Raw genomic sequence first — 115343 nt, 5'->3', positions numbered from 1 at the left:
CGCGCCCCCGACGCCACCGGCACCGACCCCTCGACTCTCCTGCCCAGACCGCCCAAGACCCTGCTGAAGTCGACGGTCGCCATCAAGTGGACCGACCTCACGGAGGCCGCCTTCACCGCCCTGATCGCGAACCACGGCACCTGGCACGCCCGCAACAGCGTCGCCGGCTCCTCCTACGACAGCCTCCACAGCGTCCTCATCCTCTACAACCGCATCCAGGGCAGCCTCGTCCTCAACACCCAGATAGACGGCACCCGTTCGGACGCCTCGGCCCTCCTCGACGCGTACGTCGCCGCGGTGACCGGCGGTATCGGAGTGCCGTACACGGATGCCCGCTCCTCCTGGCCCTGGCTGAAGACCACCCTCAAGGACCCTTACGACACCGGGCTTTACAACCGCACGAAGTCCAAGGGCGCCTATCTGCGCCAGGGTTGGTCCGCCGCGCAGGCGAAGACGCTCTACGGCTACCTCTCCGACGCCGCCTACGACGGGCACGCCGGCATCCTGCTCTACTCCTACGGCGGCAAGGTCAACACCGTGTCGTCCACGGCGACCGCGCTGGCCCAGCGGGATTCCGTCCTGAAGGCCAACTTCACTACGTACTGGCCGGATCCGACGCAGGACGACCGGCACGTCGCCTGGATGCGCGCCCTGTACCGGGACCTCTACGCGGACACCGGCGGGGTCCCGGTGCCGAACGACACGAACGACGGGTCGTACATCAACTACCCCGACACCGACCTCACCGACCCGGCCTGGAACACCTCGGGCGTGCCCTGGCAGACCCTGTACTTCAAGGGCAACCTCGCCAAGTTGCGCCAGGTGAAGGCCACTTGGGACCCGGGCAACGTGTTCCACCACAAGCTGTCCGTCACCGCGAGCTAGCATCCGCACACCACGAAGCCCCCGCCTCGCGTGCACGAGGCGGGGGCTCGGTGTTACCCGGCGCGGGGTCAGACCAGGTCGGCCGGGAAGCTCACCCCGGTCAGCGACTCGCTCAGGGCGCGCAGCCGGGCCCGGTCGCGCTCGTCGTAGGCCTGGGCGCCCGCGCGGGAGCGCTGGGTGCGGTTGAAGTAGGCGCCCGTGACGTCGTCGAGGGACGGGTCGGTGATCATGCGCAGGGTGCTGCGCACACCCTCCTCGACCGTGGACTGCGGGGTGAAGAGGTTCACCACCATCTTCGTCGGCATGTACGACGCCGGGTGCAGGGCGTTGGCCGTCACCCCGGTGCCGCGCAGCCGCTCGGCCAGGTCGAAGGTCAGGCTGATCTGGGCGAGCTTGGCCTGGCAGTAGGCCTGCACCCCGTCCCAGTTCCGCTCCAGCATCACGTCACGGAAGTTGATCGGCGCCTGGCCCGCGGAGCTGACGTTGACGATACGGGCCGGGGCCGAGCGCACCAGCAGCGGCGCGAGCCGACAGCTGAGCATGTAGGCCGCCAAGTAGTCGACCTGGAAGGTGAGTTCCAGGCCGTCCTGGCTCTCCTGGCGGGCCAGCTCGACGCCGATGCCGGCGTTGTTCACCAGCGCGTCGAGCCGGTCGTGGGTGGAGAGGACGCGGTCGGCGAGCTTGCGGATGTCCTCCAGCGAGGAGAAGTCGGCCAGCTCGTAGCTGAGCTTGTCGTTGCCGGTGGTCGCGCGCAGTTCCGCCAGCAGCTCGGCGCCCTTGGCCGGGTTGCGGCCGTGCAGGATCAACGACGCCCCCTGCGCGGCGAGTTCACGGGCCAGCTCGCGGCCCATGCCGTCGGTGGCGCCGGTGAGGAGGATGGTCTGGTCGGGGACGGGCCTCATGGTGGGGGACTCTCCTGTCAGGCGTACGTGGCCAGTTCGTCGGTGGACTGATCGGTGTATCCCTGGCTGACCTCGATCACGATGCCGTCCGGGTCGGACACCCACACCGTCTTCCAGCCTGGGATGAACGCGTCGAAGGTCAACGGGCCGAGCAGCGGCGCCAGTTCGCCCCCGGCGGCGGCGAGGAACGTGTCCACGTCGTCGACCTGGAACGCGAGATGGCGTGCCGTGCCGGGGTTGTCCGGGCCGTCCTTCGCCGTGGTGAACAGGGCGTCCGCGTCGGTCGCGAACAGCTCCAGATAGACGGGGCCGTTGCGCAGGAACACCACGCGGACCCCGTCGGCCTCCACCACCCGGGCCCGGGCGAACCCGAAGTGCCGGGTGTAGAAGTCCTCCGTGGCCTTCTGGTCACTGCAGTTGAGGCCGACGTGCGACCAGCGCAGGCCGGCCTGGGCAGCGGTCGTCATCGCCGTCACGTCCCGGTGACCGCGGCGAACGGCACGCTGTCGTGGAAGTTCGCGAAGTAGGTGATGAGGCCGCCGGTGACGCGGAAGTAGTTGCACACCTTGGCCTCGACGGTGATGCCGTCGTGGGTGCGGCCGGTGATGTCGGAGACCACCGCGGCCTGCTCGCCGTCGACGACCACGTGCCGGGGGACGTTGGCGAAGGAGGCGTACATCTCCGGGAAGCCCTTCATCATCTCCCGGAGGGTCTCGCGGCCCTCGACGTGTCCGGCGAGCTGTTCGTCCATGGTCTGGTCGGCCGCGAACAGGTCGCACCAGGCGTCCCACTCGCCGGAGTTGGCCAGCCGGTAGTACGTGTCGACCACTTCTCGGGTGTCCATGCGCCCGTCCTTTCTGTGGCTGTTCCGGGGTACGGGATCGATCAGGGGAGCGGGACGCCGACCTGGCGCATCAGACCGGCGGTGTCGGCCTGCACCCAGCGTTCGACGACCTTGCCGTCCTCCAGGCGGTAGACCTCGAGGCTGGTCCAGGAGACCTCCTTGCCGGTCGGCTCCTGGCCGAAGAACGGCGCGATGTGCTTGCCGTGGAAGGTGATGTGCATGATCACCTTGTCGGGCGAGGCCGGGTACAGCGCGTCGAGGTGCACGGAGAAGTCGAGCCCGTCGTACGCGCCCTGAATGATCCCCTTCAGCTCCGCCAGGCTCTCGCAGCTCCACGCCGGGTTGTTGTCGTGGAACGTCGGGCCGAACAAGTCGTCGAGGTCGTCCAGGCGGCGGTGGTTGACGGCGTCGCTGACCTGCTGGACGACGGCCAGGTTCGACGCGTCCGAGGAGATCTGCTCGCGCAGGCCGAGCATGTCGTCCTGCGCCCAGCGCTCCACGAACAGGCCGTCCGCGACCCGCCAGATCTCGGTGGTGGACCACTCCACCTTGCGGCCCGTGGCCGGGAAGCCGAGCAGCGGCGCGAGATGCGTGCCGGTCAGCTTGACCCGGGTCAGCACCCGGTCCTCGCCGAGCGCCGACAGTTCGTCCAACTCGCCCTTCAGATCAAGGGAGTTGTACGCCCCGCGCAGCGCCTCCAGGTAGGAGTCGATGCCGGTGATGTCGAAGCCGGGGTGGTGGTCGGTGAAGCCGGCGGCGATGACCCGGGGGATCTCCGCCAGGTCGCCGGAGTTGAACGCGTCGAGGAAGCGCCGGTACAGCGCCAGGTTCTCCTGCTGGGTCTGGTCGAGGTCGGACATGCTGCATCCCCTAGCTCAAGTGGACGTCGGACAGGGACGGTTGGGAGAGAGACGGCACGGACTCCGAAGAAGACGGCACGGACTCCGAAGAGGCGGACCGGGAGGGGGCGGCGGCCTCGCGGACGAACGCCGCCGCGCGCTCGCCGATCATGACGCTGGGCGCGTGCGTGTTGCCCGCGGTGATCGACGGCATCACCGACGCGTCCGCGATCCGCAGCCCCGCGATGCCGTGCACGCGCAGCTCCGGGTCCGTGACGGCGCCCGCGCCCGTGCCCATCCGGCAGGTACCGGCCGGGTGCCACAGGGTGGTCGCGTTGGCGGCGATGTACCGGCGCAGTTCCTCGGGCCCGGTGATGTCCTTGCCGGGGCCCAACTCGTCGCCGCGGAACGGGTCGAAGGCCCGGGTGGCGGCCAACTCGCGGGCCAGTTGCACCCCGTGGACCAGGACGTCGAGGTCGGCCGTGGAGGTGAGGTAGCCCGCGCTGACGACGGTGTTGGACTCCGGGCTGCTGTCGCGCAGCCGTATCCGGCCCCGGCTCTGCGGCCGCAGCGCGATCGGCGCGAAGGTGAAGCCGGGGCCCTCCCACTGGTCGGCGGGGGCGTCGGCAGGTAGGAACTTGATGGGGCCGAAGGTGAATTGAAGGTCGGGGGCGTCCTCCGGACCCGCCTCGCGGGTGTGGGTGAACAGCCCGGCCTCGGACAGCAGTGCCCCGTCCGGGTGCTCCTGGAGGGACTGGTAGCAGATCGGCACGAACAGGTGATCCTGGAGTCCGGCGCCGACGCCCGGCAGGTCCTGGACGCAGCGGATGCCGTGCTCCCGCAGGTGCGCGGCCGGGCCGATCCCGGACAGCATGAGCAGCTTCGGTGTCTCGAACGCCCCGGCGGACACGATGACTTCACCCTCGGCGCGCAACTGCCGCCGTTCGCCGTCCTGGACGTACTCGATGCCCGTGACCCGGGTCCCGTCCAGCAGCAGCCGGGTGACCAGGGTGTCGGTGAGCACGGTCAGGTTGGAACGGTCCAGGGACGGGCGCAGATAGGCGTCGGCGGTGCTGCACCGGTGGCCCGCGTCGTCGCGGAACGTCTGGTACAGGAAGCCGAAGCCCTCCTGCCGGGCGCCGTTGTAGTCCCCGTCGGTGTCCGTGGCGTAGCCGAGCTCACCGGCGCCCGCCACGAACGCCCGCGCGATCGGCGCGGGCCGGTCGAGCTGCCGTACCCGGACGGGACCGCCCACGCCGTGGAACGCGTCGGCGCCGCCCGAGAAGTCCTCGGCCTGCCGGAAGAACGGCAGGACGTCGTCGTAGGACCAACCGGTGGCGCCCTCGGCGACCCAGCGGGTGTAGTCGTGGCGGCTGCCGCGTACCCACATCAGGGCGTTGACGGAACTGCAGCCGCCGACGACCTTGCCACGGGCCACGGGGACACGGCGGCCCTCCATGCCCGCCTCGGACTCGGTGACGTAGCCCCAGTCGATCTCGCTCCGCCACTCGGCGGTGAGCAGCGAGAGGACCGAGGCCGCGTCGGCCCGGTGGATCTCGGGGCGCTCGTCCCAGCCGCCCGCCTCCAGCAGGACCACGCTCACGGACGGGTCCTCGCTCAGCCGGGCCGCGACCGCGCAGCCGGCCGAGCCGGCGCCCACCACGATGTAATCGGCCCCTGAGGGCACCGACTTCGACGGCATGTCAGCCTCCAAAAGGTGACGGGAATCAGATCGCGGCCGGCTCGCCGACCCGGTAGTCGACGATCAGCGGACGGGAACCCGGTGTGGACCGTTCCAACTGCCACTTCTGGTTGATCCGGAAGGACGAGACGGTGCCGTCCGCCGACGACTTGGCGGTCCACACCACCGTGACGTCGACGTCGATACGGGTGCCGTCCTCGTGGGAGGCGACCGCCTCCACGGTGTGGCTCTGGTCGGTGTAGGCCTCGCCGACGGCCGTGTACCAGTCGAGGAAGTCCGCGTGGCTGTACAGGGTCCGCTCCGGGAAGGCCATCACCAGGCCCTCGTCGGCGACGAAGGGCAGCAGCTCCTCGACCGGCGCGTGCTCGCTCAGCAGGTCGTACCAGCGCTGCACGAACGCGGCGATCTCCCGGTCGGAGCCGGTCTGTTCGCTCGGCATGAAAGTCTCCGCTCGTCGGGGTTCCGCTCCCGGGGTCCGGAAGCGACACACGTCCGATCACCCCACAACCGCGCCCGCCCCGGCCGCCCGTGCGCGGGGACCGGCCGCACTGTGCGAAGTCGCCGCGAGAGCTGCGGCAACTCCCGCCGAACGCCCGTCAGTTCACAGGTCGAAGATCCATGGCCAGGACATGCCGTAGTGCGTTCGGCCACTTGAGGATGTGCCGCGACCCGGCCCCCGCCGACGACCGGCGCGAACTCCCCGGACGTACACAGGAATTCGCCAGTCGGCACCGTCCCGCCGAACGGGAGGAACCCCATGAGCAAGCGCATTCTGGTCGTCCTGTCCGAATACGGTTACTGGGGTGAGGAGTTGATCGGCCCCCTGGAGACCTTCGACCAGGCCGGCTACCACCTCACCTTCGCCACCGCGACCGGCAAGCGCCCGCACGCGCTGCCGCCGAGCATGGACCCCGAGTACGTCGACCCGCCGCTCGGCCGCTCTGTCACCACGCCCGAGATCGCGGCCAAGGTGCGGAAGGTCGAGGCCTCGGACCGGCTCGACAACCCCCTTGACCTGTCGTCCTGGCTGCCCGACCGGCCCTACCGGTCCAAGCCGTACTTCCTGCGCGACTGGGAGGCCTACAACACCCGCCTGGAGCAGGTGCGTTCACAGATCGCCGACCGCTACGACGCGCTGCTGATCGTCGGCGGCAGCGGACCGATCGTCGACCTCGCCAACAACTGGCGGGTCCACGACCTGATCCTCGCCTTCCACGCGCTGGACCGGCCGATCGCCGCCGAGTGCTACGGCGTCGCCTGCCTCGCCTTCGCCCGCGACCAGGAGACCCGGGTCTCCCTCATCCGCGGCAAGCACGTCACCGGCCACTGCATCGAGTACGACTACAAGGACGGCACCGGCTTCCTCGGCACCGACTTCGTGATGGGACCGCCCCCGTACCCGCTGGAGTACATCCTGCGCGACGCCACCGCACCCGGCGGCGCCTACCACGGCAACTTCGGCAAGACGACCTCCGTCATCGTCGACTACCCGTTCATCACGGGCCGTTCGACGCCCGACTCCTACCTGACCGGTCAGAAGACCGTCGAGGTCCTCGAAGAGGGCCTGCGGCAGTGGGGGTTCACGGCGACCGACTGAGGCCGCCCGACGCCCTTTGCTCCGACGAGAGGTGAGCACACGATGGACAGCAGGCCCGCGCGGATCGCGCTGCTCGAACAACTGCAGGCCGAAGGGGTCCGGTTCATGTTCGGCAACCCCGGCACGGTCGAGCAGGGGTTCCTCGACGAACTGCGCTCCTTCCCCTCGATCCAGTACATCCTGGCCCTGCAGGAGTGCACGGCCGTCGGCATGGCGGACGGCTACGCACGCGCCACCCGCACCCCCGCGGTCCTGCAACTCCACTCCGGAGTCGGGCTCGGCAACGGCATCGGCATGCTCTACCAGGCGATGCGCGGCCACGCCCCGATCGTCACCCTGGTCGGCGAGTCCGGACTGCGCTACGACAGCATGGACGCGCAGATGGCCGCCGACCTGGTCGGCATGGCCAAACCGGTGACCAAGTGGGCCACCCGCGTGGTCGATCCCGACTCCACGCTGCGCGTCCTGCGCCGCGCCTTCAAGGTCGCCGCGACCCCGCCCTACGGTCCGGTGCTGGTCGTGCTGCCCGCCGACGTCATGGATCACGAGACCGCCGAACCGGTGGCGCCCGTGTCCTACCCGGAGACCCGCAGCCTGCCGACCCCGGACACCGTGGCGAAGGCCGCGGCGCTGCTCGCCGACGCCCGCAAACCGATCGTCATCGCCGGTGACGGGGTCCACTTCGCGGGCGCCCAGGCCGAGTTGGGGCGGCTGGCCGAGGTGTGGGGCGCCGACGTGTACGGGGCGGACTGGGCCGAGGTCAACCTCTCCGTCGAACACCCCGCCTACGCGGGCCAGTTGGGCCACATGTTCGGCGAGCAGAGCCGGAAGATCACCGGTGCCGCCGACGGTGTCCTCGTCGTGGGCACCTACGCGCTGCCCGAGGTGTACCCGGCGCTCGACGGCGTCTTCGGGGCGGGCGTCCCGGTCGTGCACATCGACCTCGACTCCGGCGCGATCGCCAAGAACCACCCCGTCGACCTCGGCATCGTCGCCGACCCGAAGGCCACCCTCGGTCTCCTCGCGGACGCACTGGGCCGGGCGATGGGTCTCGGGCGGCGGACCGCGGCGGCCGAGCGGCTGCGCCGGCACGCCGCGCAGCGCTCGGCCGCCCTTGCCAAGGCGGACGAGCGGGCCGAGGCCGCGGCCGAGGCGGCGGAGCTGCCGACGATCGCCCTCGCCCAGGAGTTCGCCCGGCGGCTGCCCTCGGACGCGATCCTCTTCGACGAGGCGCTGACGGCGTCCCCGGCGCTCTTCCGCCGGCTCCCGGCGACCGTGCCGGGCCAGTGGATGCAGACCCGCGGCGGCTCCCTCGGCGTCGGCATCCCCGGCGCGCTGGGTGCCCAACTCGCCCACCCCGACCGCACGGTGGTCGGCTTCACCGGCGACGGCGGCAGCATGTACACCTTCCAGGCGCTGTGGACGGCGGCCCGCTACGGCCTGCCCACCAAGTTCGTCATCTGCAACAACGGCAGCTACAAACTCCTCGAGGACAACATCGAGGAGTACTGGCGGGAGCAGCACATCCCCGCCCACGAACAGCCCGAGATCTTCGACCTGAGCAGCCCGGCCGTCGACTTCGTCTCCCTCGCCGGCTCGCTCGGCGTGGCCGCCGTACGGGTCGAGAAGCCCGGACAGGCGGAGGAGGCGGTCGCGCAGGCGCTCGCGCACCGCGGGCCGTTCCTCATCGACCTGGTCACCGCGAAGGGGAAGGGGTAGCCGCCGTGCGACTGTCCGGTCACAAGATCGCCGTCCTGATGGAGAGCGACTTCTACGAGCCCGAGATCCTCTACTACCGCTACCGCTTCCCCGAGGAGGGAGCCGAGGTCCACTTCCTGTCCCGGCTGTGGGGCAACGAGCAGATGACCTTCCAGGGCCATGAGCACCGCATGCCCTTCGAGGTCACCGAGTCCTTCGAGGACCTCGACGAGTTCGCGCTGAAGGAGTACTCCGCGGTCATCGTCCCCTCCGGGATGGTCGCCGACCGGCTGCGCTTCACCGAGGACACCCAACTGCTGCCGCCCGCCTCGCAGTTCCTGCGCCGCGCGTTCGCCGACCCGGCGATCCTCAAGGGCATCATCTGCCACGGCATGTGGCTCGCCGCGCCCGTGCAGGGCCTGATGCAGGGCAGGCGCGCGGTGGTGCACAACAACCTGCTGGGCGATCTGCGGAACATGGGCGGCGAGTACGTCGACCAGGACGTCGTCATCCACGACGACCTGGTCACCGGCCGCACCGGCAACCACTGCCACCTCTTCGCACGGACCATCATCGACCTGCTCGCAGCCCGGACGCCGGCCCCGACCGGGCTGCGCTGACGGGATCCGAGCGGGGAGGAGTCCACCATGACACCGGTGACCGGGCGCATCCCCGTCCTCGACGTCCAACCACGCGTGCGGGACGGGGAGTTGCCCGCCAAGGCCGTGACGGGAGAACACGTCGACATCACGGCCACCGTCTTCCGCGAGGGCCACGGCGCCGTCGCCGCGGACGTCGTCCTGCACGATCCCGCGGGGCGCCCCGCCCACCGGGTCCCGATGACCCTCGTCGACGAGGACGCCGACCGCTGGCAGGCCACCGTGGTGCCCGACACGGAGGGTCCCTGGACCTTCCGCGTCGAGGCCTGGGCCGACCCGCTGGAGAGCTGGCGGCACGACGCCACACTGAAGATCGAGGCGGATGTCGACACCGAACTCACCCTGGCCGAGGGCGCGTTGCTGCACGAACGGGCGGCCCTCGGCATCACCGCATCGGACCGCCGGGAGGCGGTCACCGCGGCCGTGGCCGCGCTCCGCGACACCCTGGGCCCCCCTCCGGCCCGGCTGTCCGCCGTCACCACCCCCCGGGTGACGGCCGCCCTGGGGCGCTACGCGCTGCGTGACTTGGTCACCGCCTCCCGGCCCCTGCCCCTGCGCGTCGAACGCCGGCGCGCCCTCGTCGGCTCCTGGTACGAGCTGTTCCCGCGCTCGGAGGGAGCGGTGGTCCAGGCGGGCAGCCGCCCCATCGGCGGCACACTGCGGAGTGCCGCCGAGCGGCTGCCCGCCGTCGCCGCGATGGGCTTCGACGTCGTCTACCTCCCGCCCGTCCACCCGATCGGCACGACCCATCGCAAGGGCGCGAACAACACGCTCCACGCCGGCCCCGACGACGTCGGCTCACCCTGGGCCATCGGCTCCCGGCACGGCGGCCACGACGCGATCCACCCTGACCTCGGAACCGAGGACGACTTCCGCCATTTCATCGCCACAGCAAGGGAGTTGGGCATGGAAGTCGCCCTGGACTTCGCCCTCCAGTGCTCACCGGACCACCCCTGGCTCACCGAGCACCCCGAGTGGTTCCACCACCGCGCCGACGGCTCCATCGCGTACGCCGAGAACCCGCCGAAGACGTACGAGGACATCCACCAACTCGACTTCGACGGCGACCCGGAGGGCCTGTACGCCGAGGCGCTACGGATCGTGCGGCACTGGATGGACCTGGGCGTGCGGATCTTCCGGGTGGACAACCCGCACACCAAACCCGTGCAGTTCTGGGAGTGGTTGATCGCGGAGGTCAACTCCACCGACCCCGATGTGCTGTTCCTGGCCGAGGCGTTCACCCGCCGGGCCATGGTGCACGCGCTGGCGCAGGCCGGGTTCCAGCAGTCGTACACCTACTTCACCTGGAAGAACACCAAGGAGGAGCTGACCGACTACCTGCCCGAACTCGCCCTGGACAGTGCCGGGTTCCTGCGGCCCAACCTGTTCGTGAACACCCCCGACATCCTGCACGCCTACCTCCAGCACGGCGGCAGACCCGCCTTCGAGGTCCGGGCCGTGCTCGCCGCGACCGCCGCCCCGAGCTGGGGCGTCTACGCCGGCTACGAGCTGTGCGAGAACACCCCGCTGGCGGAGGGAACGGAGGACTACCTCGCCTCGGAGAAGTACCAACTCCGGCCCCGGGACTGGGCACTTGCCGAAGCCGAGGGCCGCACCATCACACCCCTGATCACCCTGCTCAACCGGCTCCGCCGACTGCACCCGGCCCTCCAGGAGTTGCGCAACCTGCGCCTCCAGAGCACCGACTCCGACCAGATCCTCGCCTACACCAAGAGCGTCGAACTCCCCGACGGTGGGACCGACTTGGTGCTCGTGATCGTCAACCTCGACCCGCACCACGCCCACGAGGCCACCGTCACCTGCGACCCGGCCGCCCTCGGCCTGCCCGCCGAGGGCACGCTCAAGCTGCGCGACGAACTCACCGGCGAGACCTACGCCTGGGGCGAGTCCACCTACGTACGCCTCGATCCGGCCCACCAGGTCGCGCACGTGCTCACACCCGCGGAGGGATCATGAGCGACGGCATCCTCGAACCCCTGCTCCCGGCCCTCGGCCCCTGGTTGGAGGGGCGCCGCTGGTTCGACGCCCGCTTCACCGGGGCCCGCCTCGAAACCCGCGCGGCCTCCGCGCTCGGCGACGAACCGCCCCTGCTGCTGCACGCCGTGGTCGCGGCCCGCCGCCCCGACGGCCAGACCCTGCACTACCAACTCCTGCTCGGCCTGCGGCCCGAGCTCCCCGGCCGCCTCGAACCCGCCGCGATCACCACCGTCCCGGCCGGCCCCTGGCAGGGCTGGCGGGTCTACGACGCCCTCGCCGACGGTGCCCTCCTCGGACTGCTGCTGCGCAAACTGGCGGGGGCCGGTGCGAGCCCCGGCCCCCGCCTGGAACGCACCGGCCGCTATCCGCTCCCCGTCGGCCTCGTGCCCCACCCGCTCGACGGCGAGATGAGCAACACGGCCGTGGCCTACGGCGGCCAGATCCTCCTCAAGATCTTCCGCCGCCCCGAACCCGGCCCGCACACCGAGGTCGAGGCCCTGCACGCCCTCACCCGGGAACACTGCGCCCGCACCCCCCGCCTCTACGGCGCCCTGCACAGCGACGCCCCCGGCGCGGAGGGCCTGGTGCTCGGCCTCGTCGAGGAGTTCCTGCCCGACGCCCGGGACGGCTGGGAGGAGGCGGTACGGCACGCGAGCGACTGCATGGACGACGCTGGCCGCGGCGTACCGGCCGGCGGCGGATTCACCCCGCACGCGCACAGCCTGGGCCGGGCCGTCGCCGAGGTGCACGGCGCGCTGGACAAGGCGTTCGGCCGCAGCCGGCTCACCGCCCAGGACGTGGCCGAGGAGGCGGCGGGCATGAACATGCGGCTGAAGGAGGCCGCCGAGGAGGTCCCGGCGCTGGCCCGCTACACCACCCGGATCGGCGCCCTCTTCGACGACTACGCCCGGATCGCCGGGCGCGGCAACCCCGTGTTCGCCCAGCGCACGCACGGCGATCTGCACCTGGGCCAGGCGCTGCGCACCGCCGACGGCTGGCGCATCGTCGACTTCGAGGGCGAGCCGGCCCGCACCGCCGCCGAACGCGCCCTGCCGCAACCGGTGTTGAGGGACGTCGCCGGCATGCTGCGCTCCTTCGACTACGCGGCCCGCACCGGCCTGGCGGGCCTGGAGTCAGCCGACGCCGAGGAGGCCTCGCCCGCGCGACGGCTGCGTAGGCGACGCCGGGCGTCCGCCTGGGCGGTGCGCAACCGGCGCGCGTTCGTCGAGGGCTACGCGGCGGCCGGCCGGGAGGACCCGCACTGTCAGCCCGTGGTGCTGCGCGCCTTCGAGGCGGACAAGGCCGTATACGAGGCCGTGTACGAGTCCCGGCTCCGCCCCGAGCGGCTGCCGATCCCGCTCGCCGCCGTGCACCGCTTGGCGAACACCTCTCGCTGACCCCGTGTTCAATTCCCGGTCACCCAACGGGAATTGAACACACGGGCCGAATAAGGAATTCCGTCGGAGCGTGCGGCGGAAATTCCGGAGGCGGAAAAGGGAGCGGAATTCCGGTGGCCTCCGGGCGATGACCGGTTGCGTCGTCCGCACCCGTCGAACGGAGACATGACGAACCCCCCGGCCCGGACACTCGTCCAGGCGGGGGGTTCGGAGGGCTCGGATCCGGCCGGAAACGGAACCGCGTCGCCTGCCCCATCGGGCCGTTCGACGGCGAATGGTCCATGCCTTTACCAGGTGCGACGGCCAATGGTCCATGCCTTTGCGCGGCGCCGCCCACGCGCTGAACTCCACCTGGACGGTAGGGAACCCGGCCGGATTCGGGAATGCGGCCGGGAGCTCAGGAACGGTGCTGCTCGGTGAAGATCTGGCTGGGGTCGCGGTGCGGTGCCATGCCGGCCGCCGACAGGGCCCGGTCGTACGCCTTGAGGGCCTCGACGGTGTTGCCCTGCCGCTTCCACAGGTCGCCCAGGTAACGCCAGTTGAGCGCCACCTGGTGGGACGGCCGGAACTGGCGCAACTGCCGGGTGGCGGCCTGGAGATACTGCGCGGCCTGGTCGAAGTTGCCGCGCATCAGCTGGATCTCGGCGAGCGTGCCCCGGGCGCCGACGGCCTGGATGCGGGACTCGGTGCCGGTCAGCCCGAGGGCGCGCTCGGCGTGCGCCGCGGCCTCGTCCCAGTGCCCGAGCATCGCGTCCGCGTCGGCGAGCCCGATCTCGCACTGGGCCAGCTCCGGCGCGTTGCCCACCTCGGCCAGCAGTTGCTGCGCCTCCTCCAACAGCTGCTTGCCGCGCGCCGGTTCGGGCTCGTCGACCTGGAGCAGGAGCGAGCCGTAGTTCATCTTGAGCATGGCGAGATGACGGAGGTTGTCGTCCTCGGACATCAGCGCGAGCGCCCGCTCCACCAGGGCCATGGCCTCGTTGAGCTGGCCGCGGGAGCGGGCCACCAGACCCGCGTTCCAGTACACGGCGCCCCGGGCGGCCCGCGCGCCCTGCTTGTCGGCGGCGTCGAGGAGCTTCCCGCCCATGAGCTGGGCCCGGGTCAGGTCACCGCGCATGTGGTACGACGCCATGAGCGTGGCGCCTAGCTGGACGTGGTCGACCGTCACGTCCAGGCCGAGGGCGTCCAGCCGGGACATGGCCCGCTCGCCGATCTCGATGCTGAGCGTGATGTCGCCGGCGTCGCGGTAGCAGCGGCACAGGGCGACCGCCGTCTGGCACCACTCGGTGGAACCCGGGGCCAGGTCGGGGTCGCGGTAGAGCTCTTCCAGGACCGCGATGGCGGCCTCGGTGCGGTCCAGCTTCTCCAGCGCGGAGGCCTGGCCCATGCGGGCGCGCCGGGTCATGGAGACGTCCAGCAGGGCGGGCCTGGTCAGCAGCTCGCTGAGGGTTTGCAGTGCCTCGCCGTTGCTGCCGTTGCGCAAAGCCATCTCGCCGAAGGCCAGCCGCAGCCGGGCCTCTTCCAGCTCGTGGTCGTCCCGGCCGCTGCGCAGGTACTCCGCGGAGCAGCCGAGGCGCTCCGCGAGCGCGGCGAGCACGGACTCCGAGGGGGCGCGCTTGCCGGATTCGATCAAGGAGATGTAACTCGCCGATATCTCGCTGGACGCCAGATCCTGCTGCTTGAGGCCACGTTTGCCGCGCAGCAGCCGGATGCGCTCGCCCAGCCCTGTCGTCGTCGTGTTTTCGAGGGGGTCCATGTGGGCTCCTTGGAGGTGGCTATGACCACCGGGATGACAGATCAACGTTACCAGTAAGTCGCCCACGATCCAATGGAGTTGGCATGATCGATTCGCTGGCGCGAAGTGGTCTGGACTGGCATTTTTTGAATTGACGCTAATTCAGATTTCATATGGGTAAGGGCATTCCGCTTTTCGAGATCGTCTTTTGCGAGATTAATACTTGACTGATTGAGTAAGTTCTTGTTGACTCATCTTGTCAACGCGTCATCCGTAAATGGTCATCCGTAAATGCTCGGAGAGGAGATTTTCATGAGCATCAAAGTATTCACGCTCATAGCAATCGTCGTCTTCGTAGGTGGACTTGTGACGAGCGGACTCTGGTTGAACGGTTCGGGTGCCACCACCCATCCCCTGCGCGAAGGCATCGCACAGTCCAGCGGTGCGAGCGGTGCCTGCTGCTGAGGCGACGCCCGTACGGACGAACGGCACTTCAGGCTCAGTGGACCGGTGGACGGTCCGGCGGCTGGTTCGACGGCCTGCCGGACGTCCCCCGGTCTGTCCGTATGTGCTGCCAGGGCATTCCGCCGTGCGGGAAATGACAGGCCACGGTGTGCGTGCCGGCGACGGTGACCTGAGCGGCCCGCGGAATCTCGTCCTCGCACCGCGCACGCCGCCCCGGCGCGAGCAGCGCGGCGACGGGACAACGGGCCAGGAACCGGCATCCGGCCGTGACCGGCACCCCGGACGGAGGGTCGCCCGGCAGTACGATCCGGCGCCGGGCGCGCTCGGCGACCGGGTCCGGCAGCGGGACGGCCGAGAGCAGGGCCCGCGCGTAGGGATGCCGGGGCGCGTCGAAGATCTCGTCCACGGGCCCGGTCTCCACGGTCCGCCCGGCGTACATGACGGACACCCGGTCGGCGATCTGCCGCACCACGGCGAGGTCGTGCGACACGAGGAGATAGGCGGGCCCCAACTCCCGCTTGAGCCGCAGCAGCAGATCCAGGATCTGCGCCTGCACGGACACGTCCAACGCGGACACGGGTTCGTCGAGCAGCAGCAACGCGGGCTCGACGGCCAGCGCGCGGGCGATGGCGACCCGCTGCCGCTGCCCGCCGGAGAACTGATGCGGATACCGCTCCGCGTCCCCCACGTCCAGCCCCACCTGCCGGAGCAACCGCGGAATCCGTGACGCCACGACGTCCCGCGGCACGCGCCGGGCGTGGAGCGGCTCGGCGACGATGTCGCCCACCGGCATCCGCGGATCCAGACTCGACATGGGATCCTGCGGCACGATCTGCACGGCCCCGCGCAGCAGCCGTGCCGTCCGCCGGGTCAGCCGTGAGACGTCCTGCCCGAGGATCTCCACGACACCCGCCTCCGGCGCGGCGAGCGACACGATCTCCATGAGCACCGTGGACTTGCCGGCGCCGGACTCGCCCACGAGCGCGAGGGTCTCACCGCGGCGGACCTCCAGATCGACCTCTTCCACGGCGACGACCGCACGCTCGCGACGCCGCCGGCCGCTGGACGGGACGTAGGACTTGGCCAAGCCGGTTACGCGGAGGACGAGTTCGGGTGGGGTTGGTTGGGGGAGTGAGGGTGCGGGGCGTGGCGGATTCGGGAGGGGCGGGGTGGGGCGCGTCCGTGACCCTGGGTTCTCGTTGCCGGAGGCGGGAGGTGTGCTGCGCCTCCATGGCCAGAGGTTCCCGGTGCGGGGCGTGGACGGTGCGGTGTTTCTGTGGCGCCCTGGGCTCCTGTCACCGGGTGTGGACCGTTCCAGCGACCCCGGTGCGGGTGGCAAGGCCCGACTCGGCGACCCTGGGCCCCCGTCGTCAGGACTGAACAACGCCGGGCCCTCCACCCCTCCCTCGCCCCGCGCATCCCCTCCCGCCTCCCCGCTCGGCGGGAACAGTTCCACCGCCGTCCGCTGCGACACCAACCGGACCCGGCGGCAAGCCGCCTCGTGGGCGTCGATGCCCGCCAGGCCTGCCCTGGACGGGCTGTCCACGCCCAGGAGTTGGATGTCCGAGGTGACGCAGTCCGGTTCCGCGAGGGGGCAGCGTGGGGCGAAGGCGCAGCCGGGGGGCGTGCTGCCCGGCGTGGGGGCCGTGCCCGGGATCGGGGTGAGGGGGGAGCGGGCGTCGGGGCGGGGTACCGAGCCGATCAGGCCGAGGGTGTACGGCATGCGGGGGCGGGTCAGGACCGCCTCCACCGGGCCCGTTTCCACGATGCGGCCCGCGTACAGGACGGCGACCCGGTCCGCCGCGCCCGCGACCACCCCCAGGTCGTGGGTGACCAGGAGCAGCGCCGCGCCCGTCTCGCGCCGGGCGGCGGCCAGGGCCTCCAACACCTGGGCCTGGACGGTGACATCGAGCGCGCTGGTGGGCTCGTCCGCGATCAGGACGTCGGGGCTGTTGGCCATCGCCATCGCGATCATCGCCCGCTGGCGCATCCCGCCGGAGAGCTGGTGGGGGTACGCGCGTGCCGCCCACCCCGGCCTCGGCACCCCTACGAAGTCCAGCAGTTCCACCGCCGTCCGCTGCGCCGACTCCCGCCGTGGGCGCGGGTGTTGGTGGATGCGCAGCGCCTCCGCGATCTGGTCGCCGACCCGCCGCACCGGGGTGAAGGCATGCAGCGGGTCCTGGAAGACCATCGCGATGCGGCGGCCGCGGATCCGCGCCAACTCCCGTGCCGCTAGGCCTAGTAGCTCCTCGCCCAGGAGTCGTACCGAACCGCCGACCCGCGCACCCGGCGGGGCCAGGCCCATCAGCGCCAGCGCCGTGAGTGTCTTGCCGGTGCCCGACTCGCCCACCAGGCCCAGGACTTCACCGCGGCGGAGGGTGAGGTCGACACCGCGCACCACAGGTGACGTGCCGAGAGTGACCGTCAGACCGCGGACCTCCAGCACGGTGGTCAACTGGGTATCCCTGACAGGGGAGTTCGGGACGGGCGGCTCGTGCAGGCGTCCACCGTCGTCGGGTCCAGCGCGTCCCGCAGGGCACCGCCCACCAGGTTGACCGCCAGCACGAACGCGATCAGCAGGCCCGTGGGGAAGAAGAACATCCACGGATACACCAGCGCCACATCCGTCGCGTCCGCGATCAGCGTGCCGAGGGAGACGTCGGGCGGCTGGACGCCCAGGCCGAAGTACGACAGCCCGGTCTCACTGATCACGGCCCCGCCCACGGCGATCGTCGCGTCCGTGATCAGGAACGACGCCGTGTGCGGCAGCACATGCCGCCAGATGATCCGCGGAGCCGAGACGCCCATCAGCCGTGCCACCACCACGAACTGACGCTCCTTCAGGGACAGCGTCATGCCCCGCACCGCCCGCGCCGTGACCATCCAGCTCAGCAGCGCCAGCAGCCCGACCAGCGCGATCCAGCCCCGCTCGCGCAGCTTCGGCGCGACCACGACCAGCACGAGCAGGCCGGGGAGGACGAGCATCAGGTCCACGACGAACATCAGCACCCGGTCCGTCCAGCCGCCGAAGTAGCCGGCGCAGGCACCCACCGCCGCCGCCAGCACAGTGGAGAAGAGAGCGACCAGCAACCCGATCAGCAGCGACTTCTGCAACCCCCGCACCACCTGGGCGAACACGTCCTGCCCGATCCGGTTCGTGCCCATCCAGTGCCGCGCGTCGGGCGGTTGCCGCAGCGCCGTGTAGTCGACGTCCGTGTGTGTCCACGGGCTGACGAACGGTCCTACGAAAGCCAGCGCGAACAGCGACAGCAGGACCGCCAGCCCGCACAACGCCCCCGGCCGCCGCACCATCCGCCGCAGCACCGCCCGACCCCGACCGCCGACGCCCGTCACGGCTGCCGCACCCGGGGATCGAGGAGCGCGTGCACGACGTCGGCCAGCAGTCCGGCCAGCAGCACGACGGCCGCGGCGAACAGGTCGATCGCCACCACCGAGTTGATGTCGCCCTTCTGCACCGAGTCGACGAGCCAACTGCCCATGCCGGGCCAGCCGAAGACCTCCTCGGTGAACACCGCCCCGGTGAACAGGGTCAGCATCCCGAAGGAGAAGAACACCGACACCGGGACGAGCGAGATCCGCAGCCCGTGCCGCAGCAGCGCCCGCCCCGGGGTGAGCCCCTTGGCCTGGGCGGTGCGGAGATGGTCGGCGCCGAGTACGTCGAGGGTCGCGGCGCGCTGGTAGCGGCTGTACGAGGCGATCGCGGGGATGGCCACGCAGATCGCCGGGAGGAGCAAGTGGGCGCCCGTGTCGCGCAGTTGGGCCACCCAGCCGCCCTGCAGCGCCGGAGTGTGCTCGCCCGTGTACAGGATGACCGTGCTGCCCGCGGCCCGGTTGACCGCCAGCGCGCCGGTCTTCAGCAGCAGCGCCAGCACGAACGTCGGCACGCACAGCACCGCGAACGAGAACACCGTGAGCGCCCGGTCGCCCAGGCCGCCGCGCCGTACCGCCGCCCACACCCCGGCCAGCACGCCGACTGCCGTACCGGCCACCGTGCCCACCAGCAGCAGCCGTACGGACACCCCGACCCGGCGGCCGAACTCGGCGTCCACGGACTCGCCGTCGATGGTCCGGCCCAGGTCGCCGTGGACGGCCCGGTCCGCCCAGTGCGCGAAGCGTTCGGGCAGCGGGGCGCGGTCGTCCATGCCCAGCCGGACCAGCTCGTCGTCGACGACCCGGCTCGGCGGAGGTGGCTGCCGGCCCTCGAAGTAGGCGCGCGGATCCAGCGCCGTGGAGGCGAGGGCGTAGGTGAGGACGACGGAGGAGAGGAAGAGGATCGTGCAGTGGACCAGGCGCCTGAGGATCAGGGAGAGCATGGAACTCGTTCCGCTTCATGTGGGTGACACATCGTGATGTTAAGCTCCGGCTCCGCAATTCGCGGGACAGTTCGGGCAGTTGACGGTTCGTCCGCACTGGGAGGGCCGTTAGGTGGAGCGATTACGGGTCTGGTCCGCGTGGGCGGTGGCCTGCGCACTCACCCTCCTCGTGGCCGGCTGTTCCGGCTCCCCGGTCCCCGACCGGCACTCGGCCCTGCCGACGTACGGCACGTACGACATCAACTCCCGTCCCACGGACGCCCTTCGCTCGGGCGGGACGCTGACCCTGCCGATCGCGCAGATGATCACGCAGTTCAACTTCGGCCAGGTCGACGGGGCGTTGGACGACGTGTGGACCGTCGACAGCATGACCGAGCCCCGGCTCTTCGCCCGTGACGTCAAGGGCGTCCCGCACGCGGTCCCCGAGTACCTTCTCTCCGCGTCCGTCACCGGCACCTCGCCCCAGGTCGTCACCTACCGGCTCAACCCGAAGGCCCGCTGGTCCGACGGAAATCCCCTGAGCTGGCGGGACTTCGCCGCCCAGTGGCACGCCCTCTCCGGCGCCGACCAGCGCTACCTGGTCGCCGACACCAGCGGCTACGACCGCATCGCGGACATCCGCCAGGGCGCCGGCCCGCACGAGGTCCGCGTCACCTTCAAGCAGCCGTACGCCGACTGGCGCAGGCTGTTCACCCCGCTCTTCCCGGCCGCCGGCTACGACACCCCGCAGCGCTTCAACTCCGGCTGGCAGGGTCAACTGCCCATCACCGCCGGGCCGTTCAAGCTCGCCACGGTCGACAGGACCGCGCAGACGCTCACCTTCGTGCCCGACCCCCGCTGGTGGGGCGGCGAACCCCGCCTCGACCGGATCGTCTTCCGCGTCCTCGACGCCGACGCCGCCCTCCAGGCGTTCCTGAACGGTGAGGTCGACGCGGTCAACGCGGCCACCAGCGAGGCCTACGCCCAGTTGAAGAAGGCGTCCGACAGCGACATCCGCATCGGCTCCGCGTGGGACGAGGTGCACATCACCCTCAACGGCGCGGGCGGCCCGCTCGCCGACCGGGCCGTGCGCAACGCGGTCCAACAGGCAGTCGATCGAAGCGCGTTGGCCGATGTCGCCGCCGAGGGGCTCCCGGTGAAGGTGCCGCTGCTCGGCAACCACTTCTTCATGACCAACCAGCCCGGATACACCGACAACTCGCGCCCGTACGGGAGTTACGACCCCGCCGCCGCCGAACGCGCCTTGGACGCGGCCGGTTGGAAGAGCCCGGGGAGCGGGAAGACCCGGGTCAAGAACGGCCGTAACCTCACGCTCCGCTTCGTGCTCAGCGAGGGCACCAACCGGCTCGGCGAGGATCTCGCCCAGCTCGTCCAGCACATGCTCGCCCAGGTCGGCGTGCAGGTCGTCATCCAGCAGGTGCCCGCCTCCGCCTACGCACCGCAGTACCTGGAGAAGGGCAACTTCGACCTCGCCATCTTCCGCTTCACCGGCCTGACTTACCCCAGTTCCGCCTACGCCGTCTACCGCCGCCCCGAGAAGGGACAGGCCTTCCAGAACTACGGCGGGGTCGGCTCGGCCGAGGTGGACAAGCTCCTCGCCCAGGCCGTCGGCACCCTCGACGAACGGGCCGCCGAGAAGCTCTACGACCGGGCGGACGCCGAGATCTGGAAGCTCGGCCACGACATCGAGCTGTACCAGCGGCCCCAAATCCTCGCCGTGCGCAAGGGGTTGGCGAACTACGGGGTGCCCGGACTCGGTGACGTCGACTTCAGCCGGGTCGGCTGGCAGAAGTGAGCGTGCGAAAGCCCCGTACGGACGGATCCGTACAGGGCCCTCGCGGCGCGCGCACTCAGGCACGTGCGCGGGTCAGCGCTCTCTCGTCGGCCTGCTGGCGCACCATGTCGTAGCCGAACGCGGCCGAGGCCAGCGTCACATGGTGGTGCCAGCCGCGGAAGGAACGGCCCTCGAAGTCGCCGAGCCCGAACTCCTCGTGCATCCGGCCCAGCGCCTCCTCGGCGAACCTGCGCAGCTGCGCCAGCGGCACGATCTCCGCGAGGCGGCGGGCAGGGAGGTTCGTCAGCCAGTAGGCGCGCGGCCGGGGGCGGCCGTAGGGCCAGTCCGCGAGGAGCAGGCGCGGTCGGGGGACCGCACCGGAGGCCGGGTCCGCGCGGAGCAGGACCGGGCCCGTCACGAACTCCGAGTGCCGCATGCGTTCGGTCACCGGGTCGTGCCAGGTCACCGAGGTGCGCTCACCGTGCCGGGCCGCGTGCGCGGCGAGTTCGGCGAGTGTGCCGCGCACCCCGGGGGCGGTGGCCTGCCGCCGGGGCAGCAGGACCGGGGTGTGCGGCGCGGCCTGCACGAGATAGCCCAGGCCGCGCGCCTCGAGGCCGCGCAGCAGCGGGTCGGGGTCGCTCTCGCAGCGCCAGTCGGCCAGGACAGGCAGCGGTTCCAGGGACCACTCGTCGAGCATCTCGTCGAGCGCCTCCAGGACGTAGCTCCAGCGGGGACGGCAGCGCTCTTGGACCGGTACATGAGCCTGGCCGCGCAGGCGTTCGTCGCGGTCCCAGCGGGCCGGCAGCATCAGCCGCCAGTTCACCGGGACCCCGCCGGCCTGGCCCACCAGCGAGGCGGCGAGGGCCAGTTGGCAGTTCACGGTCCGCTCCTGCGAGGCCGCGTACTGCCGGGCCACGCCCACCGACCGGTCGCCGTTCTTGGCGAAGACGACCTCGTCGATGGACCAGGCCTCGGCCCGCGAGGCCCGCACCACCTGCCGGGCGAGCCGCCCCCGTACGGGAGCGGACGCCCACGGACTCTGGTTCACGAACTGCTGGATCTGCTGCACGGCCCGCCTGCCGAGCACCTGCTCGGAGATCCGGGCCGGTGTCTTGCGCCCGGGCACGTCCAGCAGCCCGCGCACATACACCTCGCCCCAGCGCCGCTGGTCGGCACGGGTGAAGTCGCCGAACAGGTCACGGCAGTAGGCGGGGAGACCGGCGGAGGTCCCCGGCGGTGCCCCCGGGGCGCGCATCGGGGGTAATGGGAGGGCGAAGGTCGCGAGGTCAGTCATGGTTGCACTCGTCACCCCCAGCCAGCAGGAAGGCGTCCGTCGCGAGCAACGCGTCCGCCACGTCCGGCAGCGCGCAGCCCACGATGACGAAGTCGACGTCCAGGCCCGCCTTGGTGCGCTGGAACAGCAGCTCGTTGATGGCGGGCCGGCACATGCCCCCGACCTCGCAGAGGTGGAACTCCACGCGGCGCGGGGTCGCGGCCATGACCTCGGCCAATATGCGGCGGAACTTGCCCAGTTCGGCCGCGTCGATCACCCCGTGGCAGACGACGTGCGCGGTGCCGCCGTCGAACGAGGTGCGCATCCGCAGCCGCATCGTGGCCGGCTCCAGCTCGACGCGGACCCGTACGGGTTCGTCGCCGCGCGGCAGCCGGACGGTGAGCGCCTTGCCGTCGAAGTCCTGGTGCGGCCGGTCGTCGACCCACACCCGGGTCAGCTCCACGGTGCCCGTCGGCAGCAGATCGGGCGCCACGCGCAGCACCCGGTCCGGGAGGTCCTCCGGGCGGGGCTTGAAGTGCAGGGTGATCGGGTCGTTGCTGAGCAGCAGCCCGGTGTAGGTGGCCGCGAGGTAGCACAGCTCCAGCGCGTGGTAGCCGGCCATGGCGTGGCTGCCCTTGAGCCGCTCGGTGCCCAGCAGGTACGGGATGCCGCTGGCGAGCACGTTGAAGTAGACGCCGCCGTCCTGGTAGTCGAGGAAGAAGGCGTTGTAGAACGCCGCCGCCTCGCGCCCCAGCCGCAGTTGCTCCGGGTCGCCGGTGGTGCCGGCCAGGATGAGATAGGCGAGTATCGCCTGCTCCTGCTGCCACCAGGCCTTGCGGTCGTGCCACACCATGCGGTGGATGCCGCTGTCCGGGTCGGGCTGCCGCTCGACCACGTCCAGCCAGCCGCCGCGCAGTCCGTCGCTGCCCACCGCCGGCATGATCTCGGCGATGCGCTCGGCGGTCGTGGCGTACTCGGTCTTGTCGAACAGGGACTTGATGCGGGTCAGGTTCCAGGCGATCTTCAGGTTGTGGCCGACGACCGCCCGGTCCTGCTGCCAGCCCCAGGTCCGGTCCGGACTCCAGTCCGCGTGGAATCGCTCCTGGACGAAGGGGCTGTTCGGCTCGTCGGGGAACCGCTCCACGATGGTGTCCGCGGTCTCCTCCAGGAGCGCCGCGAAGTCCGAACGGCCCGTCGCCAGAAAGGCGTTGATCAGGTACGCCGGGGCGTGATCGCCCACCGAGTTCCAGTTCTTGCGGGCCCGGTTGCGGCCGAGCGAGTCGGCGTTCGGGTCCAGGGTGATCGGGTCGATGTGCGAGAAGAACCCGCCGCGCACGGGGTCGCGGAAGTACTTCTGGAACAGCGCGGACGTCCGGTCGATGTCCTCCAGGATCCGCGGGTCGCCGGTGATGCGGAACGTCTGGGTGGGGCCGGCGAGCGCGTAGATCTGCTCGTACATCGGGATCGCGTCGAAGTCGTCGCCGAACTCCGAGGCGAAGACCGGGCGATGACCCGACGAGGTGATGTCGATGCCGTGGTACCAGTAGGTGATGCCGTCGGCCACGTCGTCCACCCGCATGTGCTCGCGCAGATACAGGGTGCCCGCCTCGGCCGCCTCCAGGAAGCGGTCCTCGCCGGTCAGCAGGTACGCCGTGGACAGGCCGTAGACGAGCCGGGAGATGGTGTCCGTCTCCTGGCGCACGTCCCCGCCGGCGAAGTCCGGCAGATGGGTGCCGCTGAGCGTGATGTGGGTGCGGAAGTTGCGCCAGTCGTACACCCCGTCGGGGAACTGGCCGCGCAGGTAGAAGTCGGCGATGGCGGTGGCCTGTTGGACCCACCACTTCGGGTGCTCGAAGACGTACTGGCCGCGCGTCTCCTCCGGGAAGGTGATCTCCTTCGCGTCGAACCGGGAGCCGCCCTCCCACTCGTAGTGGATGCCGTACGCGAAGACGAACCGGCCCTCGGCCAGCATGTCGACGGTCTCGGCGGTGGTGTCGCGGTAGTCGTCACCGAGGTTGCGGACGATGCGGGAGACGGCGTTGGACGCCAGGTGGACGGTGAACTCCCGTTCGTCGGAGGTGCGCAGGCCGAAACGGCGGCCGGTCGGGCTGTAGTACGTGACGTAGCCCGCGAGGGTGTCGGAGTGGATGCGGCGTTGGGCAGGGGTAGTCATCTCAGGTGCCCTTCTCGTCGGGCAGGGCCGCCAGCAGGACGACGCTGCGGCCCTGGGCGTGGTGGGTGGGACCGTCGACCAGCTCCTCTTCTCCGGGCGGCGGGATGTCGTCGGGGCCGGGGCGGGCCGTGTCGAGCACGCGGTGCCAGCGGTGACCGGGGATCTCGGGCAGCTCGAAGTCGAGGCCCAGGTGGTACATGTTGAGGATCAGATGCAGATCCGGGTCACCGTCGAAACCGCCGTAAGTGCAGGCCAGCACCCGGGCGTTGGGGTCCTCCCAGCCGGGTTGGTCGAGCCGGGTGCCGTGCCACGTGATGTCGGGCAGGGAGCGGGAGTTGAGGCGTTCGGAGAAGAACTGCGGTTCGCGCAGGGTGCGGTAGCGCTTGCGGAGCTGGATGACCCGCCGTGTGAAGCCGGTGGTCTCCCTCTCCTTCCTGGCCTGGTTCCAGTCGAGCCAGGAGACCTGACTGTCCTGGCAGTAGCCGTTGTTGTTGCCGCCCTGGCTGTTGCGGAACTCGTCGCCCGCCAGCAGCATCGGGACGCCTCGGCTGAGCATCAGCAGGGACAGCAGGTTCTTGATCTGCCGTACCCGCAGGCACTCGACGTCGGCGTCGTCGGTGGGGCCCTCGATGCCGCAGTTCCAGCTGTAGTTCTCGTCGGCGCCGTCGGCGTTGGCCTCGCCGTTGGAGTGGTTGTGCTTCGCGTTGTAGCTGACCAGGTCGTTGAGGGTGAAGCCGTCGTGACAGGTGATGAAGTTGATGCTGTTGGTGGGGAGTTCGCCCTGGGCCGCGAACAGGTCGGCGGATCCGCCGAGCCGTGAGGCGACCTCGCCGACCATCCCCGCGTCACCGCGCACGAACCGCCGTACGTCGTCCCTGAATGGACCGTTCCACTGCGCCCAGCGCTTCCCGGGGAACCGGCCGACCTGGTAGAGGCCGCCGCCGTCCCACGGCTCGGCGATGATCTTCGTCTCGGCCAGCACCTGGGACAGCTCGATGGCCCACAGGGCCGGCGGCACCGCCATCTCGTAGCCGAGCGGGCCGCGGGAGAGTTCGGAGGCGAGGTCGAAGCGGAAGCCGTCGATGTGGTGCTCGGTCACCCAGTACTCGAGGCTCTCCACGATGAACTTGGTGACCATCGGATGGTTGGCGTTGACCGCGTTGCCGCACCCGGTGAAGTCCATGTAGTGCGAACGGTCCTGCGGCCACAGGTGGTAGTACGCCTCGTTGGCCGCGCCCCGGAAGCTGATCGTGGGCCCGAACTCGTTGCCCTCGCTGGTGTGGTTGAAGACCACGTCGAGGATGACCTCGATGCCGGCCTGGTGGAACGCCTTCACCATGTCGCGGAACTCGGTGATGTGCGTGGCGAGATGGGGGCTGGAGCAGTAGCCGGTGTGCGGGGCGAAGAAGCCGTAGGGGTCGTAGCCCCAGTAGTTGCGGCGTGGGGTGCCGTCGGGTCCGGTGCGCAGGACCTGGGTCTCGTCGAAGTCGAAGACCGGCAGCAACTCCACGGCGGTGACGCCGAGTTCGCGCAGATGCGGGATCTTGTCGATGACGGCGGAGAAGGTGCCCGGCTGCTCGGTGTCCGAGGTCGGCGACGCGGTCAGGCCGCGCACGTGCATCTCGTAGACGACGGTCTCCGCCATCGGGGTGCGCAGCGGGGTGTCGCCCTCCCAGTCGTAGTCGTCGAGGTCGACCACCAGACTGCGCATGCAGCTCTCGACGTTGTCGCCGGGGCCGATCGCGTGGGTGCGCTCCCAGCGGCCGTTGATGTTCGCGCGCGCGTACGGGTCGATCAGCACCTTGCGGTGGTCGAACCGGGTGCCCAACTCGCCGTTGTCGCGCGGTCCGTCGATGCGGAAGGCGTAGACCTGCCCGGCACCGATCCCGCTGACGTGGCAGTGCCAGAAGTGGAAGCTGCGGTGGCGGTCGGGCAGCAGCGTGATGGTGCGGTACGGCTGCGGGCTGTCGCAGTGCTCGAAGAGCAACAGGTCGACCCGCGTGGCGTGTTCGGAGAAGAGCGAGAAGTTGACACCGTCGGCGTCGACGGTGGGGCCCAGCGGCTGTGGCCGCCCGGGGGTGACGTCGGAGGGACGGCCGCCGAGGGGGGAGTCGGTGGCCTGGTCGGGGCGTAAGGTCATCTGTTCTGTCATGGCATCGGTCGCAGAGTCCGTCGGGGTGTCGTACACATCGGTGGCCACCTCAGGTGAGTGCGGCCCGGGCCGCGGTCGGGGCGTCGGCGCGGAGGCCGGCGAAGAGTTCCTGCCAGGGCACGGGAGTGGCACCCGGCCCGGTCTCGCTGCGCATCTCGAAGGTCACGCCCTGGGCGGCGGGGGAGTACAGCGCCTGCACGCAGGCGTCGGCGACGAGCGGGCGGGCCACCCGGCCGTCGCCCAAGTCGCCCTGTTCCAGGTGCAGATGACCGTGGTCGGGCTCGTCGGTCAGCCAGCCGGGGCGGATCACGGTGTACGGGAGCCCGGAGGAGCGCACCGCGTTCTCGCCGGCCAGCCGCCAGTCCAGCATCCGGCCGTAGGCGTTCATGGGGTGGTCGCGGCGGGTCACATGGCGCTGGCTGATGAGCACGAAGTGCGGTGCCGCGGCAGTGGAGTTGACAGCGTCGAGGACATGGCGGACCCCGGTGTGCAGGGTGGTCTCGGGGCTGTCGGGACCGGCGTCGTCGGTGCCCGGCTCCACGATGTAGACGACCGCCGAGCAGCCGTACAGCGGGGTACGGACGGAGTCGGGGGAGCGCACGTCGGCCGCGAAGAACTGGGCCTGCGGCGGCGTGTGCCGGCGGGCGCGCTGGGTGCTGCGGCCGATGACGCGGACGCTCTCGCTCCGGGCGAGCAGTTGACGGGCGACGAGCCGGCCTGTGCGGCCGGTTCCTCCTATGACGGCGATCGGGCTGTCCATCGAGATCTCCACGGGGGCTGCGGAAGAGCCGGAAAGGGCGGGGGAGTTGGGGGCGCTCAGATCCAGTGCAGGATGTCGTCGGAGCTGGTCAGATGGGTGCCGGTGGGCAGCCCGGTGACGGCGGGCACCCGCAGCCGCGGATAGACGCTCACCCCGGACAGCCGGGTGCCGGGCCGCAGATCGGCGGCCTCACCGATCGCGGAGTGGACGAGCCGGACCGGGTTGTCCCGCTCGGAGTGCACCCGCGCCATCGGCCCGACGTACGAGTCGGTGATGCGGGCGTACGGCCCGACGACCGCGCTGTCGCCGATGGCCGTCCGGCTGAGCCGGGCGCCCTCGTCCACGTCGACGCCGTCACCGATGTCGCTGAACCGCAGCTTCACGCCGGGCCCGATCTCGGCGTTGCGCCCGATGCGCACGGCGGGGCCGATGACCACACTGCCCTCGGAGATCTTCTGGGCGAGGGTGGTGCCGGTGACGCTGTCCTTGGTGCGCAGGCTGGACTCGTGGATCCAGTACGGCGGGTCGGTGCTCGTCGGCTCGCCCATGGCCCGGGCCATCCACCGGTAGCGGCCGCCGAGCACGTCGCCGAGGGTGGCGAGGTAGTCGGCGATGCTGCCGAGGTCACCGAGCCGGTCGATGGGCGCGGCGGCGACCGGAAGTCCCCGCCCGACCAGCCAGGGCAGCAGGTCGCCGCCCCAGTCGAGGCGCTGCTGGGCGAGCCGGATCATCTCGGGGTTGCGCGCGGCCAGCCGCAGCCGGCCGCAGTCCACCAGGTACATCCCGGCGTTGGTCGGCAGGGTGCGGACGGAGGAAGGCAACGATGTCTCGGGGAAGATCCGGTGGACGCGGTCCAAGGTGGGTTTCTCCACGAACCCCGAGACCAGTCCGTCCGGGGAGGTCTGCATCACGCCGTACTTGCCGGCGATCTCCTCGGGGGTGCGGCCGACCGAGGCGACGGTCACGACGGCGTCGGCGGCGTCGTGCGCGTCGTTCAGCCTGTTCAGGTCGAACTCGAAGACGGAGTCCACCGGCAGCACCAGCGCACGGCCCGTCAGGTCCCACTGTTCGAGGTTGTGCAGGGTGGCGGCGCCCGAGCCGACGTTGTACCGGTCCAACCGGGCGCGGGAGTAGTGGATCTCCACGCCGAACCGTTCGCCGTGGCCGAGCACGAGCTTGATCTGGCTGTGGTTCTCGGCGCCCTGGGCGATCACGTAGAAGCGGCGGATGCCCTGGTCGCGGCAGGCCTCGACGAGCCACTCGACGACCGAGCGGCCGACGAACGGGATGAGGGCCTTGCTGCGGATGTAGTCGGCCGAGGCGAGGGTGAGCGGCTTGGCGCGTTCGCCCCTGCCTCCCGCCAGGATGATTCCTAACGTCTCGTCCCCCATGACAGTCCTGCCTCCTCGGCTGACAAATCAACGCTCTTCAGTCAACTCGCGCTGTCATGTGGAGTCAAGTAAAAAGTAAAACAAGGTAGTTGAGGCGAACGCGAAGAAGCCCCGGTCGATGTCTCGACCAGGGCTGATGCTGCTTTACAGGAAGGTGCGAACGGACCCGAGAATCAGATGACTCTCAGCCGGACGAGCGCGCCGAGGGTCAACGCGCCCGGAATGATGGGGATCCAGACGGTGATGATCCGGTAGGCGAGCACCACCGCCGTGGCCACCGCGACCGGGCCGCCCGCCGCGACCAGCGCCACGATCAACGCGGCCTCCACCGAGCCGATCCCGCCCGGCGTGGGCACCAGCGCGACCGCGACCGTCGCCGCCAGATACGCGAGCGCCATCTGCGCGGGCGGCACCGGCAGGTTCAACGCCTGCCCCACCGCGACGAGTCCGGCCGCCTGGAGCGCGGGGAACGCCAGCGATCCGCCCCACAGCGCGAGCGCCCGCGCCGGCCGCGTGTGCACGGAACGGGCCTCACTGAACGCCGTACGGAGGAACGACAGGATCGCCGTCCGCAGCCGTCGTACCAGAACGAGGACGAGGACCGCCGCGCACAGCACGGCGCCGATGATGACGAGGAGCGGTCCAACCGCCCCCGCCGGAAGGAGGGTTCCCAGGCGCAGGGCGTCCGGGAAGGCGATCAGCAGACCGGTGAGGAGCGTCAGCCGGGCTATCGACTCCGCGAGCAGGAACAGGGCCAGCGCGGCCGATGAGCGGGCCAGTGGCAGCCCGCACACGGTCAGGAACCGCAGGTTCACCGCGCCCGCCCCAAGTCCCGTGGGCAGCAGGTGGTTTGCCGCGCCCGCCGCGAACTGGGTGGCCAACAGCCGCCGCGCGGGCAGCCGTTCGACCACGGCACCCTGCCGGGTGAAGGCGGCGGCGACCCAGGTCAGACAGGTGGCACCGGCCGCCGCCACCAGCCAGGGCCACTCCGCGGCCCGCAGCTGGCCGAAGCCCTCCACGAGTACGGAGCGGTGCTGGACGGCGACGACGGTGACCAGGAGCAGGGGAAGCAGGCACAGGATCTGTCGGACGCGGACGTGTCTCACATCCCTAGAGGGTTTCCGCGCCACGACAACTGCGGGTTGCGGCAGCGGGGACAGTTCCTTACGCGCGCCCTTACACGAGCCCCCGCGCTCGCCCCCGCACGACGATGCGGCGAAACCGTTGACCTCAACGACGCTTGAGGTCCTACGGTCTCTCCCATGAGCATGGAGAGCACGGCCTGGACCCAACTGCACACCGTCATGACCGCCGAACAGGAGCGCCGCCCCTTCGCCCGCGCCACGCTGCGCCGCATCGCGGAGTTCGCGCGACCGCACCGCCGCCAGATCGCCCGCTTCGTGCTGCTCGGGGTGGTGACCGCGCTGCTCGCCGTCGCGACCCCCGTCCTGGCCGGACATGTCGTCGACGCGATCGTGTCGGGCGGCGACGACGGGACCGTCGTACGCCTCGCCCTGCTGATCGCCCTGATCGCGGTCGCCGAGGCGGCGCTCGGCATCCTGGGTCGGCGGCTTTCCTCCGCGCTCGGGGAGGGGCTCATCCTCGATCTGCGGACGGCTGTGTTCGATCATGTGCAGCGCATGCCGGTCGCGTTCTTCACACGTACCCGTACGGGAGCGCTGGTCTCCCGGCTCAACAACGACGTCATCGGCGCCCAACGCGCGTTCAGCAACACCCTGTCCGGAGTGGTGAGCAACTTCGTCACCCTGCTGCTCACGCTGGTCGTCATGCTCACCCTGTCCTGGCAGATCACCCTGCTCGCGCTGGTGCTGCTGCCGGTGTTCGTGATCCCGGCCCGCCGCATGGGCAGCCGGATGGCCCGCATGCAGCGCGAGGCGGCCACGCTCAACGCCGCGATGAGCACCCGCATGACCGAGCGCTTCTCCGCGCCCGGCGCGACCCTCGTCAAACTCTTCGGCCGCCCCGACGAGGAGTCCGTGGAGTTCGCGGACCGCGCGAGCCAGGTCCGCGACATCGGCGTCCGCACGGCCACCGCCCAGTCGGTGTTCATCACCTCGCTGACCCTGGTCTCCGCCCTGGCCCTCGCCCTCGTCTACGGCCTCGGCGGCTGGTTCGCCCTGCACGGCACCCTGGAGCCGGGCGCGGTCGTCTCGCTCGCGCTGCTCCTGACCCGCCTCTACGCCCCGCTCACCGCGCTGGCCGGAGCCCGCGTCGAGGTGATGAGCGCCCTCGTCAGCTTCGAGCGCGTCTTCGAGGTCCTCGACCTCAAACCCCTCATCGAGGACAAGCCGGACGCCCGTGAGGTACCCGAGGGCCCGGTCGCGGTCGAGTTCGACGAGGTCCGCTTCGCCTACCCCTCCGCCGACAAGGTCTCCCTCGCCTCACTGGAGGAGGTCGCCTCCCTCGACACCCGCGGCGGCGCCGAGGTCCTGCACGGCATCTCCTTCCGCGCCGAACCCGGCCAGACCATCGCCCTCGTCGGCTCCTCCGGCGCCGGCAAGTCCACCGTCGCCCAACTCCTGCCCCGGCTCTACGACGTCGACGCAGGCGCCGTCCGCGTCGGAGGCGTCGACGTCCGCGATGTCACCGCCGCCTCGCTGCGGGCCACCCTCGGCATGGTCACCCAGGACGGCCACCTCTTCCACGACTCGGTCCGCGCCAACCTCCTGCTGGCTCAACCCGCCGCCACCGAGGACGAGTTGTGGGACGCCCTGCGCCGCTCCCGCCTCGACGATCTCGTACGGTCGCTGCCCGACGGCCTGGACACGGTCGTCGGCGAACGCGGCTACCGGCTCTCCGGAGGCGAGCGCCAACGCCTCACCATCGCCCGGCTGTTGCTGGCAGGCCAGCGCGTCGTCATCCTCGACGAGGCCACCGCCCACCTGGACAACACCTCGGAGGCGGCCGTCCAGGAGGCCCTCACCGAGGCACTGCAGGGCCGTACGGCGGTGGTGATCGCGCACCGGCTGTCCACCGTGCGCTCCGCCGACCAGATCCTCGTCGTCGAGGCGGGCGAGATCGTGGAACGCGGCACGCACGACCAACTCCTCGCCTCCGGTGGGCGGTACGCGGAGCTGTACCGCACGCAGTTCGAGAAGCAGGCGGATATTGGACCGATCCAGGAAGCGGTGGTGTGACGGCGGAACGGCCCAACGGGCGTCAGGGCTCGCGGTGTTCGTGCGCCGCCTGCTCCAACTCCGCGGCCTCCGCGTCGGCCACGCGGATCTCGGCCTCCACGTCGATCGAGCGGCTCAGCCACCAGTACAGCAACCCGGCGACCGGCAGGCCGACGAACAGGGAGAGGTCGGCGCCGTCCATGGCGTGCGCGATCGGGCCGACGTAGAGGGTGCCGACGGAGAAGAACGGCACCATGACGCCGAAGCCCACCAGGTAGGAGATGATCCCGTGCCAGCCCCAACGGCCGTAGATGCCATGGGGGTTGAAGATCTCGGCGATCGCGTAGTGGCCGCGGCGCACCACGTAGTAGTCCATCAGGTTGACCGCGGTCCACGGGATGAACAGATAGAGCACCAGCAGCAGGAAGTTGTTGAAGTTCGTGAGGAAGTTCGCGGTCGCGGCCATCGCGCCGACCAGGGAGAGCACGGCGGTCAGGCCGATCGTCAACGCCCTTACGGACACGGTCGGTTGGACCTTCTTGAACGAGTCGATCGCGCTGATCAGGGTGAGCGAACCGCCGTACATGTTCAGCGCGGTCACGGAGACCAGGCCCAGGGTGGCGAAGAGGAGGACGATCGCGCCGAAGCCGTTGAACACCTTGTCGCCGGCCGCGTTGATCGAGCGGATCGTGTCGAAGTCCTTGCCCGCCCAGGCGGCGAGCAGTGCGCCGAGGGTCATCAGCCAGACCCCGCCGAGCGCCGAGCCGAAGTAGGTCCAGTAGAAGGTCTTGCGGACGGTCACGTCCGGCGGGAGGTAGCGCGAGTAGTCCGAGACGTAGATCGCCCAGCTGATCTGGTAGCCGGCGACCACACCGAACTGCGCGAGGAACGGCGTCCAGGAGAAGCCGCCGAGGTCGAAGGAGCCGGCCGGGTAGTGCAGGGTCGCCAGCACGCCCACGGTGAAGATCCCGAAGACCACCAGGAAGGTGTACGTCAGGAACTGCTCCGCCTTGTGGATGACGTCGTAGCCCACGAGCGCGATCACGAAGCCGACCACGGTGACCACGGCCACCCACATCTTGGTGCCGCCGTGCACGGTGGTGTGCAGGGCCTCGCCGGCGAGGATCGTGTTGAAGACGTTGAAGCCCGCGTACTGGACGTACGCGAACAGCCACACCAACAGGGCGCCCACGTAACCGAATTGGGGCCGCGACTGGATCATCTGCGGCAGTCCCAGCTGCGGGCCCTGGGCCGAGTGGAACGCCATGAAGAAGGTGCCGAGCAGGGTGCCGGCCACGATCGCGATGAGCGACCAGATGAGGTTGCCGCCCTCGGTGATGCTGATCAGGCCGACGGCGAGGGTGGCGATCTGCGCGTTCGACATGAACCACAGGGGGCCCAGATGCCACAGCTTGCCGTGGCGCTCGTTCAGCGGGACGTAGTCGATGGAACGTATCTCCAGCCCCGACACCCGGGGCTCTGATGCGGTGGTCACGGTGCCTCCAGGGTGCCGATCAGGCCTGTGTGGCCACATTCATCCCCCGCCCGGGTCCCGGCAACCGCAACTGAATCTGTGAACCACTCTCTTTACCTGGCCCATACGTGACGCTCGGCACGGTGATGGCGCGAGCCTCTCGCTGTAAAGTAGGCGAACAGCCCTTGACCTGCATAAACGCAGGCAGGGAGCCTAGCCTCGGGAGTTCCTCCATGTTGCGCACGATGTTCAAGTCCAAGATCCACCGAGCCACCGTCACCCAGGCCGACCTGCACTACGTCGGTTCCGTCACCATCGACGGCGAGCTGCTGGACGCCGCCGATCTGCTGCCCGGTGAGATGGTCCACATCGTCGACATCACCAACGGCGCCCGCCTGGAGACGTACGTCATCGAGGGCGAACGGGGCTCCGGTGTCATCGGGATCAACGGGGCCGCCGCCCATCTCGTGCATCCCGGAGACCTGGTGATCATCATCAGTTACGCTCAGGTGTCCGACGCCGAGGCGCGGGCGCTTCAGCCCCGGGTCGTGCACGTGGACTCCGCCAACCGGATCGTGGGCCTGGGCGCCGATCCGTCCGAGCCGGTGCCGGGTTCGGAGCAGACGCGCGGCCCGCAGGCCGTCACGGCCTGACCATCGCACCAGGAGGATGCCCATGAGCGAGATCGAGATCCGCGACGACCGGGCGGCGGGCCGCCTGGAAGCGGTCGCCGGCGGTGAAGTCGTAGGCCACATCGAGTACTTCGTCCTCGAGTCCCCCGCGCGCGCCCTCGTCCCGGTCCACACCCTCGTGGAACCGGCCCACGAGGGAAAGGGCATCGCGGGTTCCCTGGCCCGCGAGCTGTACGGCATCGCGGCCCGCGAGGGCATCGTCGTCGCCCCGCTGTGCCCGTACGTCGTCAAGTGGGCGGAGCGTCATCCTGACGAAGCGCCGGCCGCGGACCCGACGTTGCAGCGGGCGGCGATGGAGTGGCTTCGGGCGCATCCCGGGCGGTTCTAGGTCGGTACGGCTCGCGGGTGGGGGCATGCGGGTGGGTCCCGGGTGAGTCCACTCGGGTGAGTGGCGGGGCGGGTGTGGGGTACGCGGGGGAGTAGTCCAGAGCCGACAAAGCCACTGGCTGGAGGACACGATGACGCAGCCGTACCCCGACCCGGTACCACCGAGCCCGACCCCCGTACCGGGCCCCGGTCCCACGCCGGTCCCTGACCCGGAGCCCCCGGTCCCGCTTCCCACGCCCCCGCCGGGTCCCCCGCCCACCCCGGACCCGTCCCCGTCCCCGATCCCGCCGGGTCCCGGCCCGGCTCCGGTACCGGCCCCGGAGCCGGGTCCACCCCTCACCTGACCCGCCTCACCGGCCGCACAGGACACGACGAGCCGGGCAGCCCCACTCTCGGGCTGCCCGGCTCGGCCGTACCCCCGCACCGTCACTCACCACACGCCACGCGGCCCGCTCCCGCCCCTGGCAGGATGCCCTCATGGAACGTGTGCTTGGAATCGGCGGATACTTCCTGCGGGCCGGCGACCCGGAGGCCCTGAGCGCCTGGTACCGGGACTGCCTGGGCCTGGACACCGATGAACACGGCCTGTGGCGCCCGGAAGCCGGGCCGACGGTGTTCGCGGCGTTCGAGTCCGGGACCGACTACTTCGGGTCCCGGACCCAGCAGACCATGCTCAACTTCCGCGTCCGCGACCTCGACGCGATGCTCGCGCAGCTGCGCGCCAAGGGCACGGACGTGGCGGAGGAGACGCAGGACATGGAGGGCGTCGGCCGCTTCGGCTGGGTCACCGATCCCGAGGGCAACCGCGTCGAACTGTGGCAGCCCGCCTGACCGTTCATCGGCAGGCGGGCCCGGCACAGCGGGAGAGGTCAGCCGGAGACCTCCGAGCGGTCACCGCCCCAGAGGGTGTGGAAGGAGCCGTCCCGGTCCACCCGCCGGTACGTGTGCGCCCCGAAGAAGTCCCGCTGCCCCTGCGTCAGCGCCGCCGGCAACCGCTCGGCGCGCAGTGCGTCGTAGTACGCCAGGGCCGCGGAGAATCCGGGCGTCGGGACGCCCTGCTGGGTGGCCGCGACGACGACTTCGCGCCAGTCGTCCTGCGCCCCCGCGATCTCCTGCGCGAACGTCTCGTCGGACAGCAGGCTCGGCAGGTCCGCGCGGGCGTCGTACGCGGCGCGGATGCGGTCGAGGAAGGCCGCGCGGATGATGCAACCGCCGCGCCAGATCGAGGAGATGGCGCCGAGGTCGACGTTCCAGTCGTACTCCTCGCTGCCCGCCGCGATCTCGTGGAAGCCCTGCGTGTACGACACGATCTTCGACGCGTACAGCGCCTGCTCGACCTGGTCCGCGAAGGCCGCGGCCTCGGCTTCACCGAGCGGGGTCGCCGTGGGGCCGGCCAGACCCCGTGAGGCCTCGCGCAGTGCCGCGTGGCCGGAGAGGGAGCGGGCGAAGACCGCCTCGGCGATGCCGGAGACCGGGACGCCGAGGTCGAGGGCGATCTGGACCGTCCAGCGGCCGGTGCCCTTCTGCTCCGCCTGGTCAACGACCACGTCCACGAACGGCTTGCCGGTGGCCGCGTCCACGTGGGACAGCACCTCGGCGGTGATCTCGATCAGGTAGGAGTCCAGCCGGCCCGTGTTCCAGGTGCGGAAGATGTCCGCGATCTGCGCGGGGGAGTACCCGGCGACATCGCGCAGCAGCTGGTACGCCTCGCCGATCAGCTGCATGTCGGCGTACTCGATGCCGTTGTGCACCATCTTCACGAAGTGCCCGGCGCCGTCGGGACCCACATGGGTCACACAGGGCGCCCCGTCCTTCGCCTTCGCGGAGATCTTCTCCAGCATCGGACCGAGCGAGTCGTACGACTCCTTCGGGCCACCCGGCATGATGCTCGGCCCGTGCAGCGCGCCCTCCTCGCCGCCGGAGACACCCATGCCGACGAAGTGGATGCCCTGCTCGCGCAGCGCCTTCTCGCGGCGCCGGGTGTCCTCGAAGTGCGCGTTGCCACCGTCGATGATCATGTCGCCGGGCTCCAGGAGAGGGGCGAACTCCTCGATCACCGCGTCCGTCGGGTCACCGGCCTTCACCATGACGACCAGGCGGCGCGGCCGCTCCAGCGCCGCCACGAAGTCCTTGGCGGTCTCCGCCGCGATGAAGTCGCCCTCGCCGCCGAACTCCGCCACCAGGTCACGCGTGCGGGACGCGGTCCGGTTGTGCACGGCGACCGTATAGCCGTTGCGCGCGAAGTTGCGGGCGAGGTTGCGGCCCATGACCGCGAGACCCGTGACGCCGATCTGCGCTGAAGTGCTCATTCGGTTGGCTCCTAAAGATCAGGAAGGTCCTGACATCGGTGGTACCGGTCGTGCTCGCCAGTATTGCCCCACTGACCATCCTGGCCCGCCGGTACCCCGACCGCACGTGCTGGCCGTACGGAGTTGTCCGCCTTCGGTCGGTGTTCCTCCCGGGCTCCTTCCGCGGAAACGCACGTCCAACCCCACCAGCCCCACCCGTTTCCCAACAGGCGGGGAATACCGGTCACTTGAGCCACAGGGAGGCCGGTTGCCGCCTTGTCATGGCCTGTTCGGGGCGCATATTTTTGGCCCTCCTGACGCATGTGGAGGGGGATTCCCCATGGCCGTACGCGGCCGGCACCGCCGGTATCAGCCGAGCAGGATCAACCGGGCCTCGCTGCTCACGGTCACGGCGGGCGGCGCGGGCATCGCGATCCCGCTCGCGACCGTCGGCGCGGGCACCGCCCAGGCGGCCGAGGTGAGCACCTGGAACAAGGTCGCCGCCTGTGAGTCCAGCGGCGACTGGAGCATCAACACCGGCAACGGGTACTACGGCGGGCTGCAGTTCACCCAGTCCACCTGGGAGGCCTACGGCGGCACGGCGTACGCGCACCGCGCCGATCTCGCCACCCGGGACCAGCAGATCGCCATCGCGGAGAAGGTGCTCAAAGGCCAGGGCCCCGGCGCCTGGCCGGTGTGCTCTGTGCGCGCCGGGCTCACCCGGGGCGGCGGCACCCCCGACATCCACGTCGGCGGCACGAAGACCGAGAGCACCTCGGCGCACAAGGCCAAGGCCAAGGACGCCAAGACGCAGACCGTGGTCAAGCGGTCCGTGAAGGACGTCCAGCCGCAGACCACACCGCAGTCCCGCGCGGGCACCGCCGAGATGTACACGGTCGTGCGCGGCGACACCCTCTCCGGGATCGCCGACACCGAGCGCGTGGACGGCGGCTGGCACGGGCTCTACGCCGCCAACCGCACCACCGTGGGCGACGATCCCGACCTGATCCTGCCGGGCCAGCGGCTCAGCCTGCACGGCAAGGCGGCCCCCGCGGCCCGCACGACGACGAAACCGGCCACCAAGTCGTCGGCCACCAAGTCCCCGAAGAAGAAGGCCTCTTCGGACACCGCCGAGAAGGTCACCCACAAGAAGACGACGAGCCACTCGCTCGTCGCCCCGGTGAACGCCCCCATCGGCACCGCGTACCACGCGACGGGCTCGTCCTGGTCGAAGGGCTACCACACGGGCGTCGACTTCCTCGTCCCCACCGGCACCTCGGTGAAGGCCATCGAGAAGGGGACGGTCGTCAGCGCGGGGTGGGCGGGGTCCTACGGCTACCAGGTGGTGATCCGGCACGCCGATGGGCGGTACTCGCAGTACGCGCACCTGTCCGCGATCTCCGTGCGGGACGGCCAGTCGGTGGGCGAGGGGCAGCGCATCGGCCGCTCCGGGTCCACCGGGAACACCACGGGCCCGCATCTGCACTTCGAGGTGCGGACGGGGCCCGGCTTCGGTACCGACATCGACCCGCTCGCCTATCTGCGGGCCGGCGGCGTCAGGATTTGACTCGGGTACGGCGCCTGTCGTGGACCGGCATCATCACGTACAGCCCGGCGTGGAACGGACCGAAGTAGCTGGGCGGTTCAGCGGGTCCGGCCGGCTCCAGGGTCTCGTAACCCTCGCCGGCCGGGATCGCCGCCTGGGCCGGGACGAGGATCCCGTCGCCCGGTGTGCCGGCCGTGATGTCCGCGGCCGGCACGTCGACGTTCGCGCTCACGCCGACGGGCTGTCCAGGGAGGGCGTCCAGCAACTCCTCGACGGGCGAGGGAGCCACGGGAGCCGTGCCGGCGTCGGCCGGTGCGGTCTTCTCCAGGCGCTCCGTGGTCAGCAGGATCAGGCCGCCCGCCGCGACCACTCCGGCGCTCAGGGCGAGGAGGGTGCCCGTCGTGCCGTAGCGGAAGGTCTCACCGAACATCGTGATGCCGACCGCGGCCGCCACCACCGGGTTCACGACCGTCAGCACCGCCAGCGGGGCCGCCAGGCCCGCGCCCCGGTAGGACGCCTGCGAGAGCATCAGACCGGCGACCGCGAACACCGCGATCACGCCGAGGAACGGGATGTCGGTCGCGGAGACCGCGCCGTTGTCCCAGTCGACCGTCACCGTCTTCGTGAACACCGAGGACATGCCGAAGGCTATGCCGGACGCGGTCGCCAGCAGCACGCTGCGCACCGCCGGGTGCCGGTGTGCCGCGCGGCCCGCGATCATCAGGGTCACGACCACCGCGCCGGTGAACACGGCGACGGACACCCGCTGGGCGGTGCTCAGCGACTGACCTTCGGAGGTGCCGACGAGGGACAGCAGACCCGCGAGACCGATCGTCGCCATGATGGCGCCGCGCCAGGCGGTGGAGCCGGCCTTGCGGCCGACGAACAGGGCCGCCATCGGCAGCGCGAACACGATCGTCAGCGCACCGAGGGGCTGCACCAGGCTCAGCGGGCCGTAGGCCAGCGCCACCACGTGCAGCAGACCGCCGGTGCCGTTCAGTCCGACCGCCGCCCACCAGCTGGGGCGGCGCAGCGGCGCGTACTCCTGGTCGGGGGAGGACACCGCCACGCGCTCCTGCACGATCGCCCCGCCGGCGTAGGCCACGGCGGAGACGAGCGAGAGCACGATGGACAACGCGAGGGCGCTCATCGGCAGCTCCTCTGCGTCAGGCGGGCACCTCTGGCACCACGCGGCGAACGGTCGGCTTTCATACAGAACACGATGCCGCTTGATGTTCTTCCCGTCGTCGTACCTGAGCACCGATTGGGTAGTACTGCCGATGGAGTACGAAAGGCCCCTTGTCCTCCCCAAGGTGGGTGACACCGGACGACACCCCCTGGGTGAAACCCCTAAGAGCCTTGGTACTACTGCTCTTCGTGGACCTCGACCCCGAACTCGCCGCGCTCCGCCCCCTCGGCGGCTTCTTCGTACTACGCACGGGCGCAGCCCCGCACGGCCCCCTGCCGACGCTCGCGGCGACCTACGAAAACCCGGCGTCGGAGGTTTACGGAAATTCCCTGACTTTTCGCGTTCATCTCGTCGCGGAGCGTCTCCAGGCCCCTGAGCTGCGCATCGCCGCCTCGATCGCCCAACAGGCGCTCGCGGCCCGGCTGTGGGCGGTCGCGCTCGGCTGCGCAGCCCTGTACGGCGCGATTCCCGATCTCGACCCCGGGCTGCTGCACTGGGACGCGGAGGCAAGCGCCCCGGACGACCTGTGGCTGGCCGAGGTGCGCCCGCTGCAGGCCGACGTCCTCGCTGAGACCGTGCTCCACGGCCACCTGGAACCCCTGAACGCTGGCCTGGCCGCCCGCCACCGCACGGCCACCGGCCTCCTGTGGGGCAACGCGGCCTCCGCGCTCGCGGGCGCGGCCCGGGAACTGGACCGCTGGGCACGCGCGCGTGGCCGTACGGAAGTGGCCGCACGCGCGCGTGCCCTGACCGCGGAACTCTTCGCCCACCCGCTCCTCGCCGGAACCGGAACGTTTACCGGCACATCCTTCCGGCGCCGCAGTTGCTGCCTCTACTATCGGATCCCCGGTGGCGGGGTGTGCGGCGACTGCTGCTTCACGCGACCGCCGGGCTCTTCCCCGAACGCGGCTTCTGGGTGACCATGAGGGCAATCTGCCGCCGAGAACAAGGGGTTTCGGGTGCGAGTGGGACTGCTGACCCGGGAGTACCCGCCGGATGTGTACGGCGGCGCGGGCGTCCATGTGGAGTTCCTCGCCCGGGAGTTGAGGCCCCTGGTCGACCTCGACGTGCACTGCTGGGGCGAGGGCCGCACCGAGGGCGTCGTACGCCACCGCTCCTGGCCCACCCTCGACGGCGCCAACGACGCGCTGCGCACCTTCTCCGTGGACCTCTCCATGGCCGCTGCCCTCGAAGGCCGCGAACTCGTCCACTCCCACACCTGGTACGCCAACCTCGCCGGCCACTTCGCCAAGCTCCTCTACGGCATCCCGCACGTGATGACCGCCCACTCGCTTGAGCCGCTGCGCCCCTGGAAGGCCGAGCAGCTCGGCGGCGGATACGCCCTCTCCAGCTGGGCCGAGCGCACCGCCATCGAGGCCGCGGACGGCGTGATCGCCGTATCGGGAGCCATGCGTGAGGACATCCTCACCTGCTACCCGACGCTGGACCCCGCCAAGGTGCAGGTCGTCCACAACGGCATCGACACCGCGCTCTACCAGCCCGACCACGGCACCGACGTCCTCACCCGGCTCGGCATCGATCCCGGCCGCCCCTACGTGCTGTTCGTCGGCCGGATCACCCGCCAGAAGGGCGTGCCCCATCTGCTGCGCGCCGTGCGGGACATCGACCCGGCCGCCCAGGTCGTGCTGTGCGCGGGCGCGCCGGACACCCCGGAGATCGACCGCGAGTTCCGCGAACTCTTCGAGGAGCTGAGCAGTGTCCGCGCGGGCGTCCACTGGATCCCGCAGATGCTGCCGCGCCCGGAAGTGATTCAGCTCCTCACCCACGCCACCGTGTTCGCCTGTCCCTCGGTGTACGAGCCCCTCGGGATCGTGAACCTGGAGGCGATGGCCTGCGGTACGGCCGTGGTCGCCTCCCGTGTCGGGGGCATCCCCGAGGTGGTGGCGGACGGGGAGACGGGGCTGCTGGTGTCCGTCGACGACGACTTCGAGGCGAACCTCGCGCTGGCTCTCGACTCCGTGCTCGCCGACCCGGAGACTGCGAAACGGATGGGCGAGGCCGGGCGGGAGCGCGCGGTGGGCGAGTTCGGCTGGGACGCCGTGGCGCTGCGCACCGCGCGGCTCTACGGGGAGATCGCCAAACAGGCTTAGTGTGCGCTGCTCAGGGGCAGGCTGGGGTCAACCAGGGTGAGGGGAGCGGCCATGCGTCGTGGCGGACCTTCGGTGCTCGGGATCGTACTGGCGGGCGGTGAGGGCAAGCGGCTGATGCCCCTGACCGCCGACCGGGCCAAACCCGCGGTCACCTTCGGCGGAACGTACCGCCTCGTGGACTTCGTGCTGTCCAATCTCGTCAACGCGGACATCCTCCGCATCTGCGTGCTCACGCAGTACAAATCGCATTCGCTGGACCGCCACATCACCACCACCTGGCGCATGTCCAGCCTGCTCGGCAACTACGTCACACCCGTCCCGGCCCAGCAGCGCCTCGGCCCGCGCTGGTACCTCGGCAGCGCGGACGCGATCCTGCAGTCGCTGAACCTGATCTACGACGAACGCCCCGAGTACGTCGCGGTCTTCGGCGCCGACCACGTGTACCGCATGGACCCGCGCCAGATGCTCGCCCAGCACATCGAGAGCGGCGCGGGCGTCACCGTGGCCGGTATCCGCGTCCCACGAGCCGAGTCCTCGCAGTTCGGCGTGATCACCCCGGGTTCCGACGGCCAGACGGTGGAGAACTTCCTGGAGAAGCCCGCCGATCCGCCCGGTCTGGTGGACGACCCGGAGTGCGTCTACGCCTCGATGGGCAACTACATCTTCACCACCAAGGCGCTGATAGAGGCACTCCAGCGCGACGCGGAGGAACTCGACTCCGTGCACGACATGGGCGGCTCGATCCTCCCGGCGCTCACCGACCGGGGCGAGGCCGCGCTCTACGACTTCAGCGCCAACCACGTCCCCGGCGAGACCACCCGCGACCAGGGCTACTGGCGGGACGTCGGCACGCTCGACGCGTACTACGACGCCCACATGGACCTCATCGCCGAGCGCCCCGCCTTCAACCTCTACAACCGCAACTGGCCCATCTACACCCACTCCGGCCAGCTCTCCCCGGCCCGCTTCAACGCCGGCGGCATGGCCAGCGAGTCGATCATCAGCTCCGGGTGCCTCATCCGCGGCCAGGTCACGCGGTCCGTCCTCTCCCCGGGCGTGGTGGTCGACCCCGGAGCCGTCGTCCAGGGTTCGATCCTGCACGACAACGTCCACATCGGCCGGGGCGCGGTGGTCCGGGGCGCGGTCCTGGACAAGAACGTCGAGGTACCGCCGGGCGCGACGATCGGCGTCAACCCGGAGCGGGACGCGGACCTGTACACGGTCTCCAAGGGCGGCGTCATCGCACTCGGGAAGGGTCAACTGGTCACGTAACGCCTCGTCTTGGCGATTTCGGGCCCCGGTGCTTTTCAGCCGCACCGGGGCTTCGCCGCGTCGGGGTGCTTTCCATGGCCGCGCTTGTCATGTCCCTGGACGGAATCCGGAATCCGTGTTGTCATGCCAACTGCCGCCTATGACAACGTTGTTATGGAGGTTCCGTGCGCATCAGACGACTCAGAGACCGACTCGCGCTCCTGCTCGCCCTGGCCCTCGGCATCGCCGGGCTGGCCGCCGTCCCCACCGCGAGCGCCACCGCCGCCGACGACCCCGTCGAGATCCACGGCCTGAAGGGCGAGTACTACACCCAGTCCGCCCCCGGCGCCTTCGACTTCGCCGACCTCAAGGCCACCGGCGTCGACCCGAACCTCGACTTCGACAACCTCGAACCCCGACTCGCCTTCACCACCGGCCAGTCCGACGACGTGAGCATCCGCTGGACCGGCAAGCTCGTCCCGACGAAGTCCGGCCCCCACACCTTCTCGATCATCGGCGACAACGGCTTCCGCCTCTGGATCGGCGGCCAGCTCGTCATCGACCACTGGGTCGACGACTGGGACACCGAACAGACCTCCGCCCCGGTCGAGTTGACCGCCGGCACGGCCTACGACATCAAGGTCGAGTACTTCGAGCACTACGGCGGCTCCAACCTCCACGTGCGCTGGACCGAGCCCGGCGGCACCAAGGTGGCCATCCCGCAGTCGGCCTTCCGGCTCCCCGACGGCTACGACTACGACGGCGCCCTCGCCGCCACCGTCACCAGCACCGGCCGCACCCTGAAGCTCGACTTCGCCCAGCCCCTCGCCGCACCCCCGGCCGACCTGACCGACCACCTCGAAGCGGTGATCGGCGGCGCCAAGTGGCCCCTGGGGGCTGCCAAGTTGGACCCGGCGGACCCGCGGACCCTGCTCATCCCGCTCACGCAGCCCGTCGTAGGCAACAAGACGGGCACCGCATCCGGTACGGCGGACATCCGCTACGACGGCGACGCCGGCCTAGCCTCGGCCGATGGCAACGTTATCAACGGCTTCTGGAGCACCGGCCCGAACCACTCCACCTACGAACTGCGCACCCAGTGGGCCGACCAGGTGGGCCCGCACAACTCCCTCCCCGAGTACCCGCGCCCGCAGCTGACCCGCACCGACTGGCGGAACCTCAACGGGAGTTGGCAGTTCGCCGCGGCCACGGCGGGCGAGCAGCCGCCGGTCGGCAAGAACCTCGCCGAACGCATCCTCGTCCCGTACCCGGTCGAGTCCCAACTCTCGGGCCTGGAACGCCACGAGGACCGCATGTGGTACCGCCGCACCTTCACCGTCCCCGCCGACTGGAAGATCGGCTCGGGCAAGCGGCTGATGCTCAACTTCGGGGCCGTCGACTGGCGCGCCGAGGTCTACGTCAACGGCACGAAGGTCACCGAACACCAGGGCGGCTACGACAAGTTCAGCGCCGACGTCACCGCCGCGCTGAAGCCCGGCCGCACCCAGGAACTGATCGTCGGCGTCTACGACCCCACCGACGCGGCGAACGGCGAGAACCCCCCGATCGGCAAGCAGCGCCTCGACCCGAGCGGCATCTGGTACACCCCGACCTCAGGCATCTGGCAGACGGTCTGGATGGAACCGGTCGCCCCCGACCACGTCGACTCCCTCAAACTCACCCCCGACGTGAGCAAGAGCCAACTCACCGTCGAGGCAAAGGGAGTTCGGGACGGCGTACCGATCACGGCGACGGCGTACGACGGAAAGCGCGCGGTCGCCACGGCACACGGCCGCACCGGCAGCCCGCTCACCCTGACCGTCAAGAACCCCCGTCTCTGGTCACCCGACGACCCGTTCCTCTACGACCTGAAGGTCACCGTCGGCAAGGACCGCGTCGGCAGCTACTTCGGGATGCGCTCGATCGCCGTCGAGAAGGTCAACGGCGTCCCGCGCACGGTCCTCAATGGGAAGCCCATCTTCATGATGGCCACCCTGGACCAGGGCTTCTGGCCGGACGGTCTCTACACCGCCCCGACCGACGAGGCGCTGGCCCATGACCTCAAGGTGCACAAGGAGTTGGGCTTCAACGCCGTGCGCAAGCACATCAAGGTCGAGCCCGACCGCTGGTTCTACTGGGCTGACAAGCTCGGCCTCATGGTGTGGCAGGACATGCCGGCGATGACCGCCGGAGTGAACCCGTCGACAGCCGCGCGCGCCGAGTACGAGCGCGAGATGAAGCAGATGATCGACGAGCACATCAGCAGCCCGTCGGTCGTCATGTGGGTGACGTTCAACGAGGGTTGGGGCCAGTACGACGAGGCTCGGATCGCCGACCAGGCCAAGGCCTGGGACCCGACCCGGCTCGTCAACAGCATGTCCGGCATCAACCTCGGCGTCGACGGCGGCACCGGCGACATCATCGACGAACACGGCTATCCCAGCCCCGCCCTGCCACCCCACCCGGACGGTCAACGCGCCCTGGTGAGTGGGGAGTACGGCGGTCTCGGGCTCGCGGTGCCGGGCCACGCGTGGTCGGTCCAGCAGTCGTACGTGGACGTCGATCCGGCGGCCTACACCGACGACTACCTCGCCAAGCTCGCGGAGGTGCACGCCCTGACCTGCCAGGGGAGCAACGGCGCGGTCTACACCCAAATATCCGATGTCGAGGGCGAGTTGAACGGGCTCATGACGTACGACCGGCGCGTGCTCAAGCCCGACGCGCAGCGGGTGAAGGCCGCGCAGCAGGCCCTGATCCGTGACGCCTCGCAGGCGACGCCCGCCAACTGCCCCACCGTCTGACCCCTTTCGCCAACTGGAGGCCCACCCGCATGAGATGGACCCGGCGCCTGCGCCTGTGCGTGGCGGGGGCGGTGGCAGCGTCCGCGCTGTTCGCCGTCCCCGGCACGGCCGAAGCCTCTGCCCATGGTCAACTCACCGATCTGGTCAACCCGTTCATCGGTACCGAGAACGACGGGAACACCTATCCCGGCGCCGCCGTGCCCTTCGGCATGGTGCAGTTCTCGCCGGACACCGGCCACAACACCGGGTACGACTACTCCCAGAACCACATCCGCGGCTTCTCCCTCGTGCACCTCTCCGGCGTCGGCTGCGGCCTCGGCGGGGACCTGCCCGTACTGCCGACGACCGGTGACGTGACGCAGACCGACTACGCCCAGTACGCGGCCGAGTTCAGCCACGACGACGAGCACGCGAGCCCCGGCTACTACCAAGTCGGCCTGAAGACAGGCATCGAGGCCGAACTCACCGCGACCGCCCGCACCGGCGTCCAGCGCTACACCTTCCCGGCCACCGACAAGGCCAACGTCCTGCTGAACGCGGCCCAGTCGCTGCACTCCGGGGTCACCTCGAAGGTCGAGATCCTCGACAACCGCACCGTCCGCACCGCCATCACCGGCCGCGGTTTCTGCCAGGACACCAAGCCGTACACCGTCTACACGGTCACCCGCTTCGACCGGCCCTTCACCGCGTACGGCACTTGGAACGGTCCAACGGTGACCGCCGGTTCGAGGACCGGGAGCGGCGGCGCGTACGTCCGCTTCGACACGAGCAAGGACGGTACGGTCGAGGCGACCACGGCCCTGTCGTACGTCGACGCGCACGGCGCGGCCGTCAACCTCCGTGCGGAGGGCGGGAGTTCGTTCGACGCGGTACGCCATCGCGCCCAACGGGCCTGGGAGGACCGGCTGGACGACGTGCGCGCGCAGGGCGGTTCCGACAGTCTGCGCCGGACCTTCTACTCGTCCCTGTACCGGTCCTTCCTGGCGCCCAACATCGGCAGCGACGCCGACGGCCGCTACACCGGCTGGGACCAACAGGTCCACCGGGCACGGGACTTCACGTACTACCAGAACTGGTCCCTGTGGGACACCTACCGCACCCAGTCCCAGCTCCTCGCCCTGCTCGCACCCCGCGAGGCCCGGGACATGGCGATCTCCGTCATCAAGATCGACGAGGAGAGCGGCTGGCTGCCCAAGTGGGGCTACGGCACGGTCGAGACGAACATCATGACCGGCGACCCGGTCACCCCGTTCCTCACCAACGCCTACCAGCAAGGCCTGTTGAAGGGCTACGAGGAGCGCGCGTACCGGGCGCTGAAGCAGAACGCCGACGGCGTGCCGCCCGCCGACTCGGCGGCGGTGGGCCGGGAGGCGAACAAGGAGTACCTCGCGAGCGGGTTCGCGCCGTACATCAAGGACCGCCCGCACGCGAAGCCCGGTGACTCGGACTACGACCACGGGGCCTCGGCCACCCTGGAGTACGCCCTCTCGGACGCGATGCTCGCGCAGATGGCCCGCGACCTCGGGCACGGTGCCGACGCCGCGCGCTATGCGGCCCGTGCCCAGAACTACCGGAACATCTTCGACCCCACGACCGGCTTCTTCCGCGCCCGTGACGCCTCCGGCGCCTTCGTCGGTCCCGCCGACCCCGCGCAGAGCGAGGGCTTCCACGAGGGCACGTCGTGGCAGTACCAGTGGCTGGTGCCGCAGGACCTGCCCGGCATGGTCGACCTGATCGGCGGTCGGCAGGCGGCCAACGACCGGCTCGACTCCTTCTTCGCCTACGACCAGCTGCTGGCCGATCCGGCGAAGACCGCGCGCGAGGTGTGGGTCAACGGGCCGTACGACTACTACAACGCGGACAAGTACAACCCGCAGAACGAGCCCGACCTCATCGCCCCCTACACCTATCTGTCCACCGGCCAGCCGTGGAAGACGACCGACGTCGTCCATGCCGCGCTGACCCTCTTCACGGACGGTCCGACCGGCATGACCGGCAACGACGACCTCGGCACGATGTCCGCGTGGAACGTGCTGTCGTCGATCGGGATCTTCCCGGTCCAGCCCGGCTACGACACCTGGGGCCTGTCCACGCCCGTCTTCGACCGGGTCGATCTGACCCTGGACCGGCGCTACTACCCGCACGGCGCCCTGACCATCAAGGCGCCGGGTACCTCGGCGACCGACCGCTACATCCAGGGCGCCCGGACGGACGGGGCGTCGTACGACCGGACGTACCTGACCACCGGCGATCTCCGCTCCGTACGGTCGCTCGCCTTCACGGTCGGCCCGCACCCGTCGGAGTGGGGTACATCACCCCAGGCGGCGCCACCTGCACTGAAGTGATCCCGTGCGCCTCTAGAGTCCCGCCCCTCTCAGAGGGGCGGGATCGCGGCGAGACGTAACCTGCCGTTAACTGTGCGTAGCTTGATCGTACTTGACCGTAATCGCTTGTCAGCGCTTGACTGCTGGCTCACCCCTAGTCGACGCGAGGCAAGCAATTGACTTCTGACCTGCTCGCTCCTCTCGACCTTGCGTTCTGGAACATCGAGTCCGACCGGAACCCGATGCACCTGGGCGCACTCGGCGTCTTCTCGGCGCACTCGCCGACCGCGGGAGCCCACGCCGCCGACCTCCTCGCCGCCCGCGCCGCCGCCGTCCCCGGGCTGCGGATGCGCATCCGGGACGTGTGGCAGCCGCTGTCGCTGTCCTTCGGGAGCGCCACCCGCGAGGCCGATCCCGACTTCGACCCGCTGCACCACGTCTGGCTGCACGCCCCGACCGCCGACTTCCAGGCGGACGCCGGGCGGCTGATGGAACGCCCGCTGGAGCGCGACCGGCCCCCGTGGGAGGCGCATGTGCTGCCCGGCGAGGACGGTGTCTCCTTCGCCGTGCTCTTCAAGTTCCACCACGCCCTGGCCGACGGACTGCGGGCGCTGACCCTCGCCGCCGCGATCCTCGACCCGATGGACATGCCCGAGCGCCGCCCGCGCCCCGCGGAACCCGCGCGCGGACGCCTCCCCGACGTGCGCAAGCTGCCCGAACTGGTCCGCGGCGCCCTGTCCGACGTGGGCCGGGCCCTCGACATCGGGGCGTCCGTCGCCCGCTCCACCCTGGACGTCCGCTCGTCCTCGGCGCTGACATCGGAGCCCTCGGGCACCCGCCGTACTGCCGGAGTCGTCGTCGACCTCGACGACGTGCACCGCATCCGCAAGACCGTCGGCGGCACCGTCAACGACGTGCTCATCGCGGTCGTCGCGGGCGCCCTGCGCAGCTGGCTCGATGAACGCGGCGACGGCAGCGAGGGCGTCTCGCCCCGCGCCCTGATCCCCGTCTCCAAACGCCGCCCGCGCTCCGCGCAGCCACAGGGCAACCGGCTCTCCGGGTACCTGATACGGCTGCCCGTCGACGACCCGGACCCCCTCGCCCGGCTCGACTCCGTGCGCGCCGCCATGGACCGCAACAAGGACGCGGGCCCCAACCGGGGCGCCGGCGCCGTCGCCCTGCTCGCCGACCACGTCCCCGCGCTCGGCCACCGCCTCGGCGGACCCTTCGCCGCGCAGGCAGCCCGGCTCTGGTTCGACATCCTCGTCACCAGCGTCCCGCTCCCCGGCATCGGCCTGAAGCTCGGCGGCAACCCCGTCACCGCCGTCTTCCCGTTCGCCCCGCTGGCCCGCGGCCAGTCCCTCGCGGTCGCCGTCTCGACGTACCGCGGCCAGGTCCACTACGGCCTGGTCGCGGACGCGGAGGCCGTACCGGATCTCGATGTGTTCGCCCGCGCGCTGACCGAGGAGGTGGAGACGCTCATCACCGCCTGCGGGTCGTGACCTGGAGCGGGTTTGGTGCTGCGGCCCGGCGCTCCGTAAAATTCCACGTTCGACGGTGTGCGCGATCGAGCGCCGCCGCGGATGACCCAAGGAAACGGCAGCGCGATGACGGTGACAGAGGACGGCTCCATGACCCCGGACGAGGTCGTGTACGGGCCCGGCATCGACCCCGAGCGGCTGGCCGTCTGCCTCAGCGTGCTCGACGAACTCGAGAAGATCGACGTCGACCACCCCGACGCGATCGCCGTCCGCCGCGCCACCGCGGGCATCTACCGCAGCGTCAAGCAGCGCCGCCGCCAGGAGCGCCGGGCCGCGAAGACCGCCCACGACAAGGCGGTCACCGAGTCCACCGCGACCGGCTCCGCCCAGCGCATCGACGACGAGACCGAGGGCCTGCTCCCGTCGTCGGTGACGGAGGAGGGCCGGATCGCCGGGATACTCCAGCGGCCGCGCTCCTGCTACACCTGCAAGACCCGGTACGTGGAAGTCGACTACTTCTACCACCAGCTCTGTCCCGACTGCGCCCGCCTGAACCGCGAGAAGCGCGACGACCACGCCGACCTCACCGGCAAGCGCGCCCTGCTGACCGGCGGCCGCGCCAAGATCGGCATGTACATCGCGCTGCGGCTGCTGCGCGACGGCGCCCACACGACGATCACCACGCGGTTCCCGAAGGACGCCATCCGCCGCTTCAAGGCCATGGACGACTCGGCGGACTGGATCCACCGCCTCGACGTCGTCGGCATCGACCTGCGCGACCCGGCCCAGGCCGTGGCCCTCGCCGACCAGGTCGCCGAGGCGGGCCCCCTCGACATCCTCATCAACAACGCGACCCAGACCGTACGACGGCTGCCCTCCGCCTACGCCGCCCTCGTCGACGGCGAGAGCGCCCCGCTGCCCGCCGGGGAACTCCCCGCCCACCACGTCATCGGCGCTTTCGGCTCCGGCGCGGTCGACGGCCTGGCCGCGCTGCCCGTCGGCATCAGCGGCCTCGACGCCCAGCAGGTCGCCGACCTCGCCCTGGTCGCGGGCAACGCCAGCGTGGCCCGGCACCTCGACGGCACGGCGATCGACGCCGGCGGCCTGGTCCCCGACGTCGTCGACACCAACACCTGGGTGCAGACCATCGAGCAGATCTCCCCGGTGGAGCTGCTGGAGACCCAACTCTGCAACTACACAGCCCCGTTCATCCTCATCAGCAAGCTCCGCCCGGCCATGGCCGCCGCCGCCAAGGCCGCGACCAGCGGACGCGCGTACATCGTCAACGTCTCCGCGATGGAGGGCGTCTTCGGCCGCGGCTACAAGGGCGCCGGGCACCCCAACACCAACGCTGCCAAGGCCGCGATGAACATGGTCACCCGCACCAGCGGCCAGGAGATGTTCCAGAGCGACGGCATCCTCATGACCTCGGTCGACACCGGCTGGATCACCGACGAACGCCCCCACTACGACAAGCTCCGCCTCGCCGAGGAGGGCTTCCACGCCCCGCTCGACCTGGTCGACGGAGCGGCGCGGGTTTACGATCCGATTGTGCGCGGCGAGCAGGGCGAGGACCTGTACGGCGTCTTCCTGAAGGACTACGCGCCCGGTAAGTGGTAACCCGCCACCCTGGACACGAGCCCGGGCGCCGACCGGGTTCCCGGCCCTGGTGAGAACCGCGCGAGGAGTTCTCATGGCCAGTACACACGGCATCGATCCGAGGGCCTTCGACGACCCGCGCAACCACTATCCGACCGACGACGACTTCTACGCGAGCGACCGCCCGGCCCACCACGAACTGCCGGAGGACCGGCCGCGAGGCGGAGGCTCCACGACCGCGGTGAAACACCGTGGCACCTGGGCCACCGTCGCGCTCGTCGCCGGAGTCGTCCTGCTGATCCTCGTCGGGATCGCCCTGTTCCCGTGAGGTGCCCGCGCCGTCACGCGTGCGGCGGCGCGGTCGACCTCAGCCGGTCATGGACGGCGTATCCACCGGAGGTGTACGCCGCCCTGACCCGCGTCCCGCCGTCCACCAGCAGGTCCGCCCCGGTGATCCACTCGGCCTGGTCGGAGGCCAGCCACAGCACGGCGCGTGCGATGTCGGCCGGTTCCCCGATCCGGCCGAGCGGCAGACCGGCGGCGAGCTCCGCCTCGCCGGGCTCCCAGACGAACCGGGCCATCTCGGTGCGGACGAGTCCGGGGGAGACGGAGTTGACGCGCACCCTCGGCGCGAGTTCACCGGCGAGCTGCTGGGTCAGGTGCAGCAGAGCCGCCTTGCTGGTGGAGTACGCCCCTACGTTCGGCCCGACATGCCCCGCGCCCTCCGTGCACACGTTGACCACCGCGCCGCCGTGCTCCCGCATCCACGCCCGCCACGCGCACTGCACCAACCGCAGCGGCGCCTCGACGTTCATGGTGAACGCCGTCCGCCAGGCGTCCGGATCGGCGTCCATGAGCGGGCCGTACGGCTGGTTCGTCGCCGCGTTGTTGACGACCACGTCGATCCGCCCGAAGGCGCGCAGCGCGCACTCGGTCAACTCCCGCGGATGGTCCGGGTCGGCGACGTCACCGGCCAGGCCGACACCGCCCAACTCCTCGGCGGCGCGCCGCACTTCGCCGGCGTTCCGCGCGCTCACGCACACCAGCGCACCGGCCCCGGCGAACGCCTCGGCGACCGCGCGCCCGATCCCGCGTGTGCCTCCGGTGACCAGGACGGCCCGGCCCCGCAGACCGTACGACGACGACGTCATCGCCGTACCGTCTCATGACGGGCCGTCAGTCGACAGCCCCCAGGCGGGAGTTGGGGATCCGTGAGTTCCGTGCGGCCACGATGCCCAGGACCGTGCGCCAGTCCTCCAGGACCCCGGCGTCGAGGCCGACGACCTTGCCCGCGTCGTCGGCCTGGCGCAGGGTGATCGCGTCGTCCGCGAGCGGGTCGCGCTCGAAGGCGGTGGCCTCGGCGGGGGACATGGGGCCGCCCTGCGCGCGGAAGGTCAGTGTGCTCTGCGGGGACAGGTCGCGGCCGGGGGAGGAGGTCGCCAGGTAGCGCTTCGCGGGCACGTGCAGGCGGACGAGGTGGGCGACCCGTCCGCCGAGCAGGGCGCGGACGGCGTCCGCCGCGTGGTCCGCGTGTCCGGCGTCGTCGCCCGGTTGCAGCAGATGCCCGATGTCGTGGACCAGGCCGGCGACCTGAAGTTCCTTGTCGGCGGGGCGACTTCGGCGGAGCAGCGCGGCCGTCTGCAGCGCGTGGTCGTGCAGATCGACGGGATCGCCGCTGCGGTCGGGGGTGTCCCAGGCGCCCCGACACGCGTACAGCAGATCCATCAGCTCCTCGACGCTGCGCAACTCCATGCGTCAGTCCTCCCGCGAGACAGCCTGTGCGGAACGCCAGGAGATCATGGCGAGCTTGCGACCCAGCCAACGGGACCTGAACTGCGCGACACTCAGCGCCAGCCGAGCTCCGGTGCCACCTGGGTGAGGATGCTCTCCAGCACGTGGGCGTTGTAGTCGACCCCGAGCTGGTTCGGGACGGTCAGCAGGAGGGTGTCCGCGGCCTGGATGGCTTCGTCCTCCTGGAGCTGCTTCACCAGGACGTCCGGCTCGGCGGCGTACGAGCGGCCGAAGATCGCCCTGGTCGTGTCGTCGATCATGCCGACCTGGTCGCGCGAGTTGCGGTCGTTGCCGAAGTACGCCCGGTCCATGTCGTCGGTCAGGGCGAAGATGCTGCGGCTGACGGACACCCGCGGCTCGCGCGCGTGGCCCGCCTCCTTGAAGGCCTCGCGGTACGCCTCGATCTGCTTGCGCTGCTGGACGTGCAGCGGTTCGCCCGTCTCGTCGTCCTTCAGGGTGGAACTCTGCAGGTTCATCCCCAGCTTCGCGGCCCAGACGGCGGTCGCGTTCGAGCTGGAGCCCCACCAGATCCGGTCACGCAGCCCCTCCGAGTACGGCTCGACGCGCAGCAGTCCCGGCGGGTTGGCGAACATCGGCCGCGGGTTCGGGCGCGCGAAGCCCTCGCCCTCGATCACCTTGAGGAAGGCCTCGGCGTGCTGGCGGGCCATGTCCGCGCCGGTCTCGCCCTCCGCGGGCGCGTAGCCGAAGTAGCGCCAGCCGTCGATCACCTGCTCCGGTGACCCACGGCTGATGCCGAGCTGCAGCCGGCCGCCGGAGATGAGGTCGGCGGCGCCCGCGTTCTCGGCCATGTACAGCGGGTTCTCGTAGCGCATGTCGATCACGCCGGTGCCGATCTCGATCCTCGAGGTCCGCGCGCCGATGGCCGAGAGCAGCGGGAACGGGCTGCCCGCCTGCTGTGCGAAGTGGTGCACGCGGAAGTACGCGCCGTCCACGCCCAGCTCCTCGGCGGCGACCGCCAGGTCGATGGACTGGTGCAGGAAGTCGGCGGCCGAGCGGGTCTGCGAGTGGGGACTCGGAGACCAGTGACCGAACGAGAGGAAACCTATGTTCTTCACGCAGGCCACAGCGCCCGGCAGCCACGTTTGATTCCCCGCGCCGACAAACCTCGCGCGGTCCGGCAGGGGTACGAGAGCGCCGGGGACGGCGGCGCACGAAGCTGTGGCTATCGTCACAAATCGCGCTCTCAGGTCCATTTCGTGGCATCGGTCACGTCACGGAACCGTCGCCTCGCCTACGTTCGCAGGTCTGTTCCCCGCCCCCGAACCGCCGAGGCCCCATGCCGTACCGCCAGAACCCCCGACCGACCACCCACAGCGCGGGCGCGCCCGGCCGACGCGGCACGCGTGCCGGCGTCCGCGCGGCGCTGCTCACCGGCTCCGTGGCCACCCTCCTCACGGTCGGCCTGGTCGGCCCGGCCTCGGCGGCCGGCACCCCGCACGCGCGCGTGACGACCGCCGTGCTGGATCTGGACCATCCCGCTCGGAGTCCGCAGGTACGCGGGAATGACGTCCCCTACGACACGGCCAGCATCGTCAAGGTCGACATCCTCTCCGCGCTGCTCGTCCGGGCGCAGGACGCCGGCCGTGGCCTCACCCAGCAGGAACGCACCCTGGCCGAGGCGATGATCGAGCACAGCGACAACGACGCGGCGACCGCGCTCTGGCGGGAGATAGGCCGGGCGCCCGGCCTGGAGGCGGTGAACAAGCGGCTCGGCCTGTCCTCGACCGTGGGCGGGGCCGGCGGCACATGGGGACTCACGCGCACCACGGCCTCCGACCAGGTCCGTCTGCTGAGCGCGGTGTTCGCCGACGGCGGGACCTCGGCCGCGAGCGGGTCCGCACTGACGAAGACGTCCCAGAGCTACATCCGTACGCTGATGACCCGCATCGCCGCCGGACAGTCGTGGGGCGTCTCGGCGGCCTCCGACTCCGGCGCCGGATGGGCGCTGAAGAACGGCTGGCTGCAGCGCAGCACCACCGGCCTGTGGGACATCAACAGCGTCGGCCGGGTCACGTCGGGAACGCACCACTACCTCGTCGCGGTCCTCTCCGACGGCAACGCGACGATGCCGGGCGGCATCGCGGCGGTCGAGAGCGCGGCCCGTACGGCGGTCTCGTCGGCGCGAGCGGCCGGCTGACGGCACGAGCCGCGGTGGTCCCCGGTCCGCTCGCCTCCGCGCGTTGCGTCACGGGTGGGACCGCCACCGGCCCTCGGAGATGACGTCCACCTTGCCGTCCCTGACGCGGACGGCCGTGTCGTCGTCGATGAAGTGGATCGGGAAGTCCGCTCGCGCGACGATGCGATCGGCCCAACTGTCGTCCCGCTCGGGGAAGTTCGGGGAGTACAGGTGGGGCTTGAGGTACCAGTCGAAGAGGCCGAACGGCGGCTCCACGGTCGTCGCGCCGAGGACGTGGAGGTCCGTGGTGTCCCCGATGACGTCGGCGGAGTGTGCGGTGAGGTTGCGGCTGAAGATCATCGACCCGGCGCTGACCCCTACGTAGACCCGGCTCTCCAGCGCCTTCAGGAAGCCGTCGGCCAGGCCGTTGCCGGTGATGCTGCGGGCGAGGTGGTAGTGGTTGCCGCCCTCGACGTAGACGACGTCGGCGTGCAGCAGCCGGTCGAGCACCAGGCGCCGGGGCAGGCCGTTCAGCTCCAGGACGTCGAACTCCCGCCAGCCGAGGCCGTACAGCCGGTTCATGTCCGCGACGAACCACCCGTGGTCCCCGGGCTCGGCGACCGACGCCGTCGGGATGTACACGACGTTCGCCGATCCGAACGGCTTGCCCAGCATGTCCCGCAGCGCGTCCCGCAGGGTCTCGTTGCGCAGGCCACTCGCCGTCAGCAGAAGATTCATCGGGCGAGCCAAGCACGGCGGACGGGCGCGCGCAACGAAGCCGGGATCCCGGAATCCCTTGCGCGTCACACCAGTTCGCCGCCGCTGTCCGGGGTCGATCGGAGGGTGCCGAGCCGGTTCGCGAGTTCCGTGCGTGAGCGCACGGAGAGTTTGCGGTAGATCCGGGTGAGGTTGGCCTCGACGGTCTTGACGGACATGAACAGCAGGTCGGCGGTCTCCTGATTGGAGCGGCCCTCTCCGACGAGTTGGGCCACGCGGTGTTCGCTCGCCGTCAGTGTGCCGGTGGCGGGGCGCAGTCCGGTGCGTTCGGCTTCGGCGAGCGCTCGCTGCGACCAGCGCGGCGCACCGCGCTCGTCGAAGGCGCGAGCGGCCTCGTTCAGGGTCTCGGTGGCGAGGGCCTTGTGGCCCGCGCGGCGGTAGACCTGTCCGAGTGCCAACCGGGACCGGGCGGCCTCGAACGGGCTTTCCGCGTCCGGCAGTTGGACGATCGCGCGGAGCTGGGCGAGTGCCTTCTCGGTGTCTCCGGCGGCGGCCGTCAGCAGGGCCTGGCACCGGTCCGCGGCGACCGCCGCCTCGGGCTGGCCGGCCGCCGCCTGGCGGCGCAGGATGCCTATGGCGGCCCGGGCGTCGTCGTGGGAGCCCGTCTGCAGTGCCGCGTCGCAATAGTCGACGGCCCACAGGAGCTGCTCCAGAGCGACCATCCCGGTGGTGGTGAGGATGCCGGCCACCTCGCGCAGGGCGCCGAGCGCAGCCGGCCAGTCGCGGGCCGAGGCGTCGATGAACCCCAGGAGGGCGAGGACGATGCCCCGCCAGTAGGTCGAGGAGCTGACGAGCGGCCGGGCGGCCGCGCGCCGGGCGCGGCTCCGGGCCTCGTCGAGATTCCCTTCGTATGCCGTCACCAGGATCCTGGCCAGGTCCTCCTGCAGGGCGCCGGTGGAACTCGTCCAGGCGCCCGAATGGTCCGCTTCCCGGAGCGCGGCACGGGCCTGGCGGAATTTCGAGCGGCGGACGAGGACGAGGACCAGACACATGTAGAGGTACGACAGATCGGCGTACCGTCCCGCGTCGACGGCCGAGGCGATAGCATCGCGCGTGTGCCCCTCGGCTGCCGGATCGTGCCAAGGGGCGAAGAAGGCGTGCATCCACGCCCACTCCCATCCCTCCGGAGGCCGGTCCCGGCCCGCGCCGGTGGCCAGCTCCCGGAATTCGTCAAGTGACCGTCCGGGGACGCCGGTTCCCCAGAGCCGTTCGATGGCCTGGCGCTGGGTGAGGGCCGCGAGCTGGATGTCCTGGCGCCCGTGTGCCGCGGCCTGGACGAGCGCCATCTGCGTGAGGCGCAGCGCGAGGCCGCCCCGGCCCTCCATGCGGTGGTGTCTGCCGAGCCTGTAGAGGATCTCGGCGCGGAGTTCGCCATCGGGCGGCGACAGCCGGAAGGCCTGTTCGGCGAAGAGGCGTCCCGAGGGGATGTCGTCGGCCAACTGCGAACGCCGGACCAGCACTTGGGCCTGCCGCTCGGGGAGCACGGCCAGGGCGGTGGCCCGGTCCAAGGCCGTTCGGGCCGCCTCCTCGTCGCCGGCGTCGACGTAGTTGTCCGCCGCGCGCAGCCAGCGGCCGAAAGCGGCCTGCCCGTCGTCTCCGTACGGCGTGGCCAGCGCGGAACCCTCCAGCAGTTCCCCGGCCAACTGCCGGGCGCCACGCGCGCGCGAGATGTCGGCGGCGCGCTCCAGTTCCCCGGCGACCCGGTCGTCGGGCACGGTGATGGACTTCGTGCGGTGGCGTGCGCGTTCCACCGGATCGTCCAGGCTGTCGGCGAGGAGCCGGTGGGCGCGGCGGCGGTCGGCCGGGGCGGCGGCGTCGTAGAGCGCCGAGGCCAGCAGCGGGTGGGCGAAGGCGACCGCGGACTCGGCGCCCACGGTGGCCACGTCGGCGTCGGCGGCGGCTTCCAGGGCCGACGCGAGCCGGTCCGGTGCGACGATCGCCTGCAGTTGAGCGAGGGTCAGCCGGCCCGCAGCGGACACCAGGGTGAGGACGTCACGGGCGTCGTCCGGCAGCCGCGTCACCCGCTCGCCGAGCAGCCCGGCCAGGGTGGGCGGGACGGGGAAGACGGGGTCGTTGCCCCGCCAGGTGATGCCGCCCCGATGCGGCCCGTCGGCGTGCATGGCCTTGGCGATCTCCAGGGCCAGGAACGGGTTTCCGGCACTGGCCCGCGCGACTCCGGCGCACCTCGGCGGGGTCCACCGGGGGCCCAGGCGGCTGCGCAGCAGTTGTCCGACGGCCCGTTCGTCCAGGGGGCGCAGCACGAGGTCGCGGCGCGGCTCGGTGAGACTGCGCAGCAGGTCGGTGCCGGTGTCCGGATCCGGCCGGGTCGCCACCAGGACGCTCAGCCGGTCCGGCCCGGTGGAGACACCGCGGACCGCGAACCCGAGGCTGCCCACGCTCGACTGGTCGAGCCACTGGAGGTCGTCGATGAGCAGCGCCACCGGCTCCGATCGGCACAGGTGATCGAGCACACCCCGGACGGCCAGGGGCACCGCCAGAGCGCTGACCTCGGGCCCGTCGGGCTCGGCATGCTGCAACGCGACCGCCAGGGCGTGCCGTTGAGGCTGCGGAAGGTGCCGGTCGATCCCCTCCGGGCACTGGCCGATCAGCTCGGCCAGCCCGGCGAACGGCAGACCCCGCTCGAACTGCGTCGGGGTGATCGCCAGCACCCTGCGCCCCTGACGACGCGCCAGCCGCCCCGCGACCTTCATCAGGCTGGTCTTGCCCGCGCCCGGAGCGCCGACGGCGACCACGCTCCCGCCCCCGGCCAACAACTCGTCCACGACGTGCACGGCGTCCTCGCGGCCGTACAACTCATGCTTGATCCCTGCCTCGTTCACGCACACATCATCGACATGCCTCGCACATCCGTGTCGAGGGTTCCGCGATTTCCGCCGGGGTCCCCGCGCCGCCGTCGAGGGTTTCCCCTGATGCCTCCCCCCGGGCCCCGGCCGGAAGCTGGACCCGCAGCGAGAACAAGGAAGTCGACGGAAGCCGACGCAGGTCGCTTCGCAGGGAGAGGGTCATGAGCGAGATCAAGAACGTCGTTCTCGTCCACGGCGGTTTCGTGGACGGATCGGGATGGCAGGAGGTGCACAAACTGCTCACGGCGGACGGCTTCCGGGTGGCGGTGGTCCAGAACCCGACCCTGTCGCTGGCCGGTGACGTCCTGGCCACCCTGCGGATCGTGCGGTCGCTGGACGGCCCGTGCGTGCTCGTCGGCCACTCCTACGGGGGCGCGGTGATCACCGAGGCCGGCCTCGACGAGAAGGTGGCCGCGCTCGCCTACATCGCCGCGTTCGCACCCGACGCGGGCGAGTCGGTCAACACCCTGATCGCGGATCCGCCGCCCGGCGCCCCGGTCCCGCCGATCGTGCCGTCCCCGGACGGGTTCCTGTTCCTGGACCGGGACAAGTTCGCGGCCTCGTTCGCCGCCGACCTGCCCGCGGCGGAGGCGGTCTTCATGGCGGACTCCCAGGTCGCCTGGGGCGCGGACGCGCTCGGCGGCCAGATCACCCGGCCCGCCTGGCGCACCAAGCCGTCCTGGTACCTCGTCGCCACCGAGGACCGGATGATCCCGTCGGCCGCCCAGCGCATGATGGCCGACCGCGCCGGCGCCAACGTGGGGGAGGTCGCCGCGAGCCACTCCGTGTACGTCTCCCAGCCGCAGGCCACCGCCGACCTCATCAAGCAGGCGGCGGCTTCGGCCGGCCACTGAACACGCCCACTGAATACGCCACTTGAAATCGCCGCCCCCCAGGGCGCGAGCGTTCCAGCCATTTCCCCGAACGGACCCGAGCAGACGTCTCGGACGAAGGAGGCAGTGTCGTGACCACAGGTCAGGAAGTGAGGAACATCGTGCTGGTGCACGGTGGTTTCGTGGACGGTTCCGGCTGGCAGGGGGTGTACGACCGACTCGTCCCCGACGGCTACCGGGTCTTCGTCGTGCAGAACGCGACGCTGTCGCTGGCCGACGACGTCGCCACCACCCGGCAGGTCCTGGACGGGCTGGACGGCCCCGCCGTGCTGGTGGGCCACTCCTACGGCGGCGCGGTCATCACCGAGGCGGGCACCCACCCCAACGTCGCCGCGCTCGCCTACATCGCCGCGTTCGCGCCCGACAAGGGCGAGTCGGTCAACACCCTGATCGCGGACCCGCCGCCGGGTGCTCCGGTTCCGCCGATCCTGCCGCCCGTCGACGGGTTCCTCTTCCTGGACCGGGACAAGTTCGCGGCCTCGTTCGCGGCGGACGTACCCGCGAAACTCGCCGCGTTCATGGCCGACTCGCAGGTGCCCTGGGGCGTGGAGGCGCTCGGCGGCGCGGTCACCGACCCCGCCTGGCGCACCAAGCCGTCCTGGTACCTGGTCGCCACCGACGACCGCATGATCCCCCCGCCCGCCCAGCGGATCATGTCCGAGCGGGCCGGGGCGACCGTCACCGAGACCGCCGGCAGCCACGCCGTGTACGTGTCCGACCCGGCCGCCGTGGCCGCGGTCATCGTCCAGGCGGCCACCGCCGTCAGCGGCCGCTAGTGCCGTGACCGGAACCCCTTGCCGGGTTGCCCGTCACGCCGGGTGCCACGGAGGGCGATCGGCAGGGGCGGGTATGGCATCACCGGTGAGGGGTCGCCGGCTTGCCATGCTGGGCAAGCCCTTCACCCGCTGACCCGGTCCGTAGGCTGGTAGACCAACTCCGGCGCAACGTCGCCCGTCCGGTGAGCACCGGACGGGCGACGTTGCGCTGCCTCCTGATCCGCCGCGGGATCTCCGTCCGGACAGCGCCCCGACCTACGTGTCCTGGGCCAACCCGATTCTCAGCGTGTGCTACGAAATGGCATCGCTTCCCAGCTGCCACATCTCATAGTTCCCGCACTCCGCCGTGATCTCGGCCGTCGCCTGAGCCGCGCTGAAGAAGTCGGCGATCACCGGCGAGGTGCCTGATGCCGCCACCGCGAGGCACACCTGCTCGGGCACCAGATCCGGGATGGGCACATAGACGACGTCCGGATGTGAGTAGAAGACGGTCGCCGAACGGGCCAGGAACGAGATGCCCCGGCCGGCCGCGACATGCTCAAGCGTCTCGTCCACCCCGCGCACCAGGTACCCGGCGTTGGGGTGCGGGCGCCTGGTGGGCTGCGTGCCCGGGTCGGCATGCCAGAGCAGCGGTTCGCCGGCCAGGTCGGCCTCGGTGACCTCCTCCTTGCCGGCCAACCGGTGACCGGCGGGCAGCACCGCCACCCGCGGCTCGGTGTACAGCGGGGTGACGCGCAGGCCGGTCTCGTCGATGGGCAGCCGCACATAGGCGACGTCGATGCGGCCGTCGAGCAGCATCGCGGCCTGGTCGTCCCCTTCGATCCGCTGCACGTCCACGACCACGTCCGGGTGCCGGGCCTCGAACGCCCGCGCCGCCGGGATGACCGGGATACCGGCCCGGAAACCGACCATCAGCCGCCGGCTGCCGCGAGCGGCCACGGACACCCGGCGGCGGACCGCGTGCGTGGAGGCGAGCAGCGGACCGGCGTCGGCCAGCAGCTGTCGGCCCGCGTCGGTCAGCTCCACGCCGTGGCGATCCCTGGTGAACAGCGAGGCGCCGAGATCCTGCTCGAGCGCGCGGATCTGCCGGCTGAGCACCGGCTGCGCGATATGCAGCTCATCGGCGGCGCGGCCGAAGTGCAACTGTTCCGCCACGGCGACGAAGTAACGCAGTTTCCGCAGGTCCAGATCCAGATCCATGGCGCCTCCCGGCCCGGTGATGCATTCAGGGTATCACCACGACTAAAAGAGGTCTTGGACACCAGCTCAGGGCAATGGCAGCCTGAATAGGTACCCAATGGGGCCGAAGCGAATTCAACACAAGAATTCTGAACAAGAATTCGACGTCGAACTTGACAGCAGGACCCCGGCCCGGAATGAGCACAAAGGGAATTGAGCGCCGCCCATCGCTCCGGAAAGCAGGAACACCCATGAGCAGCATCAGCATCATCGGCCTGGGGAACATGGCCGGCGCCCTGGCCGGCCGGGCGCTGGCCGGCGGCAACGCCGTAGAGATCATCGGCCGCGACCCGGCCAAGGCCAAGGAACTGGCCGACACGCTCGACGGCGCCACCGTCGGGACGCCCGGCGCGGCCCCGGCCGGGGACGTCGTCGTCCTCGCCGTGCCGTACGCCGGAGCGGCGGCGGTGGTGAGCGAGTACGGGGACGCGCTGCGCGGCAAGGTCATCATCGACATCACCAACCCCGTCGCCCCCGATCTCCAGGGTTTCGTCACCCCCGACGGCAGTTCCGGCGCGCAGGAGATCGCGAAGGCGGCCCCCGCCAGCGCGCATGTCGTCAAGGCGTTCAACACCCTGTTCTCCCATGTTCTGGCGGCCGGCCCCGCCGAGGGGCGCCCCTTGGACGTATTCGTCGCCGGTGACGACACGCAGGCAAAGGCGCGCGTGTCGGAATTCATCGAGAGCCTGGGGCTGCGCCCGATGGACGCCGGGGAGTTGTCGATGGCGCGGGCACTGGAGAACGTCGCCCTGCTGGAGCTGGGCCTCATGACCCACTCCATAAAGCACACCGACTTCTCCCTCGGCGTCACCGTTCTGAGCTGAGCGCACCCGCGCCACTGCTTCTTGAGCCACATCACGCCGGTCGATCTGCGGCATGAGAAGAACAGCCGCTCCAACTACCCCCAAAGGAAAGCAAGATGCGCGTTTTCGTCACTGGCGGGACCGGCCATTCCGGTTCGTACATCGTCCCCGAGCTCATCGCGGCCGGGCACGAGGTCACCGGCCTGGCCCGGTCGGACGCCGCCGCGGCGGCGTTGTCCGCGCTCGGCGCGAAGGTCCGTCGCGGCGACCTCCAGGATCTCGACGGGCTCAAGGAGGCGGCCGCGGACTCCGACGGCGTCGTCCACGTCGCGCACCGGCAGGACCTGCTTCCCTCCGGCGGGCTCGACGCCGTGGCCGCCGCGGAGGTCCCGATCATGCTCGCGTACGGCGAGGCACTCGCGGGAACCGGAAAGCCGCTGGTCGCAGCGGGGAGCATAGGCTCGGGCGGGAACCTGGGCCGACCGGTCACCGAGGAGGACCCGGCCCTTCCCGGCGGCGACGAGTACAAGGGCACTCTGCGGGTTCGCAACGTCGTGGAAACCACCGTGGTCGGCCTCGCCGAGCAGGGAGTGCGGTCCTCGATCGTACGGATCGCCAACATCGCGCACGGCACGACCGATCGTGCCGGCTTCCTCCCCGTGCTGATCGCGCTCGCGAAGGAGAAGGGTTTCGTCGGCTACCCCGGCGACGGCGCGAACCTGTGGAACGCCGTGCACATCCGCGATGTCGCCTCCTTGTTCCGCTTGGCGCTGGAGAAGGGGCCGGCCGGCAAGTACTGGCACGCGGTCGGGGACGAGGGCATCCCGTTCCGCGAGATCGCCGAGGCCATCGGCAGCCGTCTGGGTCTGCCGGTCGTAAGCATTCCCGTGGACGTACTGATGGTTCCGGGATATTTCGGATTCCTCGCGAACATCGTCACGCAGTCTTACCCGGCGTCCAATCTCAGCACCCGCCGGACCCTCGGCTGGGAACCCGCTCAGCCTCGCCTTCTCGCCGACCTGGACAACGGCCATTACTTCCCCGCCGGCTGACAGCTGGGACCCGAATCGCAACGAGTCGGGAAATGGCATGGGTCAACTGTTTCGGACATCCATCAATTAATTCAGACCCCCATCAATTAATTCGGATACCCATCAATTCAACGGAGTGATCGTGGGAAAGCTCGATGGCAAGGTAGCGGTGATCACCGGCGGATCCACCGGCATGGCACTGGCCGGCGCCAAACTGTTCGTCGAGGAAGGAGCGCACGTCTTCATCCAGGCCCGGCGGCAGGAAGCACTGGACGACGCCGTCAAGCTGATCGGCCGCAACGTCACCGCCGTCCAGGGTGACGCGGCCGAACTGGAGGACCTGGACCGCTTGTACGACACCGTCAAGCGGGAAAAGGGCTCGATCGACGTGCTGTGGGCCAGCGCCGGGATGGGCGAACCCGCCGTCCTCGGCGAGATCACCGAAGAACAGTTCCACCGCGCCTTCTGGCTCAACGCGCGCGGCACCCTTTTCACCGTGCAGAAGGCGCTGCCGCTGCTCAACGACAACGGCTCGATCCTCATGACCGGATCCAACGCCTCCCTCGGCGCCTTCCCCGGCTGGAGCCTCTACGCGGGAAGCAAGGCCGTGCAGCAGGCCTGGGCCCGCGTCTGGCTCAACGAACTGCGCGACCGCAAGATCCGGGTCAACGTCCTGACCCCCGGCCAGGTCGGCACCGCCAAACAGGAAGAACTCTTCGACGAGGCGACCAGGGCCGCATTCGAGTCCCTCATTCCCCGCGGAAACATGGGCCGCCCCGAGGAGATCGCCACCGTCGCCCTGTTCCTCGCCTCCGACGACTCCAGTTACGTCAACGGCCTGGAACTGGTCGCCGACGGCGGCACCACCGCCATCTGAACGAACGAGACAGAGTCACACCTCAAGAACAGGAAGAGGGCACACCTCATGAGCAGCATCACCCTCATCGGTACGGGGAACATGGCCCGCACCATCGGCACGCTCGCGGTGGCGGGCGGCAACACCGTCGAGGTCATGGGACGCGACCAGTCCAAGGCCGACGACCTGGCCAAGGCTCTGGGCGGCGGTGCGACGACGGGCAGGTGGGGCGCCGTCCCGGCCGGGGACATCGTCATCACGGCCCTGTTGTACGCCGGTGTCGTTCCGGTCGTCACCGAGTACGGGGACGCCCTCGCGGGCAAGGTCATCGTCGACATCAGCAACCCGTTCAACGCCACGTTCGACGGACTGGCGCACAGCGAGGAGACCTCGGTCGCGCAGGAAGTCGCCAAGGTGGCCCCGGCCGGCGCCAGCGTGGTGAAGGGGTTCAACACGATCTTCCGCAGTGTCCTGGAGAAGGGCCGGCCCAACGTCTTCATCGCCGGCGACGACGCGCAGGCCAAGGCAGGCGTGGCGGCGTTCATCGAGAGCCTCGGGCTGCGCCCGCTGGACGTCGGCGGCCTGAGGATGGCGCACTGGCTGGAAGGAATGGGCCTGGTCACGGTAGGCCTCGCCGGCAACGGGGTCGGCCACTGGGACTTCGCCCTCGGCGTCAACGAATTCACCGCCTGAGCCCTCGGAGCCGAGCGGCCGGCGAAACCCGGCATCCGGCATCCGGTGCCGGGTGCTTCGCTCGACCGGCACCGTCGACTGCACCAACTGCGTTGACGGAAGCGCCGGTTGAGGAATCACGAGGTCTGAGATCTCCCGCCGCCGGACGATCGCCTCCGGTGCCGTTGCCGCAGCGCCCGCGGCGCCGCAGGCCCAACTGCCCACATCGCCGCGTTCGTTTCCGACGAGGGCGAGCAACTCGGCGTACTCATCGACAAGTTCGCGGAAGCATCATCGAAGCCGGTATCCACGGGGTGCCCTGCACCGACACCGCCCGGCGCGACATCCCTCCCGGGGACGGGGTTCCCCGCCCACACATGCGTCACCGCCCGGCCCGTATCACCGCGGGCCGGGTCTCGTCGTCCGCCCGCGCCGTCTCCCCGGGCTTCGCCGTGTGCGTCGGTCACACCGGGCGGTAAAATCTGGGCATAACGGACAGGTGTGGGCAGCGTCAGCACGCGTATGCGATGACCGGCGTCGTGACAGCGAAGGGCACCACCATGGACCGCTCGGATTCCGAAGGCCGTGCCGGGGACGACTTGGGGCGTGGGGCACCCGGGGTGGCGGCGCGCGGCCGTGGGCCCAATCGCCCCGGTGACATCTCGCAGGAGGACGACACGGCACCCTCGGCGGGGTGGGGCGCGGCCCGCAGTGTGACGCGGGTCCTCGCCAAGACGCGCGAACCGGTCAGCGGGCCGCTGGCGATCGTGCGGATGAACCATGAGAACGGCGGGTTCGACTGCCCGGGATGCGCGTGGCCCGACGACCGCAAGGGCCTGCACCTGGACATCTGCGAGAACGGGATCAAGCACGTCACCTGGGAGATGACCCGCAAGAAGGCCGGCCGTGAGTTTTTCGCCGCGCACACGGTCACCGAGCTGGCCGACTGGCCGGACTACGCGCTGGAGGACCAGGGCCGGCTGACCGAGCCGATGGTCTACGACGAGGTCACGGACAAGTACGTACCGATCTCCTGGCCGGACGCGTTCGCGCTCGTCGGGCAGACACTGCGCGGCCTGGAGAGTCCTGACCAGGCTGCCTTCTACACGTCCGGGCGGCTCAACAACGAGGCCACGTTCCTCTATCAGCTGTGGGTGCGCGAGTTCGGCACCAACAACCTGCCGGACTGCTCCAACATGTGCCACGAGGCTTCCGGCCGTGCCCTGCAGGCCGCGCTGGGCACCGGCAAGGGCACGTGCGACATCGCCGACTGGGACGCGGCCGACCTGCTGTTCGTCATGGGCGTGAACGCGGCCTCCAACGCCCCGCGCATGCTCACCACGCTTGCCAAGGCACACCGGCGCGGTGATCAGATCGTCCACGTCAACCCGCTCGTCGAGGCGGGCGCGCGCCGGACGATCGTGCCGCACGAGTTCGCCGCGATGGCCGCCTTCCACGCCACCGCGACCGGCGACCAGAACGTGCAGGTCGGCATCGGCGGCGACCTCGCCCTGCTGCGCGGGGTCGCCAAGGCGGTCTTCGAGCGGGCCGAGGAGAACCCGGCGGTGCTCGACGCCGAGTTCATCGAACGGCACACGTCGGGCTTCGCGTCGTACCGCGACCGGGTGCGTGCCACCGACTGGGCCGAGCTGGTGCGGCAGTCCGGGGTGAGCGAGGTCGAGATCCGCGAGGTCGCCGACCGGTACATGGCCGCCGACCGCACCGTCATCTCCTGGTGTCTGGGCGTCACCCAGCAGGACCACGGGGTGGACACCGTCCGCGAGATCGTGAACCTGCTGATGCTGCGCGGCAACCTCGGCCGCGAAGGAGCCGGACCCTCACCGGTGCGCGGCCACAGCAACGTCCAGGGCAACCGCACCTGCGGCATCGACCACCGCCCCACCCCCGAGTTCCTCGACGCGCTCGACGAGGTCTGCGGGATCTCCGCGCCCCGCGAGCACGGTCTGGACACCGTCGGCACCATCAAGGCGATGCGCGATGGCCGGGTGAAGGTGTTCGTCGCGATGGGCGGCAACTTCGTCCTCGCCGCCCCCGACACCGACGCGACCACGGCCGCGCTGCGCACCACCGAACTGACCGTGCAGGTGAGCACGAAACTCAACCGCAGCCATCTCGTCCACGGCCGCAACGCCCTCATCCTCCCGTGCCGGGGACGCACCGAGAAGGACACCCAGGCGACGGGGGAGCAGGGCGTGAGCGTCGAGGACGCGATGAGCGAGGTGCACCTCTCCTTCGGTATGCGCAAGCCGCCCGCCGAGACCCTCAGGTCCGAGTGCGCGATCGTCGCCGGGATGGCACGCGCGACACTGCCCGACTCGGCGACACCGTGGGAGTGGTACGTCGAGGACTACGACCGGATCCGCGACACCATGGCCCAAGTCCTCCCGGGCTTCGAGGACTTCAACCGCCGGGTGCGCGAACCGCTCGGCTTCCGCATCACCCAGCCCGCCCGCGAGCGCGAGTTCCACACCCCCTCCGGCCGCGCCGAGTTCCACCCGAGCGAACTCCCCGACGTGACCCCGCCCCAGGGCATGCTCGTCCTCTCCACGATGCGCTCGCACGATCAGTGGAACACCACCGTGTACTCCGACGACGACCGCTATCGCGGGGTCAAGAACCTGCGCACCCTGCTCTTCATGAACCCCAAGGACATGGCCGACCGGGGCCTGGCCGAGTTCGACCTGATCGACATCACGAGCCACGCCCGCGACGGCAGCACCCGGTCGGTCTACGGCTACCGCGTCATCGCCTACGACATCCCGCCCGCCAGCGTCGCGGGCTACATGCCCGAACTCAACATCCTCTGCGGGCTCGACGACTACAGCAGGCAGAGCGACCAGCCCCTGATGAAACACCAACTCGTCACCGTCACCCCGGCCATGAGCAGGTGATCGCGCGGGCGAACACTATGAACGCAATGATCGACGGGTAGTCCCCACCAGCAGCGGTTCTTAACATCACGGTTCGCAGGGCAACTTCGCACAGCGAATGCATAGGAGCCGCTCCCGTGACGACACTTGACGCGCCCGTACCGGTACGCCGGAGACTCCCGGCCCCTCGCTACCGTCGGGCGGCACTGGCCGCCGGTGTGGCCGCGGCACTCCTCGGCACGCTCGGCAACGCCCCCGCGCCGAGGGCACGGCCCGCGGTGGCCGACTGCCCGCCCAACTTGCTGGGCAAGGCGACCTGTTACACCGGCCAGGACACCAACGGCGCGTACTACGCGATGGCCGTGCCGACCCGCTGGAACGGATCCCTCGTCGTGCACGCACACGGCGGGCCCGACCTCGGCGACTCCTCCGACCCGGCCCGCAGCACCGACGACCTCAACCGCTGGGCGGTGATGGTCGAGGAGGGCTACGCCTGGGCCGGCTCGTCCTACCGCCGCGGTGGCTACGGCACCCGGATGGCCGCCGCCGACACCGAGAACGTACGCAAGCTGTTCGTCTCGCAGTTCGGCAAGCCGAAGCGGACCTATGTGCACGGCCAGTCCTGGGGAGGCGACGTCGCCGCCAAGGTCGCGGAGACCTACGGCAGACACCCCGGCGCCTACGACGGCGCGCTGCTCACGAGCGGCGTCCTCGGCGGCGGTTCACGCGGCTACGACTACCGCGTCGACCTCCGGGTGGTCTACCAGTACTACTGCCACAACCACCCCCGCCCGACCGAGCCGCAGTACCCGCTGTGGCAGGGCCTGCGCGCGGACTCCACCATGACGAGCGCCGGACTCCGTGCCCGTCTGCAGGAGTGCACGGGATACGCCTCCGCCCCCGCGGACCGGACCGCGCTCCAGCAGCGCAACCTCGACGACATCCTCGCCGTCACCCGCATCCCGGAACGCTCGCTCGCGTCCCATCTGCAGTTCGCCACCTTCACGTTCCGGGACATCGTGTCGACCCGCCTCGGCGGCCGAAATCCCTTCAGTAACCGGGGTGTTCGGTACTCCGGTTCACACGACGACAAGGCGCTCAACGCGGGCGTGGAACGGTTCTCGGCCGACCCCACCGCGCGCCGCGACCTCTCCTACGACAGCGACCTGACCGGCAAGGTCACCATCCCGGTCCTCACCCTGCACGCGATCGACGACCCGACGGCCTTCGTCGAGCACGAGGCGGCCTACCGCGCCACGCTCCAGGGCGCCGGCCGGGGCGGCGACCTCGTCCAGACCTTCACGACGGAGACCGAGCACAGCGCGCTCAGCGACTCCGAGTACGCCAACTCGATTGCCGCGCTGGACACTTGGGTGCGTCACGGACGCAAGCCGACCGCGCGCTCGGTCGCGGCCTCCTGCGCGGCCTTCGACCTGAAGTACGGCAGTGGGTGCTTCTACGACCCGGCGTTCCGCCCCGCGCCGTACGCCTCACGGATCCGCCCCCGGCCGGGCGGGCTCGTCTGGCCCGCCATGACCGCCGCGCAGGAGCGGGCGTGGAGCCGGATCGACGGGGTGGGGATCGCTCCCTGAACGGTTGGGTCCCGGGCTGGTCCGGTCGACCAGCCCGGGAGGCTCACTGGACGTAGGTGTAGTGCGGGCTGTCGTACTGCGGCCCGTTCTTCTCGTAGGTGAACCAGTAGGTCAGGGTGGAACCGGTGGCGAGTGAGACGTTCTGCGTCCAGGTGCCGCCGCTGTTGGTCATCCGGAAGTTCTGCTGGCCGGCGCCGTTGACGAGGTAGTGCACATCGACGTAGGCCGCGGGTGTGGTCGGAACGAACGTGATCTGCGCCTGACTGGCGCTCACCCGCGTCACCCCGGCGGTGTAGTCCGGCGTCGTCGTGGTCCCGCCGGTGCTTCCGCCCGTCGTACTGCCAGTGGTGCCGCCGGTCGTCGTGCCGCCGGTGGTGCTACCGCTGGGGCTCTGCTGGTAGACGGCGAACCAGTCGACGCTCATGGCGGCGCCCGAGGTGATGCTGCCCGCCTGCGCGGCCGAGCTGCAGCCGCAGACCTTGTCCGGGTAGGAACCGGCGATCGCCAGGTCGAAGATGGCCATGAATCCGTGGTCGACGGCCGCCTGCCACGTCGCGACCGACACCTGGTTCTCGTTGACGGTGAAGGTCAGATTGCCGTCGAGGTAGAAGCGGAGCTGCTCGGCGGCGGTGTTCGTGCGGTCGATGATCGCGGAGTACGTGTGGTAGCCGGTCTGGCAGCCCGCGCACGGCTGGAGGTTGCTGGTGATGCCGTCGGGGTCGTGGCACTCGCCCGCCCACACACCGCAGTGGAAGGTGGTGGAGTGCTGGCTCAGCGCGTTGACGTCCTCCATGATGTCGAACTCGCCGATGCTCGGCCAGTTCGTCGCGCCGACCGGCCGGGCCGCGCCGCCCATCGCCCAGAACGCGGGCCAATAACCCAGTCCGCTCTGCGGGTTGGGCTGCAGGATGGACGCGCTCATCTCCAGCTGTCCGCCGGCCGGGGCGGCGAAGTCGGTGCGCTGGGTCTCGATGCGTCCCGAGGTCCAGTGGCCGGACCCGTCACGGAGAGCCTTGATGACGAGGTGTCCCTGCCCGTCCTGGTAGACGTTGTTCGTGGAGTCGGTGGCCGATTCGACCTCGCCCGTTCCCCAGTTGGCGGCGCCTCCCGCGTATCCGGTGCCCAGGTCGTACAGCCAGTTGGTCCGGTTCAGCGCGCTGCCGGACGCACCGTTGAAGTCGTCCGAGAAGAGGGTGGTCCAGCCGGTCGGAGCGCCCGGTACGGCCGCAGAGGCGCTGCCGCCGCTGCCGATCAGGCCTGCGAGCGCGCCGATGAGCAGCACCAGGGCGCTGCCCAGGACGAGGGGGACGGTTCTCTGTCTGCCGGCCGGCGCGATGGCAGGCGGTGGGGAGGTTGTCATCGTGGTGGTTCTCCCTGTCGAGCTGGCGGGTTGGGAGTGCTGCGGGGGCCTGACTCCGGGTGGGATGGGGATCAGGTCGTCTCCGTGGTCTCGCGGCATGATCTGCTGGTGTCTTTGAGAGCGCTCTCAGGGCGATCATGGGTCTGCGGTTTCTCGTCGTCCTCCTCTGCGTCGGTGCCGTCGCACTGTGAATCTTGGTGCGCGCGGCTGATCACGGACGATCCGTCATGTCGGGCGGGACGAGCCTGAGTTGGCTGCTCACCGGGCCGGAATCGCCGTTTCAATGCAGGAGTGTCCGGCGCGACTCTCCGTGCGTCAATGGCTTCAACGTGATCGGTTGACGAGCGGGTCTCCTGGCGACGCCCTATGGAGTTCCGGAGAAGGTCCGAACCAAGCTCCGCCGAGCTGTGGAGCGCTCTCCGGCGATCGGTCGAGCGCGGCTCCGTCCCGTTGAGCTGCGGTTCCGTGACGACGGCGGCAGAGTGGAGGTGCAGGCGTCCAGGCGATGGCCTCCGGTGCGGCCCGCGGACCTCGCGCAGCGGCTTCAGGAGTCGAAGGCGACCGCAGCTCGCTCGGTCCGGGCGGGCAAGGCCCGTTGGCCGCATGTCTCTAATCTTTACCCCATGTTTTCAGCCCCATAGAGCGGCGGGGCGCTCATTTGGTTAACCTGAGGCAGACGGACAGCGACAAGGGGTCCCACCCACACCCATGGTCCGTCCCGGGGCAAGCCGGTCACCACGGCCTGCTCTCACACGAGTAACCGGCGCCACCGCGTCCGAACTGCCTTCAACCCACGCCCGAGCGGGCCAGGTACCGGACCGGAGACGGCCGGTCGTGCCCCGAGGGTGACCCGACACATAAGGAGTGCGCGGTGACACCGGAAAAGACGAATCGCGAGCAACGCCCCAAGGAACACACGGAGCGTGCGGGCCACCGGTCCGACGAGCTCGGCAGCCTGGCCGTGTGGGCACGGTCCGCCCCCATCCGTCTCGCGGGCTACGAGGACGACCTCGCCGAGCCCCACATCCTGCCCAGCGTGGACTGACCCCCGCGGGGACCCATCGCGATCGCCGACAGCATGGGCGTGCGAAAATCACGCCCATGCTGATCAGAGAAGCCGCGGCCGACGACTGGCCGCGGATCTGGCCTTTCTGGCACCGGATCGTCGCCGCCGGCGACACCTACACCTGGGCCCGGGACACCTCCGAAGAGGCGGCCCGGGCCTTGTGGACGTCTCCGCCGAAGCGCGTGTACGTCGCCGAGGACGAGACCGGAACCGTCGTCGGCTCGGCCTTCGTCACCCCGAACTACGGCGGCCCCGCCGACCGCATCGCCAACGCGGGCTTCATGGTCGACCCCGACCACGGCGGCCGGGGTATCGGCCGCGCCCTCGCCGAGCACATCCTCACCACCGCCCGCGACCAGGGCTTCCGCGGCATGGTCTTCAACGCCGTCGTCGAGACCAACCCCGCCGTCAAGCTCTGGCTCTCCCTCGGCTTCACGATCCTGGGCACGGTGCCCGACGCCTACGACCATCCCCGCGACGGACGCGTCGGCCTGCACGTCATGTACCGCGCCCTCTAGCCGAGACGCCCCGGGTTCCTCAGTCGAGCGGCGCGGTCCGCTGCCAGGGCCGCAGCTTCTCCAGTTCCTCCGCCAGCTCCAGCAGCGCCGCCTCCGACCCCGGCCGCCCCACGAGCTGTACGGCGCAGGGCGCGCCCGAGGGCAGCGTGCCGAACGGGACCGACATCGCGGGCCAGCCGGTGAGGTTCCACGGGGGAGTCATCGGCGAGTAGGTGGTGTTGGCCAGCACATTGCGCAGCCAGCCCCGCTCGTGCCACGGCCCGGCCTTGGGGGAGCGGCGGGCCAGCGCCGCCGTCAGCAGGATGTCGTGCTCGGCGAAGAACGGCGCCAGGCGCTCCCGCAGCCGCTCGCGGCCCTTGCCGGTACGGACGCTCTTCACGAACCGCCGCCCGATCGCAGCGTGCACCCGGCTCCGCCGCGTCAGCTTCCGAGGGTCGAGCCCCGCCGCGTCCACCGAGGTGCCGGCCGTCCAGTGCGCGAGTGACGTGGTGCTCAGGGACAGCGGATACGGCGGATCGGCGCGCCGCACGGTGTGCCCGGCCTTGTTCAGCAGCCCGGCCGCCTCCCGGACGACGATCGTATACGGCTTGCTGACGGCCACTCCGGCGAGCGGGCTGCGCACGGAGGCGGCGATCTTCCGCGTGGTGGGCCCGTCGGGGCGTACGACCTCGATGTCCGCGATGACCGAAAACATCAGCCGGGCGTCCTCGACGGTCGTCGCGAGGGGGCCGTTCTCGGACATTCCGAACCAGTCGCCGTCGCCGATACCGGCCGGGACGACCCCGAACCCGGGCTTGATGGTGACCAGGCCGCAGTTGGCCGCGGGGATGCGCAGCGAGCCCATGCCGTCGTTGCCGAGGGCGATCGGCACCATGCCGACGGCCACGGCGGCCGCGCTGCCGCCGGAGGAGCCGCCCGCCGTGCGGGTCGTGTCCCACGGATTGCGGCTGGTGCCGTGGACGCCCTCGGTCGTACCGAAGATGCACAGCTCGGGCACGTTCGTGAGCCCCACGACGATCGCGCCCGCCGCCCGCAGCCGGGCCACGGTGACGTGGTCGTGGTCGGCGGGCGTGTCCGGGGTCGCGGCGGAGCCGACCCGGTTGGACTCGCCGGTCACCGGGAGGTTGTCCTTGACGGCCACCGGCACGCCCGCCAGGGGGAGTTCGGCCAGATCGGCCCGCGCGCCCACCTCGTCGGCCTCCGCGAGCGCCGCCTCCGCCCGCACCACCCGGAACGCACCGATCCGCCCGTCGAGCCGCTCGATCCGGGCGAGATGCGCGGCCACCACCTCACGGGGCGTGACCCGCTTCTCGCGTACGGCGGTGGCGATCTCGACGGCGGTACGGCCGACCCAGCTGGTCACGGGCGCGCTCCTTCTCACTACTCGCGAGTATGTAGGGAGAACTGTGCCTCGGCCGGGGCGGTGCGTCGAGAGGTGACCGGCCATGGAAACCAAGGCTGCTGGTGCTGGGAAACCAAGGGCCGCCGGCCTTGGACATTCGAGGCCGTCTTCTTGGACTTTTCGCGAGCCGGTACCGGGCAGGCGTCGACTGAGCCGCTGGTCATCCGATCAATGGCTCAACGTGGCTGCTCCCGCCGCCCATTGACAGCTCCTGAGCGCAGTTCAATCATCAGCCGTCCGATCAATCGCGACCGGTGGAGTGTCATGGCTGAGCGCAGGAAGAGACGGTTCCGGTTCATCGGCTTCGCGGCGGTGTTCGCACTGCTCGCGGCACCCGCACCGGCGGTCGCGGTCCAGGAGGGCCAGGATCAGGCGGTGCCGGTGACCGTGCCCGCACTGTCCAACTGGACTCCTGAACCCGGGAGTTACGACTTCAGGCCCGGGGCCAGACTCGTTGCCGACAGCAAGAGCGAGCGCGAAGTCGCCGGCACCCTCGCCGACGACCTGAAGGCGGCCGGTCACGGAACAGTGCCCGTGGTGCGGGGCGGTGCCACCCGCCCCGGTGACATCGTGATCCAAGTCCGGCCGACCAAGGGCTCGTTGGGCGCGGAGGGCTACGAACTCCAGGCGGGCAGACGGCTGTCGGTCACCGGCGCCACCGAGACCGGCGCCTTCTACGGCACCCGGACCCTCCTCCAACTCCTCGCGCAGGGTGACCACATCCCCGCCGGACGCACGGTCGACGTACCGCGCTACAAGGAACGCGGGGTCGGCGTCTGCGCCTGCTACATCCACGTCTCCCTGCCCTGGCTGGAGAACCTGGTGCGCGAGATGGCGTACCACAAGCTCAACCAACTGCTCCTCGAACTCAAGGTGAAGAGCGCCGCGCACCCCGAGGCCAACACCTGGGGCTACTACACCCAGGACGAGATGCGCCGCCTAGTCGCGCTCGGCGACAAGTACCACGTCGAGATCATCCCGGAGATCAACTCCCCGGGCCATATGGACCCATGGATCGAGAACCGCCCCGATCTCCAGCTCACCGACAGCGACGGCAACAAGCAGCCCGCCCGGCTCGACGTCACCCAGCAGGCGGCGTTCGACTACTACACGAGCCTGATGGACGAGTACGCGCAGGTCTTCACCGCGTCGTCCTGGCACATGGGCGCCGACGAGTACATGCTCGGCTCCGACTACTCGAAGTACCCGCAGATGCTGCGCTACGCCCAGGAGAAGTACGGCGCGAACGCCACCCCGCAGGACGCCTACATCGACTTCATCAACCGCGTCCAGGCCTACGCCGCGAGCAAGGGCAAGAAGCTGCGCATCTGGAACGACGGGCTCACCGGCGCCAACACCGTGCCGGTGGCGGCGGGCACGACGGTCGAGCACTGGCTGAACGTCACGGAGAAACCGAGCCAACTCATCGCCCAGGGCTACCCGTTGATGAACGCGGCCTACTCCCTCTACCTCATCCGCGGCGGCTTCCACAGCGACACCGAGGCCCTGTACGGCCAGAGCTGGGACCCGCGCAGCTTCGAGGGCGAGAAGCTCACCTCCAGCGACGGCGTCACCGGCGCGAAGATCAGCCTCTGGCCCGACAACGGCCGCGGCGAGACCGAGAACGAGGTCACCACCGACACCGAGCCCGCGCTACGGCACCTCGCCCAGGCGACCTGGGGCGATCCGCATCCCGACGCCACGTACGCCGCATTCACCGCGCGGGGTACGGCAGTTGGGCACGCGCCGGGGTGGCGGAACCTGACACGGGTACCGGTGGCGGACGGGACGTACACCTTCCGGACAGCGGGCGGCGCCTCCTTCGACGCCACGGTGCAGCGCACGCCGGACGGCTACGCGACGCTGCGGACCGCCGACGGCTGCCTTGAGGTGCGGGGCGGCAAGCTCACCCTCAACGTGCCGCTCCAGCCCGGGGTTTCGGCGACCCCGCAGCCCTGCGATGCCGCGAACACCATGCAGCGCTGGGAGTTGACGCCCGCGGCGGGCGGCTACCGGCTCGTGAACGCGATCACGCAGATGGCGCTGAGCGTCGCGGACGACGGCCGGCTCGTGCAGTACCCGCCGGACCAACACCAGCCCGCCACCTGGCACTTGACCGCCCACTGAGCAACCAGAGGAGTCCCACCCCATGGCCCTCTCCCGACGCCTCTTCGTCCTCTCGGCCACCGCGCTCGCCGCGACCGGGACCGCCACGGCATCCGCCCTCGCGGCGCCCCGGCCCCCGTCCGACTCCCGCTCCCGTATCCCCGTCAGCCCCGACGACACCGAGGCCGACCTTGTCCGCAAGGCCTCCCAAGTCCGGCCCACCGCACGGCAGGTGGCCTGGCAGCAGCTGGAGCGGACGGCGTTCCTGCACTTCGGCGTGAACACCTTCACCGGCCTGGAGTGGGGGACCGGTGACGAGGACCCGAACGTGTTCCAGCCGACGGGCCTCGACACCGACCAGTGGGCCCGCGCCCTGCGCGACGGCGGCTTCAAGCTCGCCATCCTCACCGTCAAGCACCACGACGGCTTCGTCCTCTACCCCTCCCGCTACACCAACCACACGGTCGCGTACAGCAGTTGGCGTGCGGGCCAGGGCGACGTACTGCGCTCCTTCGCCGACTCCATGCGGCGGTACGGCCTCAAGGCCGGCGTCTACCTCTCACCCGCCGACGAGAACCAGTACCTCCACGGCGTCTACGCCAACGGCAGCGCACGCACCACGCGCACGATCCCGACCCTCGTCGACGGCGACGACCGTACCCCGGACGCCTACTACACCTTGGACGCCACCGACTACGGCGCCCACATGCTCAACACCCTCTACGAAGTGCTGACCGAGTACGGCCCGATCGACGAGGTCTGGTTCGACGGCGCCCAGGGCCGTATCCCGCCCGGCCACGTCGAGGACTACGACTGGGACAGCTGGTACATCCTGGTCAGGTCGCTCGCCCCGGACGCGGCGATCGCCGTGACCGGCCCCGACGTTCGCTGGGTCGGCAACGAGGGAGGCCTCGCGCGGGAGGACGAGTGGAGCGTCCTCCCGGTCAAGGAGGAGCAATACGGGCGCACTGACTGGGCGTTGTCGTACGACACCCCCGACGAGGGCAGCCGCAGCGCGCTCGTCGCGGCGCAGCCGGACACCGACTACCTCCAGTGGTGGCCCGCCGAGTGCGATGTGTCGATCCACGACGGCTGGTTCTACCACCCGGACCAACTCCCCAAGAGCGTCGACGAGTTGATCGACATCTACTTCGGCTCGGTCGGCCGCAACTCGGTGCTGCTGCTCAACGTGCCACCGGACACGGACGGTGTGCTGGCGGCCCCGGACGTGGCACGCCTGCGCGAGTTCCGCGAGCGCGTGGACCGGGAGCTGCCCGAGGACCTGGCGCGCGGGGCCCGGACGGCCGTCTCGCCGGGCCGGGTCACCGTCGATCTCGGCGCCGAACGGGCCGTGGACCGCGTCCGGTTGGCGGAGGACATAAGGCACTACGGCCAGCAGGTCGAGGCCTTCGTGATCGAGGCGTACGTCGACGGGGCCTGGACGGAGGCCACCCGCGCCGGAACGATCGGCGCGAGCCGCATCCTGCTGCTGGCCGCGCCTGTACGCGCCCGGCGGTGGAGAGTTCGCGTGACGGCAGCCCGGGACACCGTGAAGATCGCGGAGTTCGGGCTGTACCGGTCGCGGGTCTGAGCGGCGGCCGGAAACCGCCTGTCCTCACATCTCGCTGAGGAGCTTCTCCAGGAAGGTCACCGACTCGGGGGCCGGCGAGGCCACCATGCTCAGCCGGTCCATGACCGCGAGGTAGCGGTCGACCTCGTCGGGCTTGTCCAAGTAGAGGGCGCTGGTGAGCTGTTCGAGGTAGACGATGTCCGGCAGGTCCGGCACCGGGAAGCGCAGCACGGTGATTGGACCGCCGGCGGCCGCGTGGCCGCCCACGTGGAACGGCAGCACCTGGAGGGTGACGTTCGGCAGGGCGGCCGTCTCGATGAGGTGCCGCAGCTGCTCGCGCATCACGTCCGCTCCGCCGAGCGGACGGCGCAGCGCGGCCTCGTCCACCACGACCCACAGCTTCGGAGCGCCGGGCCTGGTGAGCAACTCCTGCCGGGTCATGCGGAGTTCGACGCGGCGCTGGATCGCGTCCGGGGTGTCGACGGGTCGGCCGAGCCGGATGACGGCCTCGGCGTACCCGGCCGTCTGCAACAGGCCCGGGATGAACTGCACTTCGTAGGTGCGGATGAGGGAGGTGGCCTCTTCCAGACCCAGGTGCTGCTCGAACCAGGTCGGGAAGGCGTCGCCGTACGCGCGCCACCAGCCCGGTTCGTTGGCACGGCGGGCCGAGTCGAGGAACTCCTGGCGTGCGTCCGGCTCTTGGAGGCCGTACAGCGTCAACAGGTCGGCCACGTCGCGTTCTTTGAAGCCGACGCGGCCCAGCTCCATGCGGCAGAGCTTGGCGTCCGAGGCGCGTATCGCCGAAGCGGCCGTGTCCCGGGTGATGTTGAGGGACTCGCGCAGGCGGCGCAGGCGGGTGCCCAGCATGATGCGCTGGACCGTCGGACCGCCGCGCTGAAGGCTCAGCACGTCCGAACCCGAGGGAGCGTATTCCGGTTGAGCTGCAGTCATGTTCATCCCCTCGGCGGTCGCGCCGATACCGTCCGCAAGTTTTCGGGACTCAAGAGAGGATCGTAGCACCGAGGTTCCGGATAACTGCAGGGAGTGAAGGAGCCGGAAGGTGCCGGCCTGTGTCCGGCCCCTTCCGGCCAATCCGCGGGTTTGCCTGACCTCAGCGGCCGGGGAGTAGGCCGTCGAAGTCGCCGTCCTTCACACCGCGGACGAACGCGGAGATCTCGGCACTGGTGTAGACGAGCGCCGGACCTTCGGGATGGCGCGAGTTGCGCACGGCGACCTGGCCGTCGGAGAGCGCGGCCAACTCGACGCAGTTTCCTTCAGGGTTGCTGTGGTGGCTCTTGCGCCACTGCGCGTCGCTCAGCAGGGTCGCCGACATGCCGTTCGCGTGCTCTATGTGAGGCCTCATCGCTCCCCCGGAAGATCGAATGCAATTGCAGCTTCAATTGCACCCATTGGTGATGTGGAGGACGATAGCCCTCGGGTGGGCCGCTCGCAAGATCGTCTGCAATTGCAGCGGTAATTGCCGATGCACTTGCGCTTGCAGGGGCAGGCGGAGGACGATGCTCCGGACAGGTGTAGCGCGCGCAGGTGTTCTCTCCCAGGGGTCTCAGGGGTCGCGATGTCCGCAGAGCAAGTCGTACGACCGGTCGACACCCTGCGGATCGAGGGGACTTGGGAGTGGCTGTGCCGGGCCGTCGATCAGGTGGGCCCACCCGAGCCCGGGCGGACCGTCACCCTGGTCCCCGCTGCCGGTGACGGGCGCGACCCCGCCCTCTGTTCCGTCCTGGTCGTGCCGCCGATGCCCCAATCGGCCCAGGTGGCACGGGACTTCACCCGGGCAGCGCTCGCCGACCGGGCCGGGGAGGAACTCGTCGACGATGTGACGGTCACCGTGTCGGAACTGGTGAGCAACGCGCTGCGCTACGGCCGGGCGCCCAACTCCCGTGCGGAGCCGCAGCCTTCACTGTGGCTCGCGGTGTGGGACCGGCTGCCGTACGCGGTGTGCGCCGTCACGGACGACAGCGATCGAATACCTGTCGAGGGCCACCCCGACGAGTTCGCCGAGTCCGGGCGCGGTCTGCAAGTCGTCTCCGCGCTCAGCGAGTCGTGGGGCTGGAACCTGCGGGCGGGTGGCGGGAAGACGGTCTGGGCGCTGTTCCGGATCTGACCCAAGGGCACAGAACGACAAAGAGGGACACCGGCAACTTCGGTGCCCCTCTTCGGTGTTGGCGCTCAGGCCTTGCGGCCGACGCCGCAGATCGTGTTCTCGACGGAGGGATCGCGGCCCACGTCGACCGGCTCCGGGTGCCACCGTGAAATGGGGACGATGCCTGGTTCGATGGCATCGAGGCCGTCGAAGAACTCCGCTATCCGCTCGGGGCTGCGCAGGTAGTAGGAGCTGGCGGAGTTGGCGTTGTACACCGAAATCGCCTGGTTGAGCGCCGCGTTGGTGTCGGTGCCGTCGGTCAGCGCGAGATAGCTGCCCGGGGGCAACGCGTCGAGGAAACGGGCCACGACGGCCTCGGGCTCGTCCGAGTCCGGGATCTGCCCCAGGATGCCCAGCATCGTCAGCGCGATCGGCTTGCTGAAGTCCAGGGTCTGGGCGGCGGCTTCGAGAATCCTCTCGGGGTCGCGCACATCGGCGTCGACGTAGGCGCAGGCGCCCTCCGGAGTGCTGGTGAGCAGCGCCTGCGCGTGCACCAGCACCAGCGGGTCGTTGTCGACGTACACGATGCGGCTCTCGGGCGCGATGCGCTGCGCGACCTCGTGCGTGTTGTCGACGGTGGGCAGACCGGTCCCGATGTCGAGGAACTGGCGGATGCCCGCGTCCTCGGCGAGATAGCGCACCGCCTTTACCAGGAACCGGCGTTGGAGGCGGGCGAGCAGCGCGATGTCGGGGAACATCTGGACGATCATCTCGCCGGCCTCGCGGTCGGCGGCGTAGTTGTCCTTGCCGCCCAGGAGGAAGTTCCACACACGGGCGGAGTGCGGCCGGTCGAGCTGGAGCCGGTCGGCCAGCGGGTCTTCGGAGGTCATGGGCAAAGCCTCACACGAAGTACCCGGCGGTGTCCGGCGATTCGGCCTCGAAACGGGGGACACGCCCCCTTTCATACCCGTGCCGGTCCCGTGCTGTCCCGCTCGATCAGCCGCGGCACCGGCACCCGCACCGTGCGCGCCGGTCCGCCGTCCAGCAGGGCGGTCAACTCCCGTGCCGCCGTACGGCCGAACTCCACACTGTCCCGGGACAGCGCCGACAGCCACGGCCGGACCATGCGGCACAGCGCGGAGTCCTCCCAGGCGACCACCGACACGTCCGCCGGTACGGAGAAGCCGAGTTCGGTCGCGGCGGCCACTCCGGCGACGGCCATCACGTCGTTGTCGTAGATCAACGCCGTTGGGGGAGCGGCGACTTCGAGGACCCGGCGGGTGACGGCGGCGCCGGCCGCGTCCGAGTAGTCGGTGGTCACCGAGTGCACCTCGGTCAGTCCGCGGCGGGCGGCCTCGGCGCGCAGGGCGCGGATACGGCGCTCGGTGTGCGCGAGGCCCGCCAGCCCGGCGATGTGCACGATCCGCCGATGGCCACGCGCGTACAACTCGTCCACTACGGAGGTCATCGCGCCCGCGTCGTCGGCCCACACCGTCGACAGACCCGGGTGGCGTTCGTCGGGTGCGCCGCCGATCACCACGGCGGGCAGGCCGAGTTCGTCGAGGAGGTCGGGCCGCGGGTCGGCGGTACGCGGGTCGGCCACCAGGACGCCGTCCACGCGGTGTTCGGCCCACCAGCGCCGGTACACCGCGCACTCGTCGTCGACGTCCTCGGCCATCTGGAAGAGCAGTCCGAGATGGCGCTCGGCGAGTATCTCCTGGATGCCCGAGACGAGTTGGAGGAAGAAGGAGTCGACGCCGAGGGTGTCCGCGGGCCGGGCCAGCACGAAACCGACCGTCGCCGCACCCTCTCCGGACAGCGCCCGCGCCGCCGTACTGGGCCGCCAGCCCAGTTGCTCCGCGACCCGGCGCACCCGGTCGCGGGTGATCTCGGAGACGCCGGGCCGGCCGTTGAGCGCGAAGGAGACCGCGCTCTCGGACACACCGGCGCGCTGCGCGATGTCCTTCATCGTCGGCCGACGCGCGGGCGACCGCTTGCCTGACAACCCTGCACTCCATTCCACCGGTGCCGCGCACTAATGCGCTTGAGTCCGCACACCCTAAAGCGCATTAGTGATCCACCGCAAGAATGCGAACACACCTCGCTGACCAGTGCAGTTGGCCGGATCAGGCCAACTAATGAATTTAGCTGAGCGGAATCCATTGACGGGCCCCGGGAACACCGTGCAAGGTCTGCCCCGGCACGATCAGCCAACCCCACTGGCAAAGGAGCCACTCGCCGTGCGCATCTCCCGCAGAGCCTTCGCCGCCGCTGCCGCCGCCGTCGTCCTCATGCCGCTGAGCGCCTGCGGTTCCGGGGGAGACGGCGGCGGATCGACCGACGCCTCGGGCAAGGTCGAGGGCGACATCACCTTCCAGACCTGGAACCTCCGCGCCAACTTCAAGTCGTACTTCGAGGGCGTGATCTCCGGCTTCGAGAAGCAGTACCCCGGCACGCATGTGAAGTGGATCGACCAGCCCGCCGAGGGCTACGCCGACAAGATCAGCGCGGACGCCGCCGGCGGCACCCTGCCCGACGTCGTCAACGTCTCCCCGGACCTCGTCGCCCCGCTCGCCAAGGCGGGCCTCGCGCTCGACCTCGACAAGTCGGCCGCGAAGTACAAGAGCGAGTACCTGCCGGGTGCTTGGGCCAGCCACGAGATACCGGGCATGACCGGCACCTACGCCTTCCCCTGGTACCTCAACACCGGCCCGCTCTTCTACAACAAGTCCCTCTTCAAGCAGGCCGGACTCAACGCGGACCAGCCGCCGAAGACGTACGACGAACTCTTCGCCCAGGCCCTCCAGTTGGCGAAGAAGACGAACGGCAAGGTCGCCACGCTCGCCAACGTCCCCACTGTCGAGGACTTCGGCCGCTACGGCGTCGAGCTGATGAACAAGGCCGGTACCGCCTTCGCCTTCAACGACGCGAAGGGCATCGAACTCCTCACCAAGTACAAGGAGTTGTACGACGCGAAGGCCCTCGACTCGCAGGCGCTCACCGCCACCCCCGAGTCGTCCGGCAAGAAGTTCCTCACCGGCGCCGTCGCCATGAACCCCGGCAGCGCCCTGGACCTCGACAACTTCAAGAAGCAGGCGCCGACCCTGTACAAGAACATCGGCATCACCGACCAGATCACCAGCACCGGGCACGTGAACATGTACGTGATGGGCGTGATGGTCAACTCCAAGACCAAGCACACCCCGGCGTCCGTGGCCTTCGCGCACTACGTCACCGATGCCCAGCAGCAGATGTCGTTCGCGAAGAAGGTCGCCATCTTCCCGAGCACCGCCGGTTCCCTCGACGACCCGTACTTCACCAAGGAGGACGGCACCGACGAGACGCGGGTGCGGATCGCCGCCGCCAAGTCCCTGAAGAACGCGGTCAATTACACGCCGGTGCTGTTCAGCGAGCAGATGAAGACCGCGCTGCGCAACGAGGTCGCCAAGGCGCTGCAGGGCAAGGAGAGTCCCAAGACGGCTCTCGACAACGCTGTCAAGCAGTGCGACACGCTGCTCCAGCAGGAGGGCTGAGGTTTCCATGGCCGACGTGTCCCGCGTGCGGCGCCAACTGCCCTCCAGCCCCTGGCTGTTCGCCGCCCCCGGGCTGCTGATCGTCGGCGCCTTCGTGCTGTACCCCTTCGCCTCCACCGTGATCAACTCCTTCACGGACCGGCGCACCCTGATCCCGGGCCACTTCGTGGGCTTCGCCAACTTCCGCGAGCTGTGGCACGACGACATGTTCTGGACCGGCCTGCGCAACAGCACCCTGTACATCGTGGGGGTGGTGCCCGCACTCGTCGTACTCCCTTTGCTGCTGGCCCTGTTGGTGCAGAAGAACATCCCCGGCATCACCTTCTTCCGGTCCGCCTTCTACACGCCGGTCGTCGCCTCGATCGTCGTGGTTGGGCTGATCTGGGTGTGGCTGCTCGACGAACGCGGCCTGGTCAACTCGCTGTTGGAGACGATCGGCGTCGGACAGATCGGCTTCCTCAGCGACCAGTGGCTGCTCCTGCTGAGCGCCATGGCCGTCACGGTCTGGAAGGGCCTCGGCTACTACATGATCATTTATCTGGCCGCGCTCGCCAGCGTGCCGCGCGAACTGCACGAGGCCGCCTCGGTGGACGGCGCGGGCGCGGTGCGGCGCTTCTTCACGGTGACCGTGCCCGCCGTCCGCTCCACGATGGTGCTGGTGGGCGCGCTGTCCTCGGTCGCCGCCTTCAAGGTGTTCTCCGAGGTCTACCTGATGGCGGGCCCGAGCGGCGGACCGGCCGGTGAGGACACCACCCTGGTGATGCTCGTTCAGCGCACCGGCACCGGCCTGACCGGCCGGGTCGGCTACGCCTCCGCGCTCTCGGTCGTCGTCTTCGTCGTCACCGTCGCCCTGATGCTGCTCGTGCTGCGGGCCGACCGGAAGGAGGACTCTTGAGCGTCATCGAGCGCGCAAGGCCCGTCCAGGAGACGGCGGTTCGCGAACCCCGCATCACCGACGAGCACGGCCGCCGCATCCGCGTCTGGGAACTCGCCCTGCGCTACACGCTGTTGCTGATCGTCCTCGCCATCACCGTCGGCCCCTTCGTGTGGCAGCTCTCCACCTCGCTCAAGGGCCCGACCGAGGACATCTACAGCTCGCCCCCGACCTTCCTCCCCGAACACCCCACCCTGCACAACTACAAGCGGGTCGCCGACACCATCCCCGTCTGGGACTACGCCTTCAACTCGCTGAAGGTCGCCGCCGGCAACGTCGTGACGAACTGCGTCGGTTCGGCCCTCGCGGGCTACGCGCTGGCCCGACTGCGGTACCGGGGCCGCCGGGTCGCCACCCTCGTCTTCATCCTCGCGATGCTCGTGCCGGTCGAGGGCATCATCATCGCCCAGTTCACCACCATGCGGGAGTTGGGCCTCAACAACACCCTGATCGGGGTGGTCCTCCCGGGCTGCATCGGCGCGATGAACGTGCTGCTGATGCGCAACGCCTTCCTCAACCTGCCGTACGAGATAGAGGAAGCGGCCTTCGTCGACGGCGCCAACGTGTGGCAGCGGTTCCTGCGGATCGCGCTGCCGTCCGTGAAGGGCACCATCGCCGTTGTCGCGATCTTCGCCTTCATGGGCGCCTGGGACGACTTCCTGTGGCCGCTCATCGTGCTCAGCGACCCGTCCAAGTTCACGCTCACCATCGGCCTCAACTATCTGCACGGCACCTTCGCCAACGACGAACGCCTGGTCGCCGCCGGCACGGTCATCGCCGTGGCACCGCTGATCGCCCTCTTCGCCTGCCTCCAGCGGTACTTCTTCCGGGGCGTGGGCGAAGGCGCCGTCAAGGGCTGACGTTCCCCGCATTCAGGTACGCACTACAGAACCAGGATCCCGATGTCTTCTGCCGTGCGCTTCGGCGTCAACTACACGCCCAGCCAAGGGTGGTTCCACCACTGGCTCGACTTCGACCTCGACTCCGTACGCGCCGACCTCGACTCGATCGCCGAGTTGGGCCTCGACCACATCCGCGTCTTCCCGCTCTGGCCGTACTTCCAGCCCAACCGGACCTTGATCCGAACGAAGGCCGTGGAACAGCTTGTTGAGCTGGTCGACGCGGCCGGTGAACGCGGACTCGACGTCAACGTCGATGGTCTGCAAGGGCACTTGAGCAGCTTCGACTACCTGCCGGCCTGGACCCGCACCTGGCACCGGCGCAATCTCTTCACCGACCCGGACGTCCTCGACGGCCAGGCCGCTTATCTGCGCACGCTCGCTGCCGCTCTCGCCGACCGCCCCAACTTCATCGGCATGACGCTCGGCAACGAGGTCAACCAGTTCTCGGCGGGCCCGCATCCGGACCCCGACCGGGCGACGGAGGAGCAGATCGACGTCTGGCTGGAGCGGATGATCGCGGCCTGTGCGGAAGGTGCGCCCGGCAAGCCGCATCTGCACGCCGAGTACGACGCGACCTGGTACCAGGACGACATGCCGTTCACCCCGGCGCAGGCCGCACGGCGCGGTGCGATGACGGCCGTGCACTCCTGGGTCTTCAACGGCACCGCTCAGCGACACGGCCGTAGTTCGGTTCCCTCCGAGCATCATGCCGCGTACTTGGTCGAGTTGAGCAAGGCGTGGGCCGAGGAACCGCATCGGCCCGTCTGGCTCCAGGAGGTTGGCGCGCCCCAGCCGCTCGTCCCCGCCGAGCACGCGGCCGACTTCGCCTCCGCGACCATCGCCAACGCCCTTGACTGCCCCGACCTCTGGGGCATCACCTGGTGGTGCTCGCACGACGTGTCCCGCGAGCTCGCGGACTTCCCCGAACTCGAGTACGGGCTCGGTCTGTTGACCAACGACCGCCAACCCAAGGACATCGCGTTGGTGTTGGCGGAGGCGGCCCGCGAGCCCGTGTACGAACCCGCCGTCCGCACCACGGCGCTCGTCGTGCCCGCCGATCCGTCGGCCCGTTCGGGCTGCGGTCCCGGCGGGCCGGTCTTCGACGCCTACTTCCGGCTCGTCGCCGATGGGGCCCGCCCGACGACCGTCCTCGACGTGCGCGCGGACGACAAGGAACACCTCGCCGCGCGGGGCATCACCGAAGTCGTCACTCCCGACCAGGTACTCCCCACCCCACAAGGAGGCACCAGCTCGTGAACCCCGGACGCCCCACCAGACGCAGCGTCCTCATCGCCGGCGCGGCGGCAACCCTCCTGCCCCAGCTGCCGACGCCCGCCTTCGCCGCCCCTCAGGCTGCCGCCAACACCGGGCAACCGTACGCCAGTTACTGGTACCCGGACTCGCTGCCCGCCGGCACCCCCGGCACCGGCATCACCTGGAACAGCCTGAAGACCTGGACCGCCGACTCGGACGCGGACCTCGCCTTCAACGCGGCGGCGGTCCCGCTGGCCGCCCGCTTCACCCCGCCCCCCCGCGAACAGCACCGCCCGCTCCGGGCAGGCCCGCATCCAGTCCCTGGTCTCCTTCGGGCCGACGTCCAGCAACCCCTCCCAGGGCGCGGCCACCGCCGACTACTACGCCCTCACCCACTGGTCCTACCTCGACGAACTCGTCTTCTGGGGCGGCTCGTCCGGCGAGGGCATCATCCTCGCCCCGAACGCCCCCGTCGTCGACGCCGCCCACCGGCACGGCGTCCCCGTCCTCGGCAACATCTTCCTGCCGCCCGTCGCCTACGGCGGACAGCTCCAGTGGACCCGCGACCTGGTCCAGAAGGACTCCGCCGGGCACTACCCGCTGGCCGCCCAACTCGTCGCCGTGGCCGCCGCGTACGGCTTCGACGGGTGGTTCGTCAACGCCGAGACCAGCGGCGGGAACACAGCCCTCGGCACCGATATGCAGGGTTTCGTAGGAGAGTTGACGTCCCTTGCCGCCGCGCAGGGGCAGCGGGTCACCTGGTACGACGCGATGACCGTGAACGGGACGGTCAGTTGGCAGGGCGCGCTGAACACGTCGAACCAGGCGTTCTTCCAGGCCGCGAACGACATGTTCATCGACTTCCGGTGGAGCACCAGCACGCTGGCGGCCTCCGGGACCAAGGCGGACGGACTCGGGCGCAGCCGCTACGAGTTGTGGGCCGGCGTCGACGTCGAGTCCAACGGGTCGAGTACGTCCGTGAGTTGGGACGCAATGGTGCCGACGACCAAGGCGCACATCACGTCGATCGGTTTCTACCGGCCGGAATGGACCCGCAACCATCTCCCCGCGAGCCGCACCCCGGGCGACTTCCACGCGGCCGACGACCGGTTCTGGACCGGGCGTTCGCTCGACCCGTCGAAGCCGGACGGCACGGACACCTGGCGGGCACCGGCCGTGTCGGTCGCGGACCGGTCGACGGTGGGCGGCGCGCTGCCCTTCGCGAGCGTCTTCAACACCGGGCACGGGCTGCGCTGGTACGAGGACGGGGTGGTCACCTCGGATACGGCATGGAACCACCTCGGACTCCAGGACCGGCTGCCGTCCCGTCGGTGGGTGGTGTGGACGACCGGGCAACGGCCCACGGTGACCTTCGACTTCGCGGACGCCTGGCGGGGCGGGAGCAGTGTCCTGGTCTCCGGTGTGCTCGACCAACCGACGACGCTGGATCTGTACGGTTCACAACTGCCGCTCGGTGATGACACGGTGGTCGACCTGACCTTCCGCACCGACAGCGGCAGCGTGAACGTCGAGCTGGCCGTCGCGACCGCCGAACCGGGCACGGCGGGGTCGACACCGCCGTACACCTATCTGCCGGTGAACTCGGTCGACGGGTGGCAGACGGTGACCGTGCCGCTCACAGGTCTCTCCGGGACGCTGCAGGCGATCGGTGTACGGCTCACCGCGGCCGACGCGAGCGGGAGCACGGTGAACTGGCGGCTCGGCGGTATCGCTGTTCGCGACGTCGACGACACCCAGGCGCCCGCCGCTCCCGCCGACCTGCGGATCACCGACGCCACCGGTGGCGACCTGCGCTTCGCCTGGGACGCCGCGCCCGGTGCCGTGCGCCAGTACACGCTGCACCGGCTCCTGCCCGACGGCACCCGGCGGTTCCTCGGCGGGACCTGCCAGCGCGCGTTCTTCGTCGGTGGGCTGCAGGCCGAACAGGGCGAGCAGCAGGCGTGGTTCGAACTGCGCGCGACAGGGGAGCTCTACACAGCGTCGGCCCCCGTGACCGTCGCGCACGCCTGGTAACACCCACCCGTGATACCCGTGACCCAACCCGCAACCGAGCTACGGAGCACCCCACATGCATGACGACCGCAGCCTGGTCGAAGCCCGCCTCAAGCGCGTCCTCGAAGAGCGCATCCGTCCCGCCGTGTATCCCGAGTCCGTGCCGCTGGAGGTGGCCGTCTGGCACGCGCCCGACGAGCCGGTGCCCGTGGCCGAGGGGCTCGCGGGCGCACCCGAACCGATCGAGGTGGGTGCCCGGTGGGGTGCTCCCTGGGGCACCAGCTGGTTCCGCGTCACCGGGACCGTCCCCCAGGAGTGGGCCGGGAGGACCGTCGAGGCGCTGCTCGACCTCGGCTTCGACGAGAACATGCCCGGCTTCCAGTGCGAGGGCCTCGTCTACCGGCCCGACGGCACCCCCGTGAAGGGCCTCAACCCGCGCAACCAGTGGGTGAGGATCGGCGCGCCCGTCGCCGGCGGCGAGGAGGTGCGGCTGCACATCGAGGCCGCGTCCAACCCGGTGGTCATGGACTACCACCCCTTCGTGCCAACGCAGTTGGGCGACAAGGAGACCGCGGGCAGTGAGCCCCAGTACACGCTCACGCGTATGGACCTCGCGGTCCTCGACGAGAACGTCTGGAACCTCGTCCTCGACCTGGAGGTCGTCGGCGAGCTGATGGCCGAGCTGCCGGTGGACTCGGCGCGCCGCTGGGATCTGCTGCGGGCGATCGAGAAGGCGCTGGACGCCGTCGATCTCCAGGACGTCAACGGGACGGCGGAGCACGCCCGTTCGCAGCTCGCGGCTGTGCTGTCGACGCCCGCGGTACCGTCCGCGCACCGCATCAGCGCGATCGGGCACGCGCACATCGACTCGGCATGGCTGTGGCCGCTGCGCGAGACGGTCCGCAAGGTGGCGCGCACAACGTCCAACATGACGGCCCTCCTTGATGACGAGCCCGACTTCATCTTCGCCATGTCCCAGGCCCAGCAGTGGGCTTGGGTGAAGGAGCACCGGCCCGAGGTGTGGGCGCGGGTCAAGAAGGCGGTCGCCGACGGGCGGTTCGTGCCGGCCGGTGGCATGTGGGTGGAGTCGGACACCAACATGCCGGGCTCGGAGGCGATGGCCCGCCAGTTCGTGCACGGGAAGCGGTTCTTCATCGACGAGTTCGGCATCGACAACGACGAGGCCTGGCTGCCCGACACCTTCGGCTTCGCCGCCGGACTCCCGCAGATCATCAAGGCCGCTGGTTCCAAGTGGCTGCTGACCCAGAAGATCTCGTGGTCCCAGACCAACAAGTTCCCGCACCACACCTTCCGTTGGGAGGGCATCGACGGCACCCGGATCTTCACCCACTTCCCGCCCGTCGACACCTACAACTGCTCCATGCAGGGCCGCGAGATCGCCCACGCGGCACGCAACTTCAAGGACAAGGGCGTCGCCCGGCACTCCCTCGCGCCCACCGGCTGGGGCGACGGAGGCGGCGGCACGACGCGCGAGATGGTCGCCAAGGCGGCCCGCCTGCGTGACCTCGAAGGCTCGGCGACCGTGGCCTGGGAGACCCCGAAGGAGTTCTTCGAGAAGGCGGAGGCCGAGTACCCCGAACCGCCCGTCTGGGTAGGCGAGTTGTACCTCGAACTCCACCGCGCCACCCTCACCAGCCAGGCCAAGACCAAGCAGGGCAACCGCCGCAGCGAACACTTCCTGCGCGAGGCGGAGTTGTGGGCGGCGACGGCTGCGGTGCGGGTCGGATTCCCTTACCCGTACGAGGACTTGGACCGGATCTGGAAGACGGTTCTGCTGCACCAGTTCCATGACATCCTGCCCGGCTCGTCGATCGCCTGGGTGCACCGCGAGGCCCGCCGGACGTACGAGCGGATCGCCTCGGAACTGAACGCCATCATCGACGCGGCTCAGCGTGCACTGGCGGGGGAGGGCACGACCCCCCTCCTCTTCAACTCCGCGCCCCACACCCGCGAAGGCGTCCTCGCGGGCGGCGCGCAAACTCCGGTCGTGCAGGGCGAGACGGCTCTCGCGACCCGGGTCGGCGGTGGACACGTACTGGAGAACGGCCTCCTCCGTGTCGAGATCGACGGCCGGGGACTCGTCGTCTCCGCCTACGACATTGAGGCCGACCGCGAGACGATCGCCCCCGGACGGGCCGCCAACCTGCTCCAACTCCACCCGGATTTCCCGAACATGTGGGATGCCTGGGACGTCGACGAGTTCTACCGCAACACGGTCACCGACCTCACGGACGCGGAGGAGGTCGTGGCCGACGGAAACAACGCCGTGCGGATCGTGCGGTCCTTCGGCGCGTCGAAGGTCACCCAACTCCTGTCCCTGGCCCCGGGGGAGCGGCGACTGCTCATCGACACCGAGGTCGACTGGCACGAGACCGAGAAGTTCCTCAAGCTCGCATTCCCGCTGGATGTGCACGCCGAACGGTACGCGTCCGAGACCCAGTTCGGGCACTTCCACCGGCCCACGCACACCAACACGTCATGGGAGGCGGCCAAGTTCGAGGCCTGCAACCACCGCTTCGTCCACATGGAGGAACCCGGCTGGGGCGTCGCCGTCGTCAACGACTCGACGTACGGCCACGATGTGACCCGTACGGTCCGCACCGACGGCGACTCCGGTACGACGACCACGGTGCGTGTCTCCCTCCTCCGCGCCCCGCGCTTCCCGGACCCCGAGACCGACCAGGGCGTCCACCGCTTCCGGCACGCACTGGTGCCCGGCGCGGGCATCGGCGACGCGGTGCGCGAAGGGTGGCGGATCAACCTGCCGGAGCGGCGAGTTGAGGGTGGGCAGGAGGTCGCGCCGCTGGTGAGTGTCGACCGGGACGCGGTCGTCGTCACAGCGGTGAAGCTCGCCGACGACGGGAGCGGTGACGTCGTGGTCCGCTTCCACGAGGCGCACGGAGGACGGGCCAGGGCGACACTGACGGTGGGCTTCGATTTCGACGCCGTGGAGGCCGTAGACCTGCTGGAGCGGCCGCTGGCCGAAGCCGAGGAGGTAACCAGCGAGGGCGATCAACTCACCCTGCGACTGCGCCCGTTCGAGCTGGTGACGCTACGGCTGCGACGGTCCTGACGCGGAACGGCTTCTCCCGGCGGCCGTGATCCCCCGATGATGGGGCGATGAGACGAAGAACGGCCGCCGGTCAGGCGTGGGCATCGCAGCCGGATCCGCTCCTGGCCCTCGCCCGCCAGGAGTTGGAGTTCTACGCGCGATCGTGCGACCGGGCCAGACGGACGCACTACACGACGGAACTCGGCGCTCTCGCCGCCACGTCCGCGACGGTCGTGGCGGCGGGACTGCAGGCGCCCGCCTGGCTCACCGCCCTGATCGCGGGCAGCGCCGTCTTCTTCACCGGCATGCGCCAACTCTTCAGCCCCGGCTCCCGCTGGGTCCTGGCCGCACAGGCACGGGAGGGTCTGCGCCGGGCGATCGACCGCTACCTGCTGCTCCCGCAGGCCGAGCGAGACGCGGACGCGCGGGCCGCCCTGCACCGGGCGATCGACGAGGTCGGCACGAGCGAGCTGCGCGGATGGGCGGAGGTCCAAGGCCAGCGGGGCGAACCGCCGCTGCCAGCTGCGGGCGCGTGAATGCCGCGACGGGGCGGGCATCTTGCGCAGCTCTCGCCGCGTGCGCCTGAGCCCCGGGACGGCGTGGGTGCCCTTTGACCTCGGCCGAGGGCGCGGGCGCGGTGGGTGGGGGTGGTGTCCTGCGCTGTGTGCCACACGCGCCCCGGGACCGCGCGGGTGTGTTTCGTCGTCCGGTGCGGGTGCGGGTGCGGGTGCGGGTGCGGGTGCGTGAGAGGTGAGTGGGGCGGGTGTCCTGGGTTGCTCGCCGTGGGCACCTGAATGCCGGGACCGCGTGGGTGTGTTTCGTTGTCCGCCGGGGGCGCCTGAGCGCCGGTTCAGGGGAGGCGCCCACCGTTGTTCGCCGCAGGGGCCTGCATGCCGGAACCGAGTGCATGCCTTTGCTGTCTGCTGCGGGTGTCAGAGTGCCGGGTCATGCGAAGTGTCTTGCGTTGTCCGCGGCAGGGCCCTGATTACCGGAACCGCACGCATGCCTTCTGCCGTTCGCCGCAGGCGTCTGCATCCCGGAGCCACGCGCATGTCCTCTGCTGTTGGCCGCGGGCGCCTGAGGACCAGGATGGCGCGAGTGCCCTCCGCTGCCCGCGCCCGGCGTCTTAACCCCCGCTGTCACGACCCGAGTTGCGCCCGCAGCCACTCCTCAACCTCACCCACGTGCGACGCCGCCGCCGCGCGGGCCGCCTCCGGGTCGCGGGCCACCAACGCCCGGTGGATCGCGGCGTGTTCGCGGCGGGTGCGGGCGAAGGCGCCCTCCTCCTGGTAGCCGCGCCAGACGCGGGCGCGGAACGTGCGGGACGACAGGCCCTCCAGGATCGCGGCCATGGTGTCGTTGCCGGCGGCGGCGGCGATCTCGCGGTGGAAGGCGAGGTCGTGGGCGAGGATCTCCTCGGGATCGTCGGTGGCGTTCATCGCCGTGAGGTGTTTCTCGACCTCGGCCAGCTGGTCCGGGGTGATGCGGGCCGCGGCCAAAGCTGTCGCCGTCGACTCCAGGATGCGGCGGACTTCGAGGAGTTCCACCAGGCCCGGGCCCCGCGAGAGGTCGGCGACGACACCGAAGGTCTCCAGCAGGTCGCCGGCCTCCAGTTGCGTGACGTAGATGCCCGAACCGTGCCGCGCCTCCAGCACGCCCAGCACCGTGAGCGCGCGGATCGCCTCACGCATCGAGCTGCGGGAGATGCCCAGTTGGGCCGCGAGGTCGCGCTCGGTGGGCAGTCGCTGGCCCGGTTCGAGGCGGCCCTCGCCGATCAGGGCCTTGATCGAGTCGATGGCGCGCTGCGTCACCGTGCCTTTCGGCGCGGCGGCCCCCGGGTCCGTCTCACTCGGCAGGGTCTCGTCCACGCCACTCCTCCTGTCGCCGGTCCGCGCAGTCTAGCCACGGATGTGGTCGGACCACTACGGCCCGAAAGCGCGAAAATTTGGCTCCTGAGGGTGTTGTATCCCCGAAGTGGTCTGATAAATATTCCGGCAACTGCTCGAACCCGCTCGATGAGGAGCCCGACAGATGGCCGGCAGCACAGTGCGGAACGGACGGCAAGGCAGACGACTGACCGCGTGGGCGGTGCGTGCGACGGCTGCGGCCGCGTGCGGCACCCTCGCGCTCACGGCATGCGGCAGCACCAAGGACACCGGCGCGTCCAGCTCCGGCGGGGGCGGCACGGGCAAGGTCGGGGTGATCCTGCCCCTGCTGACCTCGCCGTTCTGGCAGTCGTACAACGACTACGTGCCGAAGATGGCGAAGTCCGAAGGTGTCCAGGCACTGAAGACGGTCAACTCCAACAGCGACCCCTCGCAGCAGATCACCGACATCAACAACGAGCTGAACCAGGGCGTCAAGGGCCTGGTCGTCGCCCCGCTGGACAGCGCCGCCATCGAAGCCGGCCTCGACCAGGCCGAGCGCAAGGGCGTACCGGTCGTCGCCGTCGACGTGGCGCCCGACAAGGGCAAGGTCGCGATGGTCGTGCGCGCCGACAACGTCGCGTACGGCGAGAAGGCCTGCGACTACCTCGGCGCCCACATCACCAGCGGCAAGGTCGTCCAGATCATGGGCGATCTCGCCTCGGTCAACGGCCGTGACCGGTCTGAGGCGTTCAGGGCCTGCGTGAAGAAGAAGTATCCGAAGCTCAAGGTTCTGGAGATCCCCGCCAAGTGGGAGTCCGACACCGCGGCCTCCAAGCTCGACACGCTGCTCAACGCCAACCCGGACATCAAGGGCATCTACATGCAGGCGGGCGGCGTCTACCTCGCGCCCACCCTCCAAACCCTCAAGTCCAAGGGCCTGTTGAAGAAGGCGGGTCAGGCCGGGCACATCACGATCGTCTCGAACGACGGCATCCCGCAGGAGTTCGACGCGATCCGCAAGGGCGAGATCGACGCCACGGTCTCCCAACCGGCCGACGCCTACGCCAAGTACGGCATGTACTACATCAAGGCCGCGATGGCGGGGAAGACCTTCAAGCCCGGCCCCACCGACCACGACTCCACGATCGTCAAGCTGCCCAGCGGCATCCTCGAGGACCAGCTCCCCGCGCCCCTGGTCACCAAGGACAACGTCGACGACGCCAAGCTCTGGGGCAACACGGTCAAATGAGCAGCCCACTGACCACTCCGCTGGTGGAGGCGACGGGAATCGTCAAGCGGTACGGCCCGACCGTCGCCCTCGCCGACGGCCGACTCACCGTGCTGCCGGGCGAGTCCCACGCCCTCGTCGGCCGCAACGGCGCCGGCAAGTCCACCCTCGTCACCGTCCTCACCGGACTCCAGGCCCCCGACGAGGGCACCGTCCGCTTCGACGGCGAGCCCGCGCCCCCGCTCACCGACCGCGACGCCTGGCGCAGCAAAGTCGCGTGCGTCTACCAAAAGCCCACCGTCGTCCCCGAGTTGACGGTCGCCGAGAACCTCTTCATCAACCGGCAGCCGCAGTCCCGGGGCGGCATCATCAGCTGGCGCAGGCTCCGCACCGAGGCCGCCGAACTCCTCGACACCTGGGACGTGCACGTCGACCCCGAGGCGCGCACCGCCGACCTCAAGGTCGAGGACCGCCAAATGGTGGAGATCGCGCGGGCGTTGAGCTTCGGCGCCCGGTTCATCGTCCTGGACGAGCCGACCGCGCAGCTCGACAACCGGGAGATCGAGCGGCTCTTCACCCGCATGCGGGCGCTCCAGGAGTCCGGCGTCACCTTCCTGTTCATCTCGCACCACCTCCAGGAGGTGTACGAGGTGTGCCAGACCGTCACCGTGCTGCGCGACGCCCGCTGGATCACCACCGCACCGGTCGCCGACCTCCCGCGCCGGGCCCTGGTGGAGGCCATGGCGGGGGAGTCGATCGCCGAACTGGAGGTCCAGCTCAGGGAGTTGGACACCGAGGCACCCGTCCTCCTCGACGCACGCGGGCTCACCTCCGAGTCGTACGAGAACGTCGACCTCACCGTCCGCAAGGGCGAGGTCGTCGGACTCGCCGGGTCCAGCGGCAGCGGCAAGATCGAGCTGGCCGAGTCCTTCACCGGGCTGTACACGCCGACCGGCGGCACCGCCCAACTCGACGGCGAGAAGCTGCCGTTCGGGGATGTGCAGGCTTCGCTGAAGGCCGGGGTGGGCTGCGTTCCCCGCGACCGGCACGGACAAGGGCTGGTCTTCGGGATGTCCATCGGGGACAACGCGACCATGACGGTGCTGGACCGGCTCGGCCGTTTCGGGTTCGTCGGCACCGAGCGCAAGCGCGCGTTCGCCACCGAGCTGATCGACCGGCTCGACATCCACACCGAGGGCCCCGAACAGCCCGTCTCCGACCTGTCCGGCGGCAATGCGCAGAAGGTCGTCATGGCCCGCGCGCTCGCCTCCGACCCTCGGCTGCTGGTCCTCATCAACCCCACCGCGGGCGTCGACGTGAAGTCCAAGGAGTCCCTGCTCGCCCGCATGGACAGCGCCCGCGACGACGGCACCGCCGTGCTCGTCGTCTCCGACGAACTCGACGACCTGCGGCGCTGCGACCGCGTGCTCGTCCTCTTCCACGGCCGTGTCGTCGCCGAGCACCCGGCGGGCTGGCGCGACCACGAGCTGATCGCCTCCATCGAAGGAGTGGACCATGGCTGACACCAAGGCGGCCCCGGCGCTCGCCGCCCCCCGCGCCGCCGGGGCGCGCTCGGCCCGGACGGTCCTGCTCCGCCGGGCCCGTGAACTCGCCCTCGTACCAGCCCTGTTGGTGCTGCTGGTGCTCGGCGCGATCGTCAACGACTCGTTCCTCACCGAACGGAACCTGATCTCCATCCTGGGCGCCTCCGCCGCCCTCGCGATGGTGGTCCTAGCCGAGTCGCTGATCCTCATCACCGGCAAGATCGACCTGTCGCTGGAGTCGGTGGTCGGCATCGCGCCCGCCATCGGCGCCCTGCTGGTCCTGCCGACCGCCGAGTCCGGTTGGGGCACCGAGTGGTCGGCCCCGCTCGCCCTCGTCGCGATCCTCGTGGTCGGCGGGATCATCGGCGCGTTCAACGGCATCCTCGTGGTGAAGCTCAAGCTCAACGCCTTCATCGTGACCCTCGCCATGCTGATCGTGCTGCGCGGGCTGCTGGTGGGCGCCACCAAGGGCAAGACGTTGTTCGGCATGCCCGACTCCTTCTTCACCCTGGCCACCTCCACCTTCCTGAACGTCCCGATGTCGGTGTGGCTGGCCGCGGTCTGCTTCGCGGTCGCCGGGTTCGTGCTCAAGTACCACCGCGTCGGCCGCGCGTTGTACGCGATCGGCGGAAACCAGGAAGCGGCCCGCGCGGCCGGCATCCGCGTCGACCGGATGCTCCTCGGGGTCTCCGTCATCGCGGGCGTCCTAGCCTCGGTGGGCGGCATCATGCAGACCGGCTACGTGGGCGCGATCAGTGCCAACCAGGGCAACAACATGATCTTCACCGTGATGGCGGCGGCGGTCATCGGCGGTATCAGCCTCGACGGCGGCAAGGGCACCATGTTCGGCGCTCTAACGGGCGTACTCCTGCTGGGAGTTGTCCAGAACCTCCTCACCCTCGCCCAGGTCCCGTCCTTCTGGATCCAGGCCATCTACGGCGGGATCATCCTGGTCGCCCTGATGATCGCCCGCGTGACGACGGGCCGAGCCCAGGACTAGGACCCCCTCCGGCACCCGCACGGCACCGGATCCCTGTACCCGACCGAAAGGCCTTCCGTGTCCCCGACCCCCGCCCGCGTGATCGCGGTCGACACCTACGACATCCGCTTCCCCACCTCGCGCGAGCTCGACGGCTCCGACGCGATGAACCCGGACCCCGACTACTCGGCCGCGTACGTCGTGCTGCGCACCGACGCGGCCGACGGGCACGAGGGGCACGGGTTCTCCTTCACCATCGGGCGGGGCAACGATGTCCAGGTCGCCGCGATCGACGCGCTGCGGCACCATGTGATCGGCCGGTCTGTGGACCAACTCTGCGCCGATCCGGGGTCGTTGAACCGCGAGCTGATCGGCGACAGCCAACTCCGGTGGCTGGGGCCCGAGAAGGGCGTGATGCACATGGCGATCGGCGCCGTGATCAACGCGGCCTGGGACCTCACCGCCAAGCGCGCCGGCAAACCGCTGTGGCAGCTCCTCGCCGACGCCGACCCCGAATGGCTCGTCAGCCAGATCGACTTCAGGTACATCACGGACGCGCTCACCCCGGACGAGGCGCTGGACATCCTGCGCCGCGGCAAGGCGGGCGCGGAAGGCCGTAGGGCCATCCTCTTGGAGCGTGGCTTCCCCGCCTACACCACCTCCGCCGGGTGGCTCGGCTACGACGACGAGAAGCTCACGCGGCTCGCCGCGCAGGCCGTGGCCGACGGCTTCCGGCAGATCAAGTTGAAGGTCGGCGCGGACCTCGACGACGACATCCGCCGTTGCAGGGTGGCCCGTTCGGTCGTCGGCCCCGACATTCGGATGGCGATCGACGCCAACCAGCGCTGGGACGTGGCCGAGGCGATCCGCTGGACCAAGGCACTCGCCGAGTTCGACCCGTACTGGATCGAGGAACCCACCAGCCCCGACGACGTGTTGGGCCACGCCACGATCCGCGCGGCCGTCGCCCCGGTCAAGGTCGCCACCGGCGAACACGTGCAGAACCGCATCGTCTTCAAGCAGTTGCTCCAGGCCGGTGCCCTCGACATCCTCCAGATAGACGCGGCGCGCGTCGGCGGCGTCAACGAGAACCTCGCGATCCTGCTGCTGGCCGCCAAGTTCGGCGTCCCCGTCTGCCCGCACGCGGGCGGCGTCGGACTGTGCGAACTCGTCCAGCATCTCTCGATGTTCGACTACCTCGCCGTCGCCGGGACGACCGACGACCGCGTCATCGAGTACGTCGATCATCTGCACGACCACTTCCTCGATCCGGTGGTGATCAGGGAGGGTCACTACATGGCACCCACCGCACCCGGGTTCTCGGCCACCATGCGGCCCGAGTCCATCGCGCGCTACACCTTCCCCGGCGGCACCTTCTGGGCCGCCGACCTCGACCGCCAGAAGGGACACGCGGCATGACCGACTTCGAGGGCCTCAAGGCCCTGGTGACCGGCGGCGCCTCCGGTATCGGCCGGGCCACCGCCGAACTCCTCGCCGAACGCGGTGCGTTGGTGGCCGTGCTCGACCTCGACCCCTCTTCCGTCGAGAAGCCGTTGTTCGGCTACCGCGCCGACGTCACCGACGACACGTCCATACGGCAGGCTGTGGCCTCCGCCGTCGCCGACCTCGGCGGGCTCGACGTGGTGGTCAACAACGCGGGCATCGGCGCCCAGGGCACCGTCGAGGACAACGACGACGAGGAATGGCACCGCGTCTTCGACGTGAACGTCCTCGGCATGGTCCGCGTCGCCCGCGCCGCCCTCCCGCATCTGCGCGAGTCCTCCCACGCGGCGATCGTCAACACCTGCTCCATCGCGGCCACGGCGGGGCTGCCCCAACGCGCCCTGTACAGCGCCACGAAGGGCGCCGTGTACTCCCTCACCCTCGCCATGGCCGCCGACCACCTCCGCGAGGGCGTCCGCGTGAACTGCGTCAACCCCGGTACGGCGGACACCCCTTGGGTCGGCCGGCTCCTTGACTCGGCTCCCGACCCGGCCGCCGAACGCGCCGCCCTGGCCGCCCGCCAGCCCTCCGGCCGCCTCGTCTCGGCGGCCGAAGTCGCGGGCGCCGTCGCCTACTTGGCGAGCCCGCTGTCCGGCGCCACGACCGGTACGTCGCTCGCCGTGGACGGCGGCATGCAGGGACTGCGGCTGCGGCCGGTGGGCCAGTGAGCGCCCTCGGGGAGAGCGGGGTCGAGGTCGGTGGGCTCGGCCTCGGTACCGCCCCGCTCGGCAACCTGTTCACCGAGGTCGACGACGTGCAGGCGCAGCGGGCCGTCAACACGGCCTGGGAGCAAGGGATCCGCTACTTCGACACCGCGCCCCACTACGGCATCGGCCTCTCCGAGCGCCGTCTCGGGGCCGCGCTGCGCGACCGCCCGCGTGCGGAGTACGCGATCTCCACGAAGGTCGGCCGACGCCTGGAACCCGTGGAGACGGTGACCGGTGACGACCTCGCCAACGGCTTCGCCGTGCCCGCCACGCTGCGCCGCGTCTGGGACTTCAGCGCCGACGGGATACGCCGCACCCTGGACGCCAGCCTCGAACGGCTCGGCCTCGACCGTGTCGACATCGTCTACCTCCACGACCCCGACGACCACGCCGAACAGGCCTTCCGCGAGGGCTATCCGGCCCTGGAGAAGCTCCGCGCGGAGGGCGTCGTCGGCGCGATCGGCGCGGGCATGAACCAGGCCGAGATGCTGACCCGGTTCGTCCAGGACACGGACGTGGATGTCGTGTTGTGCGCCGGGCGCTACACCTTGCTCGACCAGAGCGCCCTCGCCGAACTGCTCCCGGCGGCCGTCGCACGCGGCAAGTCGGTGGTCATCGGCGGGGCCTTCAACTCCGGCCTGCTGGCGGACCCGAAGCCGGACGCGACGTACAACTACGCCCAGGCACCGGGGGAGTTGCTGGAACGCGCCCTGCGTATGAAGGCCGTGGCCGAGCGCCACGGCATCACGCTGCGCGCGGCCGCCCTGGCCTTCTGCGCGGCTCACCCGGCCGTGGCGAGCGTCCTCGTCGGGGCCAGGTCGGAGGCCGAAGTGCGGGACTGTGCCGAGCAGTTCGCCGTCGACGTGCCCGCAGGGTTCTGGCAGGAGCTGCGGGAAACGGGGCTGCTGTCCGCCGACGCCCCGATCCCCGCCGAGGAGCCGTCATGAGAGTGGCCCTGCACACCAAGGTCCGCCCCGACCGCATCGCCGAGTACGAGAGCGCCCACCACGACGTCCCCAAGGAACTCACCGCGGCGATCCGCGCCGCCGGTGCCACCTCCTGGACGATCTGGCGCAGCGGAACCGACCTCTTCCACGTCCTGGAATGCGACGACTACGCCCGCCTGCTCGCGGAGTTGGACCAGCTCCCGGTGAACGTGGCCTGGCAGGCGCGCATGGCCCAGCTCCTCACGGTGGTGCACGACTACTCCGGCCAGGGCGCCGACGCTGGCCTGCCCGTCGTATGGGAGCTGCCATGACGATCGACGCCCACCACCACGTCTGGGATCTCTCGGTCCGCGACCAGGACTGGATCACCGGTCCCGAACTCCAGCCCCTGCGCCGGGACTTCACCGTCGCCGACCTCGAACCCGAGGCCCGCGCGGCCGGCGTCGACCGGACCGTCCTCGTCCAGACGATCACCGTCGCCGAGGAGACCCCGGAGTTCCTCGCCCTCGCCGACGCGCACGACCTGATCGCCGGAGTCGTCGGCTGGACCGACCTCACCCGCCCGGACATCACCGACGAACTGGCCCGCCTGCGCGAACTCCCCGGCGGCCGCTACCTCAAGGGCATCCGCCACCAGGTACAGGGCGAGCCCGACCCGAACTGGCTGCTGCGCCCGGACGTCCGCCGGGGCCTCACCGCCGTGGCCGACGCGGGACTCGTCTACGACCTGCTCGTCCTGCCCCACCAGTTCCCGGCCGCCGTGGAGGTGGCCGCCGCCCTGCCCCAACTCGCCTTCGTCCTTGACCACTTGGGCAAGCCGCCCATCGCCTCGGGACAACAGGAACCCTGGGCGACCTCCCTCCGCTCCCTCGCCGCGCTCCCCAACACGTACTGCAAACTGTCCGGCCTGGTCACGGAGGCCGACTGGAAGACCTGGAGCGCGGAGGACCTCCACCCCTACGCGGACACCGCACTCGACGCCTTCGGGCCGGGTCGGCTGATGTTCGGCTCGGACTGGCCGGTGTGCACGCTGGCGGCGACGTACGGCCAAGTCGCCGATGCGACCGGTGAGTTGACCGACGACCTGAGTGCCTCCGAACGCGCCGAGGTCTTCGAGGGCACAGCCACCCGCGTCTACGGCCTCTGAGCGTCCGCCGCCAGCCGCGTCGGCGGCAGATACTCCCGCACGAACGTCCGCTCCCAGCACGCGCCCGTCTCCCTCAACTCCCGCCAACTCGTGTAGCGGTAGCGGAAGAGACGGGCCCGGACGTAGCGCGGGGGTGCGTCGGGCGGGAACGGGGAGCGGCGCAGCAGTCGTAGCGTGTCCCGGTCGTTCTCCAGGAGGCGTTCCACCAGGGCGCCGAACCACGGGTCGGCGTAGCCGGGGGAGAGGGCCGCGAACCACATCATCCAGTCCAGCCGCAGATGGTACGGCGCGAACTGGCGTGGCCAGCGCCGTGGATCACCCGGCTTGCCCCTGAACTCGTACTCCCGCCAGCCGGAGTCCTCGCGGGGTACCGCGTCCGTCGTGCCCTCGACCACCACCTCGTAGCGGATGCGGCTGACAGTGCCGAACGCGCCGTAGGAATTGACCAGATGGAGCGGGTCGAAGGAGCGGTTCATGATCTGGCGGCGGGAGGTCATGTTGCGGACCGGGCCGTGGCTGAGCCAGAGAAGCAGGGCCGCGACCGTGAGGACCACGACCTCGTACCAGACGGGCGGGTCGGGTACGGGCGGCGGTGTGTGGGGGAGGTGGACCGCGGATACGGCCAGCACGATGGTGATCCAGTTCAGCCAGGAGAAATTGCCGGACAGGACCAGCCACAGCTGGGTGGCGATCATCAGGGACGCGGCGGCCGTCGCGATCGGCTGAGGGGTGAACAGGAGGACGGGGACGAGGAGTTGGGTGACGTGGTTGGCGGCCACCTCGATGCGGTGGAGGGGGCGGGGGAGATGGTGGAAGAACCAGCTCAGCGGACCCGGCATCGGTTGTGTCTCGTGGTGGAAGTCCAGGCAGGTCAGTTTTCGCCAGCACGCGTCGCCCCGGAGCTTGATCAGGCCCGCGCCGAACTCCACCCGGAACAGGATCCATCGCAGCAGGAACAGCACCACGACCGGTGGGGCCACCTTGTCGTTGCCGAGGAAGACGGCCAGGAATCCGACCTCCAGCAGCAGTGACTCCCAGCCGAACGCGTACCAGGTCTGGCCGACGTTGACGATCGACAGGTAGAGGACCCAGGGCAGCAGCCACAGCAACATCCCGCCCCAGAGCGGCAGTTGGGATTCGAGTCCGGCGGCGAGGGCTGCCGAGACCGCGCAGCCCGCCCACGCGCAGGTCGCGAAGAAGCGGTCCGTGTAGTGGAGTTGGAAGATGCTCGGGGCCTGGCGGAACGGCATCCGGGCGAGGAAGCGGGGGACCGGCAGCATGCCGCGTTCGCCGATCAGCGCGCGGAACTGGCGGGCCGCCGTGAGGAACGCGATGAGGTAGAGGCCGGCCAACGCCCGCTGGAAGACCAGTCGGCTCAGCCAGTAGTCGGGTGCGGTGAACCATCCCATGGCCGTGTGCTCCTCCCTCCGTCGTCGCGCCCGAGCAGACCTTCACTCTCCGTGTTCCATGCCTCCGGTTGCGTAACCCAAGTGAGTGAAGCAGACAATAGTGGCGAATCACCCGGCTTGAGGCGGGAGAACCTGGTGCGCACATCCACCGGAACCATCGCCACGGCCTGCGCGCTCTCTGCGACGCTCCTCGTCGCCGGGTGCGGCGGCGACGGTGGCAAGGACACGAAGTCGAGCGGCGAGGTCTTCCTGCAGCCCGTCGCGGCACAGGGCCCCGACCCCTTCACGGACTCCACGGCCACCGCGCCGAGCGCTCCACCACGGGTCACCCGAACGCCGCAGTCCACACCTCGGCGGTCGACGCCTCCGCCGGTGACACCCACGGGGACCGTGTCCACGCCGTCCGGCCCTATGCGTACCGTCTCCGGTGCCACGCCCGGACTGTACGGCGGCACCGCGCGGACCGGCAGTTGTGACGTGGAGCGGCAGATCTCCTACCTCACCCGCGACCAGGCCAAGGCCGGTGCCTTCGCGCAGGCCGAGGGGATCTCCCCGGGCGCGATCCCCGGCTATCTGCGTGGGCTGACCTCGGTCGTGCTGCGCGCCGACACCCAGGTCACCAACCACGGGTTCCGGGACGCTCAGGTGACCGGGTTCCAGTCGGTGCTCCAGGCCGGTACCGCCGTCCTCGTCGATGACCGGGGCGTGCCCCGGGTCCGCTGCGCCTGCGGCAACCCGCTCAAGGCGGGTGCGGCGGGCCAGGGTGCGACGGGTGACAACGGCCGGCCCTGGTCCGGGTTCCGGCCCGCCGAGGTGGTCGTGGTGACCCCGGCGCCCCAGGTGATCACCAACATCACGATCATCAACATCGTCGACAACACGTGGATCGAACGGCCCCTCGGTCATCGCGGGCCGCATCACGACCACGTCGTGCCCCGGCCGCCGCACGTGCCGCCGACACCGACGCCGTCGCACACCGGGCCGTCTCCGCGACCGCACGACAGCGGGTCCGGCGTCCCGCCCGGCACCAGTATGAGCCCCTCACAGAGCCCGAGCGGCAGCGACAGTGCCTCCCAGAGCCCGAGCGGCGGTACGAGCCCGTCGCCGAGCGGCGAGAGCGTGTCGCCCAGCGGTAGTCCCACCCCGGAGGGCCCGGCCACCGACTGTGTCACCCCGACCGTCACGGTGACCCCGGGCGTGCCCGGCGCCGCGGGGGCGTCCCCCGGCCCCGCGGACTGCCCCGCCGCCACCGTCACGGCCAGCCCGCCCGGCACCACGCTCACTCCGTCGCAGCGCGGAGCCACCCCGAGTGCCGGGACGGTCGTACCGGAGCCGTCCCAGGACCAGGGATCCCCGGACGAGATCGGTCCGCCGAGCGTGCCGGAGACCCCTGATCTGCCCGACGGCGGCGGAATGATCCCGGACGACACCACCACCGGCAGCATCTTCGACAGCCCGACGAACGTGTTCGACGGTTGACCGCTCGGGGTGTGGCCGTAGCGCTCGGACAAGTCGAATAATCGGGCAAATCCTGGCAAGGTGGGCCGCATGGTTGATCGGGGAGCGAGCGCCCTGTCACTCCCGGACGACTGGCCCGCCCACCCGGACCCGATCCTGGCGCTCAACCGCATGGGCAGCTTCGACTGGGACCTGGACAACGGCCTGTTCCACATGGACGCCCAGGCCCACGAGGTCTTCGACCTGCGCCCCGACGAATACGACGGCCGCCCCGAGTCGCTGGCGATCCGGGTACCGCCGCCGGAGGGCTACCGGCTCGACGGACTCGTCTCGCAGGCCATGAAGGACGGCAGCGAGAACTACGGCGCCTACTTCCGGATGCGGCTGCGCGACGGCAGCCTGCGCTGGACGCACACCCAGGGCTACATCCGGCGCGACGAGACGGGCCGTCCGCGCCGGATCATCGGGATCATCCGGGACGCCACACAGGAGCTCGCCGAGAGCGCGGCCCGCCGTGAGCAGGCCGCCCAGGACGCGGCGCTGCGCCGGCAGACCAACGTCGTGCAGCTCACCACCGCCGCCCTCGCGCACGCCCGAACCGTCCAGGACGTCATCGACGTCCTCAAGGACACCCACGGTCTCGTCCACCTCGGCGCGACCAGCCTGGTCATGGGCCTGGTCGAGGCCGGCCGTATCCGGCTGGTCGCGGAGGGTCCCGAGGGCAGCTTCGTGCCCGGCACGGAGGTCACCCGGATCGACGAGCCGTACCCGATGGGGGAGGTCGTACGGACCCTCGCGCCGGCGTTCATCGAGTCGCCGGAGGAGTTCGCCGAGCGGTATCCGCTGCTGTGGCAGAACATCACCGAGCTGAACATCACCGCTGCCGCGTATCTGCCGCTGATCGCGCAGGCGCGGCCGATCGGGGCGATGGGTCTGCTCTACAACGACCGGCGCGGTTTCTCTGCGGACGAGCGCAACGTGCTCGTGGCGCTGGGCAGCAGCATCGCGCAGAGCCTCCAGCGCGCCATGTTCTACGAGCAGGAGAAGGACCTCGCGCAGGGTCTTCAGCAGGCGATGCTGCCGCGCGCGATCCCGAGTGTCCCGGGTGCCGACATCGCCGTGCGCTACCGGTCCGCGAAGCTCGGGCGGGACATCGGCGGTGACTGGTACGACCTGATCCCACTGCCGGGCGGGCGGGTCGGCGCGGTCATCGGCGACGTCCAGGGGCACGACACGCACGCGGCCGCCGTCATGGGGCAGCTGCGGATCGTCCTCAAGGCGTACGCCGCCGAGGGGCACACACCGGCCACGGTGATGGCCCGCGCGTCAGTGTTCCTCCACGAACTCGACACCGAGCGTTTCGCCACCTGCCTCTATGCCGAGGTCGATCTGTCGACCGGAGTGGTGCAGGTGGTCCGGGCCGGTCATATCGACCCGCTGGTGCGGCAGTTGGACGGGACGTCCCGCCGGATGACCGTCGTGGGCGGGCTGCCGCTCGGGCTCTCCGCCGAGTTCGGGCGGCTCGAATATCCCGTCTCCACCATCGAACTCGACCCGGGCGAGACCCTGTTGCTGTGCACCGACGGCCTCGTCGAACAGCCCGGGGCCGACCTCGACGACGGCATGCGGACCCTCGCCGCGCTCATCGCCTCCGGCCCCGACGACGTGCGCGACCTCGCCGATCTGCTCATCGACGTGGCCGAGGAGCGGGGAGGCGAGGACGACGTGGCGCTGCTTCTGCTGCGCCGGCGCGGGCTCGACGCCCCGCAGTCCGGCGGGCGGCTCCAGCAGCATGTGGCGCCCGGTGACTCCGAGGCCCTCACAGAGGCACGGCACATGATCCGGGCGGCCGTTCGTGCGTGGGGCGCGGGCGAGCGGTCCGACGAGGTGGAGCTGGTCGCCGACGAGCTGATCACCAACGCGCTCATGCACACCGAGGGCTCCGCGATCGTCACCCTCAGGGTCCTCAACGGCACGGAACGGCGACTCCGAGTGGAGGTCGAGGACTCCTCCAGCGCCCTCCCGCGCCGCCGCGAGGCGGGTGACGACGGGGTCTCCGGGCGCGGACTGCTCCTCGTCGACCTGCTCACGGACGTGTGGGGCGTGGAGGCGCGCGGCAGCGGCAAGTGCGTGTGGTGCGAGTTCCTGGTCCCGGACCGGACCTGAGCTGACCTCCCGGGCCTCCGATGGCACCCTGGACGTATGCCGGAACTCCCCGAGGTCGAAGCGCTGAAGGACTTCCTGACCGAACACCTCGTCGGCCACGAGATCGTACGGGTGCTGCCCGTCGCCATCAGCGTCCTGAAGACGTACGACCCTCCGCTCACCGCGCTGGAGGGACACGAGGCGGTGGCCGTGCACCGGCACGGCAAGTTCCTGGACGTCGAGACGGACGGCGGCCCGCACTTCGTGACCCACCTGGCCCGCGCGGGCTGGCTGCACTGGAAGGACCGCCTCCCGGACGGCCCGCCCCGCCCCGGCAAGGGCCCCCTCGCGCTCCGCGTGGCCCTGGAGACGGGCGAGGGCTTCGACCTCACGGAGGCGGGCACGCAGAAGCGTCTCGCGGTGTACGTCGTCGCCGACCCGCAGGAGGTCCCGGGCGTCGCCCGCCTCGGCCCCGACCCGCTCGCCGACGCCTTCGACGAGCCCGCCTTCGCCGCCCTCCTGAAGGACGAACGCCGCCAGCTCAAGGGCGCCCTGCGCGACCAGACCCTCATCGCCGGGGTGGGCAACGCCTACAGCGACGAGATCCTGCACGCGGCGAAGATGTCCCCCTTCAAACTGGCGTCGTCCCTGACCCCGGCCGAGACGCACACGCTCTACACGGCCCTGCGTACCACCCTCACGGAAGCCATCGAACGCTCCCGAGGCGTGGCGGCAGGCCGTCTGAAGGCGGAGAAGAAGAGCGGCCTGCGCGTCCACGGCCGCACCGGCGAACCCTGCCCGGTCTGCGGCGACACCATCCGCGAGGTCTCCTTCAGCGACTCCTCCCTCCAGTACTGCCCGACCTGCCAGACGGGCGGCAAGCCACTGGCGGACCGGCGGATGTCGAAACTGCTCAAGTAGCTACCAGGGCACGGCGGTTCCGTCCCACGACAGGAACCGCCCCGTGAACCCGTTGTCCGGCAGCAGCGCCAGGTCGACGGCCCCGCGCGCCGCCTCCGCCGGATCCCCGTCGCTCGCCGCCGCCCGTTCGTTGAGGTCCGTCGCCCGCAGGCCGGGGGCCAGCGCGTTCACCTTGAAGCCCTCTGCCGCCAGGGACTGGGCGTAGAAGAGGGTCAGGGCGTTGAGGGCCGACTTCGACGAGCGGTACGCGGCGCCCGCTCCGGCGTGGGCGGCGAACTCGCGGTCCGGGTCGGCGCTCCAGGTCAGGGAGCCGGTGCCGCTGGAGATGTTCACGATGCGGGGGTGGGCGGAGCGCCGCAGGGCCGGGAGGAAGGCGTTGGTGACGGCCAGGACGCCGAAGACGTTCGTCTCGTAGGTGCGGCGGAAGTCGTTGAGGTCCGCCTCGGGTGCCGGGCTGCCGCCGGCCATGATGCCCGCGTTGTTGACCAGGACGTCGAGGGTGTCCACCTGGTGTGCCGCTTTCGCGATGCTGTCGGGATCCGTGACGTCGAGGGTCAACAGCTGTGCGCCGCCGCCCAGTTCGGCTACGGCCCGCTCGCCCCGGCCGGCGTCGCGCGAGCCGACGTGGACCGTGAATCCCTCGGCGACCAGCAGGCGGGCAATTTCCTTGCCGATGCCCTTGTTGGCACCAGTGACGAGTGCTGTGGAATCGTTGGAAACGTTCATGGGGACGACGATTCCGCAGCCGGAGCCGGCGAACCAGGGACAGCCGATCCCTGGCAGCCGGCGAGCGGGCAGAGGCAGCGGGAGAGCGGCCGGAAGGCCGTCGGACGGAGGCACCGTGACCGGGAAACAGGAGCTGGCCCGATTTCTGCGCGGGCGACGGGAGTCGCTGGTCCCCGCCGATGTGGGGCTGGCCGGTGAACCGTCCCGGCGGACCCTCGGGCTGCGGCGGGAAGAGGTCGCCGAACTGGCTCACATGTCCGTCGACTACTACGCCCGACTGGAGCAGGGCCGTGGGCCGCGCCCGTCGCCCCGCATCCTGGACGCCCTCGGCGGAGTGTTCCGGCTGACCCCGGCCGAGCGGACCCATCTGTTCCGGCTGGCGGGGACACCGGTGACGCCGCTCGCCGCGCCGGTGCGGACCGTCCGCCCGCATGTGGCGGACCTGCTGTGCCGTATCCCGGACACGGCGGCCGTCGTCACCGACGCGACGTACGACGTCATCGCCTGGAACCCGCTGGCGGGAGCCGTGTTCGGGGGTGATTTCGACGCGCGGCCGAACCTGGCGCGTCGGCGCTTCCTGGGGCGGCCCCCGGAGAGTTCCAGCGCCGAGGAGTTCGGCCACATCGTGGTGTCCCGGCTGCGGCGTGCCGCCGACCGCTATCCCTACGACCCGGGACTCGCCCGCCTGTTGACCGAACTGCGCGGCGGCAGCGAGGAGTTCAGGCAGATCTGGGAGACGGATCCGGTGCACGCCCCCGGCCATCGCACCAAGACCCTCACCCACCCGCAGGCGGGTCCGCTGCGGGTGAACTGCGACGTGCTCACCGTCCCGTACGACGACCAGCAGGTCGTGTTCGTCACCGCGGATCCGGGGACGCCGTCCGCACGGGCCCTGCGGCAACTGGCCGCCGCAGGGCGGGACTTCAGTGAGAGGTGAGCCGTACGAGCTGCTGTCCGTCGGCCGTCCGCACGTCGTAGTGGTCGATGTCGGTGGGGTGCATCGCCGCGCCACCCTGCATCGTGATCATCGTCGCGTCGTGCGCGGGGACGTTCCAACTGGTCACGGTCTGCTCGGAACCGTCGCGGCCGACGACCACGAGACGACACGACCGGGGGCCCGCGCCGTCCTTGATCTTCAGGGACACATCACTGCCGTAGTTCTCGTTCGCGGCCGTGACCTGCGCCCACACGCCCGACTTCGCGTCGGTCGCCGTGAGCTGCACGGCACCGTCGCCGTGCGCGGCGAGCGTCGCCACCGCGGGACCGCCCACGGCGAACACCACCGAGGCGGCCACGGCGTACAGAAACCGCCGCCGTCCGGCCCGATGGCGCGTGGCCACCTCGCCGAGCAGCCGGTCCAGCAGCCGCGGACCGGGTTGTGCCATGGGGTGCACAGAGCGCGGCGTCGCACGCCGGTACAGCATCAACTGCCGTGAGGCGGGACCGAATTCGGTCACATGAGCCGCGCAACTGGTGCACTCCATGAGGTGATCCTCGAAGCGGAAGGCGTCCGCCTCGTCCAGCACGCCGAGCGCGTACGCGCCGACGTCGCGATGCCTTTCCAGGGACCTCATGCCGAATCCTCGTGCCGTTAGGTGCGGGTGGGGTTACTCCTTGCTCCCATCGGTACGCACCAGACAGTCGAATCACTCAAGGCACACAGAATCCCAAGCAACTGATTCGGAGCGGCCGAGCCCGCGGATTGGTCCCATTTCAAAAAAGATGGATGGCGAGATGGCCGAGCGGCAGACCCAGCTGCCAGGCGGGCGTCCAGACCTTGGGTCCGTCGTCCTCACCGGTCACCGGACCGCCTCCCGGCCCCGGCACCGCGTCCAGATCCGGCGCGAGCAGCTCGGTCTCCTCCAGCCAGCGCCAGGCGGCCTCCGCGAGCGCCAAGTCCGGTGCGTCGGCGCCGGATTCGGCGGCCTCGGCCGTCAACCTGGACATACGTGTCGCGACCCAGTCCTGCCACGGCTGGTCGTACGCCGTGAGCGAAAGCCAGGTCTCCAACTGGGTCACCACTCGGATACCGGACAACTCGCCGTCCGTGTCGGAGAGGAAGATGGTCAGCGCCAGCGCGTCCCGACCCGCGCGGAACTCGAAGGACGTCGGCGGCATCAGGTCGCCGGTCCGCAGCAACTCGTCGGCGATGTACTCGGCGTACAACCACGCCATGGGGACGGTGAGTTCACCGCCACCGGTGCCGTCCGTGCTCTCTTGACCTCTGTGCAGCATCCCTTCCTGCCTTCCTCCGGTGCGTGCGCGTCGCCCGGCCCCGGGCTCCGTCAGGAACCCCGAGCCCCCCAGTCCGGAACACGGATGGGAACAGCCGATTACTCAACCGGCTTCTGAGCAAGGCGCTTTACAGAGGTTTGACCAAGGGATTGGTTTCACCGCAGGTCGGCCGCATAGCCCGGAAGCACCCGGCGCAGGGCGCGCAGCGCGTAGTACGCGCGGGACTTCACGGTACCGGGCGGAATCCCCAGTGCCGCCGCGGCCTCCGCAACACTCGCCCCGTGGAAATACACCAGCACCAGGACTTCACGGTGCTCCGGAGTGAGTGTCTTCACAGCCTCCCGCACATCGAGCGTCGCCGCCGACCGTTCCGCGTGATCGGCACAGACACGTGCGTTCTCCAGCACCGCGTCCCCGACCTCCGGCGGCCGCGCCTGCCGAGCCCGGCGCGCGTCGATGGCCAGCCGTCGACCCACCGTCAGCAGCCAGGGCCGTACGGACTCGAAGGCGTCGGCCCGCAGCGCCTCGGGGTGCTGCCAGGCCCGTACGAGGGTCTCCTGGACGAGGTCCTCGGCGCGCTGGCGGTCGCCGTCGCAGAGCCGGAGCAGCAGCGCGAAGAGCGGCCTGCCGTGCTCGCGCTGCAGTGCGGCGAGCTCGTGCTCGGCGGTCGTTCCGTCTCTGAGCGTGGGTCCGGCCGTCATGGCCGTATGGCATCGCAGGGGGGCGTCCGGGGACAGGGGGCGCACGAGGGGCTTGCGGCGGACGGTCGATCGCGTCGACGAACGGTGCGACGAACGGTCCGCGCTCCCCGGCGATCCGCCGCACGCGCACACCGGACGGGTCATCAGAGGCCGGAAGTCGTTTGCGGGGCCGGTGAAGTTCATACCTATTGGTGGGTAAATATGACCACAGTGGGGTGAATTGATGATCGCACGCAGACAGCAGGTGGCCGTCGCCGTCGCCGCCGTTCTCACCGCGGCCGCCGCCTGCCAGGCCCAGCACCACGACTCCGAGGCGACCGGCCGCCCGGCGCCCCCCGCCGCCCGCGGCTTCACCCTCGTCGCCGCCGGAGACATCCTCCCGCAGAGCGCCGTCGTCGACCGCGCCCGCTTCGACGCCGGCGGCACCGGCTACGACTTCCGCCCGATGCTCGCCGCGGTCCAACCCCTCGTCTCCCACGCCGACCTGGCGCTGTGTCATATCGAGAGCGTCTACGGCGACTCCGCCACCGGCACCGCCGCCCTCACCTCCCCGCCCGAGGCGGCCCAGGGCCTCGCCGCGACCGGCTACGACAGCTGCTCCACCGCGTCCGACCACAGCCTCGACGCCGGGACCGTCGGCATCCAGCGCACCCTCGACACCCTGGACCGCGCGGGCGTACGGCACACGGGGACGGCGCGCACCGACGCCGAGGCGCGCACGGTCACCCTGCTGCGCGCCGGTCCGGCGAAGGTCGCCCACCTCGCGTACACCGCCGACACGAACGGCGTCCCGCTCCCGCCGGCCGAGCCCTGGGCCGTCAACCTCCTCGACCCCGCCCGCGTCCTCGCCGACGCGCGGGCGGCCCGTCGCGCGGGCGCCGACGTGGTGGTCGTCTCCCTGCGCTGGGGCACGGCGGGCCAGAACGCGCCCGACCCGCAACAGCTCGCGCTGGCCAGTGAACTCACCGCCGCCCGCACCGGCGGCCGCCCCGACATCGACCTGATCCTCGGCACCCAGGCCCACGCCCCGCAGCCGTACGAGAAGGTGAACGGCACCTGGGTGGTCTACGGGCTCGGTGACCAGATCACCGGCGAGATGTACGACAACGCGGGCACTCAGGACCCCGGCGGCAACCTGAGCACCCTCGGCCGCTTCACCTTCGTGCCGCCCGCCCGGCACGGAGGGCGCTGGGAGGTGACGAAGGCGGAGTTCGTCCCGCAGCTGTTCGACATCGACGCGGGCCGGGTCGTCGACGTCAACCAGGCGATCGGCCAGGGCGCCGACCTGACCGGCGACCGCGACCGCATCCGCGAGGTGGTGCTGAGCCGGGGCGCGGCGAAGGACGGGCTGGTGATGGGGAAGTAGGCCCGGGGGTCAGTCGACGTCGACGTGCGCGAAGGTCTCCAGCATCTGGGCGAGCACCTTCGCGCACGCGCGGACGTCGGCCTCCGTCAGCTCGCCGCCGACCTGGCGCATCAAGTAGTGCTCGCGGCCCAGGACATCGGTGATGGTCGAGCGGCCGGTGTCGGTCAGCCGGATGAGGGAGGACCGCTGGTGCGCCGGGTTCGGGACGCTCTCGACCCAGCCGTGTGCCGCCGCGTCGTTGACCATGCGCTGCACGAACTGCCGGCTCAGTGCCTGGTCGCGGCCCATCTGAGGAACCGTCATGGGCCCGTGCAGGCGCAGCAGGTTCAGGACGGCGCGCACGCCCGCGGACACGCCCTCGACCGGTTCGGCCTGCTCGACCTTGCGCGCGGCGCGCCGGTAGAGCGGGCCGACGAGGTCGAACACCTCGGTGAGGCGGTGGCCGAGTTCGTCGGGGGAGAGGGGAGCGGGAGCCGGGGAAGGGGAGTCGTTCACGGCCTCATCATGACACCTGGGTTGCCAAAATCCGGCCAGGATGACACCTTGGTTGTCATGACAGCTGCTTCGGAACTGAGCTTCTTCGCATCTGCCGACGGGGACCTCGCCTACCTCGACGTGGGCACCGGCGACCCCGTGGTCCTCCTCCACTCCGGCTTCGCCGACCACCGGGTCTTCGACGACCAACTACCGTCCCTGGCCGCCGACTTCCGCGTCATCGCGCCCGACATCCGGGGCCACGGCTTCTCGGCCAACGCGAGCGCGCCGTTCCGCTGGGCCGACGACCTGGCGGGTCTCCTGCGCCACCTCGACCTGGGGCCCGCGGTCCTGGTCGGCCTGTCCATGGGCGCGGGCGTCACGACCGACACCGCGCTGGAACACCCCGAACTGGTCCGCGCGATCGTCGTCAGCGGCGGCGGCACGAGCGCGTTCGAGTACAAGGACCCCGAGCTGCTGGAACACACCGCCCGCGCCGGGCAGTTGCTCGCCGCCGGCGACATCCCGGCCTGGCTCGACCAGTTCACGCAGGGGGTGGCGGGCCCGCGCCGCGCGGTGGCCGAGGTCGACCCGACGGTCATCCGCCGCCTGCGCGAACTGACCGCCCACACGATCTCCAAGCACACCCCGGGCGAGAAGGACTGGTACGTCCCGCTGCCCGACCCGTGGTCCGGCGTCCCGAAGCTGGACGTCCCGGTGCTGGCCATCCACGGCGCCGCCGACTGGCCGGACAGCATCGCCATGGCCCAACGCTTCGCCGACACGGTCCCCAACGGCCGCGCCGCGACCATCGAAGGCGTCGGCCACTACCCGAACATGGAGAAGCCCGAGGAGTTCAACCCGCTCCTCGGGCAGTTCCTGCGCTCCCTCTGAGGGCTCAGTACGGCTCTCTAAGGTACGACCGTCACCGGCCACCGCCCCGCCTTCACCAACCGCACCGCCACCGAGCCGATGATCCGGTGCCCCGCCTGCTCCGAGGCGCCCACGATGACCGCGTCGGCCTTGAGTTCGTCGGCCGCCTTGACCAGGCCGCCGTAGGGGTCGCCGCGGAACGTGTGGAATTCCCAGCGGATGTCGAATATCCCCTTCACGCGCTCGGTCTCGTGGCGGATCTGGGCGACGAGGTTCTCGGCGATCTCGTCGGTGGTGTCGGCGACCGGTGCTCCCATGGCCGCGCCCGCCGCCAGTACCGGCTGCACGTACACGAGGGCGAGCAGCGCGCCCTGGCGTCTGGCCAGGCCCGCGGCGTAGGACGCGGCCCGGAGGGAGGAGTCGGAGCCGTCGACTCCGGCCACGATCACCTTGGGCCCGTCCGTGCCCCGCTCGAACTGAGTTGAGTGCTGTTCCGTCACGGCCGTGAGGCTATCGGAACCCGCAGGTCCTGAACCCGCCCGGGAGCGCTCGACGGGCGCGCCGCCCGCCCTGTTCCTACAGTCGGAACCATGACTGCCACGGTGGAGGCCGCCAGGCCCAAGGACACCAAGGGTCCGATACGACCGCCCGGCAACGGGTTCCTCAGCCGGGTGCCCGAAGGCTTCGCGACCTTCTTCGGCGCCCTCGGCCTGCTCTGCGTCCTGCTCGCCTTCATCGCCCCGCTGCGCCGCGTACTGCGCCCGGTGGTCCGCTTCCTCGACCTCCTGATCGTCCCCGTCAGCGCCAACCTCGCCTACGCCGTCTTCCTCTTCCTGCTCGCCGCCGCTACCGCGGCCCGCAAGAGGATCGCCTGGTGGCTGGTCGTCGTCTACCTCGGCCTGCTGGTCCTCACGGACGCCCTGGGCGTGGCTCTCGGCCTGTACGCCGCGTCCCTCCCGTCCCTCATCGTGTGCGTCCTGCTGCTGGTCCTGCTGATCGTGGCGCGCCGACAGTTCTACGCAGCCTCCCGACGCGCGGCGGTACGACGAGCCCTCGCCGTCCTGTTCGGCGGGCTCGCCGTGGCGATCCTCGCCGGCTGGGGACTGGTCTCCCTGTTCCCCGGCACCCTGCCCGAGAGCCAGCACCTGGCCCTGGCGGCCAACCGCGTCTGCGGCGGCCTGGTCTCCGACCGCTCCTTCAACGGCCGCCCGCCCCGAGCCGTGTCCTTCCTCCTCGGCCTCTTCGGCGCGCTCGCCCTCCTGAACGCGGCCACCGTCCTCTTCCGCTCCCAACGCCTCGAAGCGGCCCTGCACGGCGACGAGGAGGACCGCATCCGCGCCCTCCTGAAGACCTACGGCGGCCACGACTCCCTCGGCTACTTCGCCACCCGGCGCGACAAGGCCGTCGTCTTCTCGCCCAGCGGAAAGGCCGCCGTCACCTACCGCGTCGAGGCCGGCGTCTGCCTCGCCAGCGGCGACCCGGTCGGCGACCGCGAGGCCTGGCCGCACGCCATCGCCGCCTGGCTGGACGTGGCCCGCCGCCACGGCTGGGCCCCCGCCGTGATGGGCGCCTCCGAGGACGGGGCGAAAGCCTTCGCCCGCGCGGGACTCGGCGCCCTCCAACTCGGCGACGAGGCCATCCTGCACGTCGCCGACTTCGACCTCGCCGGCCGCGACATGCGCGTCACCCGCCAGGCCGTCGGCCGGGTCCGCCGCGCCGGTGCCACCTGCCGCATCCGCCGCCACGCCACGCTCACGGACACGGAGATGGAGGAGGTCGTCGACCGCGCCGACGCCTGGCGCGACACCGAGACCGAACGCGGCTTCTCCATGGCCCTGGACCGCCTCGGCGACCCGGCCGACGGCGACTGCCTCCTGGTCGAAGCACTCGACGAGGACGGCAAGTTGCTCGCCCTGCTCTCCCTCGTCCCCTGGGGCAGCGACGGCGTCTCCCTCGACCTGATGCGCCGCGACCGCACGGCCCCGAACGGCGTCATGGAGTTCATGGTCGCCGAACTCTGCGCCGCCGCACCGAAGTTGGGCGTCCACCGCATCTCCCTCAACTTCGCCGTGTTCCGCTCGGCCTTCGAGGAGGGCGCCCGCATCGGCGCGGGCCCGGTCCTCCGCCTGTGGCGCCGCCTCCTGCTCTTCTTCTCCAAGT

The 115343-nt window shown here is 70.4% G+C and carries 95 protein-coding genes and 1 pseudogene (2 of these 96 only partly in view); 57 read left to right on the top strand and 39 right to left on the bottom strand.

Features of this window, described 5'->3' with window-relative positions:
• Positions 1–885 carry the 3' portion of an FAD-binding oxidoreductase gene (locus OO69_RS04850; RefSeq protein WP_033279122.1) on the top strand. The gene continues 747 nt to the left of window position 1, outside the view, so the window shows 885 of its 1632 coding nt (coding positions 748–1632); the start codon falls outside the window, past its left edge; it ends in the stop codon at positions 883–885.
• Between the two features lie 68 nt (positions 886–953).
• Here the strand turns inward: OO69_RS04850 and OO69_RS04845 are convergent, their stop codons facing one another.
• Genes OO69_RS04845 through OO69_RS04820 form a run of 6 tightly spaced genes read right to left on the bottom strand, consistent with a single transcriptional unit; the run spans position 954 to position 5611 of the window.
• Positions 954–1787: an SDR family NAD(P)-dependent oxidoreductase gene (locus OO69_RS04845; protein ID WP_033279121.1), complete on the bottom strand. Its 834-nt coding sequence runs from the start codon at positions 1785–1787 to the stop codon at positions 954–956.
• A gap of 17 nt (positions 1788–1804) precedes the next feature.
• Positions 1805–2254 carry a VOC family protein gene (locus tag OO69_RS04840; protein WP_033279120.1) on the bottom strand — a complete coding sequence of 150 codons (450 nt, stop codon included), beginning with the start codon at positions 2252–2254 and terminating at the stop codon, positions 1805–1807.
• A gap of 5 nt (positions 2255–2259) precedes the next feature.
• Positions 2260–2631: a nuclear transport factor 2 family protein gene (locus tag OO69_RS04835; protein WP_019060080.1), complete on the bottom strand. Its 372-nt coding sequence runs from the start codon at positions 2629–2631 to the stop codon at positions 2260–2262.
• Positions 2632–2672: 41 nt separating this feature from the next.
• The gene (locus OO69_RS04830) at positions 2673–3491 is read right to left on the bottom strand and encodes an ester cyclase (RefSeq protein WP_033279119.1); all 819 of its coding nucleotides are present in this window, start codon (positions 3489–3491) and stop codon (positions 2673–2675) included.
• Between the two features lie 10 nt (positions 3492–3501).
• The gene (locus OO69_RS04825) at positions 3502–5172 is read right to left on the bottom strand and encodes a GMC family oxidoreductase (RefSeq protein ID WP_033279118.1); all 1671 of its coding nucleotides are present in this window, start codon (positions 5170–5172) and stop codon (positions 3502–3504) included.
• A 25-nt stretch (positions 5173–5197) separates the two neighbouring features.
• On the bottom strand, positions 5198–5611 hold the full coding sequence (locus OO69_RS04820) for a hypothetical protein (RefSeq protein WP_033279117.1): 414 nt from the start codon (positions 5609–5611) through the stop codon (positions 5198–5200).
• A 318-nt stretch (positions 5612–5929) separates the two neighbouring features.
• Here OO69_RS04820 and OO69_RS04815 point away from each other — a divergent pair, with 318 nt between their 5' ends.
• From OO69_RS04815 to OO69_RS04795, 5 genes are read left to right on the top strand one after another with little or no spacing between them, the layout of a single operon-like run.
• Entirely contained in the window at positions 5930–6769 is an 840-nt protein-coding gene (locus OO69_RS04815) for a type 1 glutamine amidotransferase domain-containing protein (RefSeq protein ID WP_033279116.1), read from the top strand.
• A gap of 42 nt (positions 6770–6811) precedes the next feature.
• Entirely contained in the window at positions 6812–8488 is a 1677-nt protein-coding gene (locus OO69_RS04810; RefSeq protein ID WP_033279115.1) for a thiamine pyrophosphate-binding protein, read from the top strand.
• Positions 8489–8493: 5 nt separating this feature from the next.
• Positions 8494–9087, top strand: coding sequence for a DJ-1/PfpI family protein (locus OO69_RS04805; protein ID WP_033279114.1), 594 nt, complete (start codon positions 8494–8496; stop codon positions 9085–9087).
• Positions 9088–9114: 27 nt separating this feature from the next.
• On the top strand, positions 9115–11103 hold the full coding sequence (locus OO69_RS04800) for an alpha-1,4-glucan--maltose-1-phosphate maltosyltransferase (protein ID WP_106970962.1): 1989 nt from the start codon (positions 9115–9117) through the stop codon (positions 11101–11103).
• Positions 11100–12521, top strand: a complete 1422-nt coding sequence (locus OO69_RS04795; protein WP_033279113.1) for a maltokinase N-terminal cap-like domain-containing protein — start codon at positions 11100–11102, stop codon at positions 12519–12521. The genes OO69_RS04800 and OO69_RS04795 overlap by 4 nt, the downstream gene beginning before the upstream one ends.
• Positions 12522–12918: 397 nt before the next feature.
• On the opposite strand, the gene OO69_RS04790 is transcribed toward OO69_RS04795, so the two are convergent.
• The gene (locus OO69_RS04790; RefSeq protein WP_033279112.1) at positions 12919–14274 is read right to left on the bottom strand and encodes a helix-turn-helix domain-containing protein; all 1356 of its coding nucleotides are present in this window, start codon (positions 14272–14274) and stop codon (positions 12919–12921) included.
• Between the two features lie 291 nt (positions 14275–14565).
• Here OO69_RS04790 and OO69_RS51865 point away from each other — a divergent pair, with 291 nt between their 5' ends.
• On the top strand, positions 14566–14718 hold the full coding sequence (locus OO69_RS51865; protein ID WP_158697264.1) for a hypothetical protein: 153 nt from the start codon (positions 14566–14568) through the stop codon (positions 14716–14718).
• Between the two features lie 34 nt (positions 14719–14752).
• Here the strand turns inward: OO69_RS51865 and OO69_RS04785 are convergent, their stop codons facing one another.
• Genes OO69_RS04785 through OO69_RS04775 form a run of 3 tightly spaced genes read right to left on the bottom strand, consistent with a single transcriptional unit; the run spans position 14753 to position 19052 of the window.
• A complete protein-coding gene (locus OO69_RS04785; protein WP_051800766.1) occupies positions 14753–17173 on the bottom strand; it encodes an ABC transporter ATP-binding protein in 2421 nt (806 codons plus the stop codon).
• Entirely contained in the window at positions 17170–18072 is a 903-nt protein-coding gene (locus OO69_RS04780; protein ID WP_033279111.1) for an ABC transporter permease, read from the bottom strand. The genes OO69_RS04785 and OO69_RS04780 overlap by 4 nt, the downstream gene beginning before the upstream one ends.
• A complete protein-coding gene (locus OO69_RS04775; RefSeq protein WP_033279110.1) occupies positions 18069–19052 on the bottom strand; it encodes an ABC transporter permease in 984 nt (327 codons plus the stop codon). The genes OO69_RS04780 and OO69_RS04775 overlap by 4 nt, the downstream gene beginning before the upstream one ends.
• Before the next feature lie 112 nt (positions 19053–19164).
• On the opposite strand from OO69_RS04775, the gene OO69_RS04770 reads away from it, so the two are divergent.
• Positions 19165–20847, top strand: coding sequence for an ABC transporter family substrate-binding protein (locus tag OO69_RS04770; RefSeq protein ID WP_234444333.1), 1683 nt, complete (start codon positions 19165–19167; stop codon positions 20845–20847).
• Positions 20848–20902: 55 nt separating this feature from the next.
• Here OO69_RS04770 and OO69_RS04765 read toward each other — a convergent pair whose 3' ends face one another.
• The 6 genes from OO69_RS04765 to OO69_RS04740 form a co-directional block, all read right to left on the bottom strand.
• Entirely contained in the window at positions 20903–22081 is a 1179-nt protein-coding gene (locus tag OO69_RS04765) for an IS701 family transposase (protein ID WP_033279108.1), read from the bottom strand.
• Between the two features lie 31 nt (positions 22082–22112).
• The gene (locus tag OO69_RS04760; protein ID WP_033279107.1) at positions 22113–24272 is read right to left on the bottom strand and encodes an AGE family epimerase/isomerase; all 2160 of its coding nucleotides are present in this window, start codon (positions 24270–24272) and stop codon (positions 22113–22115) included.
• 1 nt (position 24273) lies between these two features.
• Entirely contained in the window at positions 24274–26412 is a 2139-nt protein-coding gene (gene glgX, locus OO69_RS04755; protein ID WP_033279232.1) for a glycogen debranching protein GlgX, read from the bottom strand.
• Positions 26413–26473: 61 nt separating this feature from the next.
• Complete coding sequence (locus OO69_RS04750) at positions 26474–27184, bottom strand: NAD(P)H-binding protein (RefSeq protein WP_033279106.1); 711 nt, start codon at positions 27182–27184, stop codon at positions 26474–26476.
• 56 nt (positions 27185–27240) lie between these two features.
• Positions 27241–28575 carry a sugar phosphate nucleotidyltransferase gene (locus tag OO69_RS04745; RefSeq protein ID WP_033279105.1) on the bottom strand — a complete coding sequence of 445 codons (1335 nt, stop codon included), beginning with the start codon at positions 28573–28575 and terminating at the stop codon, positions 27241–27243.
• Between the two features lie 173 nt (positions 28576–28748).
• Entirely contained in the window at positions 28749–29681 is a 933-nt protein-coding gene (locus tag OO69_RS04740) for a lysylphosphatidylglycerol synthase transmembrane domain-containing protein (RefSeq protein WP_033279104.1), read from the bottom strand.
• A gap of 162 nt (positions 29682–29843) precedes the next feature.
• Between OO69_RS04740 and OO69_RS04735 the strand changes: the two genes are divergently transcribed.
• On the top strand, positions 29844–31733 hold the full coding sequence (locus tag OO69_RS04735; RefSeq protein WP_033279103.1) for an ABC transporter ATP-binding protein: 1890 nt from the start codon (positions 29844–29846) through the stop codon (positions 31731–31733).
• 22 nt (positions 31734–31755) lie between these two features.
• Here the strand turns inward: OO69_RS04735 and OO69_RS04730 are convergent, their stop codons facing one another.
• A complete protein-coding gene (locus OO69_RS04730) occupies positions 31756–33207 on the bottom strand; it encodes a purine-cytosine permease family protein (protein WP_199810878.1) in 1452 nt (483 codons plus the stop codon).
• Positions 33208–33419: 212 nt separating this feature from the next.
• Between OO69_RS04730 and panD the strand changes: the two genes are divergently transcribed.
• From panD to OO69_RS04715, 3 genes are all read left to right on the top strand, one after another.
• Positions 33420–33839, top strand: coding sequence for an aspartate 1-decarboxylase (gene panD / locus OO69_RS04725; protein WP_033279101.1), 420 nt, complete (start codon positions 33420–33422; stop codon positions 33837–33839).
• A 22-nt stretch (positions 33840–33861) separates the two neighbouring features.
• Entirely contained in the window at positions 33862–34206 is a 345-nt protein-coding gene (locus tag OO69_RS04720) for a GNAT family N-acetyltransferase (protein WP_033279100.1), read from the top strand.
• 476 nt (positions 34207–34682) lie between these two features.
• The gene (locus tag OO69_RS04715; protein ID WP_033279099.1) at positions 34683–35036 is read left to right on the top strand and encodes a VOC family protein; all 354 of its coding nucleotides are present in this window, start codon (positions 34683–34685) and stop codon (positions 35034–35036) included.
• Between the two features lie 38 nt (positions 35037–35074).
• Here OO69_RS04715 and gndA read toward each other — a convergent pair whose 3' ends face one another.
• Positions 35075–36514, bottom strand: coding sequence for an NADP-dependent phosphogluconate dehydrogenase (gndA, locus tag OO69_RS04710; RefSeq protein WP_033279098.1), 1440 nt, complete (start codon positions 36512–36514; stop codon positions 35075–35077).
• Between the two features lie 319 nt (positions 36515–36833).
• Here gndA and OO69_RS04705 point away from each other — a divergent pair, with 319 nt between their 5' ends.
• The gene (locus OO69_RS04705) at positions 36834–38060 is read left to right on the top strand and encodes a transglycosylase family protein (protein WP_033279097.1); all 1227 of its coding nucleotides are present in this window, start codon (positions 36834–36836) and stop codon (positions 38058–38060) included.
• Here OO69_RS04705 and OO69_RS04700 read toward each other — a convergent pair.
• The gene (locus OO69_RS04700) at positions 38050–39189 is read right to left on the bottom strand and encodes a DMT family transporter (RefSeq protein ID WP_033279096.1); all 1140 of its coding nucleotides are present in this window, start codon (positions 39187–39189) and stop codon (positions 38050–38052) included. The two genes, OO69_RS04705 and OO69_RS04700, sit on opposite strands and share 11 nt — an antisense overlap.
• A gap of 209 nt (positions 39190–39398) precedes the next feature.
• On the opposite strand from OO69_RS04700, the gene OO69_RS04695 reads away from it, so the two are divergent.
• The 8 genes from OO69_RS04695 (at position 39399) to OO69_RS04660 (ending at position 51123) form a co-directional block, all read left to right on the top strand.
• Entirely contained in the window at positions 39399–40148 is a 750-nt protein-coding gene (locus tag OO69_RS04695; protein ID WP_033279095.1) for a (2Fe-2S)-binding protein, read from the top strand.
• A 39-nt stretch (positions 40149–40187) separates the two neighbouring features.
• Positions 40188–41339, top strand: coding sequence for a glycogen synthase (gene glgA / locus OO69_RS04690; RefSeq protein WP_033279094.1), 1152 nt, complete (start codon positions 40188–40190; stop codon positions 41337–41339).
• Positions 41340–41390: 51 nt separating this feature from the next.
• A complete protein-coding gene (gene glgC / locus OO69_RS04685) occupies positions 41391–42611 on the top strand; it encodes a glucose-1-phosphate adenylyltransferase (protein ID WP_078652287.1) in 1221 nt (406 codons plus the stop codon).
• Between the two features lie 164 nt (positions 42612–42775).
• Complete coding sequence (locus OO69_RS04680; RefSeq protein ID WP_033279092.1) at positions 42776–45391, top strand: glycoside hydrolase family 2; 2616 nt, start codon at positions 42776–42778, stop codon at positions 45389–45391.
• 29 nt (positions 45392–45420) lie between these two features.
• The gene (locus OO69_RS04675; RefSeq protein ID WP_033279091.1) at positions 45421–47736 is read left to right on the top strand and encodes a GH92 family glycosyl hydrolase; all 2316 of its coding nucleotides are present in this window, start codon (positions 45421–45423) and stop codon (positions 47734–47736) included.
• 155 nt (positions 47737–47891) lie between these two features.
• Positions 47892–49217, top strand: coding sequence for a wax ester/triacylglycerol synthase family O-acyltransferase (locus OO69_RS04670; protein ID WP_033279090.1), 1326 nt, complete (start codon positions 47892–47894; stop codon positions 49215–49217).
• Between the two features lie 105 nt (positions 49218–49322).
• The gene (locus OO69_RS04665; RefSeq protein WP_033279089.1) at positions 49323–50816 is read left to right on the top strand and encodes an SDR family NAD(P)-dependent oxidoreductase; all 1494 of its coding nucleotides are present in this window, start codon (positions 49323–49325) and stop codon (positions 50814–50816) included.
• Positions 50817–50889: 73 nt separating this feature from the next.
• Positions 50890–51123, top strand: a complete 234-nt coding sequence (locus tag OO69_RS04660; RefSeq protein ID WP_033279088.1) for a hypothetical protein — start codon at positions 50890–50892, stop codon at positions 51121–51123.
• 13 nt (positions 51124–51136) lie between these two features.
• Here the strand turns inward: OO69_RS04660 and OO69_RS04655 are convergent, their stop codons facing one another.
• The 3 genes from OO69_RS04655 to OO69_RS04645 all read right to left on the bottom strand — a co-directional run bounded on the left by OO69_RS04655 (position 51137) and on the right by OO69_RS04645 (position 53662).
• Positions 51137–51946: an SDR family oxidoreductase gene (locus OO69_RS04655; protein ID WP_033279087.1), complete on the bottom strand. Its 810-nt coding sequence runs from the start codon at positions 51944–51946 to the stop codon at positions 51137–51139.
• A 25-nt stretch (positions 51947–51971) separates the two neighbouring features.
• Complete coding sequence (locus OO69_RS04650) at positions 51972–52547, bottom strand: HD domain-containing protein (RefSeq protein WP_033279086.1); 576 nt, start codon at positions 52545–52547, stop codon at positions 51972–51974.
• Between the two features lie 92 nt (positions 52548–52639).
• Positions 52640–53662, bottom strand: a complete 1023-nt coding sequence (locus tag OO69_RS04645) for an LLM class flavin-dependent oxidoreductase (protein WP_033279231.1) — start codon at positions 53660–53662, stop codon at positions 52640–52642.
• 221 nt (positions 53663–53883) lie between these two features.
• Between OO69_RS04645 and OO69_RS04640 the strand changes: the two genes are divergently transcribed.
• Positions 53884–54744 carry a serine hydrolase gene (locus tag OO69_RS04640; protein ID WP_033279085.1) on the top strand — a complete coding sequence of 287 codons (861 nt, stop codon included), beginning with the start codon at positions 53884–53886 and terminating at the stop codon, positions 54742–54744.
• A gap of 48 nt (positions 54745–54792) precedes the next feature.
• Here OO69_RS04640 and OO69_RS04635 read toward each other — a convergent pair whose 3' ends face one another.
• Together OO69_RS04635 and OO69_RS04630 are read right to left on the bottom strand one after the other, a co-directional pair.
• Positions 54793–55461 (bottom strand): Type 1 glutamine amidotransferase-like domain-containing protein, encoded by a 669-nt coding sequence (locus OO69_RS04635; protein ID WP_033279084.1) that lies wholly within the window; start codon positions 55459–55461, stop codon positions 54793–54795.
• Between the two features lie 65 nt (positions 55462–55526).
• Positions 55527–58340 (bottom strand): AAA family ATPase, encoded by a 2814-nt coding sequence (locus OO69_RS04630; RefSeq protein WP_033279083.1) that lies wholly within the window; start codon positions 58338–58340, stop codon positions 55527–55529.
• A gap of 185 nt (positions 58341–58525) precedes the next feature.
• On the opposite strand from OO69_RS04630, the gene OO69_RS04625 reads away from it, so the two are divergent.
• Positions 58526–59218 (top strand): alpha/beta fold hydrolase, encoded by a 693-nt coding sequence (locus OO69_RS04625; protein ID WP_033279082.1) that lies wholly within the window; start codon positions 58526–58528, stop codon positions 59216–59218.
• Between the two features lie 110 nt (positions 59219–59328).
• A complete protein-coding gene (locus OO69_RS04620) occupies positions 59329–60033 on the top strand; it encodes an alpha/beta fold hydrolase (RefSeq protein WP_033279081.1) in 705 nt (234 codons plus the stop codon).
• 291 nt (positions 60034–60324) lie between these two features.
• On the opposite strand, the gene OO69_RS04615 is transcribed toward OO69_RS04620, so the two are convergent.
• Positions 60325–61227, bottom strand: coding sequence for a LysR family transcriptional regulator (locus OO69_RS04615; RefSeq protein WP_033279230.1), 903 nt, complete (start codon positions 61225–61227; stop codon positions 60325–60327).
• A gap of 236 nt (positions 61228–61463) precedes the next feature.
• On the opposite strand from OO69_RS04615, the gene OO69_RS04610 reads away from it, so the two are divergent.
• The 6 genes from OO69_RS04610 to OO69_RS04585 all read left to right on the top strand — a co-directional run bounded on the left by OO69_RS04610 (position 61464) and on the right by OO69_RS04585 (position 69117).
• Positions 61464–62096: an NADPH-dependent F420 reductase gene (locus OO69_RS04610; RefSeq protein ID WP_033279080.1), complete on the top strand. Its 633-nt coding sequence runs from the start codon at positions 61464–61466 to the stop codon at positions 62094–62096.
• 95 nt (positions 62097–62191) lie between these two features.
• A complete protein-coding gene (locus tag OO69_RS04605) occupies positions 62192–63127 on the top strand; it encodes an SDR family oxidoreductase (RefSeq protein WP_033279079.1) in 936 nt (311 codons plus the stop codon).
• A gap of 121 nt (positions 63128–63248) precedes the next feature.
• The gene (locus tag OO69_RS04600; RefSeq protein ID WP_033279078.1) at positions 63249–63983 is read left to right on the top strand and encodes an SDR family NAD(P)-dependent oxidoreductase; all 735 of its coding nucleotides are present in this window, start codon (positions 63249–63251) and stop codon (positions 63981–63983) included.
• A gap of 48 nt (positions 63984–64031) precedes the next feature.
• Positions 64032–64655 (top strand): NADPH-dependent F420 reductase, encoded by a 624-nt coding sequence (locus OO69_RS04595; protein ID WP_033279077.1) that lies wholly within the window; start codon positions 64032–64034, stop codon positions 64653–64655.
• 539 nt (positions 64656–65194) lie between these two features.
• Positions 65195–67546: an FdhF/YdeP family oxidoreductase gene (locus OO69_RS04590; RefSeq protein ID WP_420707850.1), complete on the top strand. Its 2352-nt coding sequence runs from the start codon at positions 65195–65197 to the stop codon at positions 67544–67546.
• A gap of 116 nt (positions 67547–67662) precedes the next feature.
• Positions 67663–69117, top strand: a complete 1455-nt coding sequence (locus tag OO69_RS04585; protein ID WP_051800765.1) for an alpha/beta hydrolase family protein — start codon at positions 67663–67665, stop codon at positions 69115–69117.
• 43 nt (positions 69118–69160) lie between these two features.
• Here OO69_RS04585 and OO69_RS04580 read toward each other — a convergent pair whose 3' ends face one another.
• Positions 69161–70477: a glycoside hydrolase family 16 protein gene (locus OO69_RS04580; RefSeq protein ID WP_234444331.1), complete on the bottom strand. Its 1317-nt coding sequence runs from the start codon at positions 70475–70477 to the stop codon at positions 69161–69163.
• Positions 70478–71348: 871 nt separating this feature from the next.
• On the opposite strand from OO69_RS04580, the gene OO69_RS52435 reads away from it, so the two are divergent.
• Both OO69_RS52435 and OO69_RS04575 read left to right on the top strand, forming a co-directional pair.
• Positions 71349–71522 carry a hypothetical protein gene (locus OO69_RS52435; RefSeq protein ID WP_199810877.1) on the top strand — a complete coding sequence of 58 codons (174 nt, stop codon included), beginning with the start codon at positions 71349–71351 and terminating at the stop codon, positions 71520–71522.
• Positions 71523–71578: 56 nt separating this feature from the next.
• Positions 71579–72061 (top strand): GNAT family N-acetyltransferase, encoded by a 483-nt coding sequence (locus OO69_RS04575; protein ID WP_033279075.1) that lies wholly within the window; start codon positions 71579–71581, stop codon positions 72059–72061.
• Positions 72062–72080: 19 nt separating this feature from the next.
• Here the strand turns inward: OO69_RS04575 and OO69_RS04570 are convergent, their stop codons facing one another.
• Positions 72081–73424, bottom strand: coding sequence for an amidase (locus tag OO69_RS04570; protein ID WP_033279074.1), 1344 nt, complete (start codon positions 73422–73424; stop codon positions 72081–72083).
• A gap of 303 nt (positions 73425–73727) precedes the next feature.
• Between OO69_RS04570 and OO69_RS04565 the strand changes: the two genes are divergently transcribed.
• Together OO69_RS04565 and OO69_RS04560 are read left to right on the top strand one after the other, a co-directional pair.
• Entirely contained in the window at positions 73728–75590 is a 1863-nt protein-coding gene (locus OO69_RS04565; RefSeq protein ID WP_033279073.1) for a family 20 glycosylhydrolase, read from the top strand.
• Positions 75591–75612: 22 nt separating this feature from the next.
• On the top strand, positions 75613–77160 hold the full coding sequence (locus tag OO69_RS04560; protein ID WP_033279072.1) for an alpha-L-fucosidase: 1548 nt from the start codon (positions 75613–75615) through the stop codon (positions 77158–77160).
• A 24-nt stretch (positions 77161–77184) separates the two neighbouring features.
• On the opposite strand, the gene OO69_RS04555 is transcribed toward OO69_RS04560, so the two are convergent.
• Positions 77185–78090, bottom strand: coding sequence for a helix-turn-helix domain-containing protein (locus OO69_RS04555; RefSeq protein ID WP_033279227.1), 906 nt, complete (start codon positions 78088–78090; stop codon positions 77185–77187).
• Positions 78091–78250: 160 nt separating this feature from the next.
• Complete coding sequence (locus OO69_RS04550; RefSeq protein ID WP_033279071.1) at positions 78251–78502, bottom strand: DUF397 domain-containing protein; 252 nt, start codon at positions 78500–78502, stop codon at positions 78251–78253.
• A 213-nt stretch (positions 78503–78715) separates the two neighbouring features.
• Here OO69_RS04550 and OO69_RS04545 point away from each other — a divergent pair, with 213 nt between their 5' ends.
• A complete protein-coding gene (locus OO69_RS04545; protein ID WP_033279070.1) occupies positions 78716–79264 on the top strand; it encodes an ATP-binding protein in 549 nt (182 codons plus the stop codon).
• A gap of 65 nt (positions 79265–79329) precedes the next feature.
• Here OO69_RS04545 and OO69_RS04540 read toward each other — a convergent pair whose 3' ends face one another.
• Complete coding sequence (locus tag OO69_RS04540) at positions 79330–80133, bottom strand: SAM-dependent methyltransferase (RefSeq protein ID WP_033279069.1); 804 nt, start codon at positions 80131–80133, stop codon at positions 79330–79332.
• Positions 80134–80204: 71 nt separating this feature from the next.
• Positions 80205–81212 (bottom strand): LacI family DNA-binding transcriptional regulator, encoded by a 1008-nt coding sequence (locus OO69_RS04535; protein WP_051800764.1) that lies wholly within the window; start codon positions 81210–81212, stop codon positions 80205–80207.
• Positions 81213–81483: 271 nt separating this feature from the next.
• On the opposite strand from OO69_RS04535, the gene OO69_RS04530 reads away from it, so the two are divergent.
• The 7 genes and pseudogenes from OO69_RS04530 to OO69_RS04500 all read left to right on the top strand — a co-directional run bounded on the left by OO69_RS04530 (position 81484) and on the right by OO69_RS04500 (position 91488).
• Positions 81484–82776: an ABC transporter substrate-binding protein gene (locus tag OO69_RS04530; protein ID WP_033279067.1), complete on the top strand. Its 1293-nt coding sequence runs from the start codon at positions 81484–81486 to the stop codon at positions 82774–82776.
• Positions 82777–82783: 7 nt separating this feature from the next.
• Entirely contained in the window at positions 82784–83671 is an 888-nt protein-coding gene (locus tag OO69_RS04525) for a carbohydrate ABC transporter permease (protein WP_033279066.1), read from the top strand.
• On the top strand, positions 83668–84570 hold the full coding sequence (locus OO69_RS04520) for a carbohydrate ABC transporter permease (RefSeq protein ID WP_033279065.1): 903 nt from the start codon (positions 83668–83670) through the stop codon (positions 84568–84570). The genes OO69_RS04525 and OO69_RS04520 overlap by 4 nt, the downstream gene beginning before the upstream one ends.
• Positions 84571–84612: 42 nt before the next feature.
• Entirely contained in the window at positions 84613–85869 is a 1257-nt protein-coding gene (locus tag OO69_RS04515; protein WP_106970960.1) for a glycoside hydrolase 5 family protein, read from the top strand.
• Positions 85866–87900, top strand: a pseudogene (locus OO69_RS48755) (endo-beta-N-acetylglucosaminidase). The gene OO69_RS04515 and the pseudogene OO69_RS48755 overlap by 4 nt, the downstream one beginning before the upstream one ends.
• Positions 87901–87955: 55 nt before the next feature.
• Entirely contained in the window at positions 87956–90973 is a 3018-nt protein-coding gene (locus OO69_RS04505) for an alpha-mannosidase (RefSeq protein ID WP_033279063.1), read from the top strand.
• A gap of 47 nt (positions 90974–91020) precedes the next feature.
• Positions 91021–91488, top strand: coding sequence for a DUF4231 domain-containing protein (locus OO69_RS04500; RefSeq protein ID WP_051800763.1), 468 nt, complete (start codon positions 91021–91023; stop codon positions 91486–91488).
• A 603-nt stretch (positions 91489–92091) separates the two neighbouring features.
• On the opposite strand, the gene OO69_RS04495 is transcribed toward OO69_RS04500, so the two are convergent.
• Positions 92092–92820, bottom strand: coding sequence for a FadR/GntR family transcriptional regulator (locus OO69_RS04495; RefSeq protein ID WP_199810876.1), 729 nt, complete (start codon positions 92818–92820; stop codon positions 92092–92094).
• Between the two features lie 163 nt (positions 92821–92983).
• Between OO69_RS04495 and OO69_RS04490 the strand changes: the two genes are divergently transcribed.
• From OO69_RS04490 to OO69_RS04455, 8 genes are read left to right on the top strand one after another with little or no spacing between them, the layout of a single operon-like run.
• Positions 92984–94069 carry a sugar ABC transporter substrate-binding protein gene (locus tag OO69_RS04490; RefSeq protein WP_033279062.1) on the top strand — a complete coding sequence of 362 codons (1086 nt, stop codon included), beginning with the start codon at positions 92984–92986 and terminating at the stop codon, positions 94067–94069.
• A complete protein-coding gene (locus tag OO69_RS04485) occupies positions 94066–95571 on the top strand; it encodes a sugar ABC transporter ATP-binding protein (RefSeq protein WP_033279061.1) in 1506 nt (501 codons plus the stop codon). Before OO69_RS04490 ends, OO69_RS04485 begins: the two co-directional genes overlap by 4 nt.
• Positions 95564–96592 (top strand): ABC transporter permease, encoded by a 1029-nt coding sequence (locus tag OO69_RS04480; protein WP_033279060.1) that lies wholly within the window; start codon positions 95564–95566, stop codon positions 96590–96592. Before OO69_RS04485 ends, OO69_RS04480 begins: the two co-directional genes overlap by 8 nt.
• 57 nt (positions 96593–96649) lie before the next feature.
• Positions 96650–97990: an L-fuconate dehydratase gene (locus OO69_RS04475; RefSeq protein WP_033279059.1), complete on the top strand. Its 1341-nt coding sequence runs from the start codon at positions 96650–96652 to the stop codon at positions 97988–97990.
• On the top strand, positions 97987–98742 hold the full coding sequence (locus tag OO69_RS04470) for an SDR family NAD(P)-dependent oxidoreductase (protein ID WP_033279058.1): 756 nt from the start codon (positions 97987–97989) through the stop codon (positions 98740–98742). The genes OO69_RS04475 and OO69_RS04470 overlap by 4 nt, the downstream gene beginning before the upstream one ends.
• On the top strand, positions 98739–99728 hold the full coding sequence (locus tag OO69_RS04465) for an aldo/keto reductase (protein WP_033279057.1): 990 nt from the start codon (positions 98739–98741) through the stop codon (positions 99726–99728). Before OO69_RS04470 ends, OO69_RS04465 begins: the two co-directional genes overlap by 4 nt.
• Positions 99725–100039, top strand: a complete 315-nt coding sequence (locus OO69_RS04460; RefSeq protein WP_033279056.1) for an L-rhamnose mutarotase — start codon at positions 99725–99727, stop codon at positions 100037–100039. The genes OO69_RS04465 and OO69_RS04460 overlap by 4 nt, the downstream gene beginning before the upstream one ends.
• A complete protein-coding gene (locus tag OO69_RS04455) occupies positions 100036–100875 on the top strand; it encodes an amidohydrolase family protein (protein ID WP_033279055.1) in 840 nt (279 codons plus the stop codon). Before OO69_RS04460 ends, OO69_RS04455 begins: the two co-directional genes overlap by 4 nt.
• Here OO69_RS04455 and OO69_RS04450 read toward each other — a convergent pair.
• Positions 100863–102284, bottom strand: a complete 1422-nt coding sequence (locus tag OO69_RS04450; RefSeq protein ID WP_033279054.1) for a lipase maturation factor family protein — start codon at positions 102282–102284, stop codon at positions 100863–100865. The genes OO69_RS04455 and OO69_RS04450 overlap by 13 nt on opposite strands.
• Positions 102285–102419: 135 nt before the next feature.
• Here OO69_RS04450 and OO69_RS04445 point away from each other — a divergent pair, with 135 nt between their 5' ends.
• The 3 genes from OO69_RS04445 to OO69_RS04435 all read left to right on the top strand — a co-directional run bounded on the left by OO69_RS04445 (position 102420) and on the right by OO69_RS04435 (position 106808).
• Positions 102420–103763, top strand: coding sequence for a DUF6777 domain-containing protein (locus tag OO69_RS04445; protein WP_033279053.1), 1344 nt, complete (start codon positions 102420–102422; stop codon positions 103761–103763).
• A gap of 69 nt (positions 103764–103832) precedes the next feature.
• On the top strand, positions 103833–105908 hold the full coding sequence (locus OO69_RS04440; RefSeq protein WP_033279052.1) for a SpoIIE family protein phosphatase: 2076 nt from the start codon (positions 103833–103835) through the stop codon (positions 105906–105908).
• Between the two features lie 36 nt (positions 105909–105944).
• Positions 105945–106808 carry an Fpg/Nei family DNA glycosylase gene (locus tag OO69_RS04435; RefSeq protein ID WP_033279051.1) on the top strand — a complete coding sequence of 288 codons (864 nt, stop codon included), beginning with the start codon at positions 105945–105947 and terminating at the stop codon, positions 106806–106808.
• Here OO69_RS04435 and OO69_RS04430 read toward each other — a convergent pair whose 3' ends face one another.
• Complete coding sequence (locus OO69_RS04430) at positions 106809–107534, bottom strand: SDR family oxidoreductase (protein ID WP_033279050.1); 726 nt, start codon at positions 107532–107534, stop codon at positions 106809–106811. It lies immediately after the preceding gene.
• 115 nt (positions 107535–107649) lie between these two features.
• Here OO69_RS04430 and OO69_RS04425 point away from each other — a divergent pair, with 115 nt between their 5' ends.
• The gene (locus OO69_RS04425; protein ID WP_033279049.1) at positions 107650–108471 is read left to right on the top strand and encodes a helix-turn-helix transcriptional regulator; all 822 of its coding nucleotides are present in this window, start codon (positions 107650–107652) and stop codon (positions 108469–108471) included.
• On the opposite strand, the gene OO69_RS04420 is transcribed toward OO69_RS04425, so the two are convergent.
• From OO69_RS04420 to OO69_RS04410, 3 genes are all read right to left on the bottom strand, one after another.
• Positions 108458–109108: a zf-HC2 domain-containing protein gene (locus OO69_RS04420; protein ID WP_033279048.1), complete on the bottom strand. Its 651-nt coding sequence runs from the start codon at positions 109106–109108 to the stop codon at positions 108458–108460. The genes OO69_RS04425 and OO69_RS04420 overlap by 14 nt on opposite strands.
• Before the next feature lie 139 nt (positions 109109–109247).
• Positions 109248–109769 (bottom strand): hypothetical protein, encoded by a 522-nt coding sequence (locus OO69_RS04415; RefSeq protein ID WP_033279047.1) that lies wholly within the window; start codon positions 109767–109769, stop codon positions 109248–109250.
• 155 nt (positions 109770–109924) lie between these two features.
• Positions 109925–110470: a sigma-70 family RNA polymerase sigma factor gene (locus OO69_RS04410; RefSeq protein WP_033279046.1), complete on the bottom strand. Its 546-nt coding sequence runs from the start codon at positions 110468–110470 to the stop codon at positions 109925–109927.
• Positions 110471–110693: 223 nt separating this feature from the next.
• On the opposite strand from OO69_RS04410, the gene OO69_RS04405 reads away from it, so the two are divergent.
• Entirely contained in the window at positions 110694–111836 is a 1143-nt protein-coding gene (locus tag OO69_RS04405) for a CapA family protein (protein ID WP_033279045.1), read from the top strand.
• A gap of 9 nt (positions 111837–111845) precedes the next feature.
• Here OO69_RS04405 and OO69_RS04400 read toward each other — a convergent pair whose 3' ends face one another.
• Positions 111846–112331, bottom strand: a complete 486-nt coding sequence (locus tag OO69_RS04400; RefSeq protein WP_033279044.1) for a MarR family winged helix-turn-helix transcriptional regulator — start codon at positions 112329–112331, stop codon at positions 111846–111848.
• A gap of 57 nt (positions 112332–112388) precedes the next feature.
• Here OO69_RS04400 and OO69_RS04395 point away from each other — a divergent pair, with 57 nt between their 5' ends.
• Positions 112389–113204, top strand: coding sequence for an alpha/beta fold hydrolase (locus tag OO69_RS04395; RefSeq protein WP_033279043.1), 816 nt, complete (start codon positions 112389–112391; stop codon positions 113202–113204).
• A gap of 17 nt (positions 113205–113221) precedes the next feature.
• Here OO69_RS04395 and OO69_RS04390 read toward each other — a convergent pair whose 3' ends face one another.
• The gene (locus OO69_RS04390) at positions 113222–113683 is read right to left on the bottom strand and encodes a universal stress protein (RefSeq protein ID WP_033279042.1); all 462 of its coding nucleotides are present in this window, start codon (positions 113681–113683) and stop codon (positions 113222–113224) included.
• A gap of 90 nt (positions 113684–113773) precedes the next feature.
• Between OO69_RS04390 and lysX the strand changes: the two genes are divergently transcribed.
• Positions 113774–115343 carry the start of a bifunctional lysylphosphatidylglycerol synthetase/lysine--tRNA ligase LysX gene (lysX, locus tag OO69_RS04385; protein ID WP_033279041.1) on the top strand. 1697 nt of this gene lie beyond the right edge of the window, so 1570 of the gene's 3267 nt are visible here — the first part of the coding sequence; its start codon is at positions 113774–113776; its stop codon lies beyond the right edge, outside the window.

It is taken from the genome of Streptomyces sp. NRRL F-525 (assembly GCF_000716605.1).
Lineage (GTDB): Bacteria > Actinomycetota > Actinomycetes > Streptomycetales > Streptomycetaceae > Streptomyces.
This window is presented reverse-complemented; position numbering and strand designations above follow the sequence as displayed.

Excerpts from the sequence above, each read along its gene's own strand:
- OO69_RS04500 (WP_051800763.1), top strand. The coding sequence starts at position 91,021 with ATGAGACGAAGAACGGCCGCCGGTCAGGCGTGGGCATCGCAGCCGGAT.
- OO69_RS04540 (WP_033279069.1), bottom strand. The coding sequence starts at position 80,133 with ATGACCTCCGAAGACCCGCTGGCCGACCGGCTCCAGCTCGACCGGCCG.
- OO69_RS04405 (WP_033279045.1), top strand. The coding sequence starts at position 110,694 with ATGATCGCACGCAGACAGCAGGTGGCCGTCGCCGTCGCCGCCGTTCTC.
- OO69_RS04835 (WP_019060080.1), bottom strand. The coding sequence starts at position 2,631 with ATGGACACCCGAGAAGTGGTCGACACGTACTACCGGCTGGCCAACTCC.
- OO69_RS04825 (WP_033279118.1), bottom strand. The coding sequence starts at position 5,172 with ATGCCGTCGAAGTCGGTGCCCTCAGGGGCCGATTACATCGTGGTGGGC.
- OO69_RS04830 (WP_033279119.1), bottom strand. The coding sequence starts at position 3,491 with ATGTCCGACCTCGACCAGACCCAGCAGGAGAACCTGGCGCTGTACCGG.
- OO69_RS04515 (WP_106970960.1), top strand. The coding sequence starts at position 84,613 with ATGTCTTCTGCCGTGCGCTTCGGCGTCAACTACACGCCCAGCCAAGGG.
- OO69_RS04660 (WP_033279088.1), top strand. The coding sequence starts at position 50,890 with ATGGCCAGTACACACGGCATCGATCCGAGGGCCTTCGACGACCCGCGC.
- OO69_RS04525 (WP_033279066.1), top strand. The coding sequence starts at position 82,784 with ATGGCCGACGTGTCCCGCGTGCGGCGCCAACTGCCCTCCAGCCCCTGG.
- OO69_RS04675 (WP_033279091.1), top strand. The coding sequence starts at position 45,421 with ATGAGATGGACCCGGCGCCTGCGCCTGTGCGTGGCGGGGGCGGTGGCA.
- OO69_RS04810 (WP_033279115.1), top strand. The coding sequence starts at position 6,812 with ATGGACAGCAGGCCCGCGCGGATCGCGCTGCTCGAACAACTGCAGGCC.
- OO69_RS51865 (WP_158697264.1), top strand. The coding sequence starts at position 14,566 with ATGAGCATCAAAGTATTCACGCTCATAGCAATCGTCGTCTTCGTAGGT.
- OO69_RS04560 (WP_033279072.1), top strand. The coding sequence starts at position 75,613 with ATGGCCCTCTCCCGACGCCTCTTCGTCCTCTCGGCCACCGCGCTCGCC.
- glgC (WP_078652287.1), top strand. The coding sequence starts at position 41,391 with ATGCGTCGTGGCGGACCTTCGGTGCTCGGGATCGTACTGGCGGGCGGT.
- OO69_RS04655 (WP_033279087.1), bottom strand. The coding sequence starts at position 51,946 with ATGACGTCGTCGTCGTACGGTCTGCGGGGCCGGGCCGTCCTGGTCACC.
- OO69_RS04605 (WP_033279079.1), top strand. The coding sequence starts at position 62,192 with ATGCGCGTTTTCGTCACTGGCGGGACCGGCCATTCCGGTTCGTACATC.
- OO69_RS04795 (WP_033279113.1), top strand. The coding sequence starts at position 11,100 with ATGAGCGACGGCATCCTCGAACCCCTGCTCCCGGCCCTCGGCCCCTGG.
- panD (WP_033279101.1), top strand. The coding sequence starts at position 33,420 with ATGTTGCGCACGATGTTCAAGTCCAAGATCCACCGAGCCACCGTCACC.
- OO69_RS04665 (WP_033279089.1), top strand. The coding sequence starts at position 49,323 with ATGACGGTGACAGAGGACGGCTCCATGACCCCGGACGAGGTCGTGTAC.
- OO69_RS04840 (WP_033279120.1), bottom strand. The coding sequence starts at position 2,254 with ATGACGACCGCTGCCCAGGCCGGCCTGCGCTGGTCGCACGTCGGCCTC.
- OO69_RS04745 (WP_033279105.1), bottom strand. The coding sequence starts at position 28,575 with ATGGGGGACGAGACGTTAGGAATCATCCTGGCGGGAGGCAGGGGCGAA.
- OO69_RS04750 (WP_033279106.1), bottom strand. The coding sequence starts at position 27,184 with ATGGACAGCCCGATCGCCGTCATAGGAGGAACCGGCCGCACAGGCCGG.
- OO69_RS04460 (WP_033279056.1), top strand. The coding sequence starts at position 99,725 with ATGAGAGTGGCCCTGCACACCAAGGTCCGCCCCGACCGCATCGCCGAG.
- OO69_RS04595 (WP_033279077.1), top strand. The coding sequence starts at position 64,032 with ATGAGCAGCATCACCCTCATCGGTACGGGGAACATGGCCCGCACCATC.
- OO69_RS04640 (WP_033279085.1), top strand. The coding sequence starts at position 53,884 with ATGCCGTACCGCCAGAACCCCCGACCGACCACCCACAGCGCGGGCGCG.
- glgX (WP_033279232.1), bottom strand. The coding sequence starts at position 26,412 with ATGACCTTACGCCCCGACCAGGCCACCGACTCCCCCCTCGGCGGCCGT.
- OO69_RS04450 (WP_033279054.1), bottom strand. The coding sequence starts at position 102,284 with ATGGGATGGTTCACCGCACCCGACTACTGGCTGAGCCGACTGGTCTTC.
- gndA (WP_033279098.1), bottom strand. The coding sequence starts at position 36,514 with ATGAGCACTTCAGCGCAGATCGGCGTCACGGGTCTCGCGGTCATGGGC.
- OO69_RS04815 (WP_033279116.1), top strand. The coding sequence starts at position 5,930 with ATGAGCAAGCGCATTCTGGTCGTCCTGTCCGAATACGGTTACTGGGGT.
- OO69_RS04555 (WP_033279227.1), bottom strand. The coding sequence starts at position 78,090 with ATGACTGCAGCTCAACCGGAATACGCTCCCTCGGGTTCGGACGTGCTG.
- OO69_RS04410 (WP_033279046.1), bottom strand. The coding sequence starts at position 110,470 with ATGACGGCCGGACCCACGCTCAGAGACGGAACGACCGCCGAGCACGAG.
- OO69_RS04820 (WP_033279117.1), bottom strand. The coding sequence starts at position 5,611 with ATGCCGAGCGAACAGACCGGCTCCGACCGGGAGATCGCCGCGTTCGTG.
- OO69_RS04845 (WP_033279121.1), bottom strand. The coding sequence starts at position 1,787 with ATGAGGCCCGTCCCCGACCAGACCATCCTCCTCACCGGCGCCACCGAC.
- OO69_RS04535 (WP_051800764.1), bottom strand. The coding sequence starts at position 81,212 with ATGAAGGACATCGCGCAGCGCGCCGGTGTGTCCGAGAGCGCGGTCTCC.
- OO69_RS04790 (WP_033279112.1), bottom strand. The coding sequence starts at position 14,274 with ATGGACCCCCTCGAAAACACGACGACGACAGGGCTGGGCGAGCGCATC.
- OO69_RS04580 (WP_234444331.1), bottom strand. The coding sequence starts at position 70,477 with ATGACAACCTCCCCACCGCCTGCCATCGCGCCGGCCGGCAGACAGAGA.
- OO69_RS04550 (WP_033279071.1), bottom strand. The coding sequence starts at position 78,502 with ATGAGGCCTCACATAGAGCACGCGAACGGCATGTCGGCGACCCTGCTG.
- OO69_RS04455 (WP_033279055.1), top strand. The coding sequence starts at position 100,036 with ATGACGATCGACGCCCACCACCACGTCTGGGATCTCTCGGTCCGCGAC.
- OO69_RS04440 (WP_033279052.1), top strand. The coding sequence starts at position 103,833 with ATGGTTGATCGGGGAGCGAGCGCCCTGTCACTCCCGGACGACTGGCCC.
- OO69_RS04415 (WP_033279047.1), bottom strand. The coding sequence starts at position 109,769 with ATGCTGCACAGAGGTCAAGAGAGCACGGACGGCACCGGTGGCGGTGAA.
- OO69_RS04490 (WP_033279062.1), top strand. The coding sequence starts at position 92,984 with ATGGCCGGCAGCACAGTGCGGAACGGACGGCAAGGCAGACGACTGACC.
- OO69_RS04775 (WP_033279110.1), bottom strand. The coding sequence starts at position 19,052 with ATGCTCTCCCTGATCCTCAGGCGCCTGGTCCACTGCACGATCCTCTTC.
- OO69_RS04575 (WP_033279075.1), top strand. The coding sequence starts at position 71,579 with ATGCTGATCAGAGAAGCCGCGGCCGACGACTGGCCGCGGATCTGGCCT.
- OO69_RS04625 (WP_033279082.1), top strand. The coding sequence starts at position 58,526 with ATGAGCGAGATCAAGAACGTCGTTCTCGTCCACGGCGGTTTCGTGGAC.
- OO69_RS04480 (WP_033279060.1), top strand. The coding sequence starts at position 95,564 with ATGGCTGACACCAAGGCGGCCCCGGCGCTCGCCGCCCCCCGCGCCGCC.
- OO69_RS04420 (WP_033279048.1), bottom strand. The coding sequence starts at position 109,108 with ATGAGGTCCCTGGAAAGGCATCGCGACGTCGGCGCGTACGCGCTCGGC.
- OO69_RS04700 (WP_033279096.1), bottom strand. The coding sequence starts at position 39,189 with ATGAGCGCCCTCGCGTTGTCCATCGTGCTCTCGCTCGTCTCCGCCGTG.
- OO69_RS04720 (WP_033279100.1), top strand. The coding sequence starts at position 33,862 with ATGAGCGAGATCGAGATCCGCGACGACCGGGCGGCGGGCCGCCTGGAA.
- OO69_RS04435 (WP_033279051.1), top strand. The coding sequence starts at position 105,945 with ATGCCGGAACTCCCCGAGGTCGAAGCGCTGAAGGACTTCCTGACCGAA.
- OO69_RS04505 (WP_033279063.1), top strand. The coding sequence starts at position 87,956 with ATGCATGACGACCGCAGCCTGGTCGAAGCCCGCCTCAAGCGCGTCCTC.
- OO69_RS04650 (WP_033279086.1), bottom strand. The coding sequence starts at position 52,547 with ATGGAGTTGCGCAGCGTCGAGGAGCTGATGGATCTGCTGTACGCGTGT.
- OO69_RS04545 (WP_033279070.1), top strand. The coding sequence starts at position 78,716 with ATGTCCGCAGAGCAAGTCGTACGACCGGTCGACACCCTGCGGATCGAG.
- OO69_RS04735 (WP_033279103.1), top strand. The coding sequence starts at position 29,844 with ATGGAGAGCACGGCCTGGACCCAACTGCACACCGTCATGACCGCCGAA.
- OO69_RS04395 (WP_033279043.1), top strand. The coding sequence starts at position 112,389 with ATGACAGCTGCTTCGGAACTGAGCTTCTTCGCATCTGCCGACGGGGAC.
- OO69_RS04565 (WP_033279073.1), top strand. The coding sequence starts at position 73,728 with ATGGCTGAGCGCAGGAAGAGACGGTTCCGGTTCATCGGCTTCGCGGCG.
- OO69_RS04590 (WP_420707850.1), top strand. The coding sequence starts at position 65,195 with ATGGACCGCTCGGATTCCGAAGGCCGTGCCGGGGACGACTTGGGGCGT.
- OO69_RS04765 (WP_033279108.1), bottom strand. The coding sequence starts at position 22,081 with ATGCGCGCCCCGGGGGCACCGCCGGGGACCTCCGCCGGTCTCCCCGCC.
- OO69_RS04800 (WP_106970962.1), top strand. The coding sequence starts at position 9,115 with ATGACACCGGTGACCGGGCGCATCCCCGTCCTCGACGTCCAACCACGC.
- OO69_RS04610 (WP_033279080.1), top strand. The coding sequence starts at position 61,464 with ATGAGCAGCATCAGCATCATCGGCCTGGGGAACATGGCCGGCGCCCTG.
- OO69_RS04430 (WP_033279050.1), bottom strand. The coding sequence starts at position 107,534 with ATGAACGTTTCCAACGATTCCACAGCACTCGTCACTGGTGCCAACAAG.
- OO69_RS04715 (WP_033279099.1), top strand. The coding sequence starts at position 34,683 with ATGGAACGTGTGCTTGGAATCGGCGGATACTTCCTGCGGGCCGGCGAC.
- OO69_RS04635 (WP_033279084.1), bottom strand. The coding sequence starts at position 55,461 with ATGAATCTTCTGCTGACGGCGAGTGGCCTGCGCAACGAGACCCTGCGG.
- OO69_RS04485 (WP_033279061.1), top strand. The coding sequence starts at position 94,066 with ATGAGCAGCCCACTGACCACTCCGCTGGTGGAGGCGACGGGAATCGTC.
- OO69_RS04470 (WP_033279058.1), top strand. The coding sequence starts at position 97,987 with ATGACCGACTTCGAGGGCCTCAAGGCCCTGGTGACCGGCGGCGCCTCC.
- OO69_RS04760 (WP_033279107.1), bottom strand. The coding sequence starts at position 24,272 with ATGACTACCCCTGCCCAACGCCGCATCCACTCCGACACCCTCGCGGGC.
- OO69_RS04705 (WP_033279097.1), top strand. The coding sequence starts at position 36,834 with ATGGCCGTACGCGGCCGGCACCGCCGGTATCAGCCGAGCAGGATCAAC.